The organism is Flavobacterium sp. PLA-DH12 (assembly GCF_059511845.1).
Map to the genome: position 1 here is coordinate 230,686 of NZ_JCAMPD010000001.1, position 115,343 is coordinate 346,028.

Sequence of the window (115,343 nt, forward strand, 5' to 3'; positions counted from 1 at the left end):
TCTCTGAAGTATAATTTAGTTCAAACTGAATTTGATCTGTAGTTTTTACTACAGAATAAGTTCCTGAAATGGTTGTAATTTTACCATCTCTCTTTCTTGTTTTAGAGAATGTATTATTAGAATTAAAAGTATACGATTCCTCCCATTCTAAAATATCTACCGAATTTACTGCGGGATTACTGTTACCCATTGCTGTAAGAGTCCATTTTCCGTGATAGCTTTCGGTTGGTTTATTTTCATTGTCATCATTAGAGCAAGAAACAAGCGAAATAAACATTACAATTAAAAGTCCAATTTTTTTCATTTTTAAAGTTTTTGATGGTTAATTACTATTATTAAGATTTTACTTTCTTAAAATGGTTGCGTCTAAACTTAAGAAATTAATGATAAATTAATATTCAAACACTTGAAAACAATAATTCATTTTCAAAATTCCTAATTAAAATCTATCTTCGCTTTTTAAAGAAATAAAGAATCAAAAAGAAAGAAAATAGAATATACTTTGTCTTTCTTCTTGGTTCTGGACTCTTTTATTCTTAGCTCTTCTATAAAATCTAAATCTTCGAATGTCTAATAATCTTTTTGAAACTCCAATTGAATACTTAAAAGGTGTTGGCCCAAGCCGTGGACAGCTGCTTCGTAAGGAATTGGGCATTCATAAATATGGAGATTTAGTCAATCTTTTTCCGAATCGCTATATTGACAGAACGCGTTATTATAAGATTAACGAATTACAGAATACGGGTTCTGAAGTTCAGATTATCGGCAAGATAATCAACATTAAAACCGTTGAATTTGCTAAAAACAAAAAACGTCTTGTAGCTTCTTTTGTTGATGATACTGGGCAAATTGACTTAAACTGGTTTCAAGGTCATAAATGGATTCGCGAAAGTTTAAAACTCAATGAACCATTAGTAATTTTTGGAAAATGTTCGTTGTACGGAAGCCAGTTTAGTATGGCGCATCCGGAAATTGAATTATTAACTGAACACGAAAGAAGTTTACGCTCGGCAATGCAACCAGTTTATCCTTCGACAGAAGCTTTGGCCAACAAAGGCATTTCAAACCGAACCATTAATAAATTAATGGAACAGCTTTTCTTGGAAACGCAAGCGTTGTTTACTGAAACTTTTCCGCCATTTTTAATCGAAGAATTAAAGCTGATTCCAAAACGTGCTGCATTATTCAATATTCATTTTCCAAAAAGCGCTGAAATTTTAGCGAAAGCACAATTCCGTTTAAAATTTGAAGAATTGTTCTTTATTCAGCTCCAATTAATTACTAAAAACCTCATTAGAAAACATAAAATAAAAGGACATCCATTTGATAAAGTGGGCGAACTTTTTAATGAATTTTATAAAAATCATCTGCCTTTTGATTTAACAAATGCTCAAAAAAGAGTAATTAAAGAAATCAGAACCGATATGGGAAGCAACGCTCAAATGAATCGTCTGCTTCAAGGAGACGTAGGTTCTGGAAAAACAATCGTAGCTTTTATGAGCATGCTTTTGGCTATCGACAATGGTTTTCAGGCATGTTTGATGGCACCAACAGAAATCTTGGCCAATCAGCATTTTCTTGGATTATCTGAATTTGCTAAAACCTTAAATATCAATATTCGAATATTAACGGGTTCTACCAAAACTTCTGAAAGAAAAATTATTCATGAAGAATTAGAAAGTGGCGAACTTAAAATTCTAATTGGAACTCATGCTTTACTGGAAGATAAAGTGCAGTTTCAGAATTTAGGTTTGGCTGTAATTGATGAGCAGCATCGCTTTGGTGTGGAGCAAAGATCTAAATTGTGGAAGAAAAACGATATTCCGCCACACGTTTTAGTGATGACCGCCACTCCTATTCCGAGAACTTTGGCTATGAGTTTATATGGTGATTTAGATATTTCGGTTATTGATGAATTACCACCGGGCAGAAAACCAATTCAGACTGTACATCGTTATGACACGAATCGCTTGAAAGTATGGAAATTTCTTCGTGATGAAATCGCAAAAGGTAGACAGATTTACATTGTTTATCCGCTGATTCAGGAATCTGAAAAAATGGATTATAAAGATCTAATGGATGGTTACGAAAGTATTTCTCGTGATTTTCCGTTGCCTCAATATTCAATTTCAATTCTTCACGGAAAAATGAAACCAGCCGATAAAGATTCTGAAATGAAGCGTTTCTCTGAAGGAAAAACTAATATTATGGTCGCGACAACCGTAATTGAAGTTGGTGTAAACGTTCCAAACGCCAGCGTAATGATTATAGAAAGTGCCGAAAGATTTGGTCTTTCTCAATTGCATCAGCTGCGCGGACGTGTAGGCCGTGGCGCCGAGCAAAGTTACTGTATCTTGATGACAGGACATAAATTAAGCTCTGACAGCAAAACGAGAATGGAGACTATGGTACAAACCAACGATGGTTTCGAAATCGCCGAAGTAGACTTAAAACTTCGCGGTCCAGGCGACTTAATGGGAACACAGCAAAGTGGCGTTTTGAACCTTCAAATTGCAGATATTGTAAAAGACAGAGAGATTTTATCTCTAGCCAGAAATTACGCCATGAAAATCTTAAAAGAAGATTCAGCTCTTCAAAAACCCGAACATGCCATTTTAAGAAACATCTTCATAGAGCTGACTAAGAAAAAGAATATTTGGAATTATATTAGTTAACTAAGACGCTAAGGTTCTAAGATACTAAGGTTCTAAGGTTCTAAGGTTTATACCCTAGCCTCTTTTTTCGAATACCAAAAAAGCCCAAAGATTTTAAGTTTAAAATCTTTGGGCTTTAAAATCTTAGCATCTTAGAAGCTTAGCACCTTAGAAGCTTAAAAAAACTCCATTGCGTCCTAATTTATCATTCAGGTGATTTAGTTTTGCTGGGGGACAAATTTAAAGGGGTTGAATATTTTGCCGGACACAATGAAGTATATCGTTGATTATTTCTTTTTCACATCATTCTTTTTTTCAAAAAGACCACTGAATAAACCTTTGCTAATTTTGTTTTTATCGTCTTTACCCGTTGCAATCAGATGATCAATATATTCCATATACGTTTTCTTTCTTTCTTCCAGAAAACCTACCAAATATTCTTCAGAAGCATGCATACCGCTGGTTTCTTCAATCTGCAAAAGTTTCTTGTACAAAGGCTCAATAAATTTGACAATAATCTCATTCGGAACCGACTTTCTTGTACCAAAGAAACCTACAATCTCACCATCTGTATCAGCGATTATTTTAAAATCGGTTACAACCCAGTAATAACGTCCAGTTTTAGCCATATTTTTTATAATAACATGAATATTTTCACTGGATTTAATACTGTCCCATAAAAATTTAAAAATAACTTTAGGCATATCCGGATGGCGAACTATATTGTGAGGCTGGCCGACAAGCTCAAATTCATCATAACCAGAAACATCTATAAAGTCTTCATTGGCATATAAAATGGTTCCTTTTTTATCAGTTTTACTTAGCAATACTTTATTCTTATTCCAGTCCACTTCTCTATCCGAAGGTGTAGGACGGTGTAATCTGGTATCCATAACTTTTACATTTAAATTAATTTACAATTCAATAAGTATAAAATGAATCCTTAAACCTTAATTTGACTCGATTTCTAAGACAAGAAGAATATTTCTGATTTTACGAAAAACTGTTTCTAATTCACATTCAAGCCATTCTGGAATTTCATTATTAACAGCAAGATTAAGCTGTCGAATATCATTCATAATCTGAATTAGCTTTTTATATTGAAAATCAAGATCGTAAACATGTGAACTCGTTCGGTAATTTTTGAAAATCTCCTTTACTTCTATTTCAAAATCAGATTGAATCCCCATTTTTTCAATCGAATCTAATGTTATGCTTTCATTCAAAAAATCTTCAATTATTCTTTTAAGATTATGCAGCGTAGGTACTGCAGTTGGTAAATCATGCTTAAACATACAACTGGTTTAAAAAATATTAATATTGTTTTCTTTGGGACTTGGTTTTAATTCTAGTTTTAAAAACTAGTTTCTGTTTGTTGTCGATTTTACATGAATATCATTCACTAAATCATCAATTTTCTTAGCGCTTTCTCTCATCATTTCAAGATAACTAAGCAGTTTATCATTATCTGTATGTCCTTTTGAAACATCTATTAGTTTTAAAACTGAATTTACAGGCAGTTTCAAATCTAAAGTCGTTCTATGAATAAAATCATTGTAATCTTTTGTAGCCGACATAGAACTGTATTTTGCCGAAGCCAGTTTCATGTTTTCTAATTCATATTCATCTGAAATTTTTGAAATATGATTTTCGCTATGCTCTTTAAAATAATAAGCCCAATAGCCGTTCATAAAAAATACTACAGCCGCTAAAACGGTATGAATAATTAAGGTTTCGAGATCAAAATTTACCTGCGAAAAATAAACCTGAAGTCCGTTGGCATCATTGTAGATATAATTTTGCAAATAAGCCAATCCCGCGTGATGCAATATAACCAGTAAAGTAAGCGGAATTTGAAGCTTCCAGTTCTGATAAATAATCAAAATAGTACTGGCAATAAATACCGTAAAATGCATTTCGAACATACCATGCATCTGGTAAATGTACTGAGCCATAAAAATAGCCAGAACAACAGATAGAACGTACTGATAAAATTTAGAGTTTTTCAAGAAAAATTTTGCCGAGTAGTACAGCAAAAGATTCAATGTTCCGACGCCAACGCCAATTTCAAAAGTATCGTATTTAAAAGACAGTCCGATACCCAAAAGGAAATATACTGCAAGTACATAATTAATAATTGTATCTGATTTTTGTGTCATAGTAGACATAAAACTGTGCAGATAATCTTGTTCGTTTAAGCTAGCTTTTGCTTTCATAGGGTTAAGATTTAGGTTTTTGGAAATTAGTTATTTAGTACATTTTGGTAATGAACATCCGTAAGCTCTAAGGGCTAGAGCATTAAAAGAAGGATTGTACTTTTTACTTAAAAGAGAATCAATAGCCATTTGAGCATAATTGCTTTTAGTATCTGTACAATATCTTGTTTTATTGTAATTTCCTCTGTAATACAAGTCGTGCGACTGATCTAGCAAAACTGCTTGAGGAGTAGAAAAAACACCACATTTCTTAGCTATTCCTTCATCAAAATAAACAGGAATTTTAGCATCAAATTTCTGCTGTATCTCATCAATAGTAAAATTTTTCTTTTTGTTTAAGACTACAATCTTAAAATTGATTCTATCTCCGTACTTTTTAATTAAATCACTAACATGCGGTACGTTGAACCGCGAACAAGGGCATTCGGGATTAAAAAAATGAATAAAAATGGGTTTATTATCAAATGCACAGCAAGGACCGAGTTCTATTTTTGACCCCATTGCAACAGCATGATAATTTTTGGGAATTGGCGTTGGAAGACTGTACTGGAACTCGTTCTGCCAAAACAGATAACCAATTGAAAGAAGTAAAAATGTAAACCATAAGCTTAGAAGTAATTTTTTCTTCATAAATTATTTTTTTATAATATTCAACAACAAACAATAAACACTTGTTAATATAATTATTCATTATATAGAATCAAAAACCAAAAAAAACAACTTCTGCATACGTATTTTAACACAAAAATCAAACACAACCATTGGCTTTCGTGAAAAATTTTCTCATTTTGTTTAACATATCAATGTTACAAATAAAATCGATAAAGTGCAAAAAAAATCAGACAAATTGCGTAAAATTTCTCTCAAAGCAGAAATAGCCTGCCTTTGTACAATTCTAGAGTTAGTCATTTTGATAAAGTTTAAAAAAAAAATTAATCCTTAATTAAACCTTTTTACCTGCCGCTAGTCTAAATACAGACCTTTGTACATACAAATGTTAAATAAAAGCCAACAGCTTCCGATTTCATAGCAAAAAGTTAAATTTGTAACCATACTAAAAACAGAAACCAAAAAATCTATATTCACCTCAATTTTATGAAAGTAAAACACCTCATTTACACCCTTTTAATTATTACAATTGGAGGCTTTATTACCTACAGAATTATTTCTAACAAGGGCAAAAACGACGACTCTAAAAAATTCAATGATAAAAAATCTCCAACAACTGTTAATGGAATCGTAATAAAAACAACCACTTTTGACAATAATCTAGCATTATCAGGATCTATTGAAGCAAATGAGCAAATTGAAATTCATAGCGAGGTTTCAGGTGTTGTAGAAGGAATATTTTTTAATGAAGGCTCTAATGTAACAAAAGGACAAGTACTTTTGAAAGTAAATGATATTGAGTTAAAAGCACAATTAAGACAAGCTTTAACAAGAGAAGATTTGGCTGCCGAGAATGCGAGAAGAGCAAAATTACTGCTTCAAAAAGAGGCAATTAGCCAAGAAGAAGCAGATGTTGCAAAAGCCGACCTTGCTTCTGCTCAGGCTCAAAGCCAATTAATTCGAGCGCAAATTTCTAAAACTTCTGTGAGAGCTCCTTTCTCAGGAAAAATTGGTTTGCGTAATATTTCTCCTGGAACTTACATTACACCAACAGTTTTAGTAGCAAAACTGGTCAATACTAGCAAATTAAAAATCACTTTTTCTATACCAGAAAAATATGCTGCAGAAGTAAAATCAGGATCAATAATCGATTTTAAGGTTTCTGGTTCAGACAAAACTTATAATGGAAAAATTTATGCCATCGAACCAGAAGTTGCTGTTGCAACACGTACACTTCAGGTTCGTGCCCTTGCTGATAATGCTGATGGAAAACTTTTCCCTGGAACTTTCGCAGATATCAAATTACCTTTAAATATTATTAAAGACGCTATTGTAGTTCCTTCTCAAGCTATTATTCCAATTCAAGATGGTAAAAAAGTTTTTGTTGCTAATAACGGACAGGCAAAAGAAGTAATGGTTGATGCAACAACAAGAACTGATTCTTCTATTTTAATTTTATCAGGATTAAAACCAGGAGATACTTTAATTACAAGCGGTGTAATGTCTTTAAAAGATGAAGCTCCAATTAAAGTTAAAGTAAAATAATTATGAGTTATGAGTTTTGGATTATGAGTTAAAAGCTAAATCTCGCAAAATCTAAAATCCAAACTCTAAAATCTAAAATCACACATGAGTTTATCAACTACAAGTATAAAAAGACCTGTTTTAACCATAGTACTGAATTTATTAATTATTTTATTCGGTTTTATTGGTTATACTTTTTTAGGAGTCAGAGAATTTCCTTCTATTGACCCTGCGCAGGTATCCATTCGTACCAATTATACGGGTGCCAATTCCGACATTATTGAATCGCAAATTACAGAACCACTTGAAAAAGCGGTAAATGCAATTGACGGAATCAGAAACATTACTTCTTCTAGTAACCAAGGAAGCAGTAACATTACAATAGAATTTAATCTTGATAAAGATTTAGAAGAAGCGGCAAACGATGTTCGTGACAAAGTTTCACAAGCCATTAGAAGTTTACCGCAAGACATTGATGCTCCGCCGGTTGTATCTAAAGCCGATGCAGATAGTGAGGCGATTATTTCGATGACTGTTCAAAGTGACACTAGAAGCTCTTTAGAATTGAGTGATTATGCCGAGAACGTTATTTCGCAAAGATTAGAAACAATTCCGGGCGTTAGTGCTGTACAAATCTGGGGACAAAAACGTTACGCAATGCGTTTGTGGATCGATCCTGCAAAACTTTCAGCTTACGGCTGCACAGTTTCAGATGTTCGTACCGCATTAAATTCACAAAATGTCGAATTGCCTTCTGGAAAACTTACAGGAAACAATACCGAATTAACGGTAAAAACAGTTGGAAACCTTTCTAAACCTGAAGAATTCAATAATATTATCATTCGTACAGACGGTGACAAAATTGTTCGTTTAAGTGATATTGGGGGAGCAGAATTAGGGCCAGAAAACTTAGAAACAAAATTAAGCCAATCTGGACTTCCGTTAATTGGTCTTGCAATCGTTCCGATGCCGGGAGCAAATTATTTGGATATTTCTGCTGAGTTTTATAAAAAATACGAAGCTTTAAAGAAAGATCTTCCAAAAGATATCAAACTTAACATCGCACTTGATAATACCATTTTCGTAAAGAAATCAGTACTTGAGGTGGCTGAGACTTTAGGAATTTCAATTATTCTCGTTATCATTATTATTTATCTGTTTTTTAGAGACTGGGCAATTGCTTTCAGACCTTTGATTGATATTCCTGTTTCTTTGATTGCTACTTTCTTCATTATGTGGCTTTTCGGATTTTCTATCAACGTTTTAACCTTACTAGCTATCGTTTTGGCAACTGGTCTAGTTGTGGATGACGGAATCGTAGTAACTGAAAACATCTTCAAGAAAGTTGAAGAAGGAATGTCACCTATTGAAGCAGCTATTAAAGGTTCTAATGAGATTTTCTATGCCGTAATTTCGATTTCTGTAACCTTGGCGGCGGTATTTTTACCCGTTATTTTCCTTGAAGGTTTCGTTGGACGACTCTTTAGAGAATTTGGGGTCGTAATTGGAGCTGCTGTATTAATTTCTGCCTTTGTATCCTTGACTTTAACGCCAATGTTAAATGCTTATTTAATGAAAGGTGGCGAACAGAAAAAATCGAAATTCTATATTAAAACAGAACCATTTTTCGAAAAAATGAACAGTAGTTATGCCGAAGCTTTAACGAAATTCATGGATAGAAAATGGATTAGTTTCCCTATCCTAATTGCTTGTTTCGGACTGATCTACTTATTTTTCACTATCCTTCCAAAAGAAACTGCTCCTTATGACGACCGAAGCTCTGTAACCATGCGTATGACTACTCCAGAAGGTTCGTCTTATGAGTATACAGATAAATTTATGCAGGAGATTTCAAGGCTAATTGATGACTCTATTCCAGAGAAAAAAGTTAGTTTGGTTATTACTTCGCCGGGATTTAGTTCGAACTCTGTAAATAGCGGATTGGTAAGGCTTACTTTAAAAGATGTTGACGAAAGAAAGAAATCTCAAAAGGAAATCGCTGAGGAGTTAACTAAATGGACAAAACAATATCCGAATGCTAAAACTTCTGTAACCCAACAACCAACAATTGCAGTAAACAGACGTGGAGGTTTACCAATTCAATACATTATTCAGGCTCCAAACTTTGATAAGTTAAGAGAAAAAATTCCTGTTTTTATGAGTGAAGTGGGTAAAAGTGATGTGTTTTCTACAACAGATGTAAACTTGAAATTTAATAAACCAGAAATCAACGTTACCATTGACCGTGCAAAAGCAGAAAGTTTAGGAATTTCAATTCTTGACATAGCACAAACTTTGCAGCTTTCTTTAAGCGGACAGCGTTTTGGCTATTTTATTAAAAATGGAAAACAATATCAGGTAATTGGACAATTTGACCAAAAAGACAGATCGAAACCTTTGGATTTGACTTCTATGTTTGTGAAAAACAAAAAAGGTGAATTAATCCAGATGGATAACGTAGTAAATGTTTACGAACAAAGCAATCCGCCGCAATTGTATCATAATAACAGATACATGTCTGCAACAGTTTCTGCTGGTTTAGCGCCAGGAAAAAGTATGGGCGACGGAATTGAAGAAATGGACCGAATTAAAGCAAAAGTTTTAGATGAAAGTTTCACTACAGATTTAGCTGGAGAATCACGAGATTTCGTAGAAAGTAGTTCTAATACTTCTTTCGCTTTCGGATTGGCTTTATTGTTAATCTTCTTGATTCTGGCAGCACAATTTGAAAGTTTTATTGATCCATTTATCATCATTTTAACGGTACCAATGGCAGTAGCAGGAGCTTTATTCTCACTATGGCTATTCAATCAGACTTGGAATATTTTTAGTCAGATTGGTACGGTAATGCTAATTGGTCTGGTAACCAAAAACGGTATTTTGATTGTAGAATTTGCCAATCAGTTACGAGAACAAGGAAAACCTAAATTAGAAGCTATTTTAGAAGCTTCAGAAGCACGTTTACGTCCAATTTTAATGACGAGTTTAGCCATTGCTTTAGGAGCACTTCCAATTGCACTTTCTCTTGGAGCGGCATCGACTAGTAGAATTGGTATGGGAGTTGTAATTGTGGGAGGAACTATCTTTTCTTTGGCTTTAACGCTTTTTGTAATTCCTGCAATATATTTTATGTGGTCAAGAGCAAGAAAGCATTATCCAGAGTTTGACCATATTGACGAATACGAAAGAGAAAGCATTAAATAAAAACCAGAAATATACTTTCTGGTTAAAGAAAACAAATATGAATATCAAAAAAATATATTGTACAGTACTTATCCTGTTTTTTTGTGCAATTCAGACAAAAGCACAGGAAGTTCTTACTATTGAACAAGCTATGACCATAGCTTTGGAAAATAATTTTGAGATTAAAATAGCAAAAAACAATTCCAAAATAAACGAAACAAACGTTACCATTGGAAATGCAGGAATGCTGCCAACTGCAACTGCCTCTATTGTTGATAACAATAACCTTACAAATTCAACACAAGTGCGTCAGGATGGTACATCAACGACATTGAATAATGCTAAAAACAATAGCTTAAATTACGGCGTTAGTTTAGGATGGACTGTTTTTGACGGAATGAAAATGTTTGCCAAACTAGACCAATTAAAAGAGCTTCAAAAATTGGGCGATGCAGAACTTAAAAGAACGATTTTGCTTAAAATTGCTCAGGTAAATTCTGCTTATTATGATTTAGTATTACAACAGCAGCAATTGGCCGCATTAGATACTACAATCGTAATTTCGAACCAGCGTCTGACTTTGGCTAAAAACCGTTTCAGTATCGGAAAGGCTTCAAAATTAGAGGTTTTAAATGCTCAAGTAGATTTAAATTCAGATCAAGTGGCTTTGTTAAGACAAAAGGAGTCTTATGCTAATGGCAAAATTTTATTGAACCAATATTTAGCGCGCGATCCAAAAATTGATTTCAAGGTTACAAATGAAGTAAAAGTAGACAATAAATTAGTTTTGGCTGATTTAATGGATTTGGCTCAAAAACAAAATCCAGGTTTAGAAGCGCAGGTAATCAATAAACGTATAGCCGAATTACAGCTCAAACAAGTAAAAGCAGACCGTTATCCTACTTTAAGATTAACTTCGGGATATAATTTCTCTGAAAGCCAATCTAGTTTAGGTTTTACCAGCGAAACGTCTTCAAAAGGTTTAAATTATGGTTTTAATGCTTCTATGAACATATTTGATGGTTTTAATCAGCATCGAAATGAAAAAGTAGCCAAATTACAGATAGAGAATTCGCAAATTGCCATAGAACAGCAAAACACGATTTTAAATACGCAATTAAGCACTGCTTTTCAAACGTATTTAACCAATTTGGAATTGATTGGTTTAGAAGAAAACAATGAAGCTATTGCCAGACAGAATTTAGAAATCACATTAGACAAATTTAAAATTGGAACTATTACAACACTCGATTTTAGAACTGCTCAGTTAAATTATGTCAATGCAAAAGTGCGTTACAGCAATGCGCAATACGAAGCAAAATTATCTGAAATTGCCTTAAAAGAATTAGCGGGAAATATTAATTTTTAATTTCCCTTTTAAAAGTCAAATATTATCTGCCAAATCTGCAAAATCTGCGAGCTATTTTTCTCTAGCAGATTTTGCAGATTCGGCAGATTTTTTTTTTAATAAGTGCAAAGTATTACAAAGCCTTGTTCAAGAAAACATTCTGTTTTTATAATCTCAAATTATCTATATTTCTTGGGACTAAATATTTTTCTTTTTTACACACAGCAGAATATTTTTTTAATTTAAATTTGTTTTAAAACATTCTTCAATGATTACATACAATACTAAAGACTGGTTCACCTTTATTTTTCATTTTCATAAATCGGATACCGTTCGAAAACTGTTTACGATTATGATTGCAATTGGAATATATGCCACTATTGTATGTTATCTCGAACTTCAGTATTTTAAGGTAACCAAAAACGATTATATTCATAACATTCCAATGATGCACGGAATGCTTGGTTTTGTAATTTCGCTTTTGCTTGTTTTTAGAACCAATACCGCTTACGACAGATGGTGGGAAGGCCGAAAACTTTGGGGCGGACTTGTAAATAACAGCCGTAATCTAGCTATAAAACTTTCAGCAATTTTAAAAGACGAGAATGACAGAAAGTTTTTTAGAAAATTTATTCCGATGTATGCTGAAATTCTAAATATCCATTTAAAAGACGAAGAAACCAGCAAACAACTTTTTGAGGATGTTGATTTGGAAATTGACCATCACAAACACAAACCAAATCAGTTAAAAAGAATAATGTATCATAAAATCAACGATTTGTATGATGCAGGAAAAATATCGGGAGAACAGTTAATTACGTTAAATGACGAATTAGTTGCTTTTACAGATATCTGTGGAGCTTGCGAGCGTATTAAAAACACACCTATTCCCTACTCTTACAGTGCTTTTATAAAGAAATTCATCTTCTTTTATACGATGACACTCCCGTTTGGATATTCTGTAAGCTTAGGTTATCTCGTTGCGCCTGTGGTGGTTTTTATCTTTTATGTATTGGCAAGTTTAGAGCTTATCGCCGAAGAAATTGAAGATCCGTTTGGAAATGACGAAAATGATCTTCCAACAAGAAAAATTTCCGAAAATATCAAAAAACACGTTGAAGAACTGATTTAACAAAACGTTAAATCTGCCGTTTATATTCTTATTTTCATTAAATTTAAAGTCTTCACCAAAAAAGTAAATTTAATGAACAACCAACGATTTTTAGTCAATCCGCTCCAATTATCGCAAGAAAAATCATTAAAGACTCTTGTCGAAAACAGAACTATTTACAATCTGAATCATTGTGAATTAAATTTGTTTGAAACCTACGAATCGACTAAAATGGTTCCGTTAAAATTTAACGACTTAGTGGTGACCAGCATGCTAAGAGGCAAAAAAGTCATGCATCTTTTTGATGATCCTGAATTTGAATATCTGCCTGGAGAAACTGTTATTGTTCCTTCAAACGTAGAAATGAAAATTGACTTTCCAGAAGCCTCCAAAAGCAATCCGACTCAATGTCTGGCATTGGCTATTGATCAATCTAAGATTATAGAAATCTTAAACTTCTTAAACGAACAATATCCGAAAGAAGGAAATAACATGTACTGGCAGTTAAACTATCAGAATTATTTCTTTTACAATAATGTAGAAATGGCTGCAACGATTAATAAGCTCATCAAAGAATGCATGAGCACATCGATCACTAAAGATATTTTTGCCGATTTAACTTTAAAAGAACTGCTAATAAGGATTATTCAGACGCAGACAGTAAAATCTCTTACTGAGGGAAAATTTCTTGAAAACAATAATCCAATTACAGAGGTTACAGAATATATCAAACAGAACCTAAAAGAGAATATGAGTTTAAAAGTATTGAGCGAAAAAGCTTGTATGAGTACAACTTCTTTCTACCGCTTCTTTAAACGCGAACTCGGAATGAGTCCGATTGAATATATTTTGAATGAAAAAATAAAATGTGCCAAAAACTTATTGAAGAATCCGAGCTTACAAATCAACGAGGTCTGTTATTTGGCTGGTTTCGAAGATGCCAACTACTTCATCAGATTATTCAAAAAATATGAGGGAATAACACCAAAGCAGTATCAGTTACTTTATATAAATTAAAGGCACTAAGGTGCTAAGTTACTAAGGTTCTAAGTTTTTCAACTTGAAACGTGAAACTTGAAACTTGAAACTTCAAACTTGAAACTTGAAACTTGAAACTTGAAACTTGAAACAAAAAAACTCATTCAATTCTTGTGATCGGTTCTAAATCCTTTTCTTCTTCTGGAGTGAAAATTCTATATTCTATTTGAAAAGTCTTTTTTAATGGAGTTTCTAAAGAAAAACCTCCTACTCCAAATGCGTCAATAACAGTAAGAGTAAAATGAGCATGTTTCCAGTATTCAAATAAATCTTTGTCTACCCAAAATTCAACATCTTCGACCTTACCAATACAAACATCTCCAGTTCGCTGATAATAACCTCCTTTTTCAAAACACTGCGGTTGTGTACCTTCGCAACATCCTCCAGCCTGATAAAACATTAAATCACCGTGTTTTTCTTTTAGAATATTAATCAATTCGACTGCTTTTTCTGTGGCATCAATTCGTTTAATCATCGCTATAAAAATTAAAAAAAGCAGTAAATTCAATTAAGATTTTACTGCTTTAACATAACCAACTATTTAGGACTGTGCTATATCTAGCACAATTCTTCCTTCTATTTCACCTTTTTTCATTTTATCAAAAACGGTGTTTACATCTTCTAATTTTGAAGTTGTTACTGTTGCTTTGACTTTGCCATCAACAGCAAATTCAATTGCTTCCTTCATATCTTTTCGAGTTCCTACAATAGACCCTCTAATGGTGATTCTATTTAAAACAGTATCGAAAATAGACAAATCAAAATTGCCTGGAGGAAGTCCGTTTAATGCCATTGTACCTTTTCTTCTCAATGTCTCAAGCCCTTGTTTGAAAGCAATTGGAGAAACTGCGGTAACCAATGCCCCATGCATTCCACCGACCTCTTTCTTTAAGAATTCTCCAGGATTTTGATTTTTAGCATTCACTACCAAATCGGCGCCTAATTTTTTTGCCAGTTCCAATTTATCATCTCCAATATCAATTGCAGCCACATTCATTCCCATAGCTTTTGCATATTGTACAGCAACGTGCCCCAAACCTCCAATTCCAGAAATTGCTACCCATTCGCCAGGTTTCACCTCAGTTTCTTTTAATCCTTTATAAACCGTAACACCAGCACATAAAATCGGAGCCATTTCAATAAAATTCACATTTGAAGGCAAAATTCCAACATATCTGGCATCTGCAATTACATACTCTGCAAATCCGCCATCTACACTGTAACCTCCATTCTGCTGACTTTCGCATAATGTTTCCCAGCCCGTAATGCAATGATCACAGCCACCGCAGGCACTGTAAAGCCAAGGCACACCAACAGCGTCTCCCTCTTTTACATTTTTCACCTCTGGTCCTACTGCAACAACATATCCGACAGCTTCATGTCCTGGAATTAAAGGCATTTTAGGTTTAACTGGCCAATCCCCATCTACAGCATGTAAATCGGTGTGGCACACTCCACTTGCAATTACTTTTACAAGAATTTCATTTCTACCTGGGCGTTTTACTTCAACTTCTTCAATTTGTAGAAGAGAACCAAATTCTCTAACGACCGCAGCTTTCATTGTTTTTGGAAGCATAATTCTATGGTTTTAAGAGAATAGAAAACTTTTTTAGCTTTCTATTCTCAAGTTTATATTCTCTTAGAAGAAACCTAATTTCTTTTTATCGTAAGAAATCAGCATATTTTTGGTTTGGCGATACTGGCTCAGCATCATTTTATGATTTTCACGGCCTATTCCAGATTGTTTGTAGCCTCCAAACGGAGCTCCTGCAGGATAAGAATGGTATTGATTAATCCAAACACGACCAGACTGAATCGCTCTTGGAACCTGATAGATTTCATGTGCATCACGTGTCCAAACACCAGCTCCTAAACCATACATGGTATCATTTGCAATTTCGATCGCCTCTTCAGTAGTTTTAAAAGTCGTAACCGCCAAAACAGGCCCGAAAATCTCTTCTTGAAAAATTCTCATTTTGTTGTGACCTTTAAATAAAGTTGGTTTGATGTAATAACCACCTTCTAAATCGCCTCCAAGTTTATTTTCATCACCTCCAGTCAATAATTCTGCTCCTTCTTCTTTTCCTAATTTGATATAAGACATGATTTTTTCTTTCTGAACAATCGAAGTCTGAGCACCAATCATAGTAGATTTATCTAACGGATTTCCAGCAATAATGGCTTCTGTTCTTTCAATTACTTTTTTGATAAACTTATCGTAAATATCTTCGTGAATTAATAATCTTGAAGGACAAGTACAAATTTCACCTTGATTTAAAGCAAATAATACAGCACCTTCTACGGCTTTGTCAAAGAAATCATCATCGTGATCTGCTACTGATGGGAAGAAAATATTTGGAGATTTTCCGCCTAATTCTAAAGTAACCGGAATAATGTTTTCTGTAGCGTACTGCATTACCAAACGTCCTGTAGTGGTAGAACCTGTAAATGCTGCTTTCGATACCTTTTTATTAGTTACTAACGGACGACCTAATTCAGCACCAAATCCGTTTACAATATTCAGAACTCCAGGAGGAAGAATATCTCCAATTAATTCCATTAAAACCATAATAGATATTGGCGTGCTTTCTGCTGGTTTCAAAACAATTGTATTTCCTGCAGCAAGAGCTGGAGCAATTTTCCAAACTGCCATTAAAATTGGAAAATTCCACGGAATAATCTGCGCCACAACCCCTAGAGGTTCGCTTAACGCAATAGAAACCGTCTGCGAATCTAATTCTGCTATCGAACTTTCTTCTGCACGAATAACTCCAGCAAAATATCTAAAGTGATCAATTGCTAACGGAATATCGGCTGCAAGTGTTTCACGAATTGGTTTTCCGTTGTCAACCGTTTCAACTGCAGCGATATATTCTAAATTGTCTTCAATTTTTTGTGCAATCTTATTTAGTAAAATACTCCTTTCGGTTACAGAAGTTTTTCCCCAAGTTTTAAATGCTTCATAAGCAGTATCTACAGCCAACTCGAGATCTTCTTTTCCAGAATGTGCTGCTTTTGTAAATACTTTTCCATCAATAGGAGAAACTACATCAAAGTATTCTCCTGTAACTGGCGCTACAAATTTTCCGCCAATATAGTTATCGTATTTTGCCTTAAATTCAGGTCTTTTTACTGCGGTGCTCATAATATTCTTTTTTTGATTTACTCCAAATTTAGTTTCATAAAAAGAAACAGAATAGCATTATTCATTCATCTTGTAGCACAAAAATTACACATTCGTTTTTTTTGCTCTTTTATAATAATCATTTATCAAAATTTCAATCCATAAATTGCTAAATAATTAGAAAGCAGCATTTTTCGGTCAATTAAAAACAACTAGAAAAAACTACTCAATTTTTTCCTACTCCAACGCGCAATCCTTATATTTGTAACCTCATACAAAGAATTAAAGAACTACAATGAAAATATCTTACAACTGGTTAAAACAATTTATTAAAACAGATTGGACATCTGAGCAGACTTCTGAATTACTAACAGATTTAGGTTTAGAGGTTGAAGTTGTCGAAAAATACGAATCAATAAAAGGAGGTTTAGCAGGCGTTGTTGTTGGACACGTGCTAACATGCGAAAAACATCCTGATGCTGATAGGTTGAAAGTTACTACCGTTAATATTGGTTTAGAAGCTCCTGTACAAATTGTATGCGGTGCTGCAAATGTGGCTGCAGGACAAAAAGTTCCAGTTGCAACAATTGGAACCGTTTTATACGATAAAGAAGGTGCAGAATTTACCATTAAAAAAGGAAAAATCCGAGGACAGGAAAGTCACGGAATGATCTGTGCTGAAGACGAATTAGGTTTAGGTACAAGTCATGACGGAATTATGGTTTTGGCTGAGGATTTAGTTCCTGGAACTCCTGCTTCTGAAGTTTTTCAAATTGCAAATGATGAAGTTTTCGAAATTGGATTGACACCTAATCGTGCCGATGCAATGAGCCATTTTGGAACTGCGCGCGATTTAAGAGCGGGAATGTTGCAGCGTGGCGTAAACATAGAATTGATTACACCTTCTGTAAGCAATTTTAGAGTTGACATGCGTACGCTTAAAATTGATGTAAATGTTGAAGATACTCATTTAGCTCCAAGATATTGTGGTGTAACTATTTCTGGAATTTCTGTACATGAATCTCCAAGCTGGTTACAAGACCGTTTAAAAGCTATCGGATTAACTCCAAAAAATAATATTGTTGACGTTACTAATTATGTTCTTCATGAATTAGGACAGCCTTTACATGCTTTTGACGCTGCCAAAATCAACGGAAAAATTATTGTAAAAACAGCTGCTGAAGGAACTAAATTTGTTACTCTTGATGACGTTGAAAGAACACTTCACAAAGAAGATTTAATGATTTGTGATGAAAAAGGTCCGCTTTGTATTGCTGGAGTTTTTGGAGGTAAAAAATCTGGCGTTTCTGAAGGAACAACATCTATTTTCTTAGAAAGTGCTTATTTTGATCCTGTAAGCATTCGTAAAACAGCAAAAAGACACCAATTAAGCACTGATGCTTCTTTTAGATTTGAAAGAGGAATTGATCCAACGATTACAGAATACGCTTTAAAACGTGCGGCACTTTTAATTCAGGAAGTTGCTGGCGGAAAAATCACTTCTGATGTTGTAGAAGTTTATCCTAAAAAAGTGGAAGATTTTTCTGTTTTATTGAATTTTAGCCATGTATCTAAAATTATCGGACAGGAAATTCCAAAAGATACGATCAAAAAAATCTTGGTTTCTTTAGACATTAAAGTAAATAGCGTTTCTGATACTGGTTTAGGCTTAACAATTCCAGCATATCGTGTAGACGTTCAGCGCGAAATTGACGTAATCGAAGAAATCTTGAGAGTTTATGGTTATAACAACATTAATTTCTCTAAGAAATTTAATGCTACTGTAGCAAATTCACCAAGAACAGAAGATTACAAAGTACAAAACGTAATTGCTTCTCAGTTGAATTCACAAGGTTTCCACGAAATGATGGCTAACTCATTGACAACTGCAGCGTATGCAAAATTATCGACTTCATTAAAAGAAGAACATAATGTATCGATGCTGAATCCGTTGAGTAGTGATTTAGCGACACTTCGCCAGTCTTTATTGTTTTCTGGATTAGAAGCTGTTTCTTATAATATCAATAGAAAAAATTCGGATTTAAAATTATTTGAATTCGGAAAAACATATCACAAGTATTTAAACGGATATGAAGAGCACAAACACCTTTCTTTATTAGTTTCTGGAAATAGAAACAAAGAAAGCTGGACAAGTCCGCAAAAAACAACAGATTTCTTCTTGTTGAAAGGATATGTAAAAGCTATTTTATCTCGTTTGGGAATTGAAAAAATTTCGAATGCACCAGTTCAATCTGATATTTATTCTGAAGGAACAGCAATTACATACAACAATGATATTTTGGTTGAAATGGGCGTTATTAAAAAGCCAATTTTAAAGCATTTCGGTATTAAACAAGATGTATATTATGCTGATTTTAACTGGGATTTGGTTTTAAAAATCATTACTGGAAAAATTAAATACACTGAAATTCCTAAATATCCAGAAGTACGTAGAGATTTGGCTTTATTAATTGATCAAAGCACGACTTACGAAAGTATCTTCAACTTGGCAAAACAAACAGAGAAAACGCTCTTAAAAGACGTTAACTTATTTGATGTTTACCAAGGTGATAAATTACCAGAAGGAAAAAAATCGTACGCATTGAGTTTTACTATTCAAGACAATACTAAAACTTTAACCGATACTCAGATTGACAAAATCATGTCTAAATTACAGCAGACTTTTGAAACGGAGCTTGGCGCTAGTTTGAGATAAGATCTGATTATATTAATATACAAACCCGACTTGTTTTAAAAAAAACTTGTCGGGTTTTGTTTTTTGCTTTTTGTTTCAAGTTTCAAGTTGATAAACTTTGAGTATAGTTTTACCGCAAAGAGCGCAAAGATTTTTCGCAAAGATTCGCAAAGTTTTTATTCTTCAAGCTTTGCGAACTTTTCTATGCTCTGCTACAGTTTGCATAAAAAAACCTTGCGCTCTTTGCGGTTAAAAAAACTTGAAACCTGAAACTTGAAACTTGAAACTTGAAACTTTCCTTCACCTAGAATATTTCTGATACGCTCTCATCAACTTTTCATCGTATTTATTGGTTTTGTAAGCTGGTCCGTTATATTTTAAAGCAAATGAAGCCCAGTTTTTATTTCGCAGCAATCCAATCAGATTATTCTTTTCTAGAAACAAACCGAAAGCTTTTAAATGCTCACCTTCATTCTTATTCATTTTTTCTACATATTCATCAACACTACTGTAACCGATAGAAACTGCATTAAAACCCATAATCTGAAAAAGTCCCCAAGAAGCCGAACTATTTGCTGCATCTGTGAATTTTTTATCTGTACCAAGATTTTTTGCCTTTTCTAAACGTACATATTCGGCTGTTCCACCAACGTAGTACTTTTTCGTATAATTTTCAAATAAAATATCCTGTGTATTCGCATTGATATAAATTCTTGGATTGATACCTCTTTTTTCAAGTTCTCGCCAGAAAATATGCCCTTCAAATAAAATCTTCGGACGACCATCGATCAAAAAACCTTTTCCGTTACTTTCGACTTCGTTTACTGCTTTTACAACTGCGAGTTCTAAATTAAACTGATTTGAAAAATCAATCAAATCCTGCTCTGACAATAATTTACTGTTTGCCGAAAAGCCATTGCTGTTTTTCTCTAAAAGTGCCGACCATGTTTTTAGTCCCACTACTCCATCAACCACAAGACTGTTTTTTAACTGAAAATCCTTGATCGCTTTATCTGTTTCTGTCCCGAAATAATCGGAAACAATTACACTGTAATTTAATTTGGACAAAAGCTCGTTTAAGTAATAAACTTCGGGAGATTTTGTGCCTGCTTTTATGGTTCTCATTATTTTTTATTTATGGTGAGAATTGATGTTTTGGAAAAATCAAAAACATCGTTTTTAGAACCTGTGAGATTATCATTTTTGTCAAAATAATTAACTTTATATGAAATCAGTGTCGTATTGTTCAATGTGTTTTTCATAATAAAATTGAACAATATAGGTGTCGAGAATTCAGATTTTAAGCGTTCGATTGCAAATTTACTTCCCGTTTCCTGAACTGTTAATTCAACCGTAATCCTTGTCGTTGCAGCTGTCTGGCTTTTAATCTGAACTTGAACGTACCTATTATAAGAAGTTGATTGCGAAACGATCTGGCTAAACTCAGAACTGATATTTTCGATATTTTCAAAATCAAAAAATACATTTTTTAATTCGCCCGAAGAACTTGGGTTCAATGCCGTAAAATCAAGAAATTTAGTATCGTTACTTACTAGCTGCGGATAATTTTTAAAAAAAACACTGTTCAGATACGTTGCATTTTGATTGTAAAGCAGTAAAATAGAATTGAGCTTGCAGTTTGAAATAGACTGATTATTGATTTGAATTTTCTTCATCGGATTATCAATCAAACTTTCGACAATTTCTCCAATAGTTTCTTCAAGATTTAGTTCGATTACGCTCGTATCTTTTATTTCTTTGTATTTAAAGTTGATATTAGCATATTGTGAAATTGTATTGTTTAACGCATTGATTAGAATACTGGCTTCCGATAAATTTTCAGTTGAGAGATCAAAAATGTAATGTTTCCCATCTGCCGTAATCGATGCTTGTTGAAGAAAATAGTTTCCATTTACCTCAAATTCAGCTCCAACATCGTTAGGAAATAGAAACTGAACCTTATCAAAATAATCGGCTGCATCACCATCAATAAAATTGTTCTGCAATAAGGCAATTTTCAGCTTCGCAAGATCATAATTGGAAAGATTCGGACGAACAGCAAATTGAAAAGAGATCTTCGAAATTTCTTCGGATGTATCAGTGCCTTCTTCGTATGCATGAAAAATAGTCGTCACACAAGGCCTCATATTATCTAAATCTTTAGAGAGGCTGTAAATTTTAGAAATCAATAAAAATGTATTAGGCTGTACCATTGATTTATAAATCGACAATTGGCTAAAGTTATATCCTGAAACGAATATCTGTTTAAACTCCGAAAAATCTTCATTTAAATTAAAAGGATTATTAAAAAACGGGCCTTCGTTATTCCAGTATAAACTTGTCTGAGCATTGGGTACGCGCGGATAATTTACCGTTTTATTGATTTTAAGAAGAAAAGTGCTTTTTACATATTCTTCTTGAACCTCGGCTTGTATATCATTATCTCTTCTAATTCCAGAGATTACCATTTTTGGCGCTACCGTTCCCGTTCTCGTAGTTTTTACCATTAACGGACTTGATATAAGCGTTGCTTTTGGCTGTAAAGTTGTTTTGGCTGTTACGTCAGTCTTAGTGATAATTGGGTTTCTTAAAACCGCTATATCTTTCGCAAACAAAAAATTACGTTTTACCTTAGAATATCCTTTAAAGTCAAAAAACAAATCAACATCGCACATTAAATCGCTTATTTTTGAAACTAAATTCGAAAAGGCAATTTTTACAGCTTCATCAATTAAATCAAACTGAATTTCCTGAGTGGCAGTATTTACAGTTCCGTTAACTCTAACAATATCATTTTTTACTTTTAAATTTAAAACGGCCTGTCTAAAATTTAAATCGATACTTTTCTCATTGGTCTGCAACGGTCTATTTTTAATGCTGTATTTTAAAGTAACTCTTCCCATAAATCCGCCTTCATCTGCAGATTTGCCAGGCACTTCTTCATAATAAAACAGCGTTCCATTGTTAGGCTCTACTTCTACTTGAGGAAAAAATAAGGTAATTTCATTTTTAAAATAATCCTTAAAGGAATCATTCTCTGTAATAGCCTTATCTCCTTCTATTAGAGGAAAATAATTTTCAATAATTGGCAAAACTAAAATCGGCTGAATATCTATAGAATGAATAATCGGATGCTCGATTACTTTGAATTCAGCATTATTTAAAAGTGTCGCAGTTGCAAATGCAGTACTGGGTTTGGCAGGCTCGAGATTGAATCGGTTTACAGGAACCAATTTGGTTCCGCTGAGCTTAAATGTATTTAAATCTGGCATGACGTTTAGGTTTAAGTGATGAGTTAAGAAACAAAAGGGACATTACGTCCCTTTTGCAAAATGTCTCAAAAAAATTATTCCATAAATGGAGCTCTGATTTTCTCGATATCGGCATTTTGAGCGTCTGTTCCTGTTGGAATTTCAAACAAAACATCGCCTTCCTGATAATCAAGTTTGATGTAATCTGTTGAAACAGAAACTTTTTTAGATTTCTTGCCAATTTTACCGTTGCAAGTATATTTTACTTTATACTCTGTCGGTTTCACCGTATAATCGGCCTCATACCAAGCTCTGTAAGGAATGGCATCTTCAAAATTATCAACTGTAAATTTGTACTTCTTAGAAGACATTTTATCTGCTTTTAAAGTTACTTCGAGAGTATCGCAATCATAAAGCGCTTCTGTAGAAAGCGTATAATTGATCATGTTCTGAATCGGAAGCGGAACGAATATTTTAGTTCCTTCAAATTCATATTCTCTAGTTGTATCTTTTAATTTGATTCTCTTGTCTTTTTCGTACATTACTTCTTGTCTTACTTTAACCTTAGAAGAACCGTTGTTTTTTACAAAATCAAATACAAAAGCATTTTTTTCTTTAGATTTATCATTCCACGTTGCAGGGAAAATTGCATCGATTTCTTTACCAGATCTGCTGACATTTTTCACATACGGAGTTCCTTCTGGCGCAATCATTCTGCCTGAACTTTTCCAGATTATTTTACCTTTAGAATCTGGATATCCCACTTCGATAGAAACTTGACTCACCGGATTATCATTCACAATATCACTGTCTTTATCCAATTTAACTAAACCTCCATTTAAAGATGCAATTACCTGCACTTTTGAGAAATCTTCATCCAATTGAATTTCGGTAATGTAGTTTTTCAAATCTGCTTTTGCTTCTGCGCCAGATTTTAAAGTTAAAGGTGTTAGGTTTCCACTGATTTTTGAATCTAAAACCTCGACCGCAGAAAATTTGATTTCGTCTGCAAAGTCAACTTTTCTAACTTGGCTACCGTGTTTTAAACTTACTCCCACGCTTGCACCACCAAAAAGTATCCTGAAAAGTCCGCCTGACTTTTCTGGAGCTGATGCAGGTGTAAATTGTTTATCTGCTACATCAAAAATTTGTTTCTGCAACAATTGAAAAGCAAAATCTCTTTGTTTGGTAAAAAGCGCTTCTTCTACTTTTTTTCTTTCTTCATTAGAGAACTGATTATCAGTAATAATTTCGCTTACGATACCGCCTTCGGTTACAATTTTCTCATATTCACTTTCCCAGTCCACATTAACAAATCCTACACTTACATTTGCTTTTGCCGAAAAATAACTATGCACTTTTTGCGCCTTAACTTCTGTTCTGATAGTTGTTGTGGGCATGTAGCCTTTGTATTTAATTTTGTTTTCGACTACGAGATTATTAGAACCAGATTCTAATGCATTTTTCACCAATGATGCGCTGTTACGCCCCATAAGCACAGAAAGCGCGTTATCTCCTAATCCAAATGTAGTTCCTGCTCCTTCGCCCTGAATATTAAATGTCCAAGGATTTGCTCCACCAAAAGGATTGTTTGGGGATTTTTCGCCCACTACGTGCATTGTTATCGTATTCTCTGTTAACTGAATAGGTCTAACATTGGTTTCATTAAAATCGCGATCGACACCTTTTAGGAAAGAAAACAATCCAAACAGTTTTGATTGTCTCTGATTATTGTAACTGGTATGTAATTTTGTTTTTAATTTATCGATTGCTTTTTTCAATAATGCTTCAGGCAAATCTATTGTACTAGTTAAAGTAGTATATGCCCCTGCTTCTTCTTCTAATCCTTCTGCGCCAATTACGGTTGAAGAATCTCCTTCTGATTTAAAAACCTGCATCGCAAATTTAAATCTTCCATCTGGGTGTTTAGCTAGACGTGGTGCTTTTGGATAATAGTAAAACTGCATTGGCAGACCGGCATCTCGTAATAACATATTATTAGGATCTGGCGAAAAAAGCACTGCATAATCTGCTCCGTCTTCTTTTTCTAAAAGAATTTCTACTGTTCCGGCTCCTGCATGAGGATAACCTAGAGGTGTTGGTTGTGACATAATTTAAAAATTTAATTGATTATTTAATAGGTTACATTTATGATTGCCTGTTTTTTACCTTAAAACTGACGATGTAAAATTCTATTTTTACAAATTATTATGTAACAGCACTTTAACCCAATTTTTTAAATATTTTTACCTAACCAAAAAAGGGTATATTTCCCCTTGCCGGAATTTTTCGTTTCAAATAATTTTGTCTTGCATAACAACTCAAAAAGCTGTTAACTAAACATTTAACCAATTAATCAATAATAAACTATGAAAAATCAACCCGCAAAACCAAGTCAGTTGATCACAAAAGAATTTGCTAGACAATTAAATGTGAATTACAACAATAAAAAAGCTTCGCTAACAGCAAAAAAAGCAGAAAAAGAAGATGCGAATGCTATCTGGTATTCTCTAGAAGAATTGGAAAATTATATTCATTATATCAAAACTAATGGAGCGAAAGACGGTTATGATGTAGACGGCATCCGTTTTTATTTTGGGGTATATCCAGACGACGACGCACATGGAGAAAAAGCAGGATTGACCACCTTATTTTTGGTACCTACAGGCAAAAAAACACAAAACAAAAGCACACAAATGCAAAGTTTTGCTTTAATGCAAGAAATGTCTTCTGATATCCAGAGCCTTGAACCAATGAATTACGGAAACATCGGAAGACCTCCAAGCTTATTATACTAAAAAAATTATGTTCGAATTTTTAAGATCTTATATCATCTATATGGCTTTATTGTCAGGAACGATTGGTTTATTTGCGTTGCCAAAACTTCCTGGTAATAAAGCTAAATTTTTAGTAATTTTGATCTGGTTTTCTATTGTAATTGAAATTGTGGGCTATTACTTTACCTCATGGACGGGTTTGCTCAATTTTTACGTTTACAATTTCTACATGTTTGCCAGTCTCTCTGCCTATATCCTGTTACTAAAAGCCCTTCTTACAAAAAAAGACCACAGAAATTCGGCTGTTCTATTTTTAATTTTGTTTATGATGTCTTTTTTCTTGAACATTTTATATTTCAAAGAAGACATAAACCGTTCCTTTACCTATAGTTTTGCAATTGGTGTATTGTTAGTATTAATATTATCCTGCCTTTATCTGATTGAGATTTTTAATTCAGAAAAAATATTGAATTTTAAAAAATCGGTATTTTTCTGGTATATTCTCGGTATACTCGTTTTTCATGTTCCTTTTACACCTTTTATGCTGGCTATTAACTGTTTTCTAATCAAACAAGACGATTCTATTTTTAGTTTGGTTTTGTTTATTTTAAATTTTTTGGCGCATAGTTGTTTTATAATTGGATTTATATGGAGCGAAAAGAAATACAATTATTAGTCATTTCCCTGAGTATAGTTCTCTTTACCTTAGTTGGTGTTCTGCTTATTATTTTCTTTTATTTTCTAAAGAAGAAAAATAAATTTTTAGTAGAAAAAATGGAAGCCGATTTGTATTTCCAATCCGAATTGGTTAAAACAAGAATTGAGATAAAAGACCAGACATTATCTGAAATCAGCAAGGAATTACACGACAATATTGGCCAGATTATTTCGGTGGCTATTATGCAGCTTAACATCTGCATTAGTAGTAAAAATGTACAAATAAACGAACTTAAGGATCTAAAAGCGGTTTTAGCAAAATCCTTAGACGAATTAAGAATTCTTTCGCGAATTATAAACAAAGACAATCTTCTTCAAAACAACTTTCTCGAAGCTATTCAGCAGGATTTAGAAAGGATCAAGAAACTTAAAAAGATTAAATTCAATTTTAATCAAATCGGGCCAGTTCCAGCCATAAATAAGGAGCATGAACTCATTATCTATAGAATTTTCCAAGAAGCGCTTCATAACAGCTTAAAACACTCCAGGAGCGATTTGTTTGATGTTCATATTGAAACTACCGATTCTCATTTCATTTTAAAATTAAAAGATTTCGGAATTGGTTACGATCTTAAGAAGTCAAATTCAGGAATCGGATTGAATAACATGAAATTAAGGGCAAAACTTATTGGTGCAGCGTTAATCCTTGATTCAGACAGCACCGGAACCAGTGTAACTATCGAATATCCTTTAACCCAAGACCATGAAGACTAACGCTAAAAGAAAAATAATAATTGTAGACGACCATTTGCTCTTTTCGCAGTCGCTTGAATTGCTGATTAAGAGTTTTGGCGATTATGAAGTGATAGAACGTTTTGAAAACGGAAAAGTTTTTATAGACTATCTTGAAGAAAATAATTCTACCGAAATTGATCTTATTCTGCTAGATGTCAATATGCCTGTTCTGGACGGTTTAAGCACCATGAAATGGCTCAAAGACAACAGACCCGACCTTAAAGTAATTGCTTTGTCTGTAAATGATGATGAAGAAATTATCATAAAAATGATTACAAACGGAGCAAAAGGCTATCTACTTAAAGACACTTCGCCCGAGATTTTTAAAGAAGCTATTGAATGTGTTGTCGAAAAGGGTTTTTATTTCACCGAACTTGTTTCTGGAATGCTGATCAACAAAGTCAACAGCGATAATAAAAGAATCTCTTTAAAAGAAAAAGAAATTGTTTTTATTAAACATGCCTGCACCGAAATGACATACAAAGAAATTGCATCAGAAATGTGCTTAAGTCCAAAAACCATCGACGGCTACAGAGAATCGCTTTTTGATAAATTGGAAATAAAAACCCGAATCGGACTAGTGCTTTATGCCATTAAGCATAAAATTGTTTTTGTTTAATAAGTTAAAGCTGCAAAAACAGGATATGCTGCAATTTTTTCTCTTCCGTTCAAAAAAGTCAGCTCCATCAGGAAATTGCATTGCACAATTTCTCCACCTAATTTCTCCACCAATTCACAAACTGCTTTTGCGGTTCCTCCAGTAGCCAGAACATCATCATGAATTAAAACACGATCTCCTTTTTTAATAGCATCGGTATGCATTTCTAAGCTATCTGTTCCATATTCCAACTCGTATGAAGCAGAAATCGTATCAAACGGAAGCTTTTTTGGTTTCCTTACTGGAACAAATCCAGCGTTTAATTCCTGCGCAAGCAGCATTCCGAAGAAAAAACCACGCGATTCAGCACCAACAACTTTGTCTATTTTTTGATTTTCTAATGAATCAACCAAAATTTTTAAGCAATTTGTTCGCGCTTCTGGGTTAATTAGTAAAGGAGTTATATCTTTAAACAAAATTCCTTCTTTTGGAAATCCCTGAATATCACGTATATAATTTTCAATCTTCATTTTTTTTAAATTTTCTGTTATTTTTCTCTTGTTTATCTCACATTTATGTCTATCTTTGCACCCGCAATAAGCAATCAACAAAGCTACAAAAAAATAGCTAATTGATCAAAAAGGCCTCGTGGCGCAACTGAATAGCGCATCTGATTACGGCTCAGAAGGTTACTGGTTTGAATCCAGTCGAGGTCACAAAGCCAAATGGCGCCAATTGAAGACAATTGGCGCCATTTTTTATTAAATATGATTATTGCTCGACTGAAGCAAAAAGTTGGTTTATTCCCGATTTGCTTTTATCGAAAAACAGCTCAATGTCAATAGTATTGGTATAGCCCAAACCTTCACATGTGGGGCATATTCCATGTGGATTATTAAAGGAAAAAACATTTGAATAGCCCACAAAAGGCTCCTCAACTCTTGACAATAATAAGCACATTAAAACATTTACATCTGTTGCTGCTCCAACAGTTGAGCTGGCATTCCCCCAATCTCTTTTGATTTATGATTACAGTCACATTAAGATTATCAATTTTATCTTTATCAGCACCTCCAATATGCATTGAGCGGTTTCTCACAAAGCTGTTTTGCGTTTCATTAATCTGTCGTTGGGCTTCAGCGCCAATAGTCTCAAAAACAAGCGATGATTTGCCAGAGCCGAAAACGCCCGTAAAAACAGTTATTTTGTTTTTTAGGAATTTCTAACGAAACATTTTTGAGATTCTTTTGTCTGGCGTCTGTTATTATTATTTTACTATAATATAATTAACAAAAAAATTGATAAAATTATTACCCTGGAAAAATCAATCTTTGACTTTTTTGAAGAGATAATGTTACTTCATCTTAATATATGATTTCGAATTTCTATTAAGTGAATAAAAAGAGGTTATCACACAATTTGATGAGATAATCTGTTTTAAAGTTAAATTTTTTGTTAAATCAGATTATCGTTATTTATCATTTTATAGTGTTTTTTTATCCATTAACCTTCTATTCCAATAAATAAACTAAACCTTTTTAAACTAACTGACTTAACTGAAGATACTAACAACCCCAATCTTTACTCGCTTTGTAAGCATAGTCAGCTTAAAAAAATATCATTTTAATCAAATTTGAAAGTTTTTTAATCAAATTTAAAAGTCCGAATAGGCATACACAAATAATTTAGCTATCCCAAATCTTTAAATTAACTTAAACGGGACTGGTTGATAAATGACTAAATTAAAAATAAAAACAGCGGGATTCTATGATATCCCTCTTCTTCTGATTATAGCAGGAGGCTTACTTAATATTGATTGCTTTTTTAACCCAACCTTTGCTTCCCATTATATATTTTGTATAGTTACATTAATTTTAACAGTTTATCTCGCCATTAATAAGGGATATAAATTATCTCATCTTAAACTACCCATATTATATTTTGCTTTATGGTATTTATACATTTTATTCCATGCTACTAATAAGTTCAAATCAGATTCATTTCTATATTATATAACTACAGCTCTATTTTTATTACTTAGTGCCACCACTGTTATTAGCTCCTCTAAATTTAATTTTCCTCGATTCTTTACAGGGATTATAGCAATTTCTATATTTGAATCCTGTTGTTGCATTTTGCAATTTATGGGATTTCTTAAAAGCAAAAGTGTTTTTTTTGCAGTTACGGGCAGTTGGGCGAATCCAAATGTTACAGCCATTTTTTTGGCACTTACAACGCCGGTATTCCTGTTCTTATTGAAAGGAAAACATAAAAAAATAATATTTTCTGTCTTTTTAATAGTAGTAACTGCTTTATTATTACTCAAATGTCGCGCAGCTTTCATTGGTGTGGTTTTAGCAGCTTTAGTCTTCTATGCTTTAGAATACAAGTTTATAAGCTGGATTAAAAACAAGAAAAACAGAAAAACTGCAAAAGCTTTACTTGTTCTTGGTCTATTAATAATTATCCCAATCAGTTCCTATTTGTATAATGCAAAAAAGGCTTCGGCTGATGGCAGAAAATTTATCTGGAAACTGTCAGCTCAAATGATAACCGAAAAGCCGTTTACGGGATATGGTTATGGCTTTTTTGAAAAAGAATACAATTTATATCAGGCTAATTACATTAAAAACCGAAAAGCTACAATAGAAGAACTTGCTAATGCAGGTCCTGTAATTATGCCTCACAACGAATTACTACTAAATGCTGTTGAAGGAGGAATTATTGGACTTGTTTTAATGTTACTCTTTTTCGCTTCACTTCTGTTTACTCTTAAGAAGAGAAAAAATAAACCAATTAAGGACAAAGCTGATAATGCAAATCCAGCAAACTTAAGAGATCGTATTTATAATCTGAGCTATTCAGGTGTTGTCGCATTTATTGCCATGTCAATGGTCAATTCCAGCATCCAAATAGTCCCGATAATGTGCTTACTTATTATTTATGCGGCCATTATTTGCACCATGCTTGAACCAATACTGTTGCCATCCTATGTTTCATTTCTTACAAAAAATCAAACAGTCTACTTTTTTATTACGGCAATAATGACATCAACTGCTATTTATTTATTGCATATCGTTTTAGGCATGGCCAAAGCTGATAATTTGAATAAAAACGCTGTCCTTTTACAAAAAGAGAAACAGTATTATAAGGCATTACAAATTATGCCTAATCTGGAAAAAAACATTGGTAGTTATAGTGATTACTGGCAAAATTACGGACTCATCTACTTAGGAATGCAACAATATACCAAGGCTATAAAATGTCTGGAAGAAGCAAAAAAAAGAAGTTCCTTGCCTGAATTATACTACTGTAGTGGTTTTTGCCACTATAAACTAAAACAATACCCCAAAGCCATTAATGACTATGAAATCCTTATTGCTTTGTATCCTTCCAAATTCTTGTATCGAATGACTTTATTACAAATCTACTTGAAAAATAAAGATCTCCCGAAAGCAATTGCTTTATCAGAGGAAATCATTAAGATGAAGCCTAAAATACAGTCCGAAAAAGTAAATCGATACAAAAACATGTGCCGGGGTGTATTAAAGAAGCTCGGAGTTAAAAAAACAAATAAAAACAACCTTTATTTCAAAAACAATCACAATTAATCTTCAGGTAAATATGCGACGATTCTTTAAAATTATTTTACTGTTTTTTCCTTTTTTTCTTCATGCCCAATATCCGGCAGCTGTAGAAACGGTTTTAAAAAAAGCAGGCACCAATAGGTCTGAACTTGAAAAAGCATTACAATACAGTATTAAAACCGGCGATCCCCTAAAACTAAAAGCTATGCAGTTTTTGATTGCCAATATGGACATTCACGCTTCTTCCAGCTATTATTGGGAAGATTCAAATGGTAGAAACATAAATTACAATGAGTTAGAATATGCTAATTATAAGTATGCTATGAAAAGTCTGGATTCTATTAAAGAAAAGAATCCGGGGATGAAAACTAAACCAATTATCTATCAAGACATTGAAACGCTAAAAGGGGATTATCTCATAAAAAACTTAGATCAGGCATTTGCATCTTGGCACTCGTCACCAATAAAAACAACTTCATTTACAGATTTTTGCGAATACATTTTACCTTATAGAATGAGTGTAGAACCGGTACAGGATTGGCGAACAAGTTATGCCGATAAATTCAAATGGATAAACGAAAAAATACCTTCAAATGGACTAAAACTGGTTTTGCAGCATTTAAAAGACGATTATAATACAAATTTTTATAACACCTGGAAAGAAATCAAGGATGAACCTTTGCCTAGGCTGGGTAGTATGCAATTACTTTTTCGTAAACAAGGATCTTGTTCCGATATTGCCGATTTAGGTGTTTTTACTCTACGCTCACAAGGTATTCCGGCAACAATCAATATTATTCCATTTTGGGCGACTTCTACAGGAGGACATTACACCAGTACATTTTTTGGAAAAAATAGTGAAGTCCTAAATTGCGATTTTGGTTCAAAAGAGCACCTCAATAATTTATTACGGGAGCCTGCCAAAGTATTACGAATATTGTATTCTAAAAACCCCGAAGTATTAGCGGCTTTTGAAAATCCGAATGATATCCCGAAAGGTATTCTGCAAGAGCAAAATTATATTGATGTCACTTCCGAATATTGGGAAACTACAAATGTAAAATGCCCATTATATCTTAATAAAAGCAATTTTAAAATCGTATACGCCACTACATTCAATGGACTATCATGGAGACCTTTTTGGTGGGGGAAAGCCATAAACAACGAGACAATTTTTACATCTTTATGTACAAAAACAGTTATTATTCCTCAATATTATGCAAATGGAAAATTAATTCCTGCGGGGCCACCTGTAGTGGTTGGTAATAAAGATCCAAAAGTTTTGATCCCTGATTTAAATCAAACTGTTGAAGTCACTATTACAGAAAAAGAAGGGTATCTAAAATTCAAACAGGGAATTACCTATAAATTCTTTTACTGGAATGATGGCTGGAAATCTTTAGGAAGCCAGATCGTAAACAATCCTATAAGTGAAATGAAATTTGAGAAAGTCCCAAAAAATGCTTTGCTTTTATTTTTAGCCAGTGATTCTAAGGGGCTCGAACGTCCTTTTATTGTAGATGATCAGGGCAACCGAAGCTGGTATTAAATTACTTAAACATCAAGAATAACTTAATCAGAATCTTCAATTTTAAATTCTTAAAGAATGAAAAAACTACTCCTTTTTCTTCCCATGCTGCTGTCATTTTCGGCCCTGGCACAACTTAGCTTAAAAGTAAGCAAAAACTATCCGGCTCATATTGTCTATAAAATAGATGATCTAATCTCTATCGTAAAACTCGACGAAGCTAAACAAATCAAAATAGCTCAAAAATTTCAAAGAATCGATAGTTTGGCAAATATCAGTTTAGCTCAAGGAGGCTCTGCTGATCATTTAAAGCCAGATTACAATATAAATGATGCGTTTTTACAAGATATTTTATCCCGCGAAGAATTAGAGCAATTTGCTTATGCAACGGACAAAGACAATCGTTTTTTAGCAGCATTAAATGCTGTTTCTCTTTTAAAGTTACAGCCAGAGCAAATAAGTAAAATACGCCAAATTAATGATTCTCTAAATGCTACAGTAAAAAAGACTTTGAGAAAAAAAATTCAATTTCAAAATTCAAAATTACAGAAAATCATAAACCAAAAACAGTACGTCACATTGTTGAGGCTATTGTACAAAGAACAATCAATAGAGGATGCTAAAATAGAGTGGGAAAGAATTCTAAACCTAAAAACAAACACACTGGGAAAAGAAAAGGAGGAACTCCGTTCAATAGTAGAATATTATTTGAGCAAAAATTCTTTGTGGGATCTAAAAGCTGAATATCAATTAGATAAAAAGAAAACTGACATTTTAATTATAACAACTAATATATCGCAACCTGCAGTCCTTCTATATACCAATATACTTACTGAGCGTGTGGCTATAAATAGATTTGCTTCCGTAATTCAATTTAAAAAAGAGCTTGACCTGAATCAAATTCAGACTGATTCATTATTACTTAAATATAGACAATCAGAAAAAATTAGATGTGAAAACAAACAAATTGATTTGAAAGGAAATCAAACTCTCCAAAAAGCCTTACCATCAGAATTTGAAAATATAGCCCGAATTATTACTCCGGAACAAATGAATAAGTGGCTAGCTTATAAAAATAGAACTGAAGCTTTAAAACAAGCAAAAGAAAGCTGGTCTAAACTAGAATTAGAATCACTCACAGAAGGATTGGATAAAGAAAAAACAATGAATGAGCTTTCCGTTTATCATTTAAAATACTTAGCAGCATCAGAGAAATCGAAGAACTGGAAAATTCCTGAAAACCATTATTTAATTCGTGATGTGGAACAAACAAAACCTGAAATATTGCAAAAATTAGATGCCATAAGCCGAAGCAAAACGAAAAACGAAAATGCAAAAAATGCTATGGCATGGTAATATTTCTCGTTAATACAGACTTCCGCAACATGAAATTAAAACATAGTGAATATTAATATTTAAATCTAACCGATTATAAACCATGAAAAAAATCTAATTATGAAAAAAACTACTCAAAAAGTAGCGACATTATTACTATTGCTGGGAGGTTTCTTGGGCCATGCACAAGTTTCCTCCGAAGTTAGAAAGACCTTAACTGAAGCCAGGCTACAACTCACAAAAGGCAGTGCAATCTATAATCCTGAAAAGGGGATTGATACCTACACAAAACTAGCACAACAAGAAAGCGCCGAAGCTATGAATGCATTGGGAATGACTTATTGTAAAGGGATTGGAGTGCCAGCAGATGAAAAATTGGCAATGCAATGGTTTGAGAAAGCTGCCCTGGCCGGTTACGCTAAAGGCTGGTATAATATCGGACTAATGTTAAAAGAAAACGAACCTATAAAAGCGATTACTTATTTTGAAAAAGCTGCAAAAAGCGGTTATGAAAATGCATGGGAAAAATGGGGAACAATGCTTCTTAAAGGGGACGGTATAGCACAGGATTATCCTCTTGCTTTGAGTATTTTTAAACAGGGAGCAGATAAAGGAAATTCCAATTGTATTTATTCTATTGGATATATGTACTATAAAGGATTTGGACATGAACAAGATTATAACCTTGCTTTACAACAATTTGAATTAGGATCTCAAAAAGGAAATCCATCTGCCATGTATATGTTAGGTTTGTGTTATCGTAATGGTTATGGAGTAGCCATAGATACAGAAAAAGCTAAATTTTGGCTTAACAAATCAGCAGTAAGAGGCTTTGAAAATGCAAGAAAAGAACTTGCTGATCCCGAAGCGGAAAATGCCAATCCAAAACAAATAAAAACAACTTCTAAACCTATCTCGGAACTTAATACCATTGTGCAAGCAGATGCACCAGATACTTTTAAAAAGGTAAAACAAGCTTCTCTTAACAAATCGATCTCTGGGAATTACATAGGAACCTTACTGCGATATGATTGGAGCGGACAAAACATTATTAGTACGACACCACTTGACATAACATTAAATCAAGATGGAAAACAAATTACTGGAGAATGGAGGGAAACTGATACAATAACTTTTACTGCTCAAATACAGGAAAATGCTATCGTATTTAAAGATTCGAAAATAGACCGTACAGAGCACTTTTATAAAGGGCGACTGAATACTTATGAATTTAAGGAAGCGCAATTGCAGTTGTTACAAACAGACGAAACACTATTTCTGATAGGCAACCTTCAACTCTATAACATCAAGCAACGCGAGAACGAAAAGCCGATGTATTTGATTTTAGAAAAAAAACATGAGCAAACTCAAAAGACAAGTACGGCTGAAACTCTGTCAAAAGTAATCGTATACCCCAATCCATTTACTAGCAGTTTCCAATTAAGTTTTGATTTGAGCGAGGCAACTAATGTTGGTGTAAGTGTACACAATTTATCAGGACAATTACTCTATGCAAATCAATGGGATAATCTGGAACAAGGCAAACAAACCAAAACTATAAATCTTGATTCCGCACCTGGTTATTATCTATTGCGCTTAGCTTATGGACAAGAAGTAAAGACCTCTCTTTTAATTAAAAAATAAGAATTATGAAAAATAAATATTATATTTTTGTCCTCACGTTCTTTTGTGTTTTTATAGGGCAAAAAAGTTATGGACAGGATTACACAGTAAGCGAAGCCGTAGATATATTCCTCGAAAACAATCCAGAATATGAAGTTAATGAACTTGATACCTGGGAATATATTGATATTCTAAATAATGACACAAATCCTTACAATGACTATGTAGATACCAATTCAGACGGACAAATAAATGATGATGATGATTTGTACCGTCAAACCATGATAAATAGTCTTGGTATTAATCATGACGATAATCCGGTAACTTTAACAGATGAAGAGCTACAAACATTATTTGAAGCATGTGTCAATTTACAAGAAGTTGCAGTAATTAATAATTATCATGATCCATTATTCGGGGACAACGGTTTTTTTACTGTAAATCTTGAAGATGCTACGATAGAGCATTGGAATTCAATAACTGAACTTATTGATAGCACTTATGAAGATGTAGTTGATGACTTATCCTTTTATGGTTCGGTAATGAGAGATTGGGTAATTGAAAATGAAACTTCTCTTTTAGGTTTTGCTCACCATCTTCAACAAGCCGCAGGCTACACTCAAATAACAGGTTTAGCAATAGCTGCATTTACAAGTATCACTGGTGTTGGAGGAATATTTGGCGCCGGTATGTATGCCTTTGGGGGCGCAGTAAACGAAATTGGTGTTCTAATGGAAGTTGCAATTTTGTATATTGCTCATAATGATGGAGCCAATGGAGAATTTAAAGATTATTTACAATCAAAAATTGCTGATGGTTTATTAGATTCTGTATTACCTGGTCATACCGCTCTTTCTCCTGAATTAAGTAGTGCTGTAGATACAATAAATGAAGCTATTAAACAAGCTTATGGAAGTGCAACAGATTGATTCAATTTAATCAAAAAAAATGAAATACATATTGTTTTTAGTCCTTAAATCTTTTTCCTTTATAATAATGGGATATTTGCTTTATATATTATACGGTTGGAATTTAGAAAAATTTAAAAACGGAAATAGAGATTCCATTTTTTATAAGGCAAAGATAATAGGTGCGAAGATATCATTATGGTCTATACTTTTTGTCCTGGCTTTATTGACAATTAGCTCTATTAGAGAAGCAATAGAATTACTAATAAGATAAGTAGAATTATGGTTTTAAAAATAATACATGTTTTTATGTCTTTTTTTTTAATATACATTGGTATAACAATGAAAAGGAATAAAGATTCAAAAGCATTAGGTAATTACTCAGCCTTTAAAAAATATTGGTTGTTTTTTTTAATAGTTGGTGTAACGCAACTCCTATTTATGGCCTTTTTAGGGAAATAATTTTATAATCATTTTTTTATTACTAATTACCTTAAATGGTACCGCCTTAATAGAAATTTAATCTATTAGCTGGTAAGCTAAAGAATTTTGTCTCATATTACTGTCTGCGCCAAAAAGTTTGACACTATTTTGGGAATCGTTTACAAATATGAGACAATCTTTTTTTAATCTTCTCAGATTGCTTACAACTGAAGCAAAACTTAATCAAAAATATCAATCACTCAATGGATATTATTATCAATATATTTATTACTGTTCTAATAATATTATTTTTTTATCTTATCTTAAAAAAATTGGATCCTAATTTTACTATAAACACAAAAAGTGTTGTTTGCCCTAAATGTAAAACTAAACTTCCTCTTATAAGAATGCCTAAGAGTTTGAAACAAGCAATTTGGGGTGGACATACATGTCCCAAATGTGGAACAGAATTGGATCAATTTGGAAAAATTATTGATTAAAGAACAATAGAGCTGAAAATTTTCCAAAGCCATAAAATGCAATAAACAACACCTTCTTTCAAATATTTTATTTAAATTTGCTTCAACCACTAGGTTAATGTGTTCTTCAAAAAAAGAGAATAGCAGATTTGCAAAATGCGATTTTTCAATTGAAATATTGGATAGAAGTTTACTTGTTTTTGGTTTGTTTTATTTTGTTCAGATTCATACTTACTTTATACCTCATAATCTGGAAACCCAGTAAACACTAGGCTGTTAATTTCTGAATCGAAAAAACAGTTCCTCGTGATATGAAAAAGGCTTCTTTTTCATCGAAAAATTTAGTGTATTAAGTTTATTCACTATTATAAACTATCGCCGTTCGTAATCTTGTTGCAGAATTTTCGCATAAAAGATTTGTAGATGATACCTATCTTGCAGCAAAAATTAAGACTCTCCCTTTTCACTCTAAAATAAACTGCAAATGACCTAATCATATTTTATTGCAAAATAATTTTAAAACTGAATGAATTTTTCGATCAATCCCCAACAGGACATCTAAACCAAAAATACAAAGCCAATGGAAGACAGCCCCTACATATAGTAAGCCAATCTCTTCAAATCATCCAAAAAAGATGTTGTAATTTGTCCTGTCGAGGTCACAAAGCCAAATGGCGTCAATTGAAGACAATTGGCGCCATTTTTTTTAAACATAATTGCTGATGGACAACAGCTGAAAATTGATTTATTCCTCACTAAAATAAAGCACAAAATAGCCCCGATAGTAGCGGAAATCCTTCTGCGCCGGGGTTCGGCGCAGAAGATTGAAGCGCATAGCGGGAAAAAGCTCCAAAAAAAAAACAAACCTAAAAAACAAACCTAAAACTATTGCCGTGTGGAACTGCATGATAAGCCGTCTCTGGGCTGTTTCCGCCTCCTACCTGATATGGAATATCCGCTCTTGAGCTGATAAATCCTCCCACGATGCTCCCATGACTATTGCCGCCAGATTCTTAAGATCTTCATACGTGCTGGGCTTCACGGCATAAAAATCCGCTCCCAGGGCAAAAGCCCTTTGCATTGTTTTGGCTGCACTGTCGATGGAATAGACGATGATCCTTGCATTTCCGGGAGCCGGGCCCATGCCTCTGAGCCTTTCGATGCACTCAAAGCCGTCCATGCCCGGCATATAAAGGTCAAGGAATATGAAATCGGCAGGCTCCTGCTCCGGTTTGGAAAAATGCTCGATGAGCTGCTGTGCGCTGCAGAGCTCAAATATCCTGAAAGGCCGATCGAGCTCCAGAAGCGCTTCATGGAGCAGCATGCGGTCGTCCTCATCGTCATCGGCTAGGCATATGATTATTTTCGGGTCTTCATCCATGATCTGTCGGTTTTTCGCTGCCGAATAAAACCATCATACAAGGATCCCTCAAGCCGGCTGCGCCACAGCCCTCAGAAAATCCCTGAAAATCGAATTATTCGGCTCTTGGTTCAATAATTTTCCAATTTAGGAATTCTGGCGCCCTGAAACAAATACGGAAACAGATTTTACATAATTTCCACCTTAAAGATGGGAATTATGTAAAATCAGCATAAGAATTCCGCTTCAAAAAAACACCTCAAGCGCATCATTTATAGATATGCCCTAGATGCCTGGCTCTGCCTGGTCTGTCTGGCGCTTGAATTCCAGTTTATTTTTATGACAGATTGATTCTGTATTTTTCTTCTGTAGGCCAAGAAGATCTATCGGGCATAAACCGCCCTATCTGGAATACTTTTTCAATAAATTCTATGCTCTGGTCCACTGGCGTATTCTCCTCTTTCAAGTGGCTCGCAAAATGGCCTATCAATTTTTGGATAATCCTGGAACTGACCAGATCCATCTGAACCTCGTCAAAATGGATTGCTTTCTTCTTTTGGAAAGCAAACTCAGTCGATACAATCTCATTCAGTTTTGCTTTCAATGCATGGATGGTCGGTGCGCATTTTCGGCCGTTCACCCAGGCATACAGCTCTGATTTCAGATCCTCAATAATGGCTTCTGCGGCAGGAATATGCTGTTTTCTTCTCTCCAGCGTCTCATCGGCAATCTGGGAGAGATCATCCAGATGCATTAAAGTCACGCCGGGTATTTCTTTGACATCGGCATCCACATTTCGCGGAATGGAAAGGTCCAGGATCAATAAGGGCTTATGCAGGCCAAGAAGTGTTTTATCAATAGTGGGGCTTTGCGCTCCCGTAGCCACAACCAGCACATCCGCCCTTTGCAGTTCTTCTTTCAGATCGCCGTAACCCTTTACGATGACATTGAGTCTTCGCGCCAGCAATTCGGCTTTGTGTCTTGTTCTGTTTATAAGGGTTATATGACTGTTTTTGGTATGCTTTAATAAATTTACGCAGGTATTTCTGCCTATTTTTCCTGTCCCCAGCAGCAGAATATTTTTGTTCCCTACATCAGCTGCATTCTGGATTATATACTGTACCGATGCAAAAGAAACCGACGCGGCGCCGCAGGAAATTTTAGTCTCTGTCTTGACTTTTTTGCTCGCCTGGATTACGGTGTTTACCAGGCGGTCCAGAAATGTGTCGGCCAAACCTTTCTCTCTGCTGCGGCTAAAAGCGGTTCTGATCTGGCTGATGATTTCAAAATCGCCCAGGATCTGGCTCTCCAAACCTGTCCCTACCCGGAACATGTGGCTGACGGCCTGGCTGTTTTTATAGATGTAGCCAAATTGCTGAAATTCCTCCACGCTGCCTTTCGTATGGCCGCAAAGCAGTTTTATCAGTTCATACGGATGAGAAGCCCATCCATAGATTTCAGTCCTGTTGCAGGTGGAAATTACAATCAACGACTCTATGCCCTCGGTTTTGGCCTGCGCCAGCAGGTCAGACTGGCCTTCAGCATCCAGGCTGAATTTCCCCCTGATCAGGGCATCTGCTTTTTTATAGCTTAATCCTAAGGCGTAGAAAGTGGTGTTTTGGGAAAGCTTAAAATTTTCCATGGGATGGCTTTGATTAAAGATTCGAAAAAAAAGGAGTTCTGCTCTGGAAAATCAGTCCGCACCCGTATGTGCTGCCATGCGGACAAGCGCCTCCAGTCAGTATGGTCCTTGTATGAGATATATGGTCAAAGATGCCATGCAGCAAATTTGCAACTGCAAAGGGATTCCTTTAGGCAGACATGCTTGTTTTGGAATAAGACAATGTCTTAAAAAGAAAACGCCGCCCGCAGAAAAAGGCGGCGTTTTTTGGGAAGATGAATTATTTTTGGACGATGGGCGTTCTCAATGATTCCAAAACTGCCACAATATCCGTATAAAGTTCGGTGTTTGAAGCAACGCCGTTCGCATTGGCGGCCGCTCCCACATAACCTTCGAATTTCGTATAGTCGGCACTGCTGGATTTTGTTCCCATTCTAGGGTTTGTCGCAGGGTTGTGCGCCGCTGCCATGCTCAGGCCCGAATACGTATTAACTGCATTTGTCCCTCCGGTGTTGAAGGAAAAGAAATCAGTCAGGTTATCGGATAATTTTGCAATATTTGTAGCCTGGGTCGTTCCGGTTTCGGCCAGAAGGGGCGCAAAATGCGCCTGCAGGTTTCCTGATGCATTGGACTGGATATCGGCAACTATCAGTCCGATTGTTGAATTGACCACTTTGCGGAAGCTAAGGCGTCCCTGCTCGATCATCTGTCCTGAATTATCAGGATCGGCAACCATTTTAGTGCCTCCCAACCGCTCATATATGGATGCTTTTACAGGAGCCGGAGTCTCATCATCATTGCTGCAGGATGTAAAAACAGCCGTTGAAAGGAATAACGCGATTAAGGCGATTTTAGAATAATTTTTCATAACAATAATATTAAAGGTTAATTAAAAAAATGATTGATCTTCTGGGACAGCTTGTAGCCCAGACTGTTCTGGTCCATAGGACAGACTTCTTTGGATGCCAGATTTTCAGGCAGTATATAGGGCTGCGCATCATAATGCCTTTTGGCCATCAGCTGCGCATAGACCTTTTTTGAATTGGTGATCCGGTTATTATGGAAGTAAACCACCACGTTTCTCTTGATAATGATGGAATCCGAGGTCAGCCCTTTGATGGATCTCAGGTCAGCGCAGATCTGTCTGGCCTGTGCAGAATCGATAGCCTGCTTGAAATCAATGCGGCTTACCTGCAGGTTTGGAGTGTCATAAACCGCAGGCTTGGCAGTAATGATATGGAAAAGAAGAATTGCTGAAAACAGGACCGTTGTTCCCATTGCGATCCAAAGACCTTTTTTGATGTGCTTGTTGATTTTCATACGTGATTTTTATAGCGGTTAGATTTAAGGTCATATACGGAAACTTTTTTAGGATGGTTTTAACAAGTAAAAAGAAAACTTTAGTTTAGAATTGTTTTAAATAATCTGAATCCTTTCCACAGCATCAGCCATGCCTAAAACAGCATCCCGCATCATCTTTTCATACTGCCCATGTTTTTGGAGATATCGCCGGCAAAAGCCATGATTCGGATTTCAATGGACAAAAAGAGGTCTTCCTGCAATCTGTAAAAGAGTTTTTGGCGTATATAGGTGAAAAGCATTCCTTGAGATGAAAATCATCTCTGCTCTGCAAACCAAAAAAAAAAAACGTTATGAAACTACAAAAAGCATGTGCCGTTTTATCAGCTGCCATAATCCTTGCAGGCTGCTCCAATGATGATTCCGCAGCTCCGACGGACACCACCGCCCCTGCCGGATCAGCAACCTATGACAAGGATGTGAAATCAATTATTGACAATAACTGCATTGTCTGCCATGCGGCGGTTCCCACAAACGGTGCGCCCATATCCCTTGCCACATATGCCCAGGTCAAAGAGGCCGTTTTAAAACGAAGCCTCATCATCCGCATTTCCCTTGAAAACGGCAATAGCGTGCTGATGCCCAAGGGAGGCCCCAGAATGCCCCAGGAAACTATAGATATAGTCAAGCAATGGGAAAAGGACGGATTATTTGAAAAATGATTTTAATATCCGCGGCAATACTATACTCTGCCCCGGGCGGTTAAATGATCCCGCCGCAGGCAGATTTAATGCAGGAGCCTGCTCCGGTGCGCGGGTCGCCACCTTAATGTATAGTGGTTAAAAATACCCCTTAGAGAACCTCTGGTCAGCATTCAATTTCAGAAAATGAAATCCCATTTAAAGGCGATTTGATGCCCAATAATTATCTCATAAGCATAATAAGAGCTATATTTGCCGTTTCGGATATCAAAAAGAAATAAAATCATCTCATCTCCCCTAATGCCGCCCTGCAAGAACATACTGATCTTCCTGCTTACCGCCCTGCGTCTTCTCCACGGCAGTGAGCCTGAAAAGCTTTCATCGGCTGTATTCTCTGATCCGTCCATGGAAATCCTTGCAGACTCAGATGGAACAGCTTCAGTTTTCAGTGCACCGGGCGCTAAAAAAAAAGTGAGAATAAATAGTTCATCCAATGAACGGAAAACCAAACTCAAGCCGTCCGTTTGTGTTTTGAAAAATGAAAAATTCCGCTTTGATGCTGTTTTGGCGAACTGCGCCATAGACAGCTCGCTTTTCAAGAACAAAATAGCCTGCCGGCTGGACAGCAGCAGCCTGCTTCACCTATTTCACCTTTTCTAGAAATCCCTTAAACAGCGTACCGTATTTTCGGCCTTTGGGTCCGGCTTTTCACTTCGCTAAATTTCCTTAATCTTTTAAGACTCGCTGCATCTTCACCATTTTTAGCCCCATAGGCCGCTAGATCCCGTGAATTGTTTACCATTCAATGTTTTTCCTAAACATCTGCTGGATATCATTTCAAGTCGTTTCCTATTGCAAAACTAATCGTGTTTTATCTCTGCAGGCCTAATTGGTTTTAATCATTTATTAATCAGGATACCCGTATCCGCTCTCAAAATTCCATGAAACATTTATTCTTGCTTTTCATATCCTTGCTTATATGCCAGACGGCGGCGTCTCAAAAAAAATCGCTGAAATTCTACCTTGAACAGCATCAGGGCAAAAAAATTGACACCATATTCCGCATCGGCACTTCTGACAGCATCAAAGCCGGGCTCCCGGCAACATTGATATGCGGAAGATTTAAGGGACCGACCTTTGCCATCGTGTCAGGAGCGCGGCCCTCAGAACAATCGGCAGTACAATCACTTTTAAAACTGCGCCGCGAGATAAACCCTGAAAAACTGGCCGGGAGCCTGATCATAATTCCGATAATGAATCTAGATTCCTTTTTTTCTTCCTGCCAAAATAACGGCCTGAATACGGATTTAAATCTGGATCAGTATTTTCCAGAAGCCCAAAAAAGCATCGTCAATGGGCTTGCAGCCGATTTTATAACCACCCATATTTTTGATGCTACTGATATTCTTCTGGATATCAGATCAGCGGGCAGCAATGAAGACCTTATATCATATGCCAGCTACTATCATAACAGTGAACTTCCCCAGCAGGCCCTCTTGTGCTCGCGCCTGTGCGAAATCAGCGGTTTGGGAACCGTAGTTGCCAGGCCTTATCTTCAGCCTTGCGGGCAGCCTTCCAAGCAGATCTCCAGACAGGCAGTGCGCCTTGGCATTCCAGCCCTGAGCATAACGGCGGCAAAGCAGGCCGCCGCCGCCAGATCTGAAATAGGCCCGGCCATGAATGCTGTGTATAATATGCTGGCCCAGCTCAAAATGTATCAGCATAAACTGGCTCCGCAGGCAGTGCTTCCAAAAAGATTCTTTAATGACCAGCTGCTTGTAGCCTCACCTGCAGAAGGCTTGTTCTACAGCAGCGCAAAGGCCGGCAGCAGCATTATCAAAGGTGAGGAAATAGGCTATATAACCGATGTTTTCGGCAGGAACGTAAAAATAATAACCGCGCCGGCAGACGGAACAATCCTTAAAAAAAGCACCGGACTTGCCGCCAGCACATCTGCCCCGCTTTTCTGGATCGGCCGCAGCAGAAGCAGTAATGAAAAAGAACAGGAAAAATAAGACTGCTGCCCGCATTTTCCTTAACGAAAAACTCTTTGGATTCTTCTAAAAATCAATCCCGATTTGTTTTTTCTGCCCTTACCGGCTAAATTTGCAGATATGACAAAACTAATAAACCTAAATATTTTCAAACGATTTTTCTCCTCCTCCTCAGCCGGAGGCGTCATCCTGCTGCTTTGCGTAGCTATATCGCTCACTATAGCCAACATCGGGTGGGCAGAATCGTTTAATGGTCTGCTGCAGATGAAACTTGGCAGGGATTTTGGAGCCATAGATCTGGAATATCCCCTTATTACCTGGATTAATGACGGTCTTATGGCTGTATTTTTCCTTTTGGTCGGCCTGGAAATCAAAAGGGAAATCATCGAAGGGGAACTCTCTTCCTTCAGACAGGCGTCCCTGCCGGTGCTTGCAGCTATCGGCGGTGTTGCTGTGCCGGCCCTGCTCTACGCCTCGCTGAATGCCTCAAATCCGCAGACGGCCGCAGGCTGGGGAATTCCCATGGCCACCGATATTGCCTTCGCACTCGGCATTATTTCCCTTTTGGGCAGCAGAGTCCCAAACGGGCTTAAAATTTTTCTGGCCGCACTTGCCATCGTTGACGATCTGATCGCCATACTGGTAATCGCAATATTCTATTCCAGCGAAATCCATCTTATCTACCTTGCCTATGCAGCAGGCATCATGTCGCTTCTGATCATTTTTAACAGATGCGGGGTAAAAAACATATTCTGCTATATCATTCCCGGGGCAGCAATGTGGTATCTGGTGCATCATTCAGGCATCCACGCCACCATTGCAGGGGTACTGACGGCGCTCGCCCTGCCCACCAATGAGGATGACACCGAATCCCCGTTGGAAAAACTTGAGCACAGCCTTACCATTCCGGTAAACTTTTTCATAATGCCACTGTTTGCCATTGCCAATACGTGCATCACTTTTGAGAGCGGAATGATCGAAGGGCTTGCAGGAAGCATCGGGATGGGTATCATACTGGGATTATTTCTCGGCAAGCCCGCCGGGATTTTTTTAATGTCCTGGTTAGCCGTTAAGCTCAAAATTTCAGAACTGCCCGACCAGACATCATGGCCTCATGTACTTGGACTAGGCATTCTGGGCGGCATCGGCTTTACCATGTCTATCTTTATTGCCCTTTTGTCCTTTAAGCAGCCTGAATTACAGCTGCAGGCAAAATTTGCCGTTCTTACAGCTTCCCTTCTGGCCGGCGCGCTGGGCTATGCCATTTTATATCTCTATGGCAGAAGATCCGAAAAATCATAACAAATTTTCAATGCAGCGGCTATTTTGGGCCCGTGCAGCTTGAAATGCTTTTTTTTGCTTTATTCGAAAAAGGGTTTTATTTGCAAAAATAAGGCCCTTTTTTACGCCATCCTTTACGCGTGCACAGGCAATCATACCTTGATCTATGCGCCATAAGGCTACTTCTCGCGGCGGTAGAGCACCACGTTTTTGACGCCCAGCCTTTCATTGAGCCAGGTCCTGAACTTCTCCTTATCGGCCTGTCTGATTGGTTTTGCCGCGTCATATGCCACAGCAGTCACCTCGGCAAGCGAATCGTTTTTTAATGCGGCCTGCTGGCGCACAATGGCCAGGGAACTTACTTCGGGAAACAATATTCGGATTTCCTTCAGAAATGAGGCATTATCGAACTCATAGCGCGAGAGCTGCTTCTGGAGCTGCATGATCTTCACATCCTTTGCATTGAGCTCATTCTCACTGCTTTTGATCTGGCTCAGGATATCGCCCTTCAGCGCACTGAAACGGTCGGTGCTGTCTTGCCTGATAATCAGTTGGGCACCCTTCAAAAACTGGTTCTCACCCATTTTTTTTCTCAGAAGGCCCATTTCGGAATCTGTAAATCTCTTGGAAAGGAAAGCCAGCTCCAGCACTTTCCCCTTTGGAGCATAGGAACTCTTTTTATAAACCATCGTGTAGCCTTTAGCTGTGAACTCCTGATCGGCGAAAAGGTCTGCACTTTTGATGAACTGCTGCTTCTCATACAGCGTATAGGCAAGATAGGCGCTCGGGATAATCATAACGGTAATGAGTACGGAAATGAAAATTCTGACTTTTCTCTGCTGTCCCTTGTCCACAGCCTCTTTGGCAGGATATTTAAGATATTTTACAATCAGGAAAGTGGATATGCCGATAAACACGCAATTTATGCAGTACAGGTAGAAAGCGCCTAGGAAAAAAGGCCACTGCATAGTGGCAATGCCGTAGCCTGCCGTACAGAGCGGCGGCATGAGGGCCGTGGCGATGGCGACCCCGGGAATGGGATTTCCCTTTTCGGTCCTGGTGACGGCAATCACGCCCACCAGCCCCCCAAAGAAGGCAATAAGTATATCATATATATTGGGAGATGTGCGTGCAAGCAGTTCGGACTGCACTTCCTTGAAGGGGCTCAGGTAAAAATAGACCGTCGAGAAAAGAAGGCTTACCAGAGTGGCATTAAGCAGGTTGCGCAACGATTTTTTTAGCAGGGAAAAATCATAGATTCCCAGGGCAAAACCCGCCCCCACTATCGGTCCCATCAGCGGGGAAATCAGCATCGCACCTATGATCACCGCTGTAGAGTTCACATTAAGCCCCACAGAGGCAATAATGATCGCACAGGCCAGTATCCAAAGATTGGCGCCTTTGAAATCAATATTTTTCTTGACACTCTCAAGGGTCTTACCCTTGTCGTCTTCATCCTCATGGAGGGTGAAAAATCCTGAAAATTTCTCCATAATCTGCTTCTTGATAAAATTTCTGTATTTTGAATTTAAAAAAAATATGCATATCATCCAAAACAATTGTGAAATTGCCCTGCAGACCATCTGGAGAAGACCGGATGCAGGTACAGTGTTGCGGCATGTATATTGGGACTTTAGATCGAAAGCTGGATCCCCATGAAATAAGGCGGAAGAAGCTGATATTATGCATTTTCCCCCAATAGCCTTTTTTGAACTTAGAAAATCAGCATTCCTTTAAATTCGGCGCTCCCAACCGCATAGAGAAAGGAAAAACAGAACTCTGTAAAGGATAAGGAATTATCGGCTCTGGATACCCCATGGAAGCTAAAAGCAGTGCTATTAATAAATTGTTTGTTAAAATCTGATGCTGAAACAAAGCTGTGGCGTATCTTTGAAAAAATTGCCCCTATAATCCCGCAGCGCTTATTGCCGCATTTAAAATCAATGCACGGGCGCGCGTACACAGTTTTCACTTTCATGTTTAAAAAAAAGCTTTTACAGATTGAGGCCCTTCTTATTGTAGGAAGAAAAAAAATGTCTCCCAAACAGTTTATATTTCTGGCCAGCGTCCTTGTCGGGATCACTTCCGCCTTGGCCGTCATACTCCTAAAATCATTTGCCCATTCGGTTTATCAGGCCGCTGCATATGCCAACAGCATACTAAAGCTGAGCTTTATCAACTCAGTGCTTCCCGTTATAGGGATCCTGCTCACGGTGATGGCCACCAGAAGGCTCCTTGGAGGGACCATTGAAAAAGGCACTTCCCAAATCCTGTATCTGGTAGCCCGCAAAGCCAGTATTGTTCCCAAAAAACAGCTTTATGCGCAGATTCTCACAAGTTCCCTCACAGTGGGGCTTGGAGGCTCGGCCGGGCTTGAAAGCCCAATTGTGGTTACAGGAGCCGCTTTCGGTTCCAATTTTGCCCAGCAGTTCCGATTAAGCTACAAAGACAGGACGCTCCTTCTGGGCTGCGGAGTCGCGGCCGGAATCGCCGCTGCTTTTAATGCGCCCATAGCAGGGGTGCTGTTTGCCGTTGAAGTGCTTCTGGTGGATGTGACCATAGCAGCCTTTACACCGATTATGATCGCCGCCGCAACCGGCGCCCTGGTTTCTGCAATCCTGCTTAACGAAAATATACTGCTCAGCTTCCGCCAAAAGCAGACTTTTGATTACCACAACATCCCACTGTATATCCTTCTGGGCCTGTTTACAGCTTTTCTTTCGGTCTATTATTCAAGGAATTTTCTCAAAACCGAGCACTATTTTGCAAACCTAAGGCTCGGTGCATATAAAAAAGCGCTTTTCGGCGCTCTGGTCCTCGGACTTCTCATTTTTGCATTTCCAGTCCTGTTTGGTGAAGGATACGAAAGCATCAAATCTCTGGCCGACCGCAATCCGGGCGAACTTCTGGAAAATACCCTCTTCAAGGACTTCAGCTCCAATCAATGGGTGCTTCTGGCTTTTGTGGGGGCATCAATGATGCTCAAGGCTTTCGCATCAGGCATTACCCTTGGCAGCGGAGGCAACGGAGGAAATTTTGCGCCATCGCTTTTTCTGGGCTCATATGCCGGATATTTTTTTTCTAAATTCCTTAACCTTACCGGACTGACCGACCTTCCTGTAAGCAATTTTGCCATAGTGGGCATGGCGGGAATACTCAGCGGACTCTTTCATGCCCCTCTTACAGCCATATTTCTTATTGCAGAAATCACAGGCGGATATGATCTGATCATCCCGCTTATGATTGTCGCCTCGATAAGCTTTGCAATCTCAAAACGTTTTGAAAAGCATTCCCTGGATGTAAAAGGGTTGGTAAAAAAAGGGAATGTCTTTACCAGCAACAAGGACACCAATATCCTCTGGACCCTTAAAATGGACGCCATACTGCAGAATGATCCCAAAACGCTTGCTCCTGAGGATGACATCCACATGGTTCGCAGTGTGATAAAAGCTTCCGATCAGGGAATGTTTGCCGTGACTTCTGGGGAAAAACTGCTCGGCGTGGTCTATTTCAGCGATATAAAGGAATTTATATTCAATGATACCGATATCAGGGCGAAAGACCTAATGGCCGCCCCGATGGAAATCGTTTATTATAATGACAGTATGGAGACCGTAATGCAGAAGCTGGAAAAAAGCAGCAGGTCCTATCTTCCGGTTCTCAAGGAGGATCTCTATTGCGGCTATATAGACAAGGGCGCTGCATTGGAAGCCTACCGAAATCAGCTTAAATCCATGATTTTTGAATAATTTCCCCCAGTAGAAATACAGCAGATAAAACCCAAAAGATAAAAATTTAATCTCTTGAAGCTAGTAAAAAAATCAATCTGCAAAATAAAGGAAGCATAAAATCCGAAATCAGCATTTCTATGTTTATTTTAGATCTCAGGCATTGCTTTTAAGGAATCCTTTCAGTAAATTTGTAGCTCTTATGAAGAATTGGTACACTAAATTATTCGTTTCTATTGTCATTCTTTTAAATGGATATGGCAGCACTTATGCACACAATAACATTGTTTTATTTAAAAAGTTTTCTTTTTGCACTGTTATTAATAATGCTCAAAATGAAGCCAGTTTAAATCGTGGACGTTCATTTGAATCCTTTAAAAGGAAAATGTGCCTTTTTGATAATGAAGAAAATGAAGAGAACTTTTCTTCGGTGCAAAAACAGCTTGTCAAAAGCAATTACTTTTCATTTTTTCACATCAGCAATCATTTTGCCGTTTCTGCGACTGCTTTTACCCAGAAAGTAAATGACTGCAAAATCTTTAGTTTACTTTATAATAAAGTATATCTCCTGTTTCAGGTTTTCAGAATTTGATTTTTGCTATCGCTATTTCAAAATAGCCGATTCCTTTATTGTTCTATCCTCTGTGTTCTAATTTAGAAAATAGAAGGATACGAGCTACTATGGTCTATTTCCGAAGGCCTTTTTACTTAAAAATCAAAAATAAATTACGTTTTAATGCTGAAATAATTATGAAGAGAATTTTCATGATCATGACTTTATGCGCCTTAGTTTTTGCGGGCTGCAATTCAAAAAAAGAAGAAGAAAAAGAGGAAAAAACCAAATTTCTGGTTACCAGTCCGATTGAAAAAGATACTACAATTACAAAAGATTATGTATCTCAGATACACTCTATCCAACATATTGAAATAAGAGCCCAAGAGCGCGGCTATCTTGAAAAAATCTACGTTGACGAAGGACAAATGGTAAAAAAAGGACAGCTCTTGTTTAAAATCATGCCTGCACTTTACGAAGCAGAAATGAAAAAATCTAAAGCAGAAGTAAGTTTCAGCGCAATTGAATACCAAAATGCCAAAAAACTAGCCGATGAAAAAGTGGTTTCTCCAAACGAACTGGCAATGGCAAAAGCCAAACTGGAAAAAGCAGATGCCGAACTGGCCTTAAGCAAAGTTCATCTTCAGTTTACAGAAATCAGAGCTCCTTTTGACGGCATTATAGACAAATTTCATGTTCGTCAGGGAAGTCTAGTTGACGAAGGAGAATTGCTGACAGAATTGGCAGACAACAGCTCAATGTGGGTTTACTATAATGTTCCTGAGTCTGAATATCTGGATTATCAAGAAAAAGCAGAGAAAAACGGCAAAATGAAAGTAAATCTTCTAATGGCCAACAACAAAAAGTTTCCCTACACCGGTGTAGTAGAAACTATTGAAGCCGATTTTGACAATGAAACGGGAAACATTCCTTTCAGAGCTGTTTTTCCTAATCCGAAGAGATTATTAAGACACGGTGAAACGGGAAGCATTCAGATGCCTATTGATTTGAAAAATGCAATGCTGATCCCTCAGAAAGCCACATTTGAGGTTTTAGATAAAAAATATGTCTATGTGATTGACAAAAACAATGCAGTAAAATCCAGAGAAGTTGTTATTGCTGCCGAAATGCCCCACCTATTCGTAATTAAAGAAGGCTTGTCAATTAATGATAAAATACTTTTAGAGGGACTTCGTCTTGTAAAAGAAAATGAAAAGATAAACTACGAAGTTGTAAAACCTCAGTCGGTACTGTCAAATTTAGGACTCTATGCAGAATAACCGAATCTAAAAAAAGAACACATGTTTAATAAATTTATACATAGACCCGTTTTTGCAATTATAATTTCGATTATAATTGTCTTTATAGGCACGCTTTCAATCAAGCAGCTTCCAATATCGCAATTCCCGCAAATTGCGCCCACGACCGTAAACATCTTTATCGCTTATCCGGGTGCAAGTGCCGATGTACTGGTAAAATCCACTTTAATTACATTAGAGAATTCACTAAACGGCACGCAAGGCGTTCGTTATATGGCAACAGATGCCACGAGTGCTGGAGAAGCGACACTTAGAATCATATTTGAACCAGGAACAGATCCTAATGAAGCCGTAATCAGGGTTAAAACAAGGGTAGATCAGGTAATGCCATTATTACCTGAACTGGTTCAGCGTGAAGGAGTTGTTATTACTCCTATACAGCCAAGTATGCTAATGTATGTCAATCTTTACTCGAAAAGCAAAAGCATGGATGAGAAATTCCTCTATAACTATGCCGATGTCAAAATGATTCCAGAAATCAGCCGTGTAAAAGGTGTTGCGAGAACACAGATCTTAGGAAGCCGCAAATACGCCATGCGTGTATGGCTGAATCCGGACAGAATGAGAGCTTATAAAATTTCTGTTGAAGAAGTTATGCAAGCACTTCAGGAACAAAGTATCATTGGCCGTCCAGGTCGATTAGGACAAAGTTCTGGTATAGCAGCGCAATCTCTAGAATACGTATTAACTTACAAAGGGAGATACGACGAACCTAAACAATATGAAAATGTAATTGTACGCGCCAATTCTGAAGGTGAAAGCATTCGCTTAAAAGACATTGCAAAAGTAGAATTAGGAAGTGAGTTTTTCGATATTTACTCCAATTTAGATGGCCATCCTTCTGCCGCAATTGTATTAAAACAAAACTACGGAAGTAATGCAAGTGACGTAATCAATGATGTAAAAGCAAAACTGGAAGAAATGAAAGCGAGTTTTCCTCCAGGAATGGATTATAAAATCAGTTATGACGTTTCGCAATTCTTAGATGCTTCTATTGATCAAGTGGTTCATACTTTGAGAGATGCATTCATTTTGGTTGCTTTGGTTGTGTTTATATTTTTAGGAGATTGGCGTTCTACTTTAATTCCGATTATAGCGGTTCCTGTATCGTTGATTGGGGCTTTCTTTGTTATTCAGCTGTTTGGAATGTCAATCAACTTGGTTACTCTCTTTTCATTGGTATTAGCAATCGGAATTGTAGTCGATAACGCTATTGTCGTCGTCGAGGCCGTCCATGCCAAGTTTGAAGAATTCCCGCATATTACGCCTTATCATGCCGTTAAATTAGTATTGGGCGAAATTGGAGGTGCCATTATTGCTATTACAGCCGTTATGGTTTCTGTTTTTATTCCCGTTTCGTTTATGTCGGGACCGGTGGGAACTTTCTACAGACAGTTTTCGGTTACCATGTCGAGCTCGATTATCATTTCTGCTATTGTAGCTTTGACCCTTACTCCTGTTCTCTGCGCCATTCTTTTGAAAAACAACCATGGAAAAGAGAAAAAAGGAAATATCTTGACAAAATCGCTTGATGCTTTCAACAGATGGTTTGAAAGGCTTACAGGCCGTTATGTTGCTGTTCTAAAAACAATTGTAAGCCGAAGAGTATTGACTTTTGGAATCCTGATTGCGTTTTGCGCTTTCATTTTTATAGAAAACAAAGTGCTTCCTTCAGGATTTATTCCTAGTGAAGATCAGGGAACCATTTACGGAATCATACAAACGCCGCCAGGTGCTACATTAGAAAGAACCAATCAGGTTGCTCAGAAATTGCAGAAAATCTGCGAAAAGGTTGAAGGCGTTGAATCGGTTTCTTCTCTGGCAGGTTACGAAATCATGACCGAAGGTCGTGGTTCTAATGCTGGAACCTGTCTGATTAACTTGAAATCATGGTCAGACAGAAAACATTCTGTAACAGAAATCATGGAAGAACTCGAAAAGAAATCTAAAGATCTGGGTGCTGTTGTAGAATTTTTTGAACCGCCAGCAATTCCTGGATTTGGTTCTTCTGGAGGTTTTTCTATGCGTTTATTAGACAAAACAACCAGCACCAATTATCAGGAATTTGATAAAATCAACAAGCAGTTTATGGCCGAACTGGGCAAACGTAAAGAACTTTCTGGTCTGTTTACTTTCTTTGCCGCCAATTATCCGCAATACGAACTAGAGATTAATAATGATCTGGCTATGCAAAAAGGCGTTTCTATCGGCAAGGCAATGGAAAACCTAAATATTTTAATCGGAAGCACCTACGAACAGGGATTTATCAAATTTGGAAGGTTTTTTAAATTGTATGTCCAATCTGATCCAAAATTCAGAAGGCTACCATCAGATGTATTGAATCTCTTTGTAAAAAATGATCACGGAGAAATGGTGCCTTATTCGGCATTCATGACACTCAAAAAAACGCAGGGCCCTAATGAGATCACGCGTTACAACATGTATAATTCTGCCGCTATTCAGGGTCAGCCTGCAAAAGGATACACTACTGCAGATGCCATTAAAGCGGTACAGGAAACCGCTCTTAAAACACTTCCTAAAGGGTATGATATTGCATGGGAAGGTCTTTCTTATGATGAAGCTGGAAGAGGCAACGAATCGCTTTATATCTTTTTAGTGGTATTGGCTTTCGTTTACTTCGTATTGGCTGCACAATATGAGAGTTTTATTATTCCGTTGTCTGTAATTTTATCTATTCCTGTTGGAATTTTAGGTTCGTTTGTCATTCTACAAATAATGGGCTTGCAAAACGATATTTACGCTCAAATCGGATTGATTATGCTGGTCGGATTGCTTGGTAAAAATGCCGTACTGATCGTCGAATTTGCTGTATTAAAACATTCGCAAGGCGCGACAATTCTCGAAGCTGCAATTGAAGGCGCCAAAGTTCGTTTTAGACCCATCTTAATGACATCATTTGCCTTTATTGCTGGTTTGATACCGTTAATTTTTGCTTCTGGAGCGGGCGCAATTGGAAACAGAACTATTGGAGGATCTGCGCTTGGCGGAATGCTTTTCGGAACCATTTTCGGAGTAATCATAGTTCCTGGACTATATTACATTTTTGGTTCATTGGCACAAGGCCGAAAACTAATTAAAGGAGAAGAAGAAAGCTCTTTATCTGATGATTTCATACATCATGTAGATGATTTTTCAAAAAACAATCAAACGGAGGAAAATGAAGAATAACAGAAATATAAAATACGCAGGTCTTATCTGCGTATTACTCTCTATAGCGGGCTGTAAAACAACTTCTATTGTAGAAAAAACAGAAAATAAAACGGTACCCGAAAACTATGCTGATAATGGTTTAGACACTCTAAATACCGGAAAAGTTAAATGGAGAAGCTATTTTACAGATGAAAATTTGGAGAATCTGATTGATATTGCATTGAAAAACAATCAGGAATTGAATATTACGCTTCAAGAAATTGAAATTGCTAAAAGCGAAGTAAAAGCACGAAAAGGAGAATATTTGCCTTTTGTTGGTTTTAGCGCTGGTGCCGATTTAACCAAATCTGGAAGATACACCAGCACAGGTTCTGGCGAAGCAACAACAGATATTATGCCTGGCAAAGAAACACCTGATCCGCTTCCTAATTATCGTTTTGCACTGACTTCAAGTTGGGAAATAGATATTTGGAACAAACTTCATAATGCAAAAAAAGCCGCTTTAAACCGTTATTTAGGTTCTATTGAAGGAAAGAATTTTGTGATTACCAATTTGATTGCAGAAATAGCCGATTCGTATTATGAACTTTTGGCTTTGGACAATCAACTAGAAATCACCAAACAAAACATTGACATTCAAACCAATGCTTTAAAAGTGGTTAAAATACAGAAAGAAGCTGCAAGAGTGAACGAACTGGCTGTACGTAGATTTGAAGCGCAGATTTTGAGTACGCAAAGTCTTCAGTTTGATATTCAGCAGCAAATTACCGAAACGGAGAATAAAATCAATTTCTTATTAGGGCGTTTTCCTCAAAAAATTGCCAGAAGCAGCAATACTTTCAGCACTATTACTCCGGCAGATATTCACGCAGGAGTACCTTCCCAGCTTTTAGAAAATCGTCCAGATATTAAAAAAGCAGAAATGGAACTAATTGCCGCAAAACTGGATATTAAAGCTGCTAAAGCGAAATTTTACCCTTCGCTAGGCATTTCAGCAGGGATTGGATATGAAGCTTTTAATACCAAATATTTACTGACTTCTCCAGAATCTTTGTTGTATTCTATAGCAGGCGATTTGGTTGCTCCTCTAATTAATAGAAATGCAATAAAAGCAGAATATCTTACCGCTGGAGCTAAGCAAATTCAGGCTGTATACAATTATGAAAGAACATTGGTAAATGCTTATGTTGAAGTTGCCAACCAATTGTCTAAAATTCAAAATACGGCAAAAAGCTATGACTTGAAGTCACAGCAAGTTGATGCTTTAAACGAATCTGTTCAGATATCTAACAATTTGTTTAGTTCTGCCAGAGCAGATTATATGGAAGTTTTATTGACTCAAAAAGATGCTTTAGAATCTAAATTTGAACTTATCGAAACCAAAAAACAGCAGATGAACGCCTTTGTTAATGTTTACAGAGCATTAGGAGGTGGCTGGAATTAGTAGTTTTCATAAATATTTCCATCAGAAAATAGGCCTTCTTTTGTGAAGGTCTATTTTAATTCGGAATGGAAATTGCTGCATTATATTAGAGATATTAAACCCTTTAATTAAATTGATAAAAAAATGAGTTTTAAAGAAGTTATAATTAATGCAGGTGCCCAAGAGATTTACGGCATCTGCTTAGTTCTTTGCATATAGACCACCAGCAGTCGTTAGAATTATGCTGGGCAATCCGTGGCAGAAAATTGTCCCTTAAAGAATTAAAAATTACGCCGACTGGCATTACAGCAATGAATTGGCCCAGCATTTTGAGATAGAGAAAGAATTTATTTTTCCTATATTAGGAATGGAAAATGAACTCATAAAAAAAGCATTATCTCTGCCAGAAGAATAAAAAAACATTTTAAAAAAAATCTTGAAATTGAAAAATCATTAAGCCGCATTGAGGAAGATCTTGAAATATTGATACGTTTCGAAGAGAAAAATATATTTGTTTTAATCAGAAACAATATGGCATCTAATCAAATTACAGTAAACACGAAAGTTTTTTTTACAAATAAAATAATAAAGAATGTGAAGACCTCTTTTGGCTTTAAAAAAATCTTTTAACAATCTACTACTAAATTTCTACGTAAAAAATAGAAATTATAAATAACATATTTTAATACATAACCTTGTTTTTTTTAAACAAAAAATATTTACCCGCTCAATGGAAAGACACAAGATAATTCATCGAAATTACTTTAAACTTATGCTTATATCTATTTTTGTTGGGCTCTGTGGGGCATTGCTCGCATTTTCACTAAAAAAGCTGACAGAATTTTTTGAACGCTTCCTGTTTAATATTGCCAGCAATTATTCAATAGGAATAATTTTATTTCCTACCATTGGAATTACCGCGATTTATTTTTTGAGAAAATATGCATTCAAGAATAGGAAAAACAAAGGAATAACCGAAATATATAAAACACTTGATCAGCGCAAAGACCATTTGCCGCTATTTAAAATCCCCTCGCATTACATCAATGGATTTCTAACAGTAATATTTGGAGGGTCAACAGGTATAGAAGTATCCACTGTAGTGGCTGCGGCCACTATTGGGAACTTTGCCTACAAAAAGGATCTGTCTGCAAAAATATATAAAACGGAATTAATCTGCGCGGGAGTGACCGCGGGAGTTGCTGTTTTATTTTGCAGCCCTCTAGCCGGCTGGCTATTCGCAATGGAGGTTATTGCAAGGAAAATAAACAGAACACTGGTTATCGCCTGTACCTGTTCAGCATTGGCAAGTTGGCTGTTTATTTCTTTGTTTGATAATAAGCCTTTGCTCTTATATACCATTGCAGATTGGAATTGGACGGCTTTTCCGTTTTTTATTATTTTAAGCCTTCTTTCAGGGTTATTGGCAGTTTATTTCACACTTTTAGTTACCCGGATTAAAGGCCTTTTCGGGACTATTTCGAACAATTTCATACGCGTTAATTTAGGGGCTTTAACTGTTGGTGCATTAATTTACTTGTACCCAGGCTTATACGGCGATAGTTATGATGCCCTTCATGAGGTGCTGCATGAATCCATAAAGGCACCAGGCGTTTCATTTTTTTTCTTATTAATCATTACAATGCTAAAACCCCTGGCGGCATCCCTTACACTTGGAGCAGGCGGAGACGGAGGCGTATTTGCGCCCAGCATTGTTTCAGGAGCATTTCTAGGGCTGCTTGTCGCCTCTATTGGCAATGCTTATTTTTCAGCAGATTTAATCCCTTTAAACTTTGCCTTGGTAGGGGCGGCGGCTGCTTTATCGGCTTCTCTTTCCGCTCCCTTAACTTCTTTGGTTCTGATCTGTAATCTGCTTCCAAACGGATATTTATTGTTTGTCCCTATTGCGCTTGGAACTGTAATTTCGTATTTTTTTTCAAAAAAACTGCTTCCTTATAATGTATATTCATATGACTTTTATCTAACAGCAAAGCAATAGCCGATTAAGTACAGGGAATGAAATTTAGCCTGAACCGCTTTATTTAAAATTAGTTTTTTTATGCCAGCTCAAAAAAACATCAGTTTTTTGCCGCGAAGCAATCAGAATCGGAGGGATTTTTATGGCTGGCACATTAGGTATTAATCCCTCCTTCTAATTATGGTTTGTCGCTTCGCTTTAATAATATTCGAATACATTGGCAAAACTTGTAGCTATACTGTAAATAGTGCTGTCCGGGAACATCATATTATACATGATGGGTAATTGAAAGTTCAAATCTATCGGAAAAAACAATAAATTTAAAAAACATTGCACTTTAAGCTCCAAATAAATAAAAACTAAATACTGTTTTGCCATGCATTCTTTTTGTTGGCACACTTAAGAAGGAGAAATAATCTGTCTTCATTATTTTACACCTGTTGGCTATCAAATAAAAATAGAATTGAGGAACTACTAAAATAACCTTCGAAGTATTTTATTGAAAACATGCTGTTTCATTTTTCGATTCAATTACAGCTCTCAGTAAAAAATTTGGATTGGCTATATAAAAAAGCCTTTAATCGAATTAAAGGCTTTTAATCAACCAAAGTTAGGTTTTAGTATTTACTAGAAGTATTTCAACTATGCTCTATTTTTTTTACACGTACATAGGTTTATAAAACCACGAATTTTAAGAGTATCATTGGTGCCAAACTTTTTTTGGACTTGATACTATGAAAGGGATTACTTTTGTACCACAAAACTTAAATCGCATAAAGTAATTCATAAAGCTAAAGAAAGACAATCCTACCTTAACGATAACAATATTTTCAAATCCTCCATAAATATTTGTAGAATTGTATGCCATAAACCAATTGAGTTTTTATATTTTTTTACATCAATCCCCAACAGGACATCTAAACCAAATTTACAAAGCCAATGAAAGACAGACACTAAATATAGTAAGCCAATTTCTTCAAATCATCCAAAAATGATGTTGTAATTTGTCCCGTCCCCGTCACAAAGCCAAATGGCGTCAATTGTCTTCAATTGACGCCATTTTTACTATTATTAAATTGCTTCGCCCAACAGATTTCTATTTATCTTTGGCAATTCTAAATCCAAACCCATCATTTCGTGTACCTTTTGGTGATTGATATCTCACTTCAGGCATATGAATTCCATATTCTAAGGGTCTTCCACTTTCATCTTGTGTTTCGTAAAACCAACTGACACCTTTTGAAATTTTATACTGTCCTTCTAAAGGTCCTTGAGGGTTTCTTCTGCTAACCAAGCTATCCTTTTCGGGTTTGTACCAATCAAAAACCCATTCACCAACATTCCCGGTCATATCATATATACCAAGTTCATTCGGTTTAAGAAGTCCTACTTTATGAAATGTGCTGTTTGAGTTTTCTTTAACCCAGCCAACTTCAATTGGATTATTACTGCCACTATATTTATATCTTTTTGTTTTTATTCCACCTTTAGCCGCGTATTCCCATTCTGCTTCTGTTGGAAGCCTTCCTCCTGCCCATTTTGCAAATTCATTTGCTTCGTCCCAAGTTGCAAGCATCGGATTTTCGTCTATCCACTTGTAATAAACTTTACTACCATGTGCATTTTCAATAGGAGGATCAGGCATTTTTCTACCTGTTTCTTTACAAAATTCTTTAAATTGTTGAACCGTTACTTCATATTTACTAATGTAAAAATCATCAAGTTCAACTACCCTATGCGGACTAGTAAATCCCTTTATAGAGTCACCTTTCGGACTTACAACAATCTGGTTTTTGCCTTGTTCAAAAGTTCCACCTTCCACAAAAATCCATTCCATTTTCTCATCACTTTTTTCACAAGAATTGAGAAATAAAAATCCAATTAAAAATATAAATGTTCGCAAAATCATCTAAATATTGATTAATGTTTATTAAAATTACTGGCAGGTAGCATATTTAACTGAACAAAAGTTCACAATTATTTATTCAGCAACCACCTTTACGAGGTGCACACTTATAAATTATCTTACTATCTCGTTCTACATAGTCGCCAGATATAATTGGGTATAAATACTTGGGCGCGTGTGATACACTATGGCTTTTTATAATTATTGTATCGTTAACTTTCAAGCCTTTTAGCCCACGGAATTCATTGTTGCCGGATTTTTCCAATCCGAAACTAAGTATGTAATCATCATGATTAATCTTTACCATAATTCCAAAACCTAATCTTGACCCTAGCGGAAGAGAAAGAGAGGTTACAACTCCCTCCATATTGACATAATCATTAATAGGTTTTCTTATTTTAGCTTCGCTAGCATATACTTTTTTACCTGCGGGAGACTCTTCCCATTTTTTAAACATTATGCCATCAGGAGTAGTTTCCCATTTTTTCAGTACGACTTTCTTTTCACTAGTAGAAAGATTTTTAACGACTAGTTTTTTAGATATTTCATTTTTATTCTCACAATTAGCAAATACCAATCCGCTTACTACAACCAAAAATAAGATTAGTACATAAATGATTTTTTTCATGCTTTTTGCAGCTTTAATTAATAACATAGTTTACCTTCTTTAAAGTTTATGCAGCAAAATTACTTTGATATATTTCCGTTTGAGATATAAAAATTGTAAATAAAAATGTAAACTTTGTAAATAAATTATTGACAATATGCATCTTAGTCAAAATCTGATCTCTAGAAAACGTAAATATCTATTTGCATTGATATTTATCTTGTTTTCCGCTATAATCTATGCAGCTTTCCGTACGGAAGGCAGTGATGACTTTAACTTTGCCAGAAGAGAAATTTTACTTCGAAAAATCGGACATGAATTGCTTTTACAATCAGGCGACAGTACATCAAGAGTACTCCCTGTAAAAAAAATTTCAGAAAATGAATATCAGATTAGGTTTGAGAATGATTTTAGTTTTCAACCGGATTCATTGGTCAATATTACAAGTCGTTTATTAGTCAAAGACTCGTTCGCAAGTCATTATATCGTTAACGTCCTGAATTGTGGCAACTCTAGTGTTGCATATGGGTATGTCATATCCAAAAATAAAAAAGATGATATTGTAGCCTGCCTAGGGAGAAAACAGCCCAAAGCCTGTTACATAATTAGCATAAAATTCAAATCAACAGAAATAATTTCAGAAAACAGTAAATATGTTCTGGGAAGTCTTTCAATTTTAGCATTTGTCGGTTTTATTCTTCTGAAATCTGGGAAGTCAAAAAAAGAAACGCCTGATAATCAAAATAAAGACATTTATAATTTGGGATCGGTATTATTTGATGTAAAGAATCGAAAGCTTATCATAAATAAAAATACAATAGACCTCACCGTTACAGAAACACGGGTTTTGCTCATTTTCGCTTCTTCTCCAAATAAAACAATAGAAAGGAATCGCTTACAAAAAGAGATATGGGAAGATGACGGTGTAATCGTTGGTCGTAGTTTAGATATGTTTATATCTAAGCTTAGAAAAAAACTTGAATCTGATCCAAAGATCAACATTGTTGTTGTACGCAGCAAAGGTTATAAACTTGAAATTAACTAGCAGAAAATGTTTTACTAATAAAAGATCTTTCAATACTTTTATTTTTGAAAACTAAATCTACTGAATAAATAGGTTAAGTTTTTTGTTCATTGCATTTTCCATCAATCCCCAATAGTACATCTAAACCAAATTTACATAGCCATTGAAAGACAAACACTACATATGGTAAGCCAATTTCTTCAAATCATCCATAAAAAATGTTGAAATTTGTCCCGTCGAGGTCACTACTAAAAAAACGTTAAAACCTAAGTTTTAGCGTTTTTTTTATGCTTTTCATGTAGTATTTATAAGTTTTATCTCACTTAAATACATGGTTTAGACATCCTGTCGAGGTGACTACTCAGGATTTAAACCAAACTTAACACACTGATTTACAGATACAAAAACATTTAATTTATCTTTGTATTAAGAATAATTTAACATTAAAAAACTAAATTATGAATTATAGAGATGAACAATACAAGGGAAAAATTTCTCCAGAAAAGGCACAAAAAATGCTTAAAAAAGAAGGAATAAATGTAACAGTTGAGCTAGCAGAAGAAATATTATATTTTCTCCGACTGATAGCAAATATTCATATTGTAAAATTTATCGAGAAGAACAAAACGACTGAAAAAAATAAATGAATGATGTTGCGTTGAAAAAAATGAAGAAATTTTTAAGCTTTACAAAATTCACAACAAACGCTGTAATAAAGAAGTTCTTAAACGAAAATAGCAAAATTCATCATCAAGACAATATTTAACATTTAAGAATGCTGTATCATTTCATCGTTGTAAAATCTTTACCGCATATCTCCGATCATTAATTATTGCTTAAATGAAACAAAAATTGGCTTCCTGAATTGTCTTTTTAAGATTATAGCCCCGATAGCAGTGCAAATCTTTTTGTGACGGTGTTCGACGCTAAAGATTGGAACGGATAGCGGGAAAAGCTCCTAAAAACATTAAACAGGAAAACAGTCGACAATATCACTGAATCTTACAATCAGGAAATCAAACGGAACTGGCAGGCAGTAAAAACCGCCATAAAGTGCCGCTATAAAATAGCCGACATCAAAATTTGGGAGGATTACATCGAACTGGGTATTTTAAAAAAGACCTTTCAAATCCGCCCTATGTATGCCCTAAGCACCTGAACGAAGCGCATGACCGCTTAGTGAAGAAAAAAAGGGCCTTGATCAGAAAGAAAACGCTGATGACTGCCAGCATCGCAAAGCATGCCACCAACAGGATCTTTTTTCTTTGTTTTTCCATAACCAAACACTTTTGAGTTTTGTCATTTCCCACCGAATGCGGGCTTTGGAACAAAGGTTCATGGAATATCAACTGCAGTAGGAAAGTGGCATCATTGTTTTTTTTGGCACTCGAAGTCGTTTTATGCAGGAAATACTTATATTAGCGCCAATAATAGTGCTACCCAAGAACTAACCTAACCAATGAAAAGAGATTTCACAGAATTTGCAGTGCTTCCTGCATACCATGGAGACTGCATCCTGATCAATACATTTGATAATAATAACGACGAATTTAAGATCCTTATAGACGGGGGAACAGCCCAAACCTTCCGATATACGCTTAAAGCTGAACTGAAAGACGTCACCAGAATAAATCTTCTTGTACTCACTCACATTGATTCCGACCACATTGCAGGTTTGATCAGCCTATTCAAAAGCACTCTAATAGATAATATTACAATTGACGAAATTTGGATGAATCATCCTGAAATCATTGAAGTGGAGACTGGCGAGCTCATCAGTACAAAACAGGCTGATACATTAAAAGAATTAATTCTACAAAAAAAACCGGATGCAAAGCTTTCAGAAATAACGACTTTGGATGAAACAATCGTTAGAAGAGGACTTCAGTTTGAAATACTGTCGCCTACGCCGCAGATAATTGAAGAATTATACCTCAAATGGGAATCATCTGATCTGCCGGTAAACGAAGATGGTAATGGTAATGGTAATGGTAATGGTAATGTTAATATATCTACGGACCATAATATATACTCCCAGACCCTGAAAGCCTTAAATGAAGCAGCATTCGCTCCAGAGAAATCCATAAGCAACGATATTTTCAATTCATCTTCCATTTCCTTTATTTTAAGGTGCTTTGACCTCTCTATCCTGCTATTAGCTGACTCCAGGCCGGAAGTGATAACGGAGTCTCTGCGCCGTAATTATAGCCAGACCAATCCGCTCCAGGTCGATTATGTTAAAGTGTCACACCACGGAAGCATAAATAATACCTCACAAGAAATGCTTAGTATGATCCAATCAGACCACTATATAATTTCTACAAATGGAGGAAGCGCTGCACATAAGCATCCTTCTAGGGAAACCATTGCGAGGCTGGTATACAATTCGCAAAGAAAAGACACTCTGTTAAATATTTATTTTAATTATGAAATTGAAGATCTGAAAGACAGAATAGGCGAATTTATCAATGAGGCAGATTCTGAAGACGGCAACTGGAAGCCAACAACTAAAAACTTGTTTAGAAAAAATGACAAATAATTTAGCGGAAAAATACTGCGTCCGCATAAAAAGTGGCAAACATACCGGCAGCGGTGTACTGCTTTCTGGCAAAGACTCATTTTATGTCCTTACCGCAGCACACTGTTTAGGAACTGTAATGCCGGAATTGGGCAAGATAACTATCGAAAAACAGAATGATTATACCTCTGATTTTAAAGCTATAACCGCTAAGGAAATTAAGGAATTCAATGCCGAACATGATTTTGCGCTGATAGAAATTGATTTGGATGAAAACGAAAGATCCCAATATCAATATAAATTGGGACGAGGCGTGCTATCGGAAAACGATGTGAAATTCTGCGGATACCAAGGTGTCAGGATCAATCAGTACCGTCCATTTAACGGAAGAATACTCTCTGTGAGCGATGATGCAGGCTGCTTTAAAATCACCCTTGTCGGTGAAACTTTTGATCAGGGCGGAGAAGATGGAAAATTTCTGGCCAAGGGACTTTCCGGAAGCGGAGTGTTTCTGTACAGACACAATTCACCTTTCCTGATAGGAATTCTGAACTCAGTTATATCTGACAAGGCATGGAATGACGATATTGAATGCTGTTCAATAAAGCATCTGGAACAGTACATTGCTGAATATGTAGACTTATCTGATTTTGAAAGCCTAAAGCAGTGGAATGAAAACTTGGAAAAAGAGCGCACTTCTAGAGAAATAGAAGCCTTTAAAAAGGAGAACAGCGAATTTTTTGAAAACCTATACCGGAAAAATAATGTTTTGTACCCTGATACAGCCAGAGCAGATTCTGTCACTGCAAAACAGATTAGAAAATTCCTGGCCATGAAGGAAAATATAAGGACTATAGAAAACGACTATCCGATCCTCTATTCAAAATTCAAGAATATTGTAAACAGATTCGTCGATCAGGTTGAAGACGACTATTCAAGAAATGTAAAGGAAAGCAGAGAGGCCCTCGATTTAAAGATTGAACTCCAAAATCAATTGAAAAGCCATTTTGAAGTTCTGCCCGATTTTACAAATATTGATCTATCGGATTACCAGATTATAGAATGGCTTGGAATATGCACCTTAAATTTTGTAAAGAATGATTAATATCCTTTTAGATCAAAAACCGACTTCCGTATCCATCCGATATAACGGTTACTATAAAGTTGTATTGCTTTTGGCAATTATCAGATATTGCAGCTACGGGAAAAAAGCAAGCTTGGAGCTGATCCATATTGCCTTCTGGTCCCTTCGTAATGAAGATAATTACCAGGTATTGCTGGATTTGTCCAACCAAAACAGGAACAGTCTTGTTCCGTGGACCTTTGAGCACGGAATTGATGAGGTTCTAGCACTTGGATTTATTAACGAGTATATTTCGAAAGTGATCGTGACTCATACCCTTGAAATTAAAATAACCGAAAAAGGCTGCGAAATAATTGATTCTATCAATAAGTTTGAACTTTTTCAGGATGAAATTCAAAAAATTAAGGCACTTGGCGTAATACCAAAAAACAGATTGAATAATGCAAATAAGAACTGGAAATTAATATAGTATTAGGATGTTTAAAATAAATAAATTACGAGCTGAAATTCTTACCGATAAAAGTGCAGACATAACGGATCTATATGGGTTTGAAATTCCCTTTGAACAGGGATTGAACATAATTGCAGGTCCTAATTCAAGAGGAAAAACCACAATAAACACCTGCATCTATTATGCTCTTGGAATGGAGGAATTGTTAGGAGCACATAACGAGAAGGCTCTTGACAAAGCATTAAAAGAAGAATTTACAGTTAAGCCCGGCCCTGATGAAGATGGCATTGTCTATAAAGTAATCTCTTCTAAGATCTTTCTCGAAATAGAAAATGAAAACCGGGACATCATTTGTCTTGAAAGATTCATCAAACCGAGCACTGAAGAGGTAAAAACAACTAATATAATGGTTCATTTTTCACCATATGACCATATCAATGATGAAATGACTTCAAAGGGTGCATTCTTTGTGAACGCCAGAGGAAACAATGAAGACCAAAATGGATTCTACAGCTTTTTGGCGCAGTTCATAAACATTGATCTGCCATTTGTCAGCAACAGCTCAAGAAGTGACAATTACAGTCCGCTTTACCTGCAGACCATTTTCTCTGCTTTATTTATTGAACAGACCAAAGGATGGTCTGATTTTTTTGCTACCATGCCATTTTTCGGTATCACGAAAGCCAAAGAAAAAATAGTTGAATTTATTCTGGGCCTTAATGAAATTGTCCTTTCCACGGAAAAGGATGTTTTAATTAAGGAAAGAAACACCATCACTGAGGACTGGAAAAGAAAAGTTAAGTCTCTATCCTACATTGAAAAACAAAGCAACTCCACAATAATTAATGTTCCTGAAGAGCTTACTACCGATAAAGCTGAAATTGAGAAAATAAACGTATTGTTTTCAACCTCGGAGGCAGAAAAAATTAGTTTCGCAGCTTTTTTGCTTCTTAAAACTGAAGCCGTTAAAGAACTTGAGAGCAGACCGATCGCTACCATCAAAGAAAACAGGGAAGCATCCATCTTAGAATTTAACAGTCAAAAAGAAGAGTACTATGAGCTTAAAGAGTACGTAAGCAAATTTGAGAACAGGCTCAATATAGAGAAACAGCAGTCTTTCAGCTTAAACAAACAGATTGGAGTCGTTGAATCAGAAATTAAGGACCATATCAATCTGCAGAAAGTTTTCACTGAAAATATTATCAATGAACGCGGTGCAAACCATTGCCCTACCTGTTCTCAGGAGGTAACTACAGATCTTATCTCCACAAAAAATATAAAGATCCCTCAGCTGACGCTCGAGGAAAACACCAATTTTTTAAAGAGCCAGAAGAAAATTATAGAATCTTCCTTGACAAGCCTAAAGGAAACGGTCGCCGAGAAAGAAGCGCTTCTGCTCTATTTTAAAAATTCTCTTCGTCAAAAGGAAGTGCTTATCAAATCCATTTCAAAAGACCTGATTGCAGATGATAGGGCATTCTCGGAATCAGAAGTGGTTAAGAAGCTACAGCTTGAGAGAGAAATAGAAAATCTGGAGCTGCTTAGGGAATCTATTATAGAGCTGAAAACAGATTTAGTGGAACTTGCCAATAAATACCATAACAATACAATAAGGATTGAAGGCCTAGGCAAATCGGCGGCAGAAGATGAGCTAAAATTGGCCGCCTTTGAAAGCGAATATAAAGATTACCTGTTTGGTTTCGGATATGACAGTAACGCAAAGTACCAGATATCAATCAATAGAAAAGAGCCGTTTAAATATATGCCAGTTTATTTGAACAGAAAAGAGGGGGTTTATCTGCCGCAATCCATTAGAATAAATTCTTCGGCTTCAGACTTTGTTAGGAACATCTGGGCATACACGTTGGGGCTGTTAAATAAAGGCGTAAATCACCCTGGAGTCATTATTTTTGATGAACCTGGACAGCATAGAACCAATCTTAGCAGCTTGAAGCAGCTCTTTAAAATTTCTTCAGAGATAAAGGAAAGGCAAACCATAATCTTCACCTCAATTGACAAGCCGCTTCATAATGAAGAAGACGAAAAGATTGATTTGGATATCCTGATAGAAGATCTTGAAAATAGCAATTATAAATTGATAAGGCTTGATAATGTCAATAAAGTAATCGGTAAACTTCCAAACTAAAAAAGGGGAATCTATAAAAATTCCCCAATGTCAAAATCCTGCAAATCCTCCGGATCCACTTCATCGTTCGATCTGTCTGGCAAATTAGAAAGCCTCCCGTCGAGTAGCTCTGCCATTCTTCGGGAAGCATCTTCCATGGAATTTTCCAGTAGGTTAAATAAATTCAGTTCCTTGTATTTTCTGAATCAACTCCGCTGCTGTTTCCTTTTGGGATGGCTCCAGGCTTTCCACCTGCAGCATCATCCCTACTGAGCTTGAAAGGGATTATTTTTGTGCCACAAAACCTAAATCGCATATAATAATTCACAACGCCAAAGAAAGACAATTCTGCCTTAACTTAAACATTCTTTTAAAATCCTCGATAAATTTTGTACATTTATATATCAGTTTAATGCGATGAATCTATTGAGTTTTTACAATTTTTGCATCAATCCTACTCAGGACATCCAAACCAAATTCATAACGCCAATGAAAGACAGACACTACATATAGAAAGCCAATTTCTTCAAATCATCCAAAAATGATGTTGTAATTTGTCCTGTCCCCGTCACAAAGCCAAATGACGCCAATTGAAGACAATTGGCGCCAATTTTTTTAGACTTTCTTTATTTTTATTCGTCTAAAGAGCCGGGCTCCTCAGCAGCCCTAGCCCCGATAGCAGTGAAATCCTTTTGTGCTGGGGTTCAACGCAAAAGATTGGAACGAATAGCGGGAAGAGCTGCTAAAAATAGCTTCAGTGAAAGATGTAGAACTTAAAAGCCCAGCTTTCCATCCTAGCATGGTCACAATCACGCCCCTTATTTTCATTGTTTCTCCAGCATCTCAATAACTTAAAGCAAACCCAAGCTTGAAATAGGCTGCCTGCAGAATAACAGCCTTTGGATAGCTATGCCCTTTAGCATTTATTTTTCGGCGCGTTTAAAATTCTAAAGGTAAAATTATTCCCAAATGCGACAGAGCCATGTTCCCCGACTGAAGCAAAAAAATTGCTTTATTCCCAAAATAATAATTAGAAAACATTATAGAAATAAAGAAAGAAAAAGTCAGATTAAAAGACTAGATGTCACAAAATGTTACATTATATTCGCATAATCTAATTAACCGACAATTTCAAACCATTGCAGAAGCCTAAATAAAATGAGAAACATACTTTTTTATGTCACCGCAACATTTTTTTTAAATTATTCATATAGCCAAAACATCGAAAAATTTGCAGATAGCATTCGAAAAATCCATAATATCCCTGAACTTAATTATGCTGTGATTTCTTCGGAAAAAATTATAGAAATAAAAGCTTTGGGCGTAAAGAAAATAAATTCAGAATTGCACGCTGAATTATCTGACAGATTTAGGATCGGTTCAAACACAAAAACGATAACAAGCTATATTGCTGCGGTTTTAGTCAATGAGGGAAAAATTAAATGGGACACTAGATTTTTCGAATTGTTTCCTGAACTAAAAGCAAAAAGCGATCCAGCTTATTATGGCTTGACTCTGTGGGATTTAATAACTTTTCGCGCAAAAATAATGAAATGGTCATACGGAAATGAAATGCCAACCAAAAAGGAAGTATTTGGAACAAACCAAGAGCAGAGGTATAAACTAATCTCCTGGATCCTCCAACAGGAGCCGGTGAAAGAACCGCAAATAATTTATTGGGCAAATCCAAGCTATGTTGCAGCGGGATTAATGCTTGAAAAGGCGACGGGAAAAAATTATGAAACCTTAGTGAAGGAACTCGGAAAAGAATTAAATATAGAATTTGATTTTGGGCAGCCTAACTATAAAGATCAAAATCAGACTTGGGGACACAACGAAGATTTGGAACCTGAAATGCCTGCGGATAATTTTAAATTAAATTGGCTATCATCTGCTGGAAATATAAATGTCAGCTTACCTGATTATGCTAAATTTATACAAATGCAGCTTAAAGGGCTTTTAGGGAAATCAGATAAATTAAGTGCTGAACAGTTTAACTATATGCATTATGGGTTGCCAGAATTCGCATTTGGCTGGGAGTGGATGATTGAGGATGAAAGCAATTTGCGCTACTCGTTTCATAATGGAAATCCAGGAACATTTTTAACAAAAGTTTTCATCTGTAAAGATATTGACAAAGCATTTATAATATTTGCGAATGTCCAATGCGAAGAAGCTGATTTGGGAATGGAAGCCATATTTCATAAGTTAAATAGAATCTACAGCAATAATTTTCATAAATCTTAAATTAAATTGCGACATCCAAAGAAGTTATAAATTCGGCACCTAATGATGGCTGTAAAAATTCAATTATATTTTTCTGCTGCATAAAAGTGCCTTTATCTTAGCCTGTAATTTAATAGTAAATCTTAAGCTAATACAGGATAGAAATAAATCAATTTTTAACCTCAATCGAACGACAGTTAATGAGTTAAATTAGATATTTCAATTTATACAGAAAATTTGCAATTTAAATTTTTAAAACTTTACTAAAATATAATCTGAAACTGAAAAACTGTCTGCCAGTTTCCAACATATTCCGGTTTTTCTGCATTGTAAAAAGCTTGTGCCGCCGCAGAATAAAAAAGCTTGTTCTTATTGAAAGGGATTACATTTGTGACACAAAACCTAAATCGCATATAGTAATTCACAGATCCAAAGAAAGACAATTTTGCCTTAAGCATAATAATCTTTTCAAATCCTCGATAATAGTTGTAGAAGGTTCTGTCGCATCTGTCAGAATCAAATATAAAAATTGAAGTAATTTAAAAGTTAGCCCGCCAATTTACAGAATGATTTAAACATAGTTATCCCTGGTCTAACCATTTGATTCTTTCTCAGCATATGCACAACTTCAATTCCGCTCAATGTTCGTCTTGCCGATTCAAAACTTTTAAAGCCTAACCCATTTTGTATCCTCCATTTTATAAATCGATGGTCCTGTTCGACAATATTGTTGAGATATTTACACTGCCGGATTTTAATCTTTGTGAATGAACGTTTGTTATAGACTTTGATAGCGGCAGTATTAGAACCGCTTTTATCAATGTTTACTACTCTTGGTCTGTAGTTATTACTAATTGCTTTAATTAGAAATGACTGCGCACTCATTCTTTGTCTTTTTCTGGTCAAAAGAAAATCAACCGTATTGCCTAATTTATCTACTGCCCTATATAAATAACACCAAATACCTTTTACTTTGATGTAGGTCTCATCCAATCTCCAACTCTCCCCCACTCTGCCTTTTCTCTTCTTCATTTCTGCCTCAAGCAAAGGTGCAAACTTGTAAACCCAACGCTGAATCGTCGCATGATCCACAATGACTCCTCTAATCTTCATTAGTTCTTCAACATCACGGTAACTAAGTGTAAATCTTAGCTTGAAATATACTGCCTGAAGAATTATGTATTTTGGATAACAATGACCTTTAGTATTCATCTTTTGATCGGTTTAAAATTCTAAAGATAAAAGTTATTCCCAGATGCGACAGAACCAAATTAAGTATGCATTTTCATAATTACCATTTCTTGCGTTAAAGATATCATAATTTTTGCAAAAATCAATACATTGTAGCCTTTTTTCTCTTGCACTGCATATAAAAATCCGGGACCTTGCCGCGTCACTCCCTTGTCATATTCAATTAAAGACAATACAGTTCTCAAACCAGCCCGCATGTTTATTTGGTTATTAACAACCCTGTGTGCAAAGCTTTCAGGTCCTTTGCAGTCTTGCTTTGATTGCAGGCTGACATGCGACGATATGGAATAAGAATACGATTTCCTGTTAAATTTAGAATCATTCTAATGGCCTTATCGCCATATCCAAAGAGGATTTAAGCTAATTTTATTATGAATTTCAAGCCGCCTTAAATGAGTATTGCTGATAAAGACCGTATGCAGAGAGTCCTTATGGAAATAGATAAAAAAATCAACAGTTTGAACAATCAGAAAATAACTGCTTTATTTGATGCCATGGGACTCAGGGACAGAGAAGATATCCCCAAAGATTTCCTTGACTGGGAAAGCATCCTCATTGTTGTACCCAGCCGCAATATCCTGAATGAAATCAAAAATTTCAAAAATTCAATCTCCGGGATCTCTTTTGTGGTAAACCCCCATGCGCAGCAGATTCATATCTATGACTTCAACGAATGGAAAAACAGCACCAGAAATAAAACTCAATTCCAGATCAGGGAAATGATGAAAACCAATTTTGGCGGTACTCAAAAAAAATCTGAAGACCGCGACTGGGTAAAACTGCTAAATAAAAATTATGGAATCTGAAATTCATTACATCAACAGAAGCGGCTGGCTAAGGGCCGCAGTCCTTGGGGCAAATGACGGGATCCTTTCAACCACGAGCCTTACGATCGGTGTTGCAGCAGCAAGTGTAACCCGAGAACCTATTCTTCTCGCTGCAGTGGCAGGCCTGGTGGCAGGCGCCCTGTCCATGGCAGCAGGCGAATATGTATCAGTTAGCTCGCAGTCCGATGTTGAATCCGCTGATCTGGAAAGGGAAAAAATGGCCCTAAGGGATATGCCCCAGGAGGAACTGGAAGAATTGGCAGAGATTTATATAAAAAGAGGGCTCAATGAAAAATTGGCCAGGCAGGTGGCTTCTGAACTAATGGCTCATGACGCCCTAGAAGCCCACGCAAGGGATGAATTGGGGATCAACGAAATCACGCAGGCCAATCCCCTGACTGCCGCCTTTGCATCGGCAGTATCTTTTATCATTGGAGGTTTTCTTCCGCTGCTGGTGGCAATTTTTGCTCCCCTTAAAGACATGATTTTTTATCAATACGGTTTTTCGATTGTCTTTTTGGCTTTTTCAGGAATATTGGCCGCCAAGGCCGGAGGCTCAAATATCCCCAAAGCAGTCCTTCGGATCTGCATCTGGGGCACCTTTGCTATGGCAGCCTCAGCCCTGGTCGGATATATTTTTGGAGTCCAGACTGCCTGAAGCAAGAAAACAGGGCTTATAACCGCTTAAAACATTAATCTAATCTTAAGCGAACCGCAAAAATAACAAACCATACCTTTCGTTATTTCGTATATATCAAAAAAAGAAAAAGATGAAGCTGATTACTTTATTCCTTACAATGGCAATGGCGTTTTCCATAAACTGGGAACCCGATTTCAATAATGCGAAAAAAACTGCGGAAAAAGACCATAAACTGATCCTTCTGAACTTCTCGGGCTCAGACTGGTGCGGTCCATGCATTGTGCTTCGCAGGGATTATCTCGAAAGCCAGGGATTCACCGATATGGCAAATGAAAACCTGGTGCTGGTCAATGCTGATTTTCCAAGAAAAAAGAAAAATATAGGAACAGCTGATCAGGTAAAACGCAACGAGGATCTGGCCGAAATATACAACAAGGAAGGAAGCTTTCCCCTGACGCTTCTTCTTGATGCACATGGCAGGGTGATCAAAACCTGGCACGGAAAACCCGATGCATCGCCTGAACAGTGGACTGCCGAGATAAAAGCGATCTGTGAGAGCCGAAAATAACATAGCAAACAAGCAGAAATATTCGAAATCCCTAAAACTGATGGGCAACAGCTTTACCATAACAGTTGTTGCCGTGAATGAAAAAACAGGAAATGAGAATATCGATCTGGCCATTGAAGAAATCAGACGCATCGAAAGGCTTCTGACCACTTTTAAAGAAGACAGCCAGACCAATCTGATCAATGATAATGCAGGAATCAGGCCCGTAAAAGTGGATCTGGAAGTCTTCAGCCTTATCGAAAGGTCTATCGGAATTTCGAGAATCACACAAGGTGCATTTGATATTTCATACGGAAGCATCGACAAGAGCCTTTGGAATTTTGACAGAACCATGACGAGCCTTCCTGATGCCCAGACCGCTCTCAAAATGGTACACCTTATTGATTACCGAAATATCATCCTTGACAGGAAAAATACAACCGTATTCTTAAAAGAAAAAGGAATGAGGATCGGTTTTGGAGGTATCGGAAAAGGATATGCCGCAGAAATGGCAAAACAAATCCTTATAAAACATAATGTGCAGAGCGGCATCATCAATGCCAGCGGAGACCTTTCCGCCTGGGGACTGCAGCCCGACGGCAGGAAATGGACCATCGGGGTGGCCGATCCCGACTCGCCCAATGCCGCTTTTTCTTATATGGAAATATCCAACAAAGCTGTGGCGACATCCGGCAACTATGAAAAATTCGTGACCATTGACGGAAAAAAATATTCGCATACCATCGACCCAAAAACAGGTCTTCCCATAACTGGAATAAAAAGCGTCACTATTATAGCTTCAAATGCAGAATTTGCTGATGCAATGGCCACTCCAATTGCTGTTATGGGCATCAAGGCAGGCTTGTTTCTAATAGATCAGATCCCTGATCTGTACTGCATAATAATTGATGACCACAATAAAATTTACACATCCAAAAACATTAATCTGAAATGAAAAAGCCAAAGCAAAAAATTCCCGCACCATTATGCGGTACTGCTCTTGCCGTGCTGCTGCTTGCCTCCTGCTCTTCTGTGAAGGAATACCAGAAGGGAAAACTCAACGATTCTGAAATGGTGCTCTCCAACAGGAATATCGAAAAGACCGAACTCAGTTTCCAATCCTACCGCGAGGGAGCTTCCGGGGCGAATTCAGGAAAAAGCGGCGGCGGCTGCGGCTGCAACTAATATTCATACGCTGAAAAATGAAAAGAATATTCATAACAGGATATGCCTTATTGGCGTTGTTCCAGTTGAGGGCGCAAAACGTTCCCGCTGATTCAACGGCTTATAAAAGCAAAAAATTAAAACTCGAAGAGGTGAATCTGGTATCAAGCTATTACAAGCAGGACGGAAACAATTCTGCCGTTACAGGCGGAATCGGTTCGGAGCACCTTACCGATATTGCCAATACCATTGATGTAAAACTGGTAAAGTACGGCCAGACAGGGATCAAGCATACTTTTGATATTGAAGCGGGAATTGACCATTATACTTCTGCATCTTCAGACATGATTGATCTGAGTGCGAACTCATCTGCATCCTCTTCTGACAATCGCTTCTACCCTTCTTTGACTTATCTGAGAGAAAATGAAGAGAAAGGAAGAACTTACGCTGTTGGAGTTTCCTCTTCAACCGAGTTTGATTACCAGTCTTTTGGAGGGAATATCGCCTTCTCTCAAAAAACCAAAAACAAAAACGGTGAATTTACAGCCAGGTTTCAGACTTTTATCGATCAGCTGAAACTCATTGAGCCTGTTGAACTTCGTCCATCCGGAAGCGAGGGCTACGGCAGTGCCAATAGAAATACTTTTGCCGGAACACTGAGTTATTCCAAGATCATCAATAAAAATTTACAAATATTGCTTGTAGGAGATGTAATAAGCCAGAATGGCTACTTAAGCCTTCCTTTTCACAGGGTTTATTTTGCTGACGGCTCTGTTCATCAGGAGAAAATGCCTGACACCAGACTTAAAATTCCGCTTGGCATCAGGGCCAGTTATTTCTTCGGGGACAATATAATTATTCGTGCCTATTACAGATATTACACAGACGACTGGAGCCTGAAAGCGCATACCGCTGATCTTGAAATTCCGGTAAAATTGACCCAGGCCTTTTCATTAAGCCCGTTTTACCGCTATTACACCCAAAGCGGAACCAAGTATTTCAAGCCTTATGGCCAGCATACAGCCGCTGATGAATTCTACACCAGCAATTATGATCTGTCCAAGTTTGACAGCAGCTTCTTTGGAATGGGAATGAAATTTACTCCTCCAAATGGCATATTTGGTTTAAAACACTGGAATACTTTGGAGATTCGTTACGGCCATTATACCAGAACCACTAATATGACCTCGGATATTATCAGCATCAATATTAAATACAAATAAAATTAGAATAAAAACAAGGAGCCCGATTTTAATTTTAACGATCGGGCTTTGTATTTGTTTGAAACAACTCTATGGTTTTAAATCAAATAATAAAATTAGAGGGCTTAAATAATAAATGTAAATGACATTGCCCAAGCACAAATAAATTTAATATTATTGCATTTAAATATTAAATCTATAGAATAACTGTGGTGGAGTTCCCTCCAAAGTGCCACAAAAACTAAAGCGCTTTTACCAGTAATCGATCATTCCAAGTTGCGGCATACTCGTGGCACACAACTTTTCAAATGCCTCTTAAATTCATTAAACTTATACTCTTATCTACTAAGTTTGAATTGCAGGACATCCCTCTGATGAATCAGAAAACTTGTAAATTATTCCAAAAACAGATAGTTTTTTTCCTCACTTAATTACTTAATGACTTGCTGCTCCACTAAGGTCAATTATTGGTTTAGTTCTGAATTGTCTTTCTAGATTTTTAGCCCCGATTGCTTCGCCAGCTCGCTTCGCTCTTGTGCAGAGGAAATCCTTTTGTACCGTTTTTCGGCAAAAAAGATTGGAAAGTATAGCGGGAAAAGCTCCTGAAAACTTTTATTATGAAGTCACAGATAAATCCTGTCCGATCAACTGATCGAGCGGCGGCAGGGCCATTAAATCATCAGTCCACTGAAATTGCCATATTTCCAGCATTGGCTAATATTTTATGCTCAACTCATCGACTATGATCGGACTTGTTGAGATTCCCTGCTCGCTTATCAGGACGATGTATCCCCAATTGCTCACCTTACTGCGTTTTAGCTCATTGACCGTTTTTGAAACTTCCAAAGCATCGGGAAAGTGTTTGGAATATTTGGCTGCGGCATCCTCTTTGCTGACAAACCTGCCGTCAAAAAATGCTTTAATGATTATCTTCATAGGGCTTTTTTTATTAATAGATGATTTGCTGAGAGAAAGCCAAAGCCGTTTATCTTCCCTTATTTCAAGTGTTGTCCATAAAGCTCGTGCAATGAAACAGATATTGAAATAGCCTGTCGCCTAAAAACAGTCCGAAGGCGTGCTTTAATATGTTTTGCGATTTCTACGTTCAAAGGCCAGACCTTAAAATCGCGTTCAAGCAGAGCAATCCATATATGCCGAAACCTATGCCATTAAAGTTTCAGGGTCAGTCCTATCCCGGGCGAAAATCCTGAAACATTCCCGCCTCCTATTTCTACATAAACGCCCCATTTTTCGTTCCAAAACCATCTTCCGCCTATCTGCAGGCCTACATTGAAATCGCTTCCGTCATGGCCATTATTGCCATGGTCATCCCTCAAATCAAAAGAATAGCCTACGTTGGCTCCGCCATATACGTCCCAGGCATCATCAGTAATGCCAAATACATGGTCGAAATAATAATTTCCCTTTACCCCGGCATTGAGCCAGTCAAGATCCAGCGTGGTCCCGACTCCTGGGGCAATGGTTATGTCCCTGTGGACAGGTATTTCATAATTTATTCCTACAAGGCCAAAATTCAATTCCTTTCTGGCCTGCGCAAATACACTTGCAAAACATAATACTGCAAAAATTGATAGCGTAATTTTTCTCATGTTTTTTCTTTTTTAAATGTTACACTCAAATTTAATTAAATTGTCTAATAAAACTTTAAAAATAAGCAATACATATCACATTATCAAACAATTAAGATTGCAATACTCTTAGGAGAGAAATAAATCAATTTTTAGCTCTGATGGAACAACAATCAATTAATTCATGGCGTACAATGAAAGACAATCCTGCTTTAACTATAGTACGCCAATTTCTTCAAATCATCCAAAAATGATGTTGTAATTTGTCCAGTCGGGGTCACAAAGCCAAATGGCGCCAATTGAAGACAATTGGCGCCATTTTTTTTTTAAACATAATTGCTGATGGACCGCAAGCTGAAAATTGATTTATTTCTATAGTCCGCCGATTAAAAATAAACCAAAAAAAAAAAAAAATCTGATCTTTTTTTTAATTTTGAATAAACCAACTGTTAAAATGAAGAAAATAGTATTTATGCTAATGCTTGTCTTTAGCGCGGCCGCATTCTCCCAAACCTCAAAAGAGCTGCTGGGCAAATGGAAACTTGTAAAACAGACAAAAAATGGACAGGTGACCCAGCCTGAGGATACCTATCAGGTATTTATGGACAATAATGTCTTCCAAGGGATCGCAGGGGATAAAACAAGAAAAGGCAAATGGAAACTGTCCAAAGACAATCAGTTTCTCACCATCAGCATCAGCGTGGTATCGGTCAGATTCAAAATCCTCTATTTTGACGCAGACAAAAGAACCATAAGCAGCCCCGAGCTAGGCACACTGGAATATGAAAAGGCAAACTGATGCATTTATGGTGAATTGCAAGAACTGTAACCACTCGTTCACCGGCAGATTCTGCAGCAACTGCGGACAGCCGGCCGACACCCACAAGATCAACCTGCACTTTCTTTGGCATGATATACAGCACGGCCTTTTCCATTTTGACAAAGGCGTTTTCTATACTGTCAAAGAGCTCTTCACAAGACCCGGGCACAGCATCAGGGAGTTTATTGAGGGCAGAAGAGTGAACCACTTCAAGCCCGTTTCAATGGTGATCCTTCTTGCGACCCTATACGGGCTGCTTTACCATCATTACGGCATCAATCTCTTTGTGCCGAGAACAGAAGACTCGAAAGAACTGTCTGAATATATCAACCATTGGACATCCAATCATTATTCGTGGTATACACTGGCCACCATCCCCCTATTCAGTCTGGGGACCTATATAAGCTTTAAAAGCCAGAAGTACAATTATTTTGAGTATCTGGTCTTAAATACCTTTAAAGCATCCCAGAGGCTGGTGCTCCATCTCGTAACTTTCCCCCTTCTGGTGTACTGCAATGGCAAGCCATCTTTGGATACCCTAATATATGCCTACTATGCTGCGGATCTATTTTTAATCTACTGGACCAATTTCCAGTTTTTCAATAAAATGGGCTGGTGGAAAGTATTGCTGCTATCCATTTGCAGCCACCTGATCATGGTATTCACCCTGATTTTAATTTTAACATCCATTATACTTATAATTTCCTAAACATTTTAAAACCATGAAAAACTTAACTATTCTCTTTGCCGTTCTGGCCCTGTCTTTTTCCAATGCCAATGCCCAAAAAATCAAAGATGGGGAAACCGTTGACCTAAACGGCCTGTCTGTAACATTCAGCATCACCAATAAAGAGTCCGTGACTGTAGGGGGCAAAAATTTTGAGCGCTATAAGGTAAGCGCCAATCTTGTCAATAATTCCGACAAAAGCTTCAACATCCGTATGAACACTTTCCCTCAGGTCACATCCAATGCCGGCCTTGTGGAATTGGACTGCATCAACGCGACAGGCGCGAAATTGACCTCAAAGAAAATTGAGCTCAAATTAAAAGCGCACAATGTAAGCGCCACATACTGGTATTATAATAAAGAGGGCAAATACGTAAGCGGCGTGCTGCCTGTAATTGCAGGCTATTATTTAGATCCGGGAGACAGCGTAAATAACACCGCGATTTTTATTGTTCCTCAGGGAGAGGCACCTGATGTGACGCTTCGCAAACTTTAAAAAAACTCTGGCTGAGGTATAGATTTTAAAACTATATCTGGCAAGGAAAAAGTTAACAATAAATTAAACGAATGCTTTAAACCGGCGGTTTAAAGCTTTTTTTTTATTTTTAACCGAATGTGCACATTCGCCAATTTTTGATGCGCATGAAGAATATGAAGTTTTTATTTGTATTTTTCTAATCATTAGCACCGGTCTAGCATTCCATCATGCCTCACTGAAGCTTTTCAGCGCTTTGCTACTGAATGGGATTGCTTTTGTGCCGCATAAGCCTAAATTTTATAAAGCAATTCACAAAGCCAAAGAAAGACAATTCTTGCCTTAAGCTCAACAATCTTTTCAAATCCTCCATAAAATTTGTAAATTTATATATCAGTTTAATACAATAAATCAATTGAGTTTTTATAATTTTTTGCATCAATCCCCAACAGGACATCTAAACCAAATTCATAACGCCAATGAAAGACAGACACTACATATAGAAGGCCAATTTCTTCAAATCATCCAAAAATGATGTTGTAATTTGTCCTGTCCCCGTCACTAAAAACGTTAATTTTTAGGAATTAACGTTTTTTTTATGCCTTCATTCTACACTATTAATTTCCTTTAAAAAAAAATAAGCAGTTTATACTTATCAGATTATTAAACCTTCGTTTGTTGATGAAAATTTTTATTTTCTTAAGATTTCCTTAAGATATTTCAATTTCTTTAAAACCAAATTAATCCACAACAGCAAGAATACTTCTAAATATCAAACACTTACAATTCATATTTAGATAAATATTGGTAACTGTAATCCAAATATCATGATTTTAAGATTGTGTGAACTACTCTATTTGTTTATTTTTGACTATTTTAATTAAGTCTAAATAAGTAAAAATGAAATTCTATCTACCCTTTATACTGCTTCTTATAGCAGCAAATTCTCTATCCGCAAAGACAAATAAAAATAATTCAGAACAACAAGCTGTTCAAGATACAATCAAAGAAAAATCAAAATCTGATAATGAATTGCACGAAGTTGTAATCTCTGCAACCAGACAGCCTGAAAGTTTGGATCAAGTTCCTTCTTCGGTAACTCTTATTTCTAAAAAACAGCTTCAGCAACAGTTAAGCATAAGCACTAATCTTAGTGACATTCTAGGTGCCTCAGTTCCCGGACTGGGATTCAGTACCAATAGAACCTCTAACTTAGGGCAAACTCTACGAGGACGTCGTGTTCTAGTAATGATTGATGGAATTCCACAATCTACACCTTTAAGAGATGGCGCTAAAGATATCCGTTCACTTGATCCTGCGGCCTTAGATCGTGTGGAAGTCATCAAAGGAGCAACTGCTATTTATGGTAACGGTGCCGACGGAGGTTTAATTAACTACATTACTAAAAAAGCAGATCAGAATAAAGCTTTCAGCGGAACTACTGAAGCAGGAAGTGCTTTTTCATTAATTAAACCAAAGGAAACTGCGGGATTCTTTATATCGCAACTCTTCAGCGGTAAAATCAATAAATTTGATTATGTGGTCAGTGGCCGTTATGAAGAAACAGGTCTTTATCGTGATGCAAAAGGAAGAGTTCTTTCGCCAGATTATGGTATGAATGACCTGCGAAACTGGAATGCATTTGCGAAACTTGGCTATGACTTCAATCCAGATAATCGTCTAGAAGTTATGTATAATTATTATAAAAGTACTCAGATTACCGACTACATCGCAAAGGCTGGTGTTTATGGAAACTTCGACAAACCGACCATTGGAGTTATAGGTCAAAGACCTGGAGAACCTGAAGGAACTCCATACAACCACAATGCAAGTTTAACTTATACTGGAAAAAATATTATAGGCCATACAGATCTGAGCGCCGTTTTATATTTTCAAGATTATTTAACTGTAATTAATTACAGCGATTTTTTTGAAAATAATGGTCAACCTGCAACTCAAAGTAAAAAGTTCGGATTCCGTCTCAATATGAACAGTCCTTATGAGGTGAGCAGTCTGATTAATGGAAATATAACCTACGGACTCGACATTCTTTCTGATATAACAGATACTCACCTAACTGATGGAAGACTAGTTATCCCAGAAATGAAAATGTCTAATCTAGCTCCTTATTTCCAGATCAAAAATATGTTCGGACCTAATTTAGTTCTGAAAACAGGTTTAAGACTAGAGAATGTTCATATTTCTGTACCTGATTATACTACAATTGCAATTCGCAATTATGTAACAAGCACTTATGTTGGCGGCGGTATCGCTGTAAATGGCGGAGATTTAAATTTTAACACCTTGATGTTTAATGCGGGACTTCGATATACGAAATGGAATGCTTTTAAGCCGTTTGCTAGTTTTTCACAAAGTTTCAGTGTTGCCGATTTAGGTCTTGTATTGCGCGCGGCGAAAGAAAATACGGTAAGCAATACCTCTATTAAAGCAGTAGTAGCCAATAATTACGAAGTAGGATTCTCAGGCTCTGTTTCTGATTTATCTTATGAAGGAGCTGTTTATTATAGCACTTCTAAACTAGGCGCTTCTTATGTGTATGTCGACGGAAATCCACAGATTTCACGTTCACCAGAGAAAATTTATGGTTTTGAATTTGGAGCGAAATACAGATTTCACCCAAAATTTGATCTTGGAGCAAACTATTCTTATACGGAAGGTAAACGAGAAACTGCTACAGGAGAAGTATATCTTGGAGGAGATCGCATCAATCCGCCTAAATTAACTGCTTTTGCAGCATATAGACCAATAGAGAACTGGTCAATCTTTACCCAAATGATTAATACTTCTGGAAGAGATAGATTTGAACCAGTAAACGGTGCGTATACTTATGGTACAGGTCCTATTAAAGCATTTACTGCTTTTAATCTTTCAACAAGCTATATTTTCAGAGAAAAAACAACGCTTCGTTTGGGAGTCGAAAATTTGTTTAACAAAGATTACTTTTCTGTAATCTCTCAATGGCAAGTCAATAATATGAGCTATGTTAAAGAAAACGGGACTCGCATGACTGTAAGTCTTTCTCATTCTTTCTAAAAATTATTATTCTTATTATCATAAAGTTTTTCAAAAAGAAAATCTTCGATAGATTGTTACCTTGTTTTTTTATTTTTTTTGATCAAAAGCTGTCCTTTGCGGACAGCTTTTTTTATTTTCTGACCATTATTTAAAAATATTCAGTTCTTCATTGTAAACAGGACTTCCTATATTTAGAAAATTTAAAACACTATGAAACACATGATTTTGCGATACTGTTTCATTTGGCTTAAGCTGTTTTGAATTATCTGATACCCAAACAATAAAAGGAATTTCATATTGTTCTTTAGGAGCAATACTCAAAGGCACGCCATGCATATACAAGTTCTTTTCTCCTAAAGATTCTCCGTGATCTGAAACAAAAATCATAGTGCTTTTGTATTCTTTTAATTCTTTTAAATCATCAATAATTTTAGAAAGAATATAATCGGTATAAACGATGGTATTATCATAGGCATTCATCAATTCCTGCTGAGAGCATTTACCCAATTCTACACTGTTGCAAACAGGTTTAAAAGACTCAAATCTTGGCGGATATTTCTTGCTGTACAAAGGCCCGTGACTGGTGCTGGTATGCAATACAATTAATACTTTATTCTTTTTACTGGATAATATCTGTTCTTTCAGTCCCGTGAGCAAGATTTCATCATAATTGCATCCTTCTCCTTTGCAGTCCTTCATCAAATATTCCCTATTTTGATAATTTTTGATATGAACAGGAGGCTCTCCCCAATTTGTTGTTCTCCAAATGACTTCTACATTATTCCTGTAAAGATAATTTGGAAGAATCTCATACAAATCATCAGAATTGGTATGTTCTAAAATACACTTAACACCAGCTGTTGTATAGGTTGCACATGACGAAGCATCAAAATGAAAGAGGTTCTTTTGTGCAGACAAAAACGGATTAGTATTTTTCTTGTAACCGTAAAGAGAAAAATTCTGTCTTCTCGCCGATTCACCAATAACCAAAACAACAACCGATTTCTGATTATCTTTTATAGTAGCTTTTGGCAGTAAAATTTCTTTTTCATTCTTTTTGTATTTGTGGATGTAAAAAAGCGAAATGTTTACCGAATAAGACCATGGCATTGCAAGTCCGCCTAATTTTTTGGAGTTTTTATCAATCCAAAGCCAATTGCTTGCATTTGCAAAAACTAAAACAGCAATAAATAGTAAGGTAAGTGAGGAAAGAGTCAAAAACTTTCGCAATGAATCTTTTATTATTTGTGCTTTTACAATGAAAATTGCAGGAATAACGCCTAGAAAAATAATGTAAAGGACTAATTTAATCGAGAAAAAACTGCTAGATTCTTCAAAATTGGTATTCAGTATATTGCCAATCATGCTTTCATCAATTATAACACTGTAAGTATTAATAAAATAAACTGCAACAGAATTAATCAGAAAGAAAATCGTAAGTAAAAATTTTCCAAGATTACGAGAAAGAGAAAAAAACAAATAAAAAACAAAAGCATTTAAAACCAGCATTAATATTATTAAGCTGATAATCAATACTAATCCGTTAAAACTTTTGTAATCAACATTATTAAAAACATAGCTGTAAAATGGCAAGTGAAAGAATAAAAAATTCAAAAAACTCATTAGTAAAACAAAATGAGTAAGTCGCAGGTTATTTTTTAACATAGATATAAATGATTAAAAACAATGATACAGCCACGCAAATTAAAGCGTAATAAAAAATTAATAAATTCTCAGAAAGTATTCTACAGATTAACGAAATGCAACATCCCAAAAACAACAGCATAAAAATAGGATAATATTTTTTGTCATTAATCCATGTCCAAATTTTATACTTTCTGTTGATAAAAATACCCGAAAGTCCTGCAATATATCCTATAATTCCTCCTGTAATAACATCAATCGGATAATGTGCCCCAACACCTACTCTTGTAAAAATCAGAATCAATCCCATTATAACAATAAAAAAAGACCAAATAAATTTATACGACAGTTTCTTTGGCATAAATCCATACAGTAAAACCGACAATATTGTAAATATAGTTATCGAATGTCCTGATGGTAGACTATTATGTCCGCAAACAGCCTTACCTACGATATAAAAACTGTTATTATTAAAAACTGCTGCTGGTCGTGGAACTGCGAATGCCTTTTTCAATACACACGAAAATATAAGCGAAACAAGCAATCCTGAAAGTAACGATTCCCAAACTTTTGGAGCAAAAACAAATAAACTGCTTAAAAATGATAAAAAAATCATTGCATCTCCAAACTGTGTTAAATTGTACTCAAGTTTTGGATAGTGTCCTAAATAATAATTTATAGTGTAGAAACTCTTCTTTTGAATCTCAATATAACTGTTAACTGTCATCGCGTTATGACAGTATAAAAATAGCATTATCGCAGTTAAGAGAAACAGCGGAATAAAAAATGAAGAAAGTCTAAGTTTTGAATAATTAAGAATAATATTGGTATTCATTATATTTCTGGGTAAGAATTATGTATTAATTTAGATGAATCAAATAGTACTGCTGTGGCGGTAAAAACACTAGGAACCAATCCATCTTTTAGGAGAATTTGAAGTATAAAAAGCAGAGAGAAAAATCGGAGAACTACTTTGAGTCAGAATAAATTCTAAACTTGGATTAAGATTTAAAGAATCTATAAATGCTGAATTCAGGTTTTTACTTTTAAAAACAAAAAAAGTAATCTGCGTAAGAAATAAAAGAGAAAAGCAAAGTATTGAAACCGATGAGAGAATATAGATTCTACGGCATCTATGCTTAATTAATCTGTTCCTGCCTTTCATGTTTAATTATTAAAAACAGGCCAAAGGAATTTGTCAATTTAGAAGAAATTTAGAATTTTTGATAGGTTCTATTTTTATTTGCAAAAGATTAACGAATAGGTCTCAAAAACTTTACATTACAAGCAGTACTTGCTTAAGCGTAGACAAATACTTATTTAAAAAATTCAGGATTAATTCAAAGTTTAGGTATAATTTGAAAAATTATTTTTACCTCTTTTTTTATCCAATTTATTAAAGAACGTAACAATAGATTTTCGATTTAAAATTTAAATGAAAAACAAAAACATATGTGGATCGTATTTGCTTTACTTTCAGCTTTCTTTGCTGCACTGACGGCTATATTTGCAAAAATAGGCATCAAAAATGTAGACAGTGATTTGGCTACTGCAATCAGAACTGTCATTATTCTAATTCTCGCTTGGGGCATTGCGTTTGCCAGAGGTGGCACAGCCACAATTAATTCTCTTTCCAAACAAAATCTGATTTTTATAATTCTCTCTGGTATTGCCACAGGCCTCTCTTGGATATTTTATTTTAAAGCACTGCAGATTGGAGAAGTATCCAAAGTTGCTCCTGTTGATAAACTGAGTGTAGCTATCGCTATAGTGCTTTCTGTTATTTTCCTACACGAAAAAATCAGTTTTCTAGGTATTATGGGGGTACTTTTAATTATCTGCGGTACTATATTAGTAATTTATAACTAACTTTAAAATGTGCACTAAGATATATTTGACTATATTTAGTATTCAAAGTTTCTTCAAAATTCATTTGTAAAATTGCAGCATGAAAATCTTAATTATAGAAGACGAGCAGGAAATTGCTCAGAGTATAAAGAATTACTTTAAAGACAATGGCATACAATGTGAGACTGCTAAAAATTATAGTCTGGCATTGAGCAAAATCGAAAATTATGATTATGACTGTATTCTTTTAGACCTTATGCTGCCCGACGGTGACGGTTTTGATTTATTAAGGGAACTTAAAAGAAAAAACAAAACAGATGGCGTAATCGTGATTTCGGCAAAAGAAAATCTGGAAACTCGTATTGAAGGATTTAATCTTGGCGCCGATGATTATCTCACTAAACCTTTTCACCTGGCTGAACTTTTGGTTCGCATGCAGGCTTTAATTAGACGTAAAAATTTTAAAGGAAATAACAATATTGTTTTCAACGAAATTACAATTGATATTCTCTCCAAATCAGTTACGGTAAATGATCAGAAACTAGATCTTACAAAGAAAGAACTCGATCTTCTGCTATTTCTAATCGGAAACGAAGACAAGGTGCTTTCAAAAGCTGCAATTGCAGAATATCTTTCGGGAGATATGGCCGATATGCTTGATAATCACGATTTCATCTACGCGCACATCAAAAACTTAAAAAAGAAAATTCATCAAGCAGGTGGTAGTGATTACATCAAAACCGTATATGGACTTGGATACAAATGGGAAAATGACTAAAAAGAAACTGCTCCATAAAACCACCAGAAGCTTCCTTATTTTTGCTGTTATCATACTTCTGGTTTCTGCTCCGGTATTCTATTATATTAGCCAGTGGCTCTATATTTATGAAACCGAAGAGGTCTTGCTTATGCACAAAGGCGAATTTGAAAAAGAAAGCCGAGAAAATTTTACTGAAGCAGATATAAAACTCTGGAATAAATACAATCGTGATGTTATGATTGTTCCAGATATGGGAATTACCAAAGATTCTATTGTTGGCAAAATGATGTATGATGAAACGGCTGGCGAGAAAGAACCTTTCTATCTTATTTATGCTCCAGTTGATATTAATGGAAAAAGATATACTTACACGGAGAGAATAAATCTCTTGGAGATGGAGGGAATGGTTTACAGTGTAGCCATTATGTTCCTTCTTATCATTATCATTCTTCTTATCGGAATTATATTGCTTTCAAAAAATACGGCTGCTAAATTGTGGAAACCTTTCTACAACACACTAAACCAAATTCATGAATTTGAAATCGATAAAAACAAAGCACCTCACTTTCCTCCTACAGATATTGAAGAATTTGACAGTTTAAATAAGAGTCTCCAGCTCTTAATTGAAAAAAACACAGCAATCTATAAAAACCAAAGGGAATTTATAGAAAATGCCGCGCACGAACTCCAAACACCTCTTGCGTTATTTCAAACCAAAATAGATACACTTTCACAGCTTGAATTAAATGAAAAGCAGTCTAATCTTGTAGGTTCATTGAGCAGAGATGTTTCTAGACTTAACAGGCTTAATAAGAACTTATTGCTGCTTTCTAAAATTGATAATGAGATTTATCTTGAAAAGAATGATATTCTAATCAACGATTACATCAAAAAACATCTTGATTTTTTTACAGAACAAGCAACCTCAAAAAATCTGACTGTTATAACAGAATTTACATCTGACTTAAAAATTAACGGAAACCCAGCTCTGACAGAAGTTTTGATAAATAATCTTTTCTTGAATGCAATTCGTCACAACGAAAAAAATGGAAAGATAGTTATAACAACTCTTCAAGATGAATTAATATTCTCTAATTCGGGCGACAAAACGCCTCTTGTTATAGACAAACTCTTCAACCGTTTTTCAAAAAGCAATCCATCCTCTCAAGGCAATGGACTAGGTTTGGCCATTATTAAAAAAATTACAGAATTAAACCATTGGCAAATCAAGTACAGTTTTTCCAACAATCTACATAGTTTTAGCGTTAAGTTTTAAAAATTCAAACTTCCTACAGATTCACTTTTCAAATTTGTGCTAGGTTTTTTATTAATTAAAAAAAATAGCACAAATGAAAAATTCACTTCTTGCTTGTTTAGCACTGCTTTTTTCCTGCTTTATTTCTGCACAGAACATAAGCGGTAAAAATGTTCCCAATATTGTAAAATCAACTTTTCTAAAATCCTATCCTAATCAGCCTGATGTAAAATGGGAAAAGGAAAAAGGTAACTATGAAGCCAATTTCAAAACTGGTAGTACAGAACGCGCCGTGCTTCTAGATGCTAATGGAAATATATTGGAAACGGAAGAAGAAATCAGCGTTAAAAAACTTCCTGCCAAAGCTCTCGCATACATCGAAAAAAACTACAAACACAAAAAAATTAAAGAAGCTGCTCAAATAACTGATAGTAACGGCACGATTACCTTCGAAGCACAAGTGTCGTCAATCGATTTAATTTTTGACAAACAAGGAGCCTACATTAAAAGTATTGCAGATTAAAACCACACCAATGAAATTAAAAATATTCTTAGTACTGTCGCTACTTATAGCGAAAATTTATAATGTTACAGCGCAGAACTCAACTGCAACCATCTCAGGAATAATTAAAGATAAAAATTTAAAAACAGCAATTCCTTATGTCAACGTAGCATTAAAAAACACCAAAGACCAAAAAATAGTTGCCGGCACCGTTACCAATGAGGAAGGCCGTTTTAATATCCCTGGAGTTCCTTCTGGAAATTATACACTCGAAATCAGTTCAACAGGCTATAAAGTCAAATCTCAAAAACTTTTTGTTGGAACTCTTTCTGATTTTTTAGATTTAAATAGTATCGATCTTGAAGAAGATATTAATACTTTATCTGAAGTTGTAGTTACTTCAAAAACTTCTGAAGTGAGCAACAAAATGGATAAAAAAGTATTCTCAGTAGCAGATAATATTACCCAAAGCGGAGGATCTGTACTACAATCCATGCAAAGTCTTCCAGGTGTAACGCTTCATGACGGAAAAGTACAGCTGCGAGGCAATGACAAAGTAATGGTTCTTATTGACGGAAAACAGACTGCGCTTACCGGTTTTGGAAACCAATCTGGTCTTGATAATATTCCAGCTTCTGCTATTGAAAGAATTGAAATTATAAACAATCCTTCTGCTAAATTTGATGCTAACGGAAATGCTGGTATTATAAATATCATTTATAAAAAAAATAAACAAGAAGGATTCAATGGTAAAGTTGGAATAAGTTCTGGATATGGTGCGCTATGGGAACGCAAAGCCAATCTGCCAACGATTCGTCCGCAGTATCAGGTTACTCCAAAAATAAATCCTTCACTCTCACTTAACTACCGAAAAGAGAAAATTAACGCTTATCTACAAGCCGATTATCTTTACACAGAAACCCTAAATAAAAACGAATTTGTGACCAGAACCTATGATGACGGCAGCGTTGTCAATCAGCAGACAGTCAGAAATCGCAACACACATTTTACTACGTTCAAAACAGGACTGGATTGGAATTATAATGAACACAATAGTTTTTCATTTTCTGGACTTTTTGGAAGTGAAAAAATCATTGATAATGGAGATGAGCCCTTCTTTAATCAAGATTATTCACAACGACTTCGTTTATGGTCGTTTTTAGAAGATGAACTTAAAACAACTGTAATGGCGAGCGCATCTTACGAACATAAATTTAAACAGCCTGGACATAAATTAAATGCAGGAATTAATTATACTTATCATCAGGAAGATGAGAAATATTTCTTTACCAATACCCTTCCCTCTTCTGTTGGACAGGATTCTTTTAAGCTTCTTTCGGATGAAAAGGTTATCGATATTAATCTTGACTACATCAAACCTTTAAAATATGGAAGGTTTGAAGCAGGTTTTAAATTCAGAAACAGAAATATTCCAACCAACATGCAATTCTTTCCTGGAGAAAACTCCCCGATCGATGCCAATGCTGGCGGTTGGGCCAATTATAAAGAAATCATTCCTGCTCTTTATTCTAATTATATCTACGAAACGAGCAAAATTGAGGCAGAAATCGGACTTCGTCTTGAATATGTCGATCTACAGTACGCTGTTAATCCTGATCATCCTACCTATAAAAGTGACGGTTATAATTATACAGAACCATTTCCTAATGTACGTTTTGGATATAAAATAAATGATGAAAATAAAATTACTGCCTTTTATAATCGTAGAGTAGATAGACCTGCAGAAGTAGATATTCGTATTTTCCCAAAGTATGATGATGCCGAAATTATAAAGGTTGGCAATCCTGCTTTGCGCCCGCAGTTTACAAGTGCTTTTGAGGTTGGATACAAAAAAACAGTGCCAAAAGGCTACTTCACCTCTTCTGTTTACTACAGAATTATAAATGGAACTATTTCCCGAATTGCAACTACTGTTCCTGGAAGTACTTTGATATACAATGTGTTTCAAAATGCTGATAAAAGTTCTTCAGTCGGAATTGAAGCTGTATATTCTCAAGAAGTAACATCTTGGTATTCTTTTAACATTAACGGAAACCTTTATCAAAACACAATTGACGCCTTTACCGTTACGAATCTTTACCCTATTCCAAGTATTTATCATGGAGACCGTCAGCAGATGGTTTCAGGAAATTTAAAATGGAATAATACTTTGCAATTAGGCAAAACATTGAAAGGTCAAATTTCTACACTTTATCTTGCTCCAGATATTATTCCGCAGGGAAAAATTGGCTCGAGATTCTCTGTTGATCTTGGACTTAAAAAAACAGTACAGAAAGGCAAGGGAGAAATTTTCTTAAACGCTACCGATATTTTTAATACTCTGGTAATACAAAAAACAGTTCAGGGCGAAGGTTTTAGCTATAATAGTAAAGATTATTACGAAACACAAGTTGTTCGATTCGGTTACAGTTATAAATTTTAATATTCACTAATAAAACCAAAATTCAGATTTAATTCAGAATTGAGTTGTAAAATTTGCCTCACTTTTTTTAATGTTATGGGTAAATTATCTTTTCGTTCTGGCAGATATGCTGTATTAGTTCATTTCATAATCTGGTTCTTAATTCTATCTCAAATTCTTAGAATTACTTTTTTCATTTGGCAATATGATGAGGTTTCTTGGAGCATCATCAATTTTATAAGAACACTGCTCACCGGTTTTTTCTTTGATATAGGAACCATCTCTTTTGTGTCGCTGACAGCAGTTTTATATTATACGATTATGCCCAATAAATGGATTGGTTCTTATCTGGATCGAATTTTGGTTTATTTTTTTACCACATTAACCATTTTTATTCTTGTTTTTACCTTTTTTGCAGAACTTACTTTCTGGGATGAGTTTAAAACTAGGTTCAATTTTATCGCGGTTGATTATCTAATTTACACACACGAAGTGGTAGCCAATATTGAGCAGTCCTACCCTCTTCCATTACTGGTTGGCGGTGTGCTGCTTCTCACGATTGCTTTTATTTTTATTTTTTACAAAAGACAAGCCTTCACTACAACTTTTACAGCAAAAGCAAATGCCAAGATTAGATTATTGGTCTTGGGTTGCACTATTGCGGTGAGTTTGTTTTTTGGCTTTTTTGTTCATAATTATCAAGCCGAATGGTCTGATAACCGCTATAATTCTGAAATTTCAAAATCAGGAATTTATTCTTTTTTTGCCGCTTTTCGCAACAATCAAATGAAGTATGTTGATTTCTATACTTCTATCGATAATGATGAAGCTTTTGCGATAATTAAAGAAAAACTTAAAACTCCAAATGCACGTTATAATTCAATGGGATATTCTATCCACAGAACTATAACCGACAGTATGCCATCGTCTTCAAGAAAAAATGTGGTTTTTGTTCTTGTCGAAAGTCTTAGCGGAAGCTTTTTGAAGGAATTTGGAAACAAGGAAAATATTACTCCTTTTATGGACAGTCTGGCTCAAAAAAGTATATTTTTTAATAATCTTTATGCAACAGGCACGAGAACAGTTCGTGGCATGGAAGCCGTAACGTTGTGTATTCCTCCGACACCTGGACAATCTATCGTAAAAAGGCCCGAAAATCAAAATCTTTTTACGGTTTGCAGTGTTTTTAAATCTAAAGCATATGATTGTAATTTCTTTTACGGAGGCGACGGTTATTTTGATAATATGAATGCTTACTTTGGCGGAAATGGCTTTACCATTTACGACCGAGGACGTGGCAGTGTATTGAGTGATAAAATTAAAACCGTAAGGCATAATATAAACGACAATGAGGTAACTTTTGAGAATGCATGGGGAATTTGTGATGAAGATATTTTTAATAAAATGCTCAAAACAGCCGATGAGCAGTATAAAAACAAAAAGCCTTTCTTCAATTTCGTTATGACTACTTCCAATCATAGACCTTATACTTATCCTGAAGGAAAAATTGATATTCCCTCAGGAACTAGCCGAGAAGGTGCTGTAAAATATACTGATTTTGCTTTAAGAGAACTCTTTAAAAAAGCTAGCCTTAAGCCTTGGTTTAAAAACACTATCTTTGTTATTATTGCAGATCATTGTGCTAGCAGTGCGGGAAAAGATGAAATTGATGTAGCCAATTATCATATTCCAGCATTTATTGCAAACCTGCCAGAACAATACAATCAAAAAATAGACAAACAGTGTTCTCAAATTGATCTTTGGCCTACCTTGTTTTCTATTTTCAGATGGAACTATGAATCTGATTTTTTCGGAAATAATGTGTTGGATCCTAAATTTGAAGAACGAGCATTAATGGGAACCTACCGAAAATTGGTATTGATGAAAAAAGAAAAAGTGATGATTTTGTCAGACCAGAAAAAACAGGCTTTTTATACTTGGAACAAGCAAGATAACAGTCTTAAATCCTTACCTATGAACAAGTCTTTCCTAGAAGAAACTATAGCTTGGTATCAGACTGCAGATTACCTTTTTACAAATAAACTTTTAAAATAATAATGATCTACATACATTTTATAATCAATCCAATTTCTGGAAGTGGGAAGCATGATATCACTACTTCTTACCTTTTGAGTCAATTCCCAAAGGAAGGGTACAAAATTGAGATCGATTATACGAAACAAAAAAAACATGCTATTGAGTTGGCAAAAACAGCCGTTGCAAACAATCCGCATTATATTGTTGCATGCGGTGGAGACGGCACTATAAACGAAGTAGCATCAGCTCTTATTGGCTCTAATATTAAACTGGGAATAATTCCCGTTGGATCAGGAAATGGATTAGCCTCAAATTTAAATATTCCGCGAAATTTTGATAAGGCCGTGGAAATTATTAAAAAAGGAAATACAGTTTCTATTGATGTTGGAAAAATAAATCAATACTATTTTTTCAGTAATATGGGAATTGGTATTGATGCTATGATTATAAAGAAATACGAACATTCGGGAAACAGAACCTTATCTTCGTATATTAAAGCGGCGCTTTCTTCAAGTTTTCAGTTTAAACCACAATATACCGTTGTTTCTTCTGACGGAAAAAAACACGAAGTAAATCCTTTTATGCTCTTTATTTCCAATTCTAACGAAATGGGATACAATATGAGCCTTACTCCAAAAGCAAGTCTTAGTGATGGTGTTCTCGATATGGTTATTATTCCTGAACTTACATTTTTAGAAAAATTACTGCTTGGTCTTAATGTGCTGAAAAATTCAATCGAGAAGTTTAAAAAAGCACAGCATGCATTAGTGCGAGAGGTACATATAGAAATGCCTCATAAAATTTTTATAGACGCCCAAATCGATGGGGAATTTCAGAACTTAAAAACCAATATTATCCAAGTTAGTATTCTGCCGAAAAGCATTGAAGTCTTGGTTTAATTTCCTTGAAAACGATTTTCAACTCCAAATAAGTTTCTTTATCAGTAATCTTATTTGGAGTTTTATTTTTAAATGACCACTTCTCTGTCAAGCAAAATTTCGTCCATTACCAAAATGTATTGGTTTTTATTTACAATACTATTGGTATCAATTCCGATTGAACCAAATCCGTAAGGTTCGTATTTTTTAAGATTAGAAACAGAGAACAATCCCACCGTGCTGGTATGCGATGCATTTGCCAGATGCATTATACCACTATCAGCCCCAATAAACAAAGCGACATTGGCCAGTACAGAACCTATTTCACGAATGTCTTTGCTATAAAAACTGGCTGCTTTAAACTGAATCTGAGATACATTCTCTACAGGTAAAATTTCAAGTAGATTATAGTCTCGTTCGTATTTTGCTTTTAAAAGCTCATAGAAATCCTCCCACCAAAATTCCGAAAAACATTTATCTCCTGTAGCATAAGTGAAAAAAGCAATGGTCTTTTTATTATTATCAAATTTATCCAAAAGGATTTTTCTGCCTTGAACAAGTTCTTGAGCGCTTAATTTAAGATCTGTTTCTGAGACTGGATTTTCAGTACGCTCTAAACCAATACTTTTTAAAAATGCTCTAAAATTGTATACTGGATATTTTGCAATATGTTCATAATCATCTGGTCTTAAAACATTCTCATCGAGATCATCTCCAAAAAATTTAAAAGTGGCTTTAGAGCGTTCCACAGCAAGTCTTCCCGATGAGGAATCTTTATCTACATTTATGGCTATATCATAGGTTTTACGTTCAATTTTAAGCCAAACTTTTAGATAAATTAAAAGATTGCTGAAAGGTTTTTTAGGCAAAACAATCACTTCTCCTGTTTGGCTATAATTATTTAAAATCAATGGCATTAATCCTCCTTTGACAAAAAAATCAATTTGCGCATCAGGAAAAATAGAATTGATTTCCTTAACTAAGGGAGTAATAAGCAGCAAGTTCCCGAGTCGTGCGTTCGGTCGACAGATTAAAATTCTTTTTACCGCTTTCGGATCTTGAATAAATTTATCAGAAAACTTAGGGGAAGAACCAATGTTTTTAGTCAAAAAACGCATTGCAGTTCTTCGAAAAGCATTCACTTTTTTAGGTATTTTCATTTATACAGAAAGATTTAAAGCTTAAATCAGCTTTGTGGTATTTAAATACTTACGTTAAATTCAAATTACTTGCGATGTACCTTAAAACTGTACAACCATTCCAGCGCCCATTTGCTTGCCATTATAAAAAGGAGCAATCATCGAGGTTACTTTGTTTTCTTTGGAAGGAAAAAAAGTGTTTTTTACATACGGAAACAGCCAGTATGCCGCTTTGGTGCTTAATATTCCAATTCCCGCTCCTGCCGCAACATCGGTAAGCCAATGTCTATTATTGTACATTCTAAAAAGTCCCGTTCCTGTCGCAACTATATAACCGCTTATTCCGTACCAAATAGATTGATCTTTATATTCCTGCCAGAGAAATTCAGCTCCAGCAAAAGCATTTGCAGTATGTCCTGAAGGAAAAGAATTATTGGCAGAACCATCTGGTCTTTCTACTTTCGTAATACTTTTTAAAGCAAAAACCGTAGTGCTCATCATCAGATACGACGTAGCCAAAATTATAGATCGGTCTTTCAGGTTGTTTTTCCCTTTTATGCCCATCGCATTTAGAGCGTACACAGATGCAGCAGGTGCATATTGCGAAAAATCATCGATAGTGATTTTATTATCAATATGTTCGTTTACCTCTTCTTTAATTTCTGCATTAAAACCCTTAAGCTGATCGCTTTCAAGTCCGATAAATCCATAACCAATAAGCACGGTGGGTATGATAAGCTGCTTATAGTTAAATTTTAAATTATGCACGGTATCAGTATCCTTTACCGCTATAGAATCAGAAACAGTCTTTTGTGCATTTGTAACCGTTATACTCAAAAGAAATAATAAAAAAAATTTTCGCATTTTAAGAGAAATTAGAAATCGAAATTAAACTGGCTATCAAACTATTGAAGTTTTATTCCTAAAAGTTATCGCAACTTTAAACAGCACATAACCCAAATAAATTCTAATTAGCTGCAGCAATAAACAACTCATAATAAACCATTTAATTTCAATGCAAAACTCTTTAGTAATCCTGAATTAATTCTGAATTAATCTCCTGCGATTCTTAATATTGCATTAAGCAATACAATAAATTAAATGGTTGGCTGTTGAGGTTCATTGTGATTATCGCCTTCTCCTTTCTTAAATTCTAATTTTCCGAATTTATAGCTAAACGAAATTCCAAAAGACTGAACAGGAATTTCTTTTATATTCACCTGATTAAAACTCGCACCATATTTAGTCGATCTTTGGCTCATATATTTATTAAAAGGATTCGCCATTGTTAATCCGATACTTGCAGATTTTTGCAGAAACTGCTTTCTTAGAGCCAGATTATAAAAGAATGAAGCTGGTCGATTTCCTTGAATATTTTTCTGAGAAGAGCGGTAATTTCCAAAAATCTCTCCGGTAAAAGAAGGTGCAAACTGATAGCTCAAATTCAAATTTGCTCTGTAATTAAAGCCGCTCACAGTAGGCAAAGAAGGATTGGTTGTTGTACGGTCTCCAAATTCAATTGTAGATCTTATATTTAGCTTTTCATCAATTTTAATAGATCCAAATAAGCTTGCTCCAATATCGGTTTGAGTTCCAATATTGTAACGCTGTGTTAGCGTTACATCTGTATAATCTGTTCCGTTGACATTCAGCACAGAATGATAGGTAGAAAAGCTCTGGATATCATCGGTATTTCGTCGGTAATAACCAGAGAAATAAATATTGGCATTATTGGCAAAATTTTTACTGTAGCCTAGTTCAAAACGATTCCCAATTTCTGGCTTCAAAAATGGATTTCCGGTACTAATGTTATGCGGATCGCTGATATTAAAAAACGGATTTAATTCTTCGTAATCAGGACGTTCTATTCGATAACTATAAGAAAATTTGATAGACTCATTTTCGTTGAATTTATGCTGAACAGTAAAAGATGGAGCAAAAGTATTGTAATCAGGAATACTAACTCCAACGAAATCGGCAGTTGTATTGGTACGTTCATATCGGAGACCTGCTCTTCCTTCTAAAAAGTTTTTAAACAATGAAAAAGATGTAGATGCATACGCTGCATAAATATTTCGTTTGTACTGAAATCCATAAGTTTGCCCCTGATTATTTATATAAGAACCATCTAATGCAAGAGTATCTGTAATGACATTACTGTTGATGTTTTCTAAAGATACTTTTGATCCCATTTCCAAGACAAATCCCTTAGAAATTGGCCTAACAAAATCTAGAGAAAGTTCTACTTGATGATCGTTTCCTGGATTATAACTTCTAAGTCCTGAAGTCGGGTTTACATTGTCTCTATAATCGGTTTCCTGCGACGCATCATTTGTACTTTTGCCATAACTTGACGTTACCAGAAAATTCAATTCTTGATCTTCTCTATCAAAAGTTTTTTTATATCCTAAACTCCAATCGATTGCATTATTTTTAAAATTGCTTACCGAATTTCTTTCACTCAAAATTTCAGACAAAACGGTACCGTCAGACAAAGAAGAAGTTTGGTCTTGCAATGTGATTCCAGATGAATTATTCTCAAAATGATTATATCCCAAAGTAGCAGTTAATTCGTCTTTTGGCGTAATACTCCAATTTGCATTTATTCCCGTTTGATAACCGCTTCTAGTAAAAGGACTTGTACCATTTTGATACAATCTGTTTATACTGTCTCTAGCTTCATTATAGGAAATACGGTCGCTTGAACTCTTTGTTTTTGTTGTCAATTGCTTATTTCCACTAAAATATACGCCTACACCAAAATTTCCCTTTCGTGCATTCAGATTGAAAGAACCATTTTCTAATCTTGTTCCTGCCGATAAGTTTATACTGCTGTTAATTCCTTGAACTTTACTTTCTTTTAAAACAATATTTATAATACCTCCCGTTCCCGCTGCATCATATTTAGCACCTGGACTGGTAATAACTTCAATACTTTTGATCTGACTTGCTGGTATAGATTGCAGTGCATCTGAAACGCTGGCTCCAAATATGCTCGAAGGTTTCCCGTTTATTAAAAAACGGATGTTTGGATTTCCTTGCAACTCCACATTTCCGTCAATATCAACACTTATCATTGGAACATTCTTTAGAACATCAGTAGCAACACCACCCTGACTATTAAGGTCATTAGCAGCGTTATAAACCATTTTATCAATTTTGTTTTGAACGGTCTGCGTTTTTGAAACAATTTTTACTTCATCTAATTGATTTGATGAAGGAACCAATTGAATATTTCCTAGATTAATTGAATTTCCCGAAGTATTTACTTTTACAGCATTGTACACGATTTCTTTATAACTGATAAAATCGATGGTAATGCGATATTCGCCCGTTTGAAGATTATCTATTGAAAACATTCCGTTCTGGTCGGTTGTCTGGCCATTAAAAGGTTTGCTTTCTCCAGTGCGAAACACACTTACAATAGCCATTTCTATAGGAACTTTTGTTTCAGAATCGATCACCTTTCCAGTGATTTTTGCTTTCGCATTAGAAGATTGTGCAACCGCCGCAAAAGGCAGAATATAAAGCAGACATAAGATAAAATAGCGCATAGAGAAAATTTATTTCAGCAAAATAAAAACTCAAATCTGAATATATCTTGAAGATTTTCATTGCTCTTTTATTTTCTAAAATGTATTAAAAAGCGAAAAATTCAGAATTAATTCAAAATTGGCTTTCATATTTGGAAGCACTTCAAACAATAATTCTTCTGAAAATTAAATAGCCTTGAAAAAAGTAAAACTTATCGAAATGCGCCTGAAACGGGAAATAAATCAGGATTTGATGGCCGTAAAAGTCAACATGACTCAGCCTACTTACAGCCGCAAAGAAAGAGGACTTACTAGCATTACTGCTGCAGAATGGGACAAAATAGCTGAAGTTTTAGGCGTTGACAAATATGAAATATACGAAAACAGTTCCCGAAACAGCATGCTCTCTGGAAATCTGAAAAAAACAAATACGATTATTCCTCCTGATCTCCTTGAACAGATTGAAAGCCTTAAAAAAGAAAACAAAGAATTGAAAGCAGAAATCAGAAGATTAAAAGCTAGAAAAAATAAAAAAGATTCGAAGTAAAATCTGGCAACGATTTTTAATTCACTTAAAATCAATCTTATGAATCAGTTTATTGTTTTTAAAATAATAAGCTTCATAAGATCTTTTATTTATTGCATATACAGCTTCAATAATTATTTTATCTGCATTGTTGCTTATGCTTTTTACCAATGATTGCTGTTCAGCAGTCAAATCCTTCATCGGAATTATTTGTTCAAACTCAAAACCTTCGTCATAAGTAAATTCCATTGCAAAACGTGCATTTTGCCATTTTAACTTTGCTTCAATTCCTTTAGACATGGAAGTTGCGGTAAAGTTCCCTCCTTTTTCCATTGCCAAAGTTGATGTTGTTTTTCCTAGAATTACAAATCCAGAAAGTACCATTGCATAATAGCCGATTTTTTTGAAAACAAACTCGCTTAATTTTGGCAAAACCCACTTCATAGACAAAGATGAAAGTATAGCTGCAGCGGCAACTACAACTCCTATCGAAATGACTTTCATTGATATCAATCCAAAAAGTGTGTACAGAACTATTTTAATTAAATGAAGAATAATTTCGTTGGCCGCTCTCGTAGCCACTATTTCTTCTTTTGATAGTCCATAACGTAAATAAAATTTATTAAAAAGAAGTCCAACAACTCCTGTAAGACCTGACAGAAATCCTGCTGAGAATCCGATAAAGCATAAAAGCCAATTTGCTGTTTTTTCTCCTGCATTTATTTCCGCAGGCTTTTTAAAAATAAACGGAAGATTGCTTATCAGGAAAAGTCCCATTACGATTTCTAAATATAACGGATTTAAAAATTTAAGCAACCACGCTCCTAACCAAACTGCGGGTATTGCTGCGGGAACAAAATATTTGACAATATACCAGCAGATATTTTTCTTAAAAAGAATAATTCTCGAAGCAGAACTTGTAAACGTTCCTATTGAAAGAGCTGCAGGAACCTGATTCATTGGCAATAGCGCACCAAGAATTGGAATAAGCATAAGCCCCGCTCCGCCTCCGCAGATTGCACTTATAGCAAATGCCAAAAAACTGCAGATAAATATTATTATTAAACTTGTAACCATTTTATGTTTATTAAACTTTGTTTATCTAACTTGAAAAAAGTAAGGCAAGTTATAAACGAATGTTGAATAAAACCTGAATAAGGTTTTGGTTCTAATTTTCTAGTTACAAGCATCTTAAAATAAGTTAATAAAACCACTATCAAATGTTTCCAAAAAGTCTGGCAATATTGCAGTGCAAATAATCAAAATGCTTTTTCAAATTTTAATATATCAGTTCGCAAATCTAGAACCACACACTAAAAATGTACAATTCTAAAATCAAAAAAAAGACAGATACCAAAATATCTGTCTTCATTTATAACGATAAATAATTAATGTAATTTAAAGAACCTTCGAAACTTCTAAGACTTCTATAAGAGATTAATTTCTAGATTATTTTTTACTAAAATCATAGCTTAAAGAAGCACCAAGTCCGAACTGAAATGTTGATGCATAATCAGTAACTGCCACTGGTCCCCAATAGTAGTCCCAATAGTAATCATATCCAACAGCTGCCGACATAGACTGCAAATAAGCATGAAGATTAATAGACAATGGCGAATCTGTTTTTACTTTCACACCAGCTTTAATCTCCCAAGCAAAATACGTTCCGCTACCGCTTCTTGGCGTTTCAAGAATTGAAACCCCTAAACCAGCACCAAGAAATGGAAGCGCTTTTTGAGAGCTTGAGCCAAAATAATACGTGTAATCTGCCAATATGTAGTTGATTGCACCTTTATCGTCTCCAGCATTAAGCTGAGTTCCAGGCGGAATAGTGTTGGCACCATTCGTTATACCAACTTTCGTATACAAAGGCATGTGTGTATCTAGCCTGTTATACTTTAACTCGATCGAAGCATTATCCATTATAAAATATTCCAAACCTATTCCGTACTCAAAACCATCTTCTACCTTGGCGTAAGAAGAATCAAAATCTACTCTGTCGGAAAAAGTATATCCTCCATACAGATTAAGCAAAAATGACTGACTGCTTTGCGCTGACATTGCCAGTGAAAGGAAAAAAAAGAAACCTAATAAATGATACTTTTTCATAATTTAAAATTTTAGTTTGTAATAATGGGAGTTACTATTTTCAAGCCAGTTAGCTTAATTGAAACTAGAGTCTGCATCAATGGCTTATTTATACCCAAAGTTATCTTACAAAAAATGATTCTCAGCTAAAATGTCAGCTCAATTATGTTTCATATTATAAAATGAAACCATATTTTATAAAATTTCTAGAAAATTATGTGCGTTATTTAAAAATCAAAGTGCTGTTAAACATATTTTTTATTTTCGAATATTACTTTAATAGAAAGCAACCAAGAGACATTTATTCAGCACACGTCTAACTACTTACAAATAAAAAGATTAGTAATAGCACGAATCATTACCTTTCAGTATTATGTTAAATTATTGCCTCTAAATTCTTATTTTTTAAAAATGTAAGAAAAATATGTGTATTTATACATTAAATAAATTCTAAATATACTTTATGATTATTGGTGAAATTTTAGATAAGCGCGGAGCAGTTAAACACTTTACTTACAAGATACAAAAAGGAGATGCTCCAATTTCAGTAGCAGATAAACTTGGAATAACACTCGAAGAACTTAGACATTATCATAATTTTAATTGTATTGAAGATTGTGATGTAATAAACAAGTCATTTAGAATTCCTTCTTTTAAAACCAACAAAACAGGAATCAGATAAGGAAAAAGAGAATGCAAAGCCAACCAAAGTAATTTTCGATAATGGTTTCAAAATACCTTTCCATAATGTAAGAGGTAAAAATAGCTACATGGTGCTTCAAACAATTGAAAACGATAAACATGTACAAACTATAAAATACGAAGTAAGCGCAGAACGCATTACAAGAGATAAAAATGGATACTCTTTATTTGAAATTGATAGAATATCCAAAGTATATTTAAATAATGTTCAAATTGAAGCCCTTACAGATGTTATAGCCGAAGAAGTTTCAAATGTTTTGTATCCTTTACTAATTGTGGTTAATCCAGAAGGCAAATGGATCGATATTCATAATTTTAGTGCTATACGAGAACGATGGATTGCGAAAAGAAAAAGTATCTTAGAAAAAAATGAAGGTCTAGCTATACATAAATATTTAGATACGATCGATTCTATATTAAATGAAGAAGAAAGCCTACTCCACAATTTATCAGATGATTGGTTTTTAAACGTTTTCTTTAGTGGAATCCATACTACTTACACTTCAGATTTATCTTTCATAACAGAGGCAGATTTTGCCATTACGCCAAAAAATGACTTTATATCATTCAAGGTAACTCAAAAAATCGATGAGTATCTAAATGATATAAATATGGTCGTAATTGAGAAAAAAGGCACATTATTAAGTACATCAAAAGAAAGCGCTCTTGAAAAAAATACTTTTTCTGGCAACTATCATTCCATTTACCATTTGAATCCAAATACATATAACATCGAGGGCGCAAGTTTAGAATGTGATATCATTGGTGATTTTACTAAAAAAGCGACAGTCAAAATCTACAATCTCAATGATAAAAAAATTACAGCATCTGAGCAAAATCATGACTTTTTTATAGGTGAAACTATTAAAAAAGAAAGTTTTTTCAAGGATCTTTTTAAACTCCATTAATTAAGAATAAGAGAAAATTATGAGCGAAAAACACATTGTTGTGAACGATGCAACGCTAAAATGCAACTTTAGTGTAGAACCAAAACTTGATAAATTAAAAGTAAAAACGCAAAGTAAACATTATGCAAACGATAAAGATGGCAGTGCAAAACTTATAGCGACAGATAAAGATATAGGTAAAACTCTAGAAAAGAATACTTTCGGCAAATGTAAAAAGCAACCTAATGGAAGTGGAGATTATTTACCATGTCAAGCTACAATTACCAAATGGAGTGGCTTTTATAAAAAAATAATCTTGTCTAATAATGGTAAGGTATTACTAGAAGACAGTAAAGGAACCTGTCCCATTGGTGGACCTGATTGTATTGAAGTAAAAAATCACGGGCAAATACCTGAGCCTAGTGAGCAAAATTTCATCAATGCAAATCCAGATGTTCATAATCTAATAAACCCAATGTTTAACATGGGAAAATTTCAAAACGAGTTAAACGGAATATCTGAAGCAAAAAAATAATAGTCATGAAATTTTATATCAAAGGAGACTCAAGACCTATAATTGGCAAAAGTGTTTATTCGTTAATGTATACAAAAACGGCTAAAGATCAAGAAAAAAAAGGAATGCAATTTTATGTAAATGAAAAAGAGGATAACCATAAAGAAGTAGATGGTTCTAAAATTGTAAAACAACATTGGACGCTTTTAAAAAACGGAAAACCGTTTTTAGATTTAGGCAACGATGGTAGAGTTACTTTTAATCAGGCAAGCATAGAAATCAATTATACAATTGCCGTAACTTTTACTGATATTCATGGAGCAAAAGATACTGTAGAACTGAATATTACCCCTGTTGCAGGAACACCAAGCATAGAAGATCTTAAATGGCAAGACCAATATTATCGTGACCTAGACGGTAAAGCGATTGGTTATGCTGACAATGTCCGTTTGTTCGTTCATACGTTAAATATTCCGGCTGGAGACAGACTTCAAGTGACCATTTGGGAGGACGAAGGAACAGACGGACATACTAATAGTTCTCGAAATATGGGAACCTATACCACATCTCCTGTTGACAAATATGGAAAAGCAGAACTATACTTTAACAACATAAAAGTATATCAAAAAATACTGAACGATAAAGATTATAGAGACGAAAACGAACATGAATTTTACGCCCAAGTTAAGTATATAGGCAAAATTGACACCATACAAGACACCATACAGCTTAAGATTATAAATGATCTCAAGAAAACAATTGAACCTCCTAAAAATAATAGTGTTGCAAAAGTTACTGCTCCAGATAAACAAAAGAAACCTGAAGATAAGGTAGGCGTAAAAGTAACAGTCAATGTGTTTTTTGACGGTACTTTAAACAACAGGGAAAATACCAAAGCTAGATTAGCTTATGAAAAAAAGAAAAAAGGAATACTATTAACTCCTAAAGAAGAAATAGCTGCAAAAGCTTTTGAGGATAATGATGGGAATGAAAGCAGTTATGATAACTATTTTTCTAACATTGCTATTTTACACAACATAAACCTTGCAGAAAACAGTGAAAATAAAGTAAAAGTTTACATTGAAGGAGAAGGCACCAGGGATCATGATGAAGATGATTTTTATGGATATGCTTTTGGAAGCGGTGATAAATCAGGAATTCCTGTTAAAGTTAGTAAAGCTTTTATGGAGATAAAGAAAAAAATTGACAAACTCAAGGCAGATAAATTTATAAAAGAAAACCAATTTGTAAATGAAATAGATCTAACCGTTTTTGGCTTCAGTCGTGGTGCAGCCGCAGCAAGAAATTTTATATCACAAAGACGAAAATTACAGGATATGTATGATCTAGAATCTAGCAAATTTAAAATACAATTTGTTGGACTATTTGACACTGTTTCCTCCTATTCCGAAAGTTTTTCAACTTCACCTAATTTTAACAATGACATACAAGAGTTAAATTTAAAATTAGAAGGAAATATTAAAAAAGTGATACATATTACCGCATCTGATGAATATCGTGAAAACTTTTCTCTTACCAATATTAAAAGCTCTATTGATGCCGGAATTGGCTATGAGTTTTCTATTCCTGGTGTACATAGTGACATTGGCGGAGGTTACGCCGAAATTGAAAAGGAAATAAGAAAACTTCATTTAGAAAATGGTTTTAAAAACATAAAAGAAACTCTAATAAAAGAAGGATGGTATCATAAAGACCAAATAGTGACTACAACAATTAAAGATGAAGAATACTCATACACAAAGCACATTGCTACTCGAACAATACCTCTATCTTATCAATTTATCCCACTTTCTATAATGGTTAAGCTTGCTGAAAATTACACACTAAAATTTGAAAATTCTGAAATTGATAAGGGAATTTATTCAATTCCAAACGATTTAATTAAAGCTAAAAATTCTTTGTTAAGTTATGCAATTACAAATGACGGAGCGCATAGTAAAGCGGTAACGTTCAAAAATGAAGAATTATATTTTATACGAAATAAATACCTTCATCGATCAACTTGTGATAGCTATGGAAAAGGAGGCAGATATGAAGACGGAAAACCATATAGAAAAAAGATTGATGGATAAATATAAACGAAATTTAAACAAAATGTCAGATCAAAATAAAAACAAAATATTATCAATATTCTTAATTGTATTCATTTCATTTTTATCCTACTTATTTTATCCTGATTATCTTGGTTATTCTTATAGATTAATACTAGTAATTCCTGTTCTAACTATTCTACTGGCAATCTATGCATCCATTCATGGATTTAAACGATTAATAACAAAAATAATATTCATACTCCTTATACTGGCAAGTATTACAATACTATCAATAGCCTGGTATACGTATCTATTCATCAAAGGTATGAAGCCAAATTAAATTAATATTATGAAGATAAATAGTTTAAATAAATTGTATTTATTGATAGCCATAGTACTATCGATACTACTACTTTCTAGATTAGGATATGACTTATGGAAAGAAAAAGAAATACCATTAACATATTATTTTTTAAATACAGAAAAACAAAAAGAAATGCTTACAAAAATAGAAAAATTTGAATGGCTAGCTGAAACAAGTGCCGATGAAACTTGTCCTGTAGATGTTGTCGATGGCAGTTTTATTTTATCTGATAACACCACTGCATGGATACCAAGCGGACAATATCTAAACGATAGTTGGGGAGCTAGCAGCAGCGGTACTATGGTAGTTGGTGATGATAAAAAGAAAGTTCCAGAACGCATGCAAATCGCTTGGTTTTCGTATGCAGAAAATAAGTTTTTTTCTGGTGATTTCGAATTGCCTCAAAAAAAAATGTACGATATCTTTAAAAAAGATTATGGCAGTACGATGGGTATGGACGGTGTAGAATATAAAAATGAATATAATACACTAACCGTCGCCTTTGCTCCAGAAGGTTTGGTCACTTTATGGATTGGCGGGATTGGTAATAAAGAAATTGGCACTTATCAAGCGAAAGAAACGAATATAGATTGGAGAAGTTTTAGAAGTCGTGGTGCTGACAGAAAAGAATGGGTAGATTTACGTAGAAAAGAAATGCCATCATTTGTTCAGGAAGAAATAGCCAAAAATAAAATAAGTAATACATATTTCAAGAATCGTCTTAAAAGATATCACTATAAAATTGGCACCAATAGATCAGACTTTAAAATATACAATTACGATATCTTTTTTATGAATAACGAAGTTATCAGCAACACCAATACTGGTCTTGAATTTCTTAACGATACTGTTGTCGGTAAAGCAGTTCCTATAAGTTTTGTAATTTTTGTACAAGACCAATTTTCAAGACAATTTGAAGTCCGTATTTGGGTTGATCTACTCGATGGCAAAACAGCAGATGAGAATGACGCTATAAGAGATCCGCTTGAGAAACGTAATTTCAATAATCAATTAATGGAGCGCTTTAAAACATTTTTCGATAAAAATGAAAATGTTGAGTTGTATATTAAATTCAATAAAGAAATTATCAAAAGTAACATCAACAAACCAGTCTATTCTGGTAAAGTTTATTTAAAATCACCAACTTCAGAAGTTGGAATACCAAACTCAAAAGTGGAAGTTTATGATGCAGAATAAACAAAATCTAAATTTCCTAGATGTAATTTCTAAAAAAATCAAAACAATGTTTCACTTGAGCATTTCTGAAAGTTAATAAAAAAACCAGTGAATCAACTTCACTGGTTTTCTAATCATTCTTTATAAATATCATCCATTTAAAGATGACTTATAAAACTGAATTTATTTCGTAATACCAAACATCATGATCAATCTATCGTTAAGATAAAAATTAAGTGTTTGCTCTGCTACATCAAAACGCAGGTCTTTATTGTTTAAATACGACAACATTTTTTGCTCTGTTTTATTTGCTTCTTCATCAATACATGCCATTCTTGTAGACGCTACTTTATCAAAAGAAATAGTATCACCATTAGTTTCATAAGTTCCAGAGAAGTTGTTGCAACCTGAATTTCCGCTCACTTTCTTTTCTGCTGGGTTAAACTTGATAGAAGCTTTTCCGTAATCTTGTCCAACATTTTCTAGTGCGATTAGTTTCCAATTGTTTTTTGCAATAAAACTCCACAGTTCATTTTGAGTTGGAATAGAAAATTCCATAACCACTTTGTTCTTATTGTTTTTAAACTGTACTTTATTGTTTTTCTTTACAATTTTGAACTTTTTGTTTGTAATCGCAGTGCTAAAATCTTGTTCCAATTTCATGCTTTCGCTATCACAAGCCATTAAAGTTCCCATTGGAGAATTGGTCTTAATTTGATTTTTTGAAGAAAGCTTCGTGTATTTTACGTTGAAATTATTACATCCGTTTTTACCGCTTATTGTGCCCGTTTCATCGTTAATGGTGATAAATGCTTTTCCGCTATTTATCTTTTTCCCATTTAATTGGGTTAAAATCATTTTGGTATTATAAATTCCTTTTTCCTTAGTTACAGGAGTTTTAGAAATTATACTTTTCAATTTATACTCATATGCAGAAGCATCAGCCGGAATAGGTTCTGGTCTTTTGGTTTTCGTAACCAGTATTTCATATCGGTTTCCTTTTTCAAAATTAAAACCTTCAATATGATTATAAAAAAGTTGCCATTCTTTGTCGTTGTCATACTTTACCTGTAGACATTCCATTGGGCCAACACCCGTACATGGCACTTTACTTTCTTTTACAAACATTTTTAAACTTTCCTGACCATATGTAAATGTTGATAATAACACTACAACAAAAACATACATACATTTAAATCTTTTCATTTATTTTAATTTTTTTAGAACACCGATTAAGCGTTCTGATTATTTATGATTTTTTTGCAGGCACGAATTGTGCCACTTTAAAATAAAGAATGTTTTTAACTTTTTTTTATCAGCCCTAAATTTGGCTTTTTCTTTAACAACCAAACTACTACATACTCATAATCAGTTTGTTTGTATAAATATAACAAAAATTCTACTTTCTGTTATATTTAAGAATAATTTTGTAGGATTTAAACCTTATTAAGACTTAAAACTGCCATCATCTGGATATTTGGCATAGTTTTTAACTCACCGATAAATTAGCCTAACGGAAAAGGAAAATATGATTTAGGATTTAAGCGCACTAGATCGAGAAGAAAGACTAGAAAGCAATTCTAAAGGTTCTACATAATGCGGGTTTTTGCTGATTTTTCCGTCTTTGATTACATAAGGATGTGTAAGCAATATATCTGTAAGCGTATTTGAGCTGAAACTACTTATATCGTACATGCAAATTAATGAAACTGAATGTTGTGGAGTCAGCAGATTCAGTCTGGCTTCATATTCTAAAAGTTCATCGGTTCCTGGCAGGTTCTTGAGCGCCCAAACCATATCTCCGCAAGCTCTGACACTATCATAACCCGCTCTTGAAGCCGACAGTAAAGTTTGTTCGAGCATTTTGTACATTTTATCTGCAGCGAACTCGCCATCTTTGATATAAGAATTTTCAGAAGCCATCACTTCCAATTGACCGCTAGACAGTTTTTCAGCGATAGAGATTCCATTATCAGCTAGACAACGGCAATGTTCACCATGACGGTTTCCTTCAAGAATGTTGATTACTTTGTCATTGGCCTCCAAACCCTCCAAAATATAGGGAATGATTACTTCATATTGCTGTTCTCTCGAATCGAAAAAACCGCAAATATGCATTGGAGCCGACAATAATTCTCCGCATACCGAAAAAGGAGTTTGTTTATTCATGTATCAAATATACGCATTTAGTGTTTTGCAAACACTTGATGCTGAAATTTTCAATAGAAAATTCTGATGATACTGCTTCATTTATCCCAAAATAAAAACGAATTCATCTAAATTATGTTTTTTTCTCGAAACTTTGGTGTAAATTTACACCAATACAAATTTGAATTATTATGACACGACAAAGTATATCATTAACTGCTCCTAATGATGAGTGGTTAAAAAATCAGGTTGACACAGAAGAGTTTAGCAGTAAAAGTGAAGCTATAAACTATTTGATTAAACAAGCTCGTACAAAAGAAGAATACTATGAGTTTGTAAGAGCTAAAATAGAAAAGGGAGAAAAAAGTGGCTTTGCAGAAAAACAAACTAGAGAGGAAATGTTAACCGAATTTAAAAAAGATCTGCCTAATGTATAGCTATTATTTAAGTAGCGAAGCCAAAGAAGATTTAAAAAGAATTTATTATTATGGTGTTAGTAAGTTTGGCATTAATCAAGCCGACCACTATTTTAATATGTTTTATGATTGTTTTGAAAAAATAGAGGAAAATCCTTTTTTATTTCCATCAGCTGATCACATTAAAACAGGATATCGCTATTGTGTATGCGGAGTTGATACTATTTATTACCAAATTAACGGAGATAAACGCGTAGAAATTATTACCATTATTGGAAGACAAGACTTTTAAAGCAAATCAGTTTGTCTAAAATGCTTTTTTTTTTATCATAGAAATTTAACTTGCGAGGATTTCCCTCCTCAACAAATCAGCAACAATCTATATTCTCCATCATTTTCTACTGGTGCTCTATGAACACAGGGCAATACTTCTTGTTTTGGATGATCTACAGCCAAACGCCAAAGATGTCCTAAGCCTAGATTAATAGGTTTTGCATCTTCGTGCAGCTGATAATGTAAATCAAAATAATTTTCCTTTAAAAAGTCTTCGAACTCATTCTCTGGTCCATCATGAAGCTCTTTTAGCTTCGCTCGAATTTCTGGAATTAAGATTTTTTGTTCTGCCTGTGCATTAGAAACAATATCGCTTGCCGCTCCGTGATAGGTGCATAAAAAAGTGTCTGTTGCAATAGGTGAACGATCTACGTGAAACGAATACACATCGGTAGATATGAAATCAAATTCATCATCACGTTCATAACATTTCAGTAAATTGAGAGAAGGCGAAGCTCCAAAATCGGCTAATAATTGTAAATCGTTTAAGATTATTTCTCGTGCTATATTTCCCTTTTCCGAAAGTTGAAGCGCAATTAAATCTGCGGGAGAAACTTCGGTTATATTTTCGCTTAAAGACAACTTGGCAACAATCTCGCTAAAATCGCCATCCAAATTTCTGTGCCAGCAAAGTGCATTCATTTCTCCCTTAAAATTGGTCTGTACAAGTTCAGAGAAAGTAGATACTATTCCTATTTGATTGCTGTCAGAAAATGTGCTGCTCATAGTATGATGCAAAGAAATCAATTAATTTAATTTTTATATTTATTTATGTAAACCGTTTTCTTGTTTACAAACTCCTGAATACCATCTTGCGAAAGTTCACGTCCGTATCCTGAATTTTTAGTTCCTCCAAAAGGCAATCTTTGGTCGCTCTTTACGAGTTCGTTTACAAATACTGCTCCTTCATCAAATTTTGGCACTAATCGGACGGCTTTTTCAAAGTCTTCCGTAAAAATTGTAACCCCAAGTCCAAACGGACTGCTATTTGAAAGTTCGACAGCTTCTTCTTCATTTTTAAAAGTCGTAATTCCGATTACGGGACCAAAAATTTCTTCTTTAAAAATAGACATATCAGCAGTAACATTTCCTATAACAGTAGATTCAAAATAAGCTTTATTTCTTTTACCTCCCAGCAAAACTACCGCGCCTTTTTCTAGTGTCTGCTCAAGCTGTTTTTCGAGTTCTTCGGCAAGATCAACACGAGCCATAGTTCCAATTGTGGTTTCTTCACTTAAAGGATCTCCGTGACGAAGACCTCTAACACCTTCAAGAAAGGCTTTTGTAAATTCTTCGGCAATAGATGACTCTACCAATAAACGCTTTCCAGCAATACAGCTCTGCCCTGCATTCTGAAAACGTGCCTGTACGCAAGTTTTTACTGTTTGTTCCAAATTACAGTCTGCAAAAACAACCAATGCATTGCTCCCTCCCAGTTCTAGCACTGTTTTTTTAATTTCACTTCCTGCAACGGCCGCTACAGCCCTGCCCGCTGCTTCACTTCCGGTAAGTGTAACCGCCTTCACTTTTGGATTTCTAATGATTTCTTCTACCTTTTTGCTGCCAATTGGGAGATTAGTAAAACAACCTTTAGGAAAACCAGCTTTTTCGAATACTTTTTCAATACTCATAGCGCACTTCATTACATTGCTGGCATGTTTCAATATTCCGACATTTCCCGCCATAAGCGCAGGCACAGCAAAACGCATAACTTGCCAGAATGGATAATTCCAAGGCATAATAGCCAAAACAACTCCAATTGGTTCGTAGCTCACATAACTCTTATGCGCTTCTGTTTCAATTATTTTATCTGCAAGCATTTCAGAAGCATGTGTCGCATAAAAATCGCACAAAGCAGCGCATTTTTCTATTTCTGCTATTGACTGAGTAATGGGTTTTCCCATTTCCTGAGTTATAATCTGTGCATATTCACGAGCGTTTTTTCTCAGTTCCTGACCAGCATTTTTCATCAATATGGAACGTTCTGAAAAGGAAACTTCTCTCCATAATTTATATTGCAGATCTGCCGTATCAATTGCATTTTTAATATCTTGACTCTCTAATTCAGCACATTCATATACCGTTTCCTGGTTATAAGGATTTATAGACTTTATCATAATTTATATTTTAATCTATTTAATTTAAAGCTATGTAAAAGGTACAATTTATTTTAGTTTTATCAAATAGGGTTATTTTTCTAAACCAGAAAAACATATTGCAAGTAACCAGAATAAACTAAACTGTTTTATCATGACTAGTGAAAAAAAAAGCATTGAAAATCATGTCAATGCTGATTTTCAATGCCTAGAATAAAAATACGATTAAAACTACGTATTCTTTGTTTTAAAAACTTTGTAAAATACAAAAAGAATACCCAGCCAAATAGGAATTAATTCTACTGATAATTTCATATTAGTCATCCACATAATACATAAAATACCTAATAAAAATACAAAACAGATGTAATTGCTAACTGGATAAAATATGGATGCAAACTTAGTTTTTGTGTTTTCCTTTTCTTTCGTACGTCTAAATTGTAGATGTGTATACGAAATCATAACCCAGTTAATAACCAAGCAAGACACTACTAGAGACATTAAAATACTAAATGCCTCTTCTGGAATTACTTTGTTGATTAAAATACAGATCGCTGCAAAGCATGAAGAAATTAAAATGGCGTTAACAGGTACTGATTGTTTGTTTAGCTTCTTTAAAAACTTAGGAGCACTGCCTTGATCTGCCAAACCAAATAACATTCGTGAGTTACTGTATACACTACTATTGTATACGGATAAAGCAGCAGTTAACACAATTAAATTCAACACATTGGCAATCAATCGCGTAAAATATATTTTGTTGCCAAACAGCTCAAATTCCATTCCGTTTAAATTCTGAAAAACCATTACAAACGGACTACTGTCTGTGGTAATTTGTCGCCAAGGTGACAAAGCAAATAAAATGACCAAAGCACCCACATAAAATATAAGAATTCTATAAATAACCTGATTGGTTGCTTTTGGAATATTTTTTTCTGGATTTTCGGCTTCGGCAGCGGTAATTCCAATTAGTTCTAAACCTCCAAAAGAGAACATAATTAAAGCCATTGCTGATAATAATCCTTGAAAACTGCCATTAGCCGTTTTTTCGAAGAAACCTTTTGGAAAAAAGCCTCCATCGTTATATAAATTATGAATTGTAGCATGTTCTCCTCCTGTTCCACTTATCAATAAATAAGTTCCAAAAAGAATCATTGCAATAATGGCAACCACTTTTATAATTGAAAACCAGAATTCTGTTTCTCCGTAAACTTTTACCGAGGCAAAATTTAAAGCATTGATAACTAGAAAGAAAAACAAACTAGAAGCCCAAAGCGGAACTTCTGGCCACCAAAATTGCACATAAACACCAATGGCTGTAAGTTCGGCCATACTGACTAAAATATATAAAATCCAATAATTCCAACCAGATGCAAAACCAGCAAAAGAACCGCAATATTTATAGGCAAAATAGCTAAAACTTCCAGATACAGGCTCTTCGACAACCATTTCTCCAAGCTGTCTCATAATAAAAAAGGCAATGATTCCGGCAATAGCATATCCTAAAATAACAGATGGACCTGCTAACACAGCTGCTGGACCAATACCAAGGAAAAGCCCTGTTCCTATTGATCCGCCTAAGGCAATTAATTGAATGTGACGGTTAGTCAACCCACGTTTAAGCTGATTGTCTTGTAGATCTTCATATTTTTCTTTCACAAATTAGATTTTAAAGGAGTTAAATATTTTCGGAAATGTATAAACAGCGAAGATAAGTTAAAAAAGGAATCGTGCAAAGCCACTCTTTTAAATATTATTTGAATCAAATGCCTAAATCCTCTTTAATTTGTTTTTGCCATTCTTTTAAAGACAATAGAAATAAAAAAAAACCGCTAATAGCGGTTTTTTTTATGATTTTTAAGTGGCATGCATCCTAAAAATATTAATTTCAACGAAGTCCTAGATTAGTGTAATCCCATGTTCTATCTCCAGAAATAGTCCATTCTGAATTGCTGGCCGAAGTTCCTTTGGTGGTAGCCCAATCGGGATTAGGATCTTTTACGGTTCCTTTTCTCCAAAACGTTCTGTTACGTGTGTCTTTAGTTTCTCCTGCAATTGTCCACATAAAATTATTACGGCTACTGTTGCTTCCTCCCGAAGTTACACGCGCTACATTTGGACTACCAAAAGCATCAATAAGACTATAAGATTCTCCGTTTAGAGTATATTTTCCTGCTGCATCCTTTTTTAAAAGAGCAATACCGCTATTTCCGCTTAACTGCAAAGGTTTACTTGCATCTGCATTTGCACTGCTTGTAGTTCCCCATTCGGTATCACGCTTTACGGCAGTTGTATTTGCCTGCGGCGAAGCAATAACATAACATTTTCCTTTTTCTAATGACCCTGTCAATAATAAATAATTTGCAGTGCTGGTAAAGCTCCAATCTGTCAACGTGCTTTCATCTGTTGTAGCCTGATATCCAATAGCATATTTTGACAAATCTATCGTATTTCCAGTACCGTTATACAATTCCACATAGTGATTTCTAACTCCACCTGCGGCACCATCTGTGTTGATAAATGTTGCGATTTCAGTTATAAGTAGATCTTTTCCTTCGTCTGGTGAAGGCGGTTCTGGCGATGGACCCGAAAAATCAATATTTGAATCGCATCCAGCCAACAATAGGGCAATCGCTAGTATTTTTAGTGCTTTCATAACTGTTAATTTAAAATGAAATTTGTACCGCAATGTTATTTATCCATGTTGTTTTATTCTGACCGGCTCCATTCTGGTCAATATAGGTCGCATTAATTCCAAACTTCAAAGCATTATTCATCATATATTTATTAAATGCCGCTGTATACCAATGTTGAGTCTGAATTATAGATGTTGCTACATCAAACTCAGGCTTAACGTATGAATAACGTCCTTCAAATGCCCAACCATCGTGTGTTACATACGACGATTGAACGTTGATTGCGCTTCCCACGCTATATTTTGCAGAAGCATTTTCAGGCGTAAGCCTAACTGCGCCTGCAGTGTCTGTGAATAAATCTTTTCCATGAATGGATCCATCAATATATTCTCCCACAAAAGCAAAACCGTTATACTTAAATATTAAATCCAAAACGAATTTATTATAATTTGCAAAAGCTGCTTTACCAGTTTCATCATAAATACCTGAAACTGTACCATTGCCCGCACCAATAGAATTACTTGTTTTTACATTATAACTGTCTGCAACTCCAATCGCAAATTTTGGTTTTGGTTCGTGATAAATGTCTTGAGATATAAAAGCATTGTTTTTAATAAAATCTCCCAAAGGCATAAAATCAATTCTTCCTCCGTATTTGAAACCAGAATTAGCCACTGGATCAAAGAATCCCTGACCTTCTCCTGTAGTGATCGATACAGATGGATACAATCTCATTTTATTAATGCTGAAATTGGTTTCAAAATACAAACCGCCTTCTCTTGTTGTACTAACAAAATTTTGCATTAAACCGCCATATATACTTCCATCATTCGATTTTCCAGATATTGTTGGTGCCATTACCGATGCATATCTTTCATCGGCCATTGCAAGTCTGTTATTGGTATTGGTTTGTCGTTCACCAAATACAAGTCTGTACTTTTTATTTTTGCTGGCAATTCCGATCCATCCTTCCAATATACCAGTTGTTCCAGTAAAATCAGATAAAATGGCCATTGTAAGCCTGTTGTCGTAAGCCGAAAAATTAAGTCCGAGACGAACAAGATTAAGAGATAACTGTTCTGAATTTGTGGTCACATCTTCAACATCTTCACTCTTTAACTGAAAACCAGGCTGCAAAGTGGCATTAATATTAAAAATAAATTTGTCTTTTTTGCTAAGCGTGATATATGTGCCTTCTCCAGTAACATAACGGACATTTGAGTCAGATTTTCCTACCTCAGACACTTGCGCACGTAACGATTGAAATGCAATTGC

The 115,343-nt window shown here is 35.4% G+C and carries 96 protein-coding genes and 1 tRNA gene (2 of these 97 only partly in view); 60 read left to right on the forward strand and 37 right to left on the reverse strand.

Translation table 11 applies throughout. From position 1 onward, the window contains the following. A protein-coding gene (locus AC5ZCW_RS01095; protein WP_496117347.1) for a hypothetical protein crosses the window boundary here: on the reverse strand, positions 1-304 show its 5' portion. 128 nt of this gene lie to the left of the window's left edge; only the first 304 of its 432 coding nucleotides appear in the window; its start codon is at positions 302-304; the stop codon falls past the left edge of the window. 262 nt (positions 305-566) lie between these two features. Between AC5ZCW_RS01095 and recG the strand changes: the two genes are divergently transcribed. After that, positions 567-2,675 (forward strand): ATP-dependent DNA helicase RecG, encoded by a 2,109-nt coding sequence (recG, locus tag AC5ZCW_RS01100; protein WP_496117348.1) that lies wholly within the window; start codon positions 567-569, stop codon positions 2,673-2,675. Between the two features lie 266 nt (positions 2,676-2,941). Here the strand turns inward: recG and AC5ZCW_RS01105 are convergent, their stop codons facing one another. From AC5ZCW_RS01105 to AC5ZCW_RS01120, 4 genes are all read right to left on the reverse strand, one after another. Then, positions 2,942-3,547, reverse strand: coding sequence for a PAS domain-containing protein (locus AC5ZCW_RS01105; protein ID WP_281632525.1), 606 nt, complete (start codon positions 3,545-3,547; stop codon positions 2,942-2,944). Between the two features lie 57 nt (positions 3,548-3,604). After that, the gene (locus AC5ZCW_RS01110) at positions 3,605-3,949 is read right to left on the reverse strand and encodes a hypothetical protein (protein ID WP_496117351.1); all 345 of its coding nucleotides are present in this window, start codon (positions 3,947-3,949) and stop codon (positions 3,605-3,607) included. A gap of 66 nt (positions 3,950-4,015) precedes the next feature. Then, complete coding sequence (locus AC5ZCW_RS01115; protein ID WP_343544180.1) at positions 4,016-4,870, reverse strand: histidine kinase; 855 nt, start codon at positions 4,868-4,870, stop codon at positions 4,016-4,018. Between the two features lie 30 nt (positions 4,871-4,900). Beyond that, the gene (locus tag AC5ZCW_RS01120) at positions 4,901-5,500 is read right to left on the reverse strand and encodes a TlpA family protein disulfide reductase (protein ID WP_343544181.1); all 600 of its coding nucleotides are present in this window, start codon (positions 5,498-5,500) and stop codon (positions 4,901-4,903) included. Between the two features lie 465 nt (positions 5,501-5,965). On the opposite strand from AC5ZCW_RS01120, the gene AC5ZCW_RS01125 reads away from it, so the two are divergent. From AC5ZCW_RS01125 to AC5ZCW_RS01145, 5 genes are all read left to right on the forward strand, one after another. Next, positions 5,966-7,024, forward strand: coding sequence for an efflux RND transporter periplasmic adaptor subunit (locus AC5ZCW_RS01125; RefSeq protein ID WP_496117353.1), 1,059 nt, complete (start codon positions 5,966-5,968; stop codon positions 7,022-7,024). Positions 7,025-7,108: 84 nt separating this feature from the next. Next, positions 7,109-10,207, forward strand: a complete 3,099-nt coding sequence (locus tag AC5ZCW_RS01130; RefSeq protein ID WP_343544183.1) for an efflux RND transporter permease subunit — start codon at positions 7,109-7,111, stop codon at positions 10,205-10,207. A gap of 37 nt (positions 10,208-10,244) precedes the next feature. Next, positions 10,245-11,555 carry a TolC family protein gene (locus AC5ZCW_RS01135; protein WP_496117355.1) on the forward strand — a complete coding sequence of 437 codons (1,311 nt, stop codon included), beginning with the start codon at positions 10,245-10,247 and terminating at the stop codon, positions 11,553-11,555. 247 nt (positions 11,556-11,802) lie between these two features. Further along, positions 11,803-12,666, forward strand: coding sequence for a bestrophin family protein (locus AC5ZCW_RS01140; RefSeq protein WP_343544185.1), 864 nt, complete (start codon positions 11,803-11,805; stop codon positions 12,664-12,666). 72 nt (positions 12,667-12,738) lie between these two features. Then, the gene (locus AC5ZCW_RS01145; protein WP_496117357.1) at positions 12,739-13,662 is read left to right on the forward strand and encodes an AraC family transcriptional regulator; all 924 of its coding nucleotides are present in this window, start codon (positions 12,739-12,741) and stop codon (positions 13,660-13,662) included. Positions 13,663-13,783: 121 nt separating this feature from the next. On the opposite strand, the gene AC5ZCW_RS01150 is transcribed toward AC5ZCW_RS01145, so the two are convergent. The 3 genes from AC5ZCW_RS01150 to AC5ZCW_RS01160 form a co-directional block, all read right to left on the reverse strand. Next, entirely contained in the window at positions 13,784-14,158 is a 375-nt protein-coding gene (locus AC5ZCW_RS01150; RefSeq protein ID WP_343544187.1) for a DUF779 domain-containing protein, read from the reverse strand. A gap of 66 nt (positions 14,159-14,224) precedes the next feature. Continuing rightward, entirely contained in the window at positions 14,225-15,259 is a 1,035-nt protein-coding gene (gene adhP / locus AC5ZCW_RS01155; RefSeq protein WP_281632516.1) for an alcohol dehydrogenase AdhP, read from the reverse strand. A 63-nt stretch (positions 15,260-15,322) separates the two neighbouring features. Then, complete coding sequence (locus AC5ZCW_RS01160) at positions 15,323-16,828, reverse strand: aldehyde dehydrogenase family protein (RefSeq protein WP_343544188.1); 1,506 nt, start codon at positions 16,826-16,828, stop codon at positions 15,323-15,325. A 274-nt stretch (positions 16,829-17,102) separates the two neighbouring features. On the opposite strand from AC5ZCW_RS01160, the gene pheT reads away from it, so the two are divergent. Then, positions 17,103-19,523, forward strand: a complete 2,421-nt coding sequence (gene pheT / locus AC5ZCW_RS01165) for a phenylalanine--tRNA ligase subunit beta (RefSeq protein ID WP_496117359.1) — start codon at positions 17,103-17,105, stop codon at positions 19,521-19,523. 279 nt (positions 19,524-19,802) lie between these two features. Here pheT and AC5ZCW_RS01170 read toward each other — a convergent pair whose 3' ends face one another. The 3 genes from AC5ZCW_RS01170 to AC5ZCW_RS01180 all read right to left on the reverse strand — a co-directional run bounded on the left by AC5ZCW_RS01170 (position 19,803) and on the right by AC5ZCW_RS01180 (position 24,864). After that, positions 19,803-20,627 carry an N-acetylmuramidase domain-containing protein gene (locus AC5ZCW_RS01170; protein ID WP_496117360.1) on the reverse strand — a complete coding sequence of 275 codons (825 nt, stop codon included), beginning with the start codon at positions 20,625-20,627 and terminating at the stop codon, positions 19,803-19,805. Then, positions 20,627-22,774, reverse strand: coding sequence for a hypothetical protein (locus AC5ZCW_RS01175; protein WP_496117361.1), 2,148 nt, complete (start codon positions 22,772-22,774; stop codon positions 20,627-20,629). Before AC5ZCW_RS01175 ends, AC5ZCW_RS01170 begins: the two co-directional genes overlap by 1 nt. A gap of 74 nt (positions 22,775-22,848) precedes the next feature. Further along, positions 22,849-24,864, reverse strand: a complete 2,016-nt coding sequence (locus tag AC5ZCW_RS01180; protein ID WP_343544193.1) for a hypothetical protein — start codon at positions 24,862-24,864, stop codon at positions 22,849-22,851. Positions 24,865-25,122: 258 nt separating this feature from the next. On the opposite strand from AC5ZCW_RS01180, the gene AC5ZCW_RS01185 reads away from it, so the two are divergent. Genes AC5ZCW_RS01185 through AC5ZCW_RS01200 form a run of 4 tightly spaced genes read left to right on the forward strand, consistent with a single transcriptional unit; the run spans position 25,123 to position 27,601 of the window. Further along, a complete protein-coding gene (locus AC5ZCW_RS01185) occupies positions 25,123-25,551 on the forward strand; it encodes a hypothetical protein (RefSeq protein ID WP_496117363.1) in 429 nt (142 codons plus the stop codon). Positions 25,552-25,558: 7 nt separating this feature from the next. After that, positions 25,559-26,206 carry a hypothetical protein gene (locus tag AC5ZCW_RS01190; protein ID WP_496117365.1) on the forward strand — a complete coding sequence of 216 codons (648 nt, stop codon included), beginning with the start codon at positions 25,559-25,561 and terminating at the stop codon, positions 26,204-26,206. Continuing rightward, positions 26,179-26,961, forward strand: a complete 783-nt coding sequence (locus AC5ZCW_RS01195; RefSeq protein WP_343544195.1) for a sensor histidine kinase — start codon at positions 26,179-26,181, stop codon at positions 26,959-26,961. Before AC5ZCW_RS01190 ends, AC5ZCW_RS01195 begins: the two co-directional genes overlap by 28 nt. Next, complete coding sequence (locus AC5ZCW_RS01200) at positions 26,951-27,601, forward strand: response regulator (protein ID WP_496117367.1); 651 nt, start codon at positions 26,951-26,953, stop codon at positions 27,599-27,601. The genes AC5ZCW_RS01195 and AC5ZCW_RS01200 overlap by 11 nt, the downstream gene beginning before the upstream one ends. On the opposite strand, the gene AC5ZCW_RS01205 is transcribed toward AC5ZCW_RS01200, so the two are convergent. Next, positions 27,598-28,110: an adenine phosphoribosyltransferase gene (locus AC5ZCW_RS01205; RefSeq protein WP_281632506.1), complete on the reverse strand. Its 513-nt coding sequence runs from the start codon at positions 28,108-28,110 to the stop codon at positions 27,598-27,600. The two genes, AC5ZCW_RS01200 and AC5ZCW_RS01205, sit on opposite strands and share 4 nt — an antisense overlap. Positions 28,111-28,222: 112 nt before the next feature. On the opposite strand from AC5ZCW_RS01205, the gene AC5ZCW_RS01210 reads away from it, so the two are divergent. From AC5ZCW_RS01210 to AC5ZCW_RS01240, 7 genes are all read left to right on the forward strand, one after another. Next, positions 28,223-28,296, forward strand: a tRNA-Arg gene (locus AC5ZCW_RS01210). 1,017 nt (positions 28,297-29,313) lie between these two features. Continuing rightward, complete coding sequence (locus AC5ZCW_RS01215) at positions 29,314-31,191, forward strand: O-antigen ligase family protein (protein ID WP_496117369.1); 1,878 nt, start codon at positions 29,314-29,316, stop codon at positions 31,189-31,191. 13 nt (positions 31,192-31,204) lie between these two features. Then, positions 31,205-32,716 carry a hypothetical protein gene (locus AC5ZCW_RS01220; protein WP_496117371.1) on the forward strand — a complete coding sequence of 504 codons (1,512 nt, stop codon included), beginning with the start codon at positions 31,205-31,207 and terminating at the stop codon, positions 32,714-32,716. A gap of 57 nt (positions 32,717-32,773) precedes the next feature. Then, positions 32,774-34,051 (forward strand): hypothetical protein, encoded by a 1,278-nt coding sequence (locus tag AC5ZCW_RS01225; RefSeq protein ID WP_496117373.1) that lies wholly within the window; start codon positions 32,774-32,776, stop codon positions 34,049-34,051. Positions 34,052-34,150: 99 nt separating this feature from the next. Beyond that, complete coding sequence (locus tag AC5ZCW_RS01230; RefSeq protein WP_496117375.1) at positions 34,151-35,674, forward strand: T9SS type A sorting domain-containing protein; 1,524 nt, start codon at positions 34,151-34,153, stop codon at positions 35,672-35,674. A gap of 5 nt (positions 35,675-35,679) precedes the next feature. Beyond that, positions 35,680-36,582 carry a hypothetical protein gene (locus AC5ZCW_RS01235; protein WP_496117377.1) on the forward strand — a complete coding sequence of 301 codons (903 nt, stop codon included), beginning with the start codon at positions 35,680-35,682 and terminating at the stop codon, positions 36,580-36,582. A 665-nt stretch (positions 36,583-37,247) separates the two neighbouring features. Further along, positions 37,248-37,484: a hypothetical protein gene (locus AC5ZCW_RS01240; protein ID WP_496117378.1), complete on the forward strand. Its 237-nt coding sequence runs from the start codon at positions 37,248-37,250 to the stop codon at positions 37,482-37,484. Between the two features lie 916 nt (positions 37,485-38,400). On the opposite strand, the gene AC5ZCW_RS01245 is transcribed toward AC5ZCW_RS01240, so the two are convergent. The 4 genes from AC5ZCW_RS01245 to AC5ZCW_RS01260 all read right to left on the reverse strand — a co-directional run bounded on the left by AC5ZCW_RS01245 (position 38,401) and on the right by AC5ZCW_RS01260 (position 41,764). Further along, complete coding sequence (locus AC5ZCW_RS01245) at positions 38,401-38,844, reverse strand: response regulator (protein ID WP_281632470.1); 444 nt, start codon at positions 38,842-38,844, stop codon at positions 38,401-38,403. Between the two features lie 316 nt (positions 38,845-39,160). Further along, positions 39,161-40,465, reverse strand: a complete 1,305-nt coding sequence (gene hemA / locus AC5ZCW_RS01250; protein ID WP_379799943.1) for a glutamyl-tRNA reductase — start codon at positions 40,463-40,465, stop codon at positions 39,161-39,163. 259 nt (positions 40,466-40,724) lie between these two features. Next, positions 40,725-41,312, reverse strand: coding sequence for a globin family protein (locus tag AC5ZCW_RS01255; RefSeq protein ID WP_129053246.1), 588 nt, complete (start codon positions 41,310-41,312; stop codon positions 40,725-40,727). A gap of 17 nt (positions 41,313-41,329) precedes the next feature. Then, the gene (locus tag AC5ZCW_RS01260; RefSeq protein WP_281632468.1) at positions 41,330-41,764 is read right to left on the reverse strand and encodes a hypothetical protein; all 435 of its coding nucleotides are present in this window, start codon (positions 41,762-41,764) and stop codon (positions 41,330-41,332) included. Positions 41,765-42,096: 332 nt separating this feature from the next. Here AC5ZCW_RS01260 and AC5ZCW_RS01265 point away from each other — a divergent pair, with 332 nt between their 5' ends. Next, complete coding sequence (locus tag AC5ZCW_RS01265; RefSeq protein ID WP_129053244.1) at positions 42,097-42,465, forward strand: hypothetical protein; 369 nt, start codon at positions 42,097-42,099, stop codon at positions 42,463-42,465. Between the two features lie 158 nt (positions 42,466-42,623). On the opposite strand, the gene AC5ZCW_RS01270 is transcribed toward AC5ZCW_RS01265, so the two are convergent. Further along, positions 42,624-43,025: a hypothetical protein gene (locus AC5ZCW_RS01270; protein WP_496117380.1), complete on the reverse strand. Its 402-nt coding sequence runs from the start codon at positions 43,023-43,025 to the stop codon at positions 42,624-42,626. 360 nt (positions 43,026-43,385) lie between these two features. Between AC5ZCW_RS01270 and AC5ZCW_RS01275 the strand changes: the two genes are divergently transcribed. Together AC5ZCW_RS01275 and nhaA are read left to right on the forward strand one after the other, a co-directional pair. Next, entirely contained in the window at positions 43,386-44,459 is a 1,074-nt protein-coding gene (locus tag AC5ZCW_RS01275; RefSeq protein ID WP_129053242.1) for a succinylglutamate desuccinylase/aspartoacylase family protein, read from the forward strand. 99 nt (positions 44,460-44,558) lie between these two features. Beyond that, a complete protein-coding gene (gene nhaA, locus AC5ZCW_RS01280; RefSeq protein WP_129053241.1) occupies positions 44,559-45,740 on the forward strand; it encodes a Na+/H+ antiporter NhaA in 1,182 nt (393 codons plus the stop codon). Between the two features lie 158 nt (positions 45,741-45,898). On the opposite strand, the gene AC5ZCW_RS01285 is transcribed toward nhaA, so the two are convergent. Further along, positions 45,899-47,212 (reverse strand): DUF389 domain-containing protein, encoded by a 1,314-nt coding sequence (locus AC5ZCW_RS01285; protein ID WP_281632466.1) that lies wholly within the window; start codon positions 47,210-47,212, stop codon positions 45,899-45,901. Positions 47,213-47,695: 483 nt separating this feature from the next. Between AC5ZCW_RS01285 and AC5ZCW_RS01290 the strand changes: the two genes are divergently transcribed. The 6 genes from AC5ZCW_RS01290 (at position 47,696) to AC5ZCW_RS01315 (ending at position 57,912) form a co-directional block, all read left to right on the forward strand. Beyond that, positions 47,696-49,468 (forward strand): chloride channel protein, encoded by a 1,773-nt coding sequence (locus AC5ZCW_RS01290; protein WP_281634778.1) that lies wholly within the window; start codon positions 47,696-47,698, stop codon positions 49,466-49,468. 181 nt (positions 49,469-49,649) lie between these two features. Then, on the forward strand, positions 49,650-50,039 hold the full coding sequence (locus tag AC5ZCW_RS01295) for a hypothetical protein (protein WP_281632465.1): 390 nt from the start codon (positions 49,650-49,652) through the stop codon (positions 50,037-50,039). Positions 50,040-50,197: 158 nt separating this feature from the next. Next, the gene (locus AC5ZCW_RS01300) at positions 50,198-51,280 is read left to right on the forward strand and encodes an efflux RND transporter periplasmic adaptor subunit (protein ID WP_129053238.1); all 1,083 of its coding nucleotides are present in this window, start codon (positions 50,198-50,200) and stop codon (positions 51,278-51,280) included. A 21-nt stretch (positions 51,281-51,301) separates the two neighbouring features. Then, the gene (locus AC5ZCW_RS01305) at positions 51,302-54,508 is read left to right on the forward strand and encodes an efflux RND transporter permease subunit (protein ID WP_496117383.1); all 3,207 of its coding nucleotides are present in this window, start codon (positions 51,302-51,304) and stop codon (positions 54,506-54,508) included. Beyond that, positions 54,498-55,934, forward strand: a complete 1,437-nt coding sequence (locus AC5ZCW_RS01310) for a TolC family protein (protein ID WP_026729725.1) — start codon at positions 54,498-54,500, stop codon at positions 55,932-55,934. Before AC5ZCW_RS01305 ends, AC5ZCW_RS01310 begins: the two co-directional genes overlap by 11 nt. Positions 55,935-56,685: 751 nt before the next feature. After that, the gene (locus AC5ZCW_RS01315; protein ID WP_342446976.1) at positions 56,686-57,912 is read left to right on the forward strand and encodes a chloride channel protein; all 1,227 of its coding nucleotides are present in this window, start codon (positions 56,686-56,688) and stop codon (positions 57,910-57,912) included. Positions 57,913-58,987: 1,075 nt separating this feature from the next. Here AC5ZCW_RS01315 and AC5ZCW_RS01320 read toward each other — a convergent pair. Then, positions 58,988-59,794, reverse strand: coding sequence for a formylglycine-generating enzyme family protein (locus tag AC5ZCW_RS01320; RefSeq protein ID WP_496117386.1), 807 nt, complete (start codon positions 59,792-59,794; stop codon positions 58,988-58,990). Between the two features lie 82 nt (positions 59,795-59,876). Beyond that, entirely contained in the window at positions 59,877-60,425 is a 549-nt protein-coding gene (locus AC5ZCW_RS01325; protein ID WP_496117388.1) for a hypothetical protein, read from the reverse strand. 136 nt (positions 60,426-60,561) lie between these two features. On the opposite strand from AC5ZCW_RS01325, the gene AC5ZCW_RS01330 reads away from it, so the two are divergent. The 8 genes from AC5ZCW_RS01330 to AC5ZCW_RS01365 all read left to right on the forward strand — a co-directional run bounded on the left by AC5ZCW_RS01330 (position 60,562) and on the right by AC5ZCW_RS01365 (position 69,853). Continuing rightward, positions 60,562-61,449, forward strand: a complete 888-nt coding sequence (locus tag AC5ZCW_RS01330) for a winged helix-turn-helix domain-containing protein (protein WP_496117390.1) — start codon at positions 60,562-60,564, stop codon at positions 61,447-61,449. Between the two features lie 437 nt (positions 61,450-61,886). After that, entirely contained in the window at positions 61,887-62,075 is a 189-nt protein-coding gene (locus AC5ZCW_RS01335; protein WP_496117392.1) for a hypothetical protein, read from the forward strand. 436 nt (positions 62,076-62,511) lie between these two features. Further along, positions 62,512-62,721 carry a PcfJ domain-containing protein gene (locus tag AC5ZCW_RS01340; protein WP_496117394.1) on the forward strand — a complete coding sequence of 70 codons (210 nt, stop codon included), beginning with the start codon at positions 62,512-62,514 and terminating at the stop codon, positions 62,719-62,721. Between the two features lie 166 nt (positions 62,722-62,887). After that, positions 62,888-63,967, forward strand: coding sequence for a ComEC/Rec2 family competence protein (locus tag AC5ZCW_RS01345; RefSeq protein ID WP_496117396.1), 1,080 nt, complete (start codon positions 62,888-62,890; stop codon positions 63,965-63,967). Continuing rightward, complete coding sequence (locus tag AC5ZCW_RS01350) at positions 63,957-65,051, forward strand: trypsin-like serine protease (RefSeq protein ID WP_496117398.1); 1,095 nt, start codon at positions 63,957-63,959, stop codon at positions 65,049-65,051. Before AC5ZCW_RS01345 ends, AC5ZCW_RS01350 begins: the two co-directional genes overlap by 11 nt. Continuing rightward, positions 65,044-65,499, forward strand: coding sequence for a hypothetical protein (locus tag AC5ZCW_RS01355; protein WP_496117400.1), 456 nt, complete (start codon positions 65,044-65,046; stop codon positions 65,497-65,499). The genes AC5ZCW_RS01350 and AC5ZCW_RS01355 overlap by 8 nt, the downstream gene beginning before the upstream one ends. 7 nt (positions 65,500-65,506) lie before the next feature. Continuing rightward, positions 65,507-67,627 carry a hypothetical protein gene (locus tag AC5ZCW_RS01360; RefSeq protein WP_496117402.1) on the forward strand — a complete coding sequence of 707 codons (2,121 nt, stop codon included), beginning with the start codon at positions 65,507-65,509 and terminating at the stop codon, positions 67,625-67,627. 1,137 nt (positions 67,628-68,764) lie between these two features. Continuing rightward, complete coding sequence (locus tag AC5ZCW_RS01365) at positions 68,765-69,853, forward strand: serine hydrolase domain-containing protein (RefSeq protein ID WP_496117404.1); 1,089 nt, start codon at positions 68,765-68,767, stop codon at positions 69,851-69,853. Positions 69,854-70,378: 525 nt separating this feature from the next. Here the strand turns inward: AC5ZCW_RS01365 and AC5ZCW_RS01370 are convergent. Next, the gene (locus AC5ZCW_RS01370; RefSeq protein WP_278021729.1) at positions 70,379-71,044 is read right to left on the reverse strand and encodes an IS6 family transposase; all 666 of its coding nucleotides are present in this window, start codon (positions 71,042-71,044) and stop codon (positions 70,379-70,381) included. A 431-nt stretch (positions 71,045-71,475) separates the two neighbouring features. Here AC5ZCW_RS01370 and AC5ZCW_RS01375 point away from each other — a divergent pair, with 431 nt between their 5' ends. The 6 genes from AC5ZCW_RS01375 to AC5ZCW_RS01400 all read left to right on the forward strand — a co-directional run bounded on the left by AC5ZCW_RS01375 (position 71,476) and on the right by AC5ZCW_RS01400 (position 75,484). After that, the gene (locus tag AC5ZCW_RS01375; protein WP_129053234.1) at positions 71,476-71,889 is read left to right on the forward strand and encodes a hypothetical protein; all 414 of its coding nucleotides are present in this window, start codon (positions 71,476-71,478) and stop codon (positions 71,887-71,889) included. Beyond that, positions 71,879-72,568: a VIT1/CCC1 transporter family protein gene (locus tag AC5ZCW_RS01380; protein WP_281632460.1), complete on the forward strand. Its 690-nt coding sequence runs from the start codon at positions 71,879-71,881 to the stop codon at positions 72,566-72,568. The genes AC5ZCW_RS01375 and AC5ZCW_RS01380 overlap by 11 nt, the downstream gene beginning before the upstream one ends. A gap of 112 nt (positions 72,569-72,680) precedes the next feature. Then, on the forward strand, positions 72,681-73,118 hold the full coding sequence (locus tag AC5ZCW_RS01385; protein ID WP_129053232.1) for a thioredoxin family protein: 438 nt from the start codon (positions 72,681-72,683) through the stop codon (positions 73,116-73,118). Continuing rightward, the gene (locus AC5ZCW_RS01390) at positions 73,102-74,052 is read left to right on the forward strand and encodes an FAD:protein FMN transferase (protein ID WP_241687382.1); all 951 of its coding nucleotides are present in this window, start codon (positions 73,102-73,104) and stop codon (positions 74,050-74,052) included. Before AC5ZCW_RS01385 ends, AC5ZCW_RS01390 begins: the two co-directional genes overlap by 17 nt. Continuing rightward, positions 74,049-74,282: a DUF4266 domain-containing protein gene (locus AC5ZCW_RS01395; protein ID WP_496117408.1), complete on the forward strand. Its 234-nt coding sequence runs from the start codon at positions 74,049-74,051 to the stop codon at positions 74,280-74,282. Before AC5ZCW_RS01390 ends, AC5ZCW_RS01395 begins: the two co-directional genes overlap by 4 nt. Positions 74,283-74,299: 17 nt before the next feature. Then, positions 74,300-75,484, forward strand: coding sequence for a DUF3570 domain-containing protein (locus AC5ZCW_RS01400; protein ID WP_496117410.1), 1,185 nt, complete (start codon positions 74,300-74,302; stop codon positions 75,482-75,484). Positions 75,485-76,177: 693 nt separating this feature from the next. Here AC5ZCW_RS01400 and AC5ZCW_RS01405 read toward each other — a convergent pair. Both AC5ZCW_RS01405 and AC5ZCW_RS01410 read right to left on the reverse strand, forming a co-directional pair. Continuing rightward, positions 76,178-76,399, reverse strand: a complete 222-nt coding sequence (locus AC5ZCW_RS01405) for a hypothetical protein (protein WP_496117412.1) — start codon at positions 76,397-76,399, stop codon at positions 76,178-76,180. 233 nt (positions 76,400-76,632) lie between these two features. Continuing rightward, the gene (locus tag AC5ZCW_RS01410; protein WP_281632455.1) at positions 76,633-77,073 is read right to left on the reverse strand and encodes a putative outer membrane beta-barrel protein; all 441 of its coding nucleotides are present in this window, start codon (positions 77,071-77,073) and stop codon (positions 76,633-76,635) included. A 433-nt stretch (positions 77,074-77,506) separates the two neighbouring features. On the opposite strand from AC5ZCW_RS01410, the gene AC5ZCW_RS01415 reads away from it, so the two are divergent. From AC5ZCW_RS01415 to AC5ZCW_RS01430, 4 genes are all read left to right on the forward strand, one after another. Continuing rightward, positions 77,507-77,851: a hypothetical protein gene (locus tag AC5ZCW_RS01415; protein ID WP_274256634.1), complete on the forward strand. Its 345-nt coding sequence runs from the start codon at positions 77,507-77,509 to the stop codon at positions 77,849-77,851. 7 nt (positions 77,852-77,858) lie between these two features. After that, a complete protein-coding gene (locus AC5ZCW_RS01420) occupies positions 77,859-78,581 on the forward strand; it encodes a DUF3667 domain-containing protein (protein ID WP_496117415.1) in 723 nt (240 codons plus the stop codon). Between the two features lie 13 nt (positions 78,582-78,594). Further along, a complete protein-coding gene (locus AC5ZCW_RS01425; RefSeq protein WP_496117417.1) occupies positions 78,595-79,095 on the forward strand; it encodes a hypothetical protein in 501 nt (166 codons plus the stop codon). A gap of 879 nt (positions 79,096-79,974) precedes the next feature. After that, a complete protein-coding gene (locus AC5ZCW_RS01430; protein WP_496117419.1) occupies positions 79,975-82,128 on the forward strand; it encodes a TonB-dependent receptor in 2,154 nt (717 codons plus the stop codon). A gap of 126 nt (positions 82,129-82,254) precedes the next feature. On the opposite strand, the gene eptA is transcribed toward AC5ZCW_RS01430, so the two are convergent. Both eptA and AC5ZCW_RS01440 read right to left on the reverse strand, forming a co-directional pair. Next, positions 82,255-83,775: a phosphoethanolamine--lipid A transferase EptA gene (gene eptA, locus AC5ZCW_RS01435; RefSeq protein WP_496117421.1), complete on the reverse strand. Its 1,521-nt coding sequence runs from the start codon at positions 83,773-83,775 to the stop codon at positions 82,255-82,257. Further along, the gene (locus tag AC5ZCW_RS01440; RefSeq protein WP_343544419.1) at positions 83,762-84,589 is read right to left on the reverse strand and encodes a phosphatase PAP2 family protein; all 828 of its coding nucleotides are present in this window, start codon (positions 84,587-84,589) and stop codon (positions 83,762-83,764) included. Before AC5ZCW_RS01440 ends, eptA begins: the two co-directional genes overlap by 14 nt. A gap of 617 nt (positions 84,590-85,206) precedes the next feature. Here AC5ZCW_RS01440 and AC5ZCW_RS01445 point away from each other — a divergent pair. The 7 genes from AC5ZCW_RS01445 to AC5ZCW_RS01475 all read left to right on the forward strand — a co-directional run bounded on the left by AC5ZCW_RS01445 (position 85,207) and on the right by AC5ZCW_RS01475 (position 93,477). Continuing rightward, entirely contained in the window at positions 85,207-85,623 is a 417-nt protein-coding gene (locus AC5ZCW_RS01445) for an EamA family transporter (RefSeq protein ID WP_343544420.1), read from the forward strand. A gap of 79 nt (positions 85,624-85,702) precedes the next feature. Then, on the forward strand, positions 85,703-86,380 hold the full coding sequence (locus tag AC5ZCW_RS01450) for a response regulator transcription factor (RefSeq protein ID WP_343544421.1): 678 nt from the start codon (positions 85,703-85,705) through the stop codon (positions 86,378-86,380). Beyond that, positions 86,349-87,638, forward strand: coding sequence for a sensor histidine kinase (locus AC5ZCW_RS01455; RefSeq protein ID WP_496117424.1), 1,290 nt, complete (start codon positions 86,349-86,351; stop codon positions 87,636-87,638). The genes AC5ZCW_RS01450 and AC5ZCW_RS01455 overlap by 32 nt, the downstream gene beginning before the upstream one ends. A 73-nt stretch (positions 87,639-87,711) precedes the next feature. Further along, complete coding sequence (locus AC5ZCW_RS01460) at positions 87,712-88,140, forward strand: PepSY-like domain-containing protein (protein ID WP_496117426.1); 429 nt, start codon at positions 87,712-87,714, stop codon at positions 88,138-88,140. A 10-nt stretch (positions 88,141-88,150) separates the two neighbouring features. Continuing rightward, positions 88,151-90,562 (forward strand): TonB-dependent receptor, encoded by a 2,412-nt coding sequence (locus AC5ZCW_RS01465; RefSeq protein ID WP_496117428.1) that lies wholly within the window; start codon positions 88,151-88,153, stop codon positions 90,560-90,562. Between the two features lie 75 nt (positions 90,563-90,637). Next, on the forward strand, positions 90,638-92,596 hold the full coding sequence (locus tag AC5ZCW_RS01470; protein ID WP_496117430.1) for an LTA synthase family protein: 1,959 nt from the start codon (positions 90,638-90,640) through the stop codon (positions 92,594-92,596). Positions 92,597-92,598: 2 nt separating this feature from the next. Further along, positions 92,599-93,477, forward strand: a complete 879-nt coding sequence (locus tag AC5ZCW_RS01475; RefSeq protein WP_496117432.1) for a diacylglycerol/lipid kinase family protein — start codon at positions 92,599-92,601, stop codon at positions 93,475-93,477. A gap of 68 nt (positions 93,478-93,545) precedes the next feature. On the opposite strand, the gene AC5ZCW_RS01480 is transcribed toward AC5ZCW_RS01475, so the two are convergent. The 3 genes from AC5ZCW_RS01480 to AC5ZCW_RS01490 form a co-directional block, all read right to left on the reverse strand. Next, on the reverse strand, positions 93,546-94,616 hold the full coding sequence (locus AC5ZCW_RS01480; RefSeq protein WP_496117434.1) for a glycosyltransferase family 9 protein: 1,071 nt from the start codon (positions 94,614-94,616) through the stop codon (positions 93,546-93,548). Positions 94,617-94,697: 81 nt separating this feature from the next. Next, positions 94,698-95,459 carry a phosphatase PAP2 family protein gene (locus AC5ZCW_RS01485; protein WP_496117436.1) on the reverse strand — a complete coding sequence of 254 codons (762 nt, stop codon included), beginning with the start codon at positions 95,457-95,459 and terminating at the stop codon, positions 94,698-94,700. 233 nt (positions 95,460-95,692) lie between these two features. Continuing rightward, positions 95,693-98,149, reverse strand: coding sequence for a TonB-dependent receptor (locus AC5ZCW_RS01490; RefSeq protein ID WP_496117438.1), 2,457 nt, complete (start codon positions 98,147-98,149; stop codon positions 95,693-95,695). A gap of 175 nt (positions 98,150-98,324) precedes the next feature. Between AC5ZCW_RS01490 and AC5ZCW_RS01495 the strand changes: the two genes are divergently transcribed. Next, entirely contained in the window at positions 98,325-98,675 is a 351-nt protein-coding gene (locus AC5ZCW_RS01495; protein WP_343544430.1) for a helix-turn-helix transcriptional regulator, read from the forward strand. Positions 98,676-98,696: 21 nt separating this feature from the next. On the opposite strand, the gene AC5ZCW_RS01500 is transcribed toward AC5ZCW_RS01495, so the two are convergent. After that, the gene (locus tag AC5ZCW_RS01500; protein ID WP_496117440.1) at positions 98,697-99,731 is read right to left on the reverse strand and encodes a sulfite exporter TauE/SafE family protein; all 1,035 of its coding nucleotides are present in this window, start codon (positions 99,729-99,731) and stop codon (positions 98,697-98,699) included. A gap of 372 nt (positions 99,732-100,103) precedes the next feature. Beyond that, on the reverse strand, positions 100,104-100,763 hold the full coding sequence (locus AC5ZCW_RS01505; RefSeq protein ID WP_496117442.1) for an outer membrane beta-barrel protein: 660 nt from the start codon (positions 100,761-100,763) through the stop codon (positions 100,104-100,106). A 442-nt stretch (positions 100,764-101,205) separates the two neighbouring features. On the opposite strand from AC5ZCW_RS01505, the gene AC5ZCW_RS01510 reads away from it, so the two are divergent. The 5 genes from AC5ZCW_RS01510 to AC5ZCW_RS01530 all read left to right on the forward strand — a co-directional run bounded on the left by AC5ZCW_RS01510 (position 101,206) and on the right by AC5ZCW_RS01530 (position 106,460). Continuing rightward, positions 101,206-101,424 carry a hypothetical protein gene (locus AC5ZCW_RS01510; protein WP_496117444.1) on the forward strand — a complete coding sequence of 73 codons (219 nt, stop codon included), beginning with the start codon at positions 101,206-101,208 and terminating at the stop codon, positions 101,422-101,424. Positions 101,425-101,512: 88 nt separating this feature from the next. After that, positions 101,513-102,352, forward strand: coding sequence for a hypothetical protein (locus AC5ZCW_RS01515; RefSeq protein WP_496117446.1), 840 nt, complete (start codon positions 101,513-101,515; stop codon positions 102,350-102,352). A 19-nt stretch (positions 102,353-102,371) separates the two neighbouring features. Continuing rightward, positions 102,372-102,866, forward strand: coding sequence for a DUF4280 domain-containing protein (locus AC5ZCW_RS01520; protein WP_496117448.1), 495 nt, complete (start codon positions 102,372-102,374; stop codon positions 102,864-102,866). Between the two features lie 5 nt (positions 102,867-102,871). Then, positions 102,872-104,938, forward strand: coding sequence for a phospholipase effector Tle1 domain-containing protein (locus AC5ZCW_RS01525; RefSeq protein ID WP_496117449.1), 2,067 nt, complete (start codon positions 102,872-102,874; stop codon positions 104,936-104,938). Positions 104,939-105,248: 310 nt separating this feature from the next. After that, a complete protein-coding gene (locus tag AC5ZCW_RS01530; protein ID WP_496117451.1) occupies positions 105,249-106,460 on the forward strand; it encodes a DUF2931 family protein in 1,212 nt (403 codons plus the stop codon). 162 nt (positions 106,461-106,622) lie between these two features. Here the strand turns inward: AC5ZCW_RS01530 and AC5ZCW_RS01535 are convergent, their stop codons facing one another. After that, positions 106,623-107,645 (reverse strand): META domain-containing protein, encoded by a 1,023-nt coding sequence (locus AC5ZCW_RS01535; RefSeq protein WP_496117453.1) that lies wholly within the window; start codon positions 107,643-107,645, stop codon positions 106,623-106,625. A 327-nt stretch (positions 107,646-107,972) separates the two neighbouring features. Continuing rightward, positions 107,973-108,608 (reverse strand): MEDS domain-containing protein, encoded by a 636-nt coding sequence (locus AC5ZCW_RS01540; RefSeq protein WP_496117455.1) that lies wholly within the window; start codon positions 108,606-108,608, stop codon positions 107,973-107,975. Between the two features lie 170 nt (positions 108,609-108,778). Here AC5ZCW_RS01540 and AC5ZCW_RS01545 point away from each other — a divergent pair, with 170 nt between their 5' ends. Together AC5ZCW_RS01545 and AC5ZCW_RS01550 are read left to right on the forward strand one after the other, a co-directional pair. Further along, positions 108,779-109,024: a ribbon-helix-helix domain-containing protein gene (locus AC5ZCW_RS01545; RefSeq protein WP_496117457.1), complete on the forward strand. Its 246-nt coding sequence runs from the start codon at positions 108,779-108,781 to the stop codon at positions 109,022-109,024. Continuing rightward, the gene (locus AC5ZCW_RS01550) at positions 109,017-109,295 is read left to right on the forward strand and encodes a type II toxin-antitoxin system RelE/ParE family toxin (RefSeq protein WP_496117459.1); all 279 of its coding nucleotides are present in this window, start codon (positions 109,017-109,019) and stop codon (positions 109,293-109,295) included. Before AC5ZCW_RS01545 ends, AC5ZCW_RS01550 begins: the two co-directional genes overlap by 8 nt. Before the next feature lie 68 nt (positions 109,296-109,363). On the opposite strand, the gene AC5ZCW_RS01555 is transcribed toward AC5ZCW_RS01550, so the two are convergent. The 5 genes from AC5ZCW_RS01555 to AC5ZCW_RS01575 all read right to left on the reverse strand — a co-directional run. Beyond that, a complete protein-coding gene (locus AC5ZCW_RS01555; RefSeq protein WP_496117893.1) occupies positions 109,364-110,062 on the reverse strand; it encodes a DUF1826 domain-containing protein in 699 nt (232 codons plus the stop codon). A 26-nt stretch (positions 110,063-110,088) separates the two neighbouring features. Beyond that, positions 110,089-111,453 (reverse strand): NAD-dependent succinate-semialdehyde dehydrogenase, encoded by a 1,365-nt coding sequence (locus tag AC5ZCW_RS01560; protein WP_496117461.1) that lies wholly within the window; start codon positions 111,451-111,453, stop codon positions 110,089-110,091. Positions 111,454-111,663: 210 nt separating this feature from the next. Further along, positions 111,664-113,091 (reverse strand): amino acid permease, encoded by a 1,428-nt coding sequence (locus AC5ZCW_RS01565; RefSeq protein WP_496117463.1) that lies wholly within the window; start codon positions 113,089-113,091, stop codon positions 111,664-111,666. A 229-nt stretch (positions 113,092-113,320) separates the two neighbouring features. After that, positions 113,321-114,088, reverse strand: a complete 768-nt coding sequence (locus AC5ZCW_RS01570) for a lamin tail domain-containing protein (RefSeq protein ID WP_496117465.1) — start codon at positions 114,086-114,088, stop codon at positions 113,321-113,323. A 10-nt stretch (positions 114,089-114,098) separates the two neighbouring features. Further along, positions 114,099-115,343 carry the 3' portion of a hypothetical protein gene (locus AC5ZCW_RS01575; RefSeq protein WP_496117467.1) on the reverse strand. It continues 39 nt past the right edge of the window, so only the last 1,245 of its 1,284 coding nucleotides appear in the window; its start codon lies beyond the right edge, outside the window; its stop codon occupies positions 114,099-114,101.

Excerpts from the sequence above, each read along its gene's own strand:
- AC5ZCW_RS01465 (WP_496117428.1), top strand. The coding sequence starts at position 88,151 with ATGAAATTAAAAATATTCTTAGTACTGTCGCTACTTATAGCGAAAATT.
- AC5ZCW_RS01375 (WP_129053234.1), top strand. The coding sequence starts at position 71,476 with ATGAGTATTGCTGATAAAGACCGTATGCAGAGAGTCCTTATGGAAATA.
- AC5ZCW_RS01350 (WP_496117398.1), top strand. The coding sequence starts at position 63,957 with ATGACAAATAATTTAGCGGAAAAATACTGCGTCCGCATAAAAAGTGGC.
- AC5ZCW_RS01430 (WP_496117419.1), top strand. The coding sequence starts at position 79,975 with ATGAAATTCTATCTACCCTTTATACTGCTTCTTATAGCAGCAAATTCT.
- AC5ZCW_RS01450 (WP_343544421.1), top strand. The coding sequence starts at position 85,703 with ATGAAAATCTTAATTATAGAAGACGAGCAGGAAATTGCTCAGAGTATA.
- AC5ZCW_RS01470 (WP_496117430.1), top strand. The coding sequence starts at position 90,638 with ATGGGTAAATTATCTTTTCGTTCTGGCAGATATGCTGTATTAGTTCAT.
- AC5ZCW_RS01285 (WP_281632466.1), bottom strand. The coding sequence starts at position 47,212 with ATGGAGAAATTTTCAGGATTTTTCACCCTCCATGAGGATGAAGACGAC.
- AC5ZCW_RS01180 (WP_343544193.1), bottom strand. The coding sequence starts at position 24,864 with ATGTCACAACCAACACCTCTAGGTTATCCTCATGCAGGAGCCGGAACA.
- recG (WP_496117348.1), top strand. The coding sequence starts at position 567 with ATGTCTAATAATCTTTTTGAAACTCCAATTGAATACTTAAAAGGTGTT.
- AC5ZCW_RS01345 (WP_496117396.1), top strand. The coding sequence starts at position 62,888 with ATGAAAAGAGATTTCACAGAATTTGCAGTGCTTCCTGCATACCATGGA.
- AC5ZCW_RS01195 (WP_343544195.1), top strand. The coding sequence starts at position 26,179 with ATGGAGCGAAAAGAAATACAATTATTAGTCATTTCCCTGAGTATAGTT.
- AC5ZCW_RS01160 (WP_343544188.1), bottom strand. The coding sequence starts at position 16,828 with ATGAGCACCGCAGTAAAAAGACCTGAATTTAAGGCAAAATACGATAAC.
- AC5ZCW_RS01570 (WP_496117465.1), bottom strand. The coding sequence starts at position 114,088 with ATGAAAGCACTAAAAATACTAGCGATTGCCCTATTGTTGGCTGGATGC.
- AC5ZCW_RS01175 (WP_496117361.1), bottom strand. The coding sequence starts at position 22,774 with ATGCCAGATTTAAATACATTTAAGCTCAGCGGAACCAAATTGGTTCCT.
- AC5ZCW_RS01235 (WP_496117377.1), top strand. The coding sequence starts at position 35,680 with ATGAAAAATAAATATTATATTTTTGTCCTCACGTTCTTTTGTGTTTTT.
- AC5ZCW_RS01260 (WP_281632468.1), bottom strand. The coding sequence starts at position 41,764 with ATGAAAATCAACAAGCACATCAAAAAAGGTCTTTGGATCGCAATGGGA.
- AC5ZCW_RS01485 (WP_496117436.1), bottom strand. The coding sequence starts at position 95,459 with ATGCGAAAATTTTTTTTATTATTTCTTTTGAGTATAACGGTTACAAAT.
- AC5ZCW_RS01535 (WP_496117453.1), bottom strand. The coding sequence starts at position 107,645 with ATGAAAAGATTTAAATGTATGTATGTTTTTGTTGTAGTGTTATTATCA.
- AC5ZCW_RS01330 (WP_496117390.1), top strand. The coding sequence starts at position 60,562 with ATGCATCTTAGTCAAAATCTGATCTCTAGAAAACGTAAATATCTATTT.
- AC5ZCW_RS01265 (WP_129053244.1), top strand. The coding sequence starts at position 42,097 with ATGAAACTACAAAAAGCATGTGCCGTTTTATCAGCTGCCATAATCCTT.
- AC5ZCW_RS01410 (WP_281632455.1), bottom strand. The coding sequence starts at position 77,073 with ATGAGAAAAATTACGCTATCAATTTTTGCAGTATTATGTTTTGCAAGT.
- AC5ZCW_RS01115 (WP_343544180.1), bottom strand. The coding sequence starts at position 4,870 with ATGAAAGCAAAAGCTAGCTTAAACGAACAAGATTATCTGCACAGTTTT.
- AC5ZCW_RS01290 (WP_281634778.1), top strand. The coding sequence starts at position 47,696 with ATGTTTAAAAAAAAGCTTTTACAGATTGAGGCCCTTCTTATTGTAGGA.
- pheT (WP_496117359.1), top strand. The coding sequence starts at position 17,103 with ATGAAAATATCTTACAACTGGTTAAAACAATTTATTAAAACAGATTGG.
- adhP (WP_281632516.1), bottom strand. The coding sequence starts at position 15,259 with ATGCTTCCAAAAACAATGAAAGCTGCGGTCGTTAGAGAATTTGGTTCT.
- AC5ZCW_RS01305 (WP_496117383.1), top strand. The coding sequence starts at position 51,302 with ATGTTTAATAAATTTATACATAGACCCGTTTTTGCAATTATAATTTCG.
- AC5ZCW_RS01520 (WP_496117448.1), top strand. The coding sequence starts at position 102,372 with ATGAGCGAAAAACACATTGTTGTGAACGATGCAACGCTAAAATGCAAC.
- AC5ZCW_RS01190 (WP_496117365.1), top strand. The coding sequence starts at position 25,559 with ATGTTCGAATTTTTAAGATCTTATATCATCTATATGGCTTTATTGTCA.
- AC5ZCW_RS01460 (WP_496117426.1), top strand. The coding sequence starts at position 87,712 with ATGAAAAATTCACTTCTTGCTTGTTTAGCACTGCTTTTTTCCTGCTTT.
- AC5ZCW_RS01420 (WP_496117415.1), top strand. The coding sequence starts at position 77,859 with ATGGTGAATTGCAAGAACTGTAACCACTCGTTCACCGGCAGATTCTGC.
- AC5ZCW_RS01140 (WP_343544185.1), top strand. The coding sequence starts at position 11,803 with ATGATTACATACAATACTAAAGACTGGTTCACCTTTATTTTTCATTTT.
- AC5ZCW_RS01555 (WP_496117893.1), bottom strand. The coding sequence starts at position 110,062 with ATGAGCAGCACATTTTCTGACAGCAATCAAATAGGAATAGTATCTACT.
- AC5ZCW_RS01360 (WP_496117402.1), top strand. The coding sequence starts at position 65,507 with ATGTTTAAAATAAATAAATTACGAGCTGAAATTCTTACCGATAAAAGT.
- AC5ZCW_RS01355 (WP_496117400.1), top strand. The coding sequence starts at position 65,044 with ATGATTAATATCCTTTTAGATCAAAAACCGACTTCCGTATCCATCCGA.
- AC5ZCW_RS01120 (WP_343544181.1), bottom strand. The coding sequence starts at position 5,500 with ATGAAGAAAAAATTACTTCTAAGCTTATGGTTTACATTTTTACTTCTT.
- AC5ZCW_RS01515 (WP_496117446.1), top strand. The coding sequence starts at position 101,513 with ATGGTGCTTCAAACAATTGAAAACGATAAACATGTACAAACTATAAAA.
- AC5ZCW_RS01275 (WP_129053242.1), top strand. The coding sequence starts at position 43,386 with ATGAAACATTTATTCTTGCTTTTCATATCCTTGCTTATATGCCAGACG.
- AC5ZCW_RS01475 (WP_496117432.1), top strand. The coding sequence starts at position 92,599 with ATGATCTACATACATTTTATAATCAATCCAATTTCTGGAAGTGGGAAG.
- AC5ZCW_RS01205 (WP_281632506.1), bottom strand. The coding sequence starts at position 28,110 with ATGAAGATTGAAAATTATATACGTGATATTCAGGGATTTCCAAAAGAA.
- AC5ZCW_RS01525 (WP_496117449.1), top strand. The coding sequence starts at position 102,872 with ATGAAATTTTATATCAAAGGAGACTCAAGACCTATAATTGGCAAAAGT.
- AC5ZCW_RS01125 (WP_496117353.1), top strand. The coding sequence starts at position 5,966 with ATGAAAGTAAAACACCTCATTTACACCCTTTTAATTATTACAATTGGA.
- AC5ZCW_RS01405 (WP_496117412.1), bottom strand. The coding sequence starts at position 76,399 with ATGAAGATAATCATTAAAGCATTTTTTGACGGCAGGTTTGTCAGCAAA.
- AC5ZCW_RS01110 (WP_496117351.1), bottom strand. The coding sequence starts at position 3,949 with ATGTTTAAGCATGATTTACCAACTGCAGTACCTACGCTGCATAATCTT.
- AC5ZCW_RS01130 (WP_343544183.1), top strand. The coding sequence starts at position 7,109 with ATGAGTTTATCAACTACAAGTATAAAAAGACCTGTTTTAACCATAGTA.
- AC5ZCW_RS01365 (WP_496117404.1), top strand. The coding sequence starts at position 68,765 with ATGAGAAACATACTTTTTTATGTCACCGCAACATTTTTTTTAAATTAT.
- AC5ZCW_RS01490 (WP_496117438.1), bottom strand. The coding sequence starts at position 98,149 with ATGCGCTATTTTATCTTATGTCTGCTTTATATTCTGCCTTTTGCGGCG.
- AC5ZCW_RS01105 (WP_281632525.1), bottom strand. The coding sequence starts at position 3,547 with ATGGATACCAGATTACACCGTCCTACACCTTCGGATAGAGAAGTGGAC.
- AC5ZCW_RS01240 (WP_496117378.1), top strand. The coding sequence starts at position 37,248 with ATGGATATTATTATCAATATATTTATTACTGTTCTAATAATATTATTT.
- AC5ZCW_RS01455 (WP_496117424.1), top strand. The coding sequence starts at position 86,349 with ATGGACTTGGATACAAATGGGAAAATGACTAAAAAGAAACTGCTCCAT.
- AC5ZCW_RS01400 (WP_496117410.1), top strand. The coding sequence starts at position 74,300 with ATGAAAAGAATATTCATAACAGGATATGCCTTATTGGCGTTGTTCCAG.
- AC5ZCW_RS01225 (WP_496117373.1), top strand. The coding sequence starts at position 32,774 with ATGAAAAAACTACTCCTTTTTCTTCCCATGCTGCTGTCATTTTCGGCC.
- AC5ZCW_RS01325 (WP_496117388.1), bottom strand. The coding sequence starts at position 60,425 with ATGAAAAAAATCATTTATGTACTAATCTTATTTTTGGTTGTAGTAAGC.
- AC5ZCW_RS01540 (WP_496117455.1), bottom strand. The coding sequence starts at position 108,608 with ATGAATAAACAAACTCCTTTTTCGGTATGCGGAGAATTATTGTCGGCT.
- AC5ZCW_RS01510 (WP_496117444.1), top strand. The coding sequence starts at position 101,206 with ATGATTATTGGTGAAATTTTAGATAAGCGCGGAGCAGTTAAACACTTT.
- AC5ZCW_RS01480 (WP_496117434.1), bottom strand. The coding sequence starts at position 94,616 with ATGAAAATACCTAAAAAAGTGAATGCTTTTCGAAGAACTGCAATGCGT.
- AC5ZCW_RS01335 (WP_496117392.1), top strand. The coding sequence starts at position 61,887 with ATGAATTATAGAGATGAACAATACAAGGGAAAAATTTCTCCAGAAAAG.
- AC5ZCW_RS01395 (WP_496117408.1), top strand. The coding sequence starts at position 74,049 with ATGAAAAAGCCAAAGCAAAAAATTCCCGCACCATTATGCGGTACTGCT.
- AC5ZCW_RS01310 (WP_026729725.1), top strand. The coding sequence starts at position 54,498 with ATGAAGAATAACAGAAATATAAAATACGCAGGTCTTATCTGCGTATTA.
- AC5ZCW_RS01185 (WP_496117363.1), top strand. The coding sequence starts at position 25,123 with ATGAAAAATCAACCCGCAAAACCAAGTCAGTTGATCACAAAAGAATTT.
- AC5ZCW_RS01150 (WP_343544187.1), bottom strand. The coding sequence starts at position 14,158 with ATGATTAAACGAATTGATGCCACAGAAAAAGCAGTCGAATTGATTAAT.
- AC5ZCW_RS01445 (WP_343544420.1), top strand. The coding sequence starts at position 85,207 with ATGTGGATCGTATTTGCTTTACTTTCAGCTTTCTTTGCTGCACTGACG.
- AC5ZCW_RS01315 (WP_342446976.1), top strand. The coding sequence starts at position 56,686 with ATGCTTATATCTATTTTTGTTGGGCTCTGTGGGGCATTGCTCGCATTT.
- AC5ZCW_RS01385 (WP_129053232.1), top strand. The coding sequence starts at position 72,681 with ATGAAGCTGATTACTTTATTCCTTACAATGGCAATGGCGTTTTCCATA.
- AC5ZCW_RS01550 (WP_496117459.1), top strand. The coding sequence starts at position 109,017 with ATGTATAGCTATTATTTAAGTAGCGAAGCCAAAGAAGATTTAAAAAGA.
- AC5ZCW_RS01425 (WP_496117417.1), top strand. The coding sequence starts at position 78,595 with ATGAAAAACTTAACTATTCTCTTTGCCGTTCTGGCCCTGTCTTTTTCC.
- AC5ZCW_RS01215 (WP_496117369.1), top strand. The coding sequence starts at position 29,314 with ATGACTAAATTAAAAATAAAAACAGCGGGATTCTATGATATCCCTCTT.
- AC5ZCW_RS01300 (WP_129053238.1), top strand. The coding sequence starts at position 50,198 with ATGAAGAGAATTTTCATGATCATGACTTTATGCGCCTTAGTTTTTGCG.
- AC5ZCW_RS01255 (WP_129053246.1), bottom strand. The coding sequence starts at position 41,312 with ATGAAAAATTATTCTAAAATCGCCTTAATCGCGTTATTCCTTTCAACG.
- AC5ZCW_RS01505 (WP_496117442.1), bottom strand. The coding sequence starts at position 100,763 with ATGAAAAAGTATCATTTATTAGGTTTCTTTTTTTTCCTTTCACTGGCA.
- AC5ZCW_RS01380 (WP_281632460.1), top strand. The coding sequence starts at position 71,879 with ATGGAATCTGAAATTCATTACATCAACAGAAGCGGCTGGCTAAGGGCC.
- AC5ZCW_RS01440 (WP_343544419.1), bottom strand. The coding sequence starts at position 84,589 with ATGAATACCAATATTATTCTTAATTATTCAAAACTTAGACTTTCTTCA.
- AC5ZCW_RS01415 (WP_274256634.1), top strand. The coding sequence starts at position 77,507 with ATGAAGAAAATAGTATTTATGCTAATGCTTGTCTTTAGCGCGGCCGCA.
- nhaA (WP_129053241.1), top strand. The coding sequence starts at position 44,559 with ATGACAAAACTAATAAACCTAAATATTTTCAAACGATTTTTCTCCTCC.
- AC5ZCW_RS01295 (WP_281632465.1), top strand. The coding sequence starts at position 49,650 with ATGAAGAATTGGTACACTAAATTATTCGTTTCTATTGTCATTCTTTTA.
- AC5ZCW_RS01135 (WP_496117355.1), top strand. The coding sequence starts at position 10,245 with ATGAATATCAAAAAAATATATTGTACAGTACTTATCCTGTTTTTTTGT.
- AC5ZCW_RS01560 (WP_496117461.1), bottom strand. The coding sequence starts at position 111,453 with ATGATAAAGTCTATAAATCCTTATAACCAGGAAACGGTATATGAATGT.
- hemA (WP_379799943.1), bottom strand. The coding sequence starts at position 40,465 with ATGGAAAATTTTAAGCTTTCCCAAAACACCACTTTCTACGCCTTAGGA.
- AC5ZCW_RS01170 (WP_496117360.1), bottom strand. The coding sequence starts at position 20,627 with ATGAGAACCATAAAAGCAGGCACAAAATCTCCCGAAGTTTATTACTTA.
- AC5ZCW_RS01500 (WP_496117440.1), bottom strand. The coding sequence starts at position 99,731 with ATGGTTACAAGTTTAATAATAATATTTATCTGCAGTTTTTTGGCATTT.
- AC5ZCW_RS01270 (WP_496117380.1), bottom strand. The coding sequence starts at position 43,025 with ATGGCGCAGTTCGCCAAAACAGCATCAAAGCGGAATTTTTCATTTTTC.
- AC5ZCW_RS01220 (WP_496117371.1), top strand. The coding sequence starts at position 31,205 with ATGCGACGATTCTTTAAAATTATTTTACTGTTTTTTCCTTTTTTTCTT.
- AC5ZCW_RS01245 (WP_281632470.1), bottom strand. The coding sequence starts at position 38,844 with ATGGATGAAGACCCGAAAATAATCATATGCCTAGCCGATGACGATGAG.
- AC5ZCW_RS01370 (WP_278021729.1), bottom strand. The coding sequence starts at position 71,044 with ATGAATACTAAAGGTCATTGTTATCCAAAATACATAATTCTTCAGGCA.
- AC5ZCW_RS01230 (WP_496117375.1), top strand. The coding sequence starts at position 34,151 with ATGAAAAAAACTACTCAAAAAGTAGCGACATTATTACTATTGCTGGGA.
- AC5ZCW_RS01545 (WP_496117457.1), top strand. The coding sequence starts at position 108,779 with ATGACACGACAAAGTATATCATTAACTGCTCCTAATGATGAGTGGTTA.
- AC5ZCW_RS01145 (WP_496117357.1), top strand. The coding sequence starts at position 12,739 with ATGAACAACCAACGATTTTTAGTCAATCCGCTCCAATTATCGCAAGAA.
- eptA (WP_496117421.1), bottom strand. The coding sequence starts at position 83,775 with ATGTTAAAAAATAACCTGCGACTTACTCATTTTGTTTTACTAATGAGT.
- AC5ZCW_RS01200 (WP_496117367.1), top strand. The coding sequence starts at position 26,951 with ATGAAGACTAACGCTAAAAGAAAAATAATAATTGTAGACGACCATTTG.
- AC5ZCW_RS01530 (WP_496117451.1), top strand. The coding sequence starts at position 105,249 with ATGAAGATAAATAGTTTAAATAAATTGTATTTATTGATAGCCATAGTA.